The sequence below is a fragment of the Acidovorax sp. Root402 genome (assembly GCF_001425125.1).
Lineage (GTDB): Bacteria > Pseudomonadota > Gammaproteobacteria > Burkholderiales > Burkholderiaceae_C > Acidovorax > Acidovorax delafieldii.
This window is the reverse complement of sequence record NZ_LMDQ01000019.1, coordinates 1-113126: the sequence shown is the minus strand read 5'-3', so window position 1 is coordinate 113126 and position 113126 is coordinate 1. Positions and strand designations below refer to the sequence as shown.

Below are 113126 nucleotides of genomic sequence, written 5' to 3'. Positions count from 1 at the left end.
GGCCACCGCGCCCCCTGGCTTCGCCTCAGGCACACACCGTTGAGGCCCCCGCGATTGCCCCACCCCATTTCAAGGAAAACCTGACCATGCACCGCTTTTTTCACCGAACCACCGCCCTGTGCACCAGCCTGATTGCCGTTGGCCTGCTGGCCGCCTGCGCCAGCACCACCCCATCGCCCGCGCTGGAAGAGGCCCGTACCGCAGTGAGCACCGCTGCAGGAGACCCGGCCGTCAACCAGTACGCGCAGCTCGAACTGAAGCAGGCCACCGACGCACTGGCCAAGGCCGACCGCGTGTGGGCCGATGACCGCGACACGTCCGAGACCAACCACCTGGCGTACATCGCCCGCCAACGCGCCGAGATCGCCACCAATGCAGCCCGCGCACGCCAGCTCGATGCCAACATCCAACAGGCAGGCAGCGAAGCCGACCGCATCCGTCTGCAGGCCCGCACCCAAGAGGCTGACGCGGCCCGCCTGCGCGCCCAGCAAGCCCAGCAGCAGGCGATGAGCGCCGAGCAACGCGCCGCACAACAGCAGGCGCAAGCCACCGCTGCCATGGCCCAGGCCAATGCGGCACAAGACCGCGTGCGCGCACTCGAAGCGCAATTGCGCGAACTCGAAGCCCAGCAGACCGAACGCGGCCTGCTGGTGACCTTGGGCGATGTGCTGTTTGCCTTCAACAAGGCCGAGCTCTCGGCCCAGGCCGGCCCGCGCCTGGACAAGCTGGCGAACTTTCTCAAACAGTTCCCGGACCGCAAGCTGTTGATCGAGGGCTACACCGACAGCGTGGGTGGCGACAGCTACAACCAGGACCTGTCAGACCGCCGCGCGCAGGCCGTGCGCGATGCGTTGGTGCAGCGCGGCGTGGACAGCAGCCGCATCGCCGCACGCGGCTACGGCAAGGCCCACCCGGTGGCTGACAACGCGTCGCCCGAAGGCCGCGCCATGAACCGCCGTGTGGAGATCGTGATTGCCGATGACAAGGGCAATTTGCGAGGCCGTTGAGGCCCCACAAAAAGTCCTACCGTGAAGCCGTATTGAAGCTGCAGTGAACCTGCACTGAAGCCCACAAAGACCGCGCCGCCTAAGCTGCGCGGTCTTCAAACGTTTCGGTATCGACTTCGCTCGCGGATTGTGCGTTGTAGCGCTGGCCCACTACCGTGCGCTCGTTGATCAGCGCATCCAGCCGCGCCATGGTGGCGGCGTCCAGCCGCACGTTGGCAGCACCCAGGTCGTCCTGCAAATGCTCCACACTGGTGGTGCCTGGGATGGGAATGATGTGCTCGGCCTTGTGCAGCAGCCACGCCAGCGCCAGCTGGGCGGGGGTGCAACCCATATCGTGCGCAATGGCTTGATAGCCGTCGAGCAGATTCAGATTGGCGGCATAGGCGTCGGGCGCAAAACGGGGCATGGCGCGGCGGATATCCTTGGCATCCAGCGTGCTCACATCGCGCAGATCGCCACACAGAAAGCCCCGCGCCACGGGGCTGAACGCCACAAAGGCGGCGCCCAGTTCTCGGCAGGCGTCCAGCACAGCAATCTCGGGGTTGCGCGTCCAGAGCGAATACTCGGTCTGCACCGCAGCAATGGGGTGCACCGCGTGCGCCTTGCGCAGCGTGGCGGCCGACACCTCCGACAGGCCGATGCTGCGGATCTTGCCCGCGCGCACCAGGTCGGCCAGTGCGCCCACGCTGTCTTCAATGGGCACCTTCTTGTCCCAGCGGTGCAGGTAGTACAGGTCGATCACGTCGGTCTGCAGGCGGCGCAGGCTGTCTTCGCAGGTCTGGCGCAGCGTGGCGGGGCGGCCGTCGATCACGCGCACCAGCTTGCCGTCGCCATTCACATCCACGCCCTGCATGCCGCATTTGCTGGCCAGGGTGAAACGGCTGCGGTGCTGCTTCAGCACACGGCCCACCAGGGTTTCGTTGGCGCCAAAGCCGTACAGCGTGGCGGTGTCGAACAGCGTCACGCCCGCATCCAGCGCGGCCAGCAGCACGCGTTCGCCCTGCTCGGCAGACACCGGGGCGCCATAGGCGTGCGACAGGTTCATGCAGCCCAGGCCGATGGCCGAGACGGAGAAAGGTCCAAGGTTTCTTTGTTGCATGCTGCGAGCTTACGGCAAGCGCGGCAACCCACCGGGTGGCTCGGGCTTGGAGGCTGGGCTAAGCCTTTGCAACGGGTGGCCGCTTCGCCCACAGCTCAATGCGCTCGCCCGCAGCACAGGCGGCCACCAGCTGCGCAAACCGCGCCTCCCGGGTCGCATCGCGTTTGGCGGATGTGACCCAGTGCAGCATCACCTTGCGGTAGCTGGGCGGTGTGGATTCCTGAAAGTACCGCCACGCGGCCTTGTTGCGCTGGAACGTGCGTTGCAGCGCCACCGGCAGCTCGGCCGCCCCCGCCTGCTCGTGCGAGTAGATGGCCGACTTGTCTGCCTTGCGGTGCGCGAAGGCGGCCAGCCCCGCAGGCGTCATGCGGCCTGCCGCCTGCAACTGCTCCACCTTGGCGATGTTGACCGCACTCCAGATCGACGACGGCTTGCGCGGCGTGAAGCGGATCGAATACGTGTGCTCGTCAATACGCCGCCGAATGCCATCGATCCACCCAAAGCACAGCGCTTCGTCCACCGACTCCGGCCAGCCCATGCTGGGGCGGCCCGAGCCCACCTTGTGAAAACCCACCAGCAGCTCCGTCGCGCTGGCGGCGTGGCGCTCCAGCCAATCGCGGAACGCCTGCGGGGTGGCAAAGAAGGTGGGCGCGGGCTGCTGGATCATGGTGCTGCAAACGTCCTTCCGTCTTGCCTTCTTCCTACCAGTGGCAGCTGCAGGTGCGCGGGTCAGGCCACCACGGCGTCATGCACTTGCTCAGCGTGTGGCCCCAGCGGCACCACGCACAGCGTCACACCATCAAGCGTGAGCACCAGCCCCAACTGCCCGCCTACCTGCACCACCCCACCCACAGTGGCGCTTGCGTGCTGGGCACGCGGTGGCACAAGCTGCATCGCCTGGGCTGCGGCATGCACCGCCCCCGCGCTGACGGGCGGCTGGCGCAGCAGCGCCCACAGTGTCTGTGGGTCTCGCGATTGCAGGGACTGCAGGTACAGGCGCAGCACTGCTGCGTTGACGCCCCGGGGCTCATCGCTGGCTTCGCTGCACTCCGGAGCCGGCCGCAGGCGCTGCAACGCGCGGCGCAGTTGCTGACGGCTGGCCGCCTCAGTGCGGCCACTGGCCTGCGCCAGCTCTGCATGGCTGGCGTCGAACACCGCATGCAGCAACACCGCAGCGCCCTCCGCGGGCGTTACACACTCTGCCAGTCGCCGCAGCGCCAGCGTGGCCTGCTGCGCAAGAGCAGCATCGGCCTCCGCAGAAGGTGCGACCGCGCCAGCGACATCGGCGTGCACGCTCTGAACGGCTTCAGCCAGCCATTGCGCCATCCACTGGCGCCGCCGCAAACGGTCGATGGCCAGATTGCGCACCACTGTCAGCAGCCAGGCCTGGGCAGCATTGAGCGCAGAGGCATTGACCTCCAGCGCGCGCACATAGGCGTCCTGCACCGCGTCTTCAGCATCGGCCGGGCCTAGAAGGCGCGTGGCGGCGCGCACCAAGGCACTGCGGCTGGCGCCTACGAGCGCCACGGTGTGTTCGTCTTTTCGCATCGGAGCATGGTGCCACAGGCAGACCCAAAGCAGACTAGGACAGCAGTTGATGGACGAATGCAAGGATCCGGCGTTGGGTCGAAGGAAGGGCTCAGGCCCAAAGCAGACCTTGCGCGTAGCGTACCAATCGATCGGTGTGGCGGACTTCTGTAAAGTCTCAACATGTTGATCCATCACCCTCGTTCCACGCCCCAACTCCACCGCGATTTCCTCGATCGCGCTGTCTCTATCTTGGCAGCAGACTCCCGGGTTGTCGGTGTTGCAGCGGCCGGCTCCTATTCTGCAGACCTGATGGACGACTACAGCGATCTAGATTTGGTCGTCGTGTGCGAGGGCGCGAGCTTTGACGAGGTGATGCAGAGCCGCAAGCAAGTCGCTTCCAAGCTCGGGCGGCTGGTGGCAGCGTTCACAGGCGAGCACGTCGGCGAGCCACGCTTACTGATCTGCCTTTACGGACCACCCGCCCTTCATGTTGACCTCAAGTTTGTTCGCATTGAGGATCTGAAAGACCGGTCCGACCAACCCACCGTGTTGTGGGAGCGCGATGTGCGGCTGACCGAGGCACTAGCCCACGGGAAGCAAGCATTTCCCCCGCCCGACCACCAGTGGATCGAAGATCGATTCTGGGTGTGGGTGCACTACGGCGCCTCGAAGATTGCCCGCGGAGAACTGCAGGAGGCGTTGGACTTCTTCTCTTTTTTGCGCGGGTGCGTGCTTGGACCGCTTGGGCTTGAACGTGCGGGCAAGGCACCCATCGGTGTTCGGCGGGTAGAACTAGTACCAGAGTTGGCGTCATTGCTGGCAAACACGGTTGCTACTCTGAATGCTCCCGCATTGTTGGAAGCGCTGGAGAACACTATCGCGGCGTATCTGACCCTTCGTGCGTCGACGGTCAAAGTGAACACGGACGGCGAATACGTTGCCATGAATTTTCTGCACCAAGTACGCAGCCAAATGGGTTGAAGGCCCCGGGGCGTTCTTCACGTACCCTGGAGCCGCAAGTTCCGGTTCTGGCCGATAGCACCCACCCCAATGCCCCCCAGCAGTTGCAATGCAGCCTGCCCCTCTGGTCTGGGAGCAACATAGGTAGCTACGCCTGACAAGACTGGCTGAACGGGCACAACCCGCAGCAAAAAGCCACCTGCTATTCCCCCGATTCGCCTGCGGCGTCCGCGACAAGCTCCACCCGCCGTTCCATGGACAATCTCGGCATGTCTGGCGCACCTACTCCTACTTCACCCCCCTCCTCGCCCCGCCCCGTCCTGATCGCTGGCGGCGGTATCGGTGGCATGGCCACTGCCCTGACCCTGCACCAGATCGGCGTGCCCTGCATCGTCTTTGAAACGGTGCCCGAGCTGCAGCCGCTGGGCGTGGGCATCAACCTGCAGCCCAACGCCGTGCGAGAACTGCACGACCTGGGGTTTGGCAACGAGGTGCTGGACACGATCGGCCTGCAGGCGCGCGAATGGGCGCTGGTGGGTCGCAACGGCAACGAGGTGTACGCCGAGCCACGCGGGCTGGACGCGGGCTACCATTGGCCCCAGTATTCGGTGCACCGGGGGCAGCTGCAGATGATGCTGTTCAACGCCGCGCGAGAGCGCCTGGGAACCGACGCATTGCAGCTGGGGCAGCGGGTGGTGGGCTACCGGCAGGATGCGAACGGCGTCACTGCCATTGTCGAGACACGCGACGGAGAGAAGCGTGAAGTAGCCGGCTCGCTGCTGATTGCCGCCGATGGCCTGCACTCGGCCGTGCGGGCGCAGATGCACCCCACGCAGCCGCCCATCCAGTGGGGCGGCGCCATCATGTGGCGCGGCACCACGCCGGGGGTGCCGGTGCGCACGGGCGCGTCGTTTGTGGGCGTGGGCTCGCTGCGGCACCGTGTGGTGTTCTACCCCATCACCCCGCCCGACCCGGCCACAGGCCTGGCCACCATCAACTGGATCGCCGAGATCACGGTGGACAACCAGGGCGGCTGGCAGCACGGCGACTGGAACCGGCGCGTGGCGCTGGAGGAGTTCATCCACCACTTCGAGGGCTGGAACTACAGCTGGCTGGACGTGCCCGCCATGCTGCGCGGCGCCAAGGACATTTTTGAATACCCCATGATCGACCGCGACCCCGTGCCCACCTGGGTGGACGGCCGCGTGGCGCTGCTGGGCGACGCGGCGCATGTGATGTACCCCGTAGGCTCCAACGGTGCCAGCCAGGCCATCGTGGATGCGCGCGTGCTGGGGGCGCAGCTCATCGCGCACGGTGTGGGCCCGCAGGCGCTGCGTGCCTATGACGACAAGCTGTGCAAGGACATCTCTGCGCTGGTGCTGCGCAACCGGGGCTCCGGCCCGTTTGGTCTGCTGGGGCTGGTGGACGAGCGCTGCGGCGGGGTGTTCGACCACATTGACGACGTGCTGCCACGTGAGGAACGCGAGGGCTTCATGGCCCGCTACAAGGCGGCGGCGGGCTTTGCGATCGAGACGCTGAATGCCGCGCCCCCCACCATTGCGCCGGGGCAACGCGTGGCCGCAGGCTGAACAGTCCGAGGGGCGCAGTGCGGGCCAGTGGGTCCGCACTGCAGCGCTGGCCTGGATATGCAAGCGCAGAGAAATGTCACGCCCGGCGTCTCTCGTTCGTCAAGGCAGTCCTATCACTCGCAAGGACTTGCCCCATGGACACGCCAGACACCACCACACCCGCTCCAGCCCCCACCCAAGGCGCCGAACCGCGCACGTCTTACCTGGAAGAAAAAGCCTTCAAGGCCCGCACCCTGCTGGTCTTTGGCACCATCACCGACACCCTGGCCGCCGATGTGGCGCGGCGGCTGATTGCGCTGGATGCCGAGAGCGCCGAGCCCATCGACATGCTGGTGAGCTCGCCCGGCGGGCACCTGGAGTCGGGCGACACGATCCATGACCTGGTGCGCTTCATCACTGCGCAGGTGAACATGATCGGCACCGGCTGGGTGGGCAGTGCGGCCACACACCTGTACCTGGCGGCACCCCGCGAGCGGCGGTTCTGCCTGCCCAACACGCGATTTCTGATCCACCAGCCCAGCGGCGGTGCGGGTGGCCCGGCCAGCGACATCGCCATCCAGGCGCGCGAGATGGTGAAAGCACGTGAGCGGATTGCGGGCACCATCGCTCGGCAGACCGGCAAGCCGCTGGAGGTGGTGCTGGCAGACATCGAGCGCGACCGCTGGCTGTCGGCCGAAGAGGCCGTGGACTACGGCCTGGTCTCACGCATCATCGAGCACAAGGCGGCATTGAAGGGGTGATGCCAGGCACCCCTAACTATCAAATGCATAGCTGCTGGCGCTTGATATAAAAGCGCCAGCAGCCAATTGGGCTTGCAATCAGCCTGCGTTGAGCTGCAGCTCCAGGTCGTGCAGCACCTGGTAGCACGGCAGCACCTGGGCCACGCTGGCGTTGGGCTCGCGGCCTTCGCGGATGGCGGCGAAGAACTCGCGGTCCTGCAGCTCGATGCCGTTCATGCTCACATCAACCTTGCTCACGTCGATCTTCTCTTCCTTGCCATTCACCAGGTCGTCGTAGCGGGCAATGTAGGTAGCCGTGTCGCCGATGTAGCGGAAGAAGGTGCCGAGCGGGCCGTCGTTGTTGAACGAGAGCGACAGCGTGCAGATGGCACCGTTGGCGGCCTTGAGCTGGATGCTCATGTCCATCGCAATGCCCAGCGTGGGGTGGATGGGGCCCTGGATGGCGTTGGCCTTCACGATGGGGCTGCCGGCCTGGTAGGCGAACAGGTCCACCGTGTGGGCAGCGTGGTGCCACAGCAGGTGGTCCGTCCAGCTGCGGGCCTGGCCCAGCGCGTTCATGTTGGTGCGGCGGAAGAAGTAGGTCTGCACATCCATCTGCTGGATGTTGAACTCGCCTGCCGTGATCTTTTTGTGCACGTACTGGTGGCTGGGGTTGAAGCGGCGGGTGTGGCCACACATGGCCACCAGGCCCGACTGCTTTTGCAGGGCGATGACCTTCTCGCCATCGGCCAGCACATCGCACAGCGGGATCTCGACCTGCACATGCTTGCCCGCTTCCAGGCAGGCGATGGTCTGGCTGGCGTGCATCTGCGTGGGCGTGCACAGGATCACGGCGTCCACTTCCTTGATCGCCAGGCTGTCGGCCAGGTCGGTGGTGACATGCTTGATGCCGTACTTGTCGGCCACTTCCTGGGTCTTGGCCAGGTCGCGGCTGATGAGGGAGACGACTTCGACGCCGTCAATGTTCTTGATGCCGTCCAGGTGCTTGATGCCGAAGGCGCCAGCGCCGGCGAGTGCGACTTTGATGGTCATGGTGTGTGTCCTTTGGCGTGTTTTTTAGGTGTTCTCAAGAATCAGGTGGCCCACGGCGGTGTTGGACGCGGGCACATGGTAGAAGCGGTGCGCCAGCTTGGGCGGCTTGCCACCAGCCACATCGGCCATGGCGCCGCGGGCGATGAGCCACATCACGAGTTCGATGCCTTCGCTGCCCGCTTCGCGCACATAGTCGATGTGCGGGATGCTGGCGGCGGCCTCGGGGTCGTTGATGAGCTTGTCGAGGAAGGCGTTGTCAAACTCTTTGTTGATGAGACCTGCGCGCGGGCCCTGCAGCTGGTGGCTCATGCCGCCCGTGCCCCAGATGTGCACATTCAGGTCTTCGTCGTAGCTCTCCACCGCCTTGCGGATCGCCTGGCCCAGGTTGTAGCAGCGGCGGCCGCTGGGCACGGGGTACTGCACCACGTTGACGGCGAACGGGATCACCGGGCAGGGCCAGGCGCCCGTCTTCGGGTCTTGCTGGCCGCACATCAGAGACAGCGGCACGGTGAGGCCGTGGTCCACGTCCATCTTGTTGACGATGGTGAGGTCAAAGTCCTGCTGGATGACCGACTGGGCAATGTGCGCGGCCAGGTCGGGGTGGCCCTGCACCACAGGCACAGGGCGGGGGCCCCAGCCCTCGTCGGCGGGCTGGAACTGCGCGGCCGTGCCGATGGCGAACGTAGGGATCATCTCCAGGCTGAAGGCCGTGGCGTGGTCGTTGTAGACCAGGAAGATCACGTCGGGCTTGTTGTCCTTCATCCATTGCTTGGAGAAGTCGTAGCCCGCGAACAGCGGCTTCCAGTAGTCTTCCTGCGTCTTGCCCAGGTCCAGCGCAGCGCCAATGGCAGGCACGTGCGACGTGAACACGGAGGCGGTGATCTTGGCCATGGTCAGTTTCCTTTCTTGCCGGCAGCGCCTTGTGGCTGGCGGTGTGCCTGTGCGTCGCCGTCTTCGCCGATCACGCGGTTGCCATTGGCCGAGCGGCCGCCGCTGATCATCATGTTGCGGTATTCCTCTTCGGTCATGCCGGTCATGCTGCCCGCCATCTGCTGGAAGCTCTTGCCATCGGTGGCGCCGATCTTGGCCAGAAAGTAGATGTTGCCGCCCAGGCGGATGCACCAGTTCAGGTCGCGTGCCAGCACAGCTTGCTTCTGCTCTTCGGTCATCGCCCATTCATCGAGGTAGGCGCGTTCGTTGGCCTTGAAACGCTCGCGGTTGCCGGCCTTCATCAGGCTCATGCAGAACTGGTTGAGCCAGTAGCCCTTGCGGCTTTGCTCGGCGTCGAAGATGGTCGTGCCGGGCACGTCCAGGTAGGGTTTGTCGAGTGGCATGGCATCAGCCTTTCTTTGTCACTTCTTCAGGCCAGTAGAGGCGCATGGGGTTATCCACCAGCAGCTTTTGCTGCAGCTCGGCCGTGGGGGCGATGTGCGGAATGAAGTCCACCAGCAGGCCGTCGTCGGGCATGTGGTCCTTGAGGTTGGGGTGCGGCCAGTCGGTGCCCCAGAGCACGCGGTCGGGGAACTCTGCGACCACCTTGCGGGCGAACGGGATCACGTCGGTGTAGGCATTTTGCTCGCCGTTCAGGGCCTTGGGGCCAGTCACGGAGAGGCGCTCGGGGCAGCTCACCTTGCTCCACACATTGGGGTGCTGGCGCATGAACTTCAGGAACAGCTCAAACTCCGGTCCGTCCACCGGCTTGTTCACATCGGGGCGGCCCATGTGGTCCACCACCACGGTGGTGGGCAGCGCAGTGAAGAAGTCCCACAGCTCGGGAAGGTCCACGGCCTCGAAGTAGATCACCACGTGCCAGCCGAGCTTGGCGATGCGCGCGGCAATCTCCATCAGCTCGTCCTTGGGCGTGAAGTCCACCAGGCGCTTGACGAAGTTGAAGCGCACGCCGCGCACGCCGGCGTCGTGCATGGCCTGCAGTTCCTCGTCGGTCACCGAACGGCGCACGGTGGCGACGCCGCGCGCCTTGCCGCCCGAGTGCACCAGCGCATCGACCATGGCGCGGTTGTCCGCGCCGTGGCAGGTGGCCTGCACCACCACGTTGCGCGCAAAGCCCAGGTGGTCGCGCAGTGCATAGAGCTGCGCCTTGCTCGCATCGCAGGGCGTGTACTTGCGCTCGGGTGCGTAGGGGAACTCGGCACCGGGGCCGAACACGTGACAGTGCGCGTCCACGGCGCCCGCAGGCACCTGGAAGCGGGGTTTGCTGGGGCCGGCGTACCAGTCCAGCCAGCCGGGGGTCTTGGTGAATTCGCTCATGGGCGTGGGTCCTTGGTTGCTGGGTGGGGCAGGTCAGTCGAGGGACACGTTGGCCTTCTTGATCACGTCGCCAAAACGCTGGCTCTCGTCCTTGACGAACTGGGCGAACTGCGCGCGCGTTGTGGGGAAGGGCTCGTAGCCAAAGCTCTTGAACTTCTCCTGCACATCGGCGCCGGACAGGGCCTGCTCGATGTCCTTGCGGATCTTGTCGGTCACGGCAGCGGGCAGGCCGGGCGGCACGGCGATGGCGTTCCAGCCCGTCACCTCAAAGCCCTTGGGGCCACCCGATTCGCCCACGGTGGGCACATCCGGAAAGCTGGCCAGGCGCTGCGGCGCGGTGACGGCCAGAAAGCGCAGCTTGCCCGCGCGCTGCAGTGGCCCTGCGGTGGCAGCGCTGCCCAGCGCAAACGACAGCTCGCCGGTGGAGACCGAGGTGTAAAGCTGCGTGGTCTCTTTGTAGAGCACGTGCTCCATCTGCGTGCCGGTGGCGCTTTCAAACAGCTCGGAGCCCAGGTGCACCGGGTTGCCGATGGACCAGGAGCCGTAGTTGAGCTTGCCGGGGTTGGCCTTGGCGTCGGCCACGATGTCGCTCACGGCCTTGTACTTGCTGTTGGCGGCCACGGTGAAGAAGAAGTAGGTCTTGAACAGCGGCAGCAGTGTGTCGAAGTCCTTGGCCGTGTCGTAAGGCAGCTTATTGAACAGGCTGGGGTAGGCGGCCAGGTGCACGTTGTCGAGCACGATCAGGTCATGCCCATCCTTGGCGCCGCGCTTGAACGCGTCGATGGCGATGAAGCCGTTGCCACCGGGGCGGTTCTCGACGACCACGGGCTGGCCCCAGCTTTTGGACAACTTGTCGGCCACCAGGCGGGCCACGCCGTCCGGCCCACCACCCACGGGGAACGGCGTGATGATGCGCACGGGCTTGGACGGAAACGCCTGCGCCGAGGCGAACTGGGGCACACAGCCCAGGGCTGTGGCCAGGCCCACGGCCAGGCCCACACGGCGGGAAAGAGAAACAGGAGACACGGAACAACGCATGGAAAAAAGAAGCTGTTTGCTATGAATTACATAGCTGCAGGCACATGATTGACTAGCGCCTGCAGCCCAAAAGACTGAAAAACCGCTCAATCGATGTACTTGAGGCCCGCCTTCTCCAGGCCGGGGCGCATGTTGTACATGTCCAGGCCCAGCACGCCGCTGGCGAGCTTGGCGCGCTTCTCGCCCTCAAAGCTCTCGCGCTTTTGCGCGGCGGCCAGGGTCTCGGCCGCGCGGGCGGCGGGCACACACACCACACCGTCGTCGTCGGCCACGATCACGTCGCCCGGCGTGACCAGTGCACCGGCGCACACCACGGGGATGTTGACCGAGCCCAGCGTGGCCTTGATGGTGCCCTTGCTGCTGATCGCGCGGCTCCACACGGGGAAGTTCATCTCCTGCAGCGTCTTCACGTCGCGCACACCGGCGTCGATGATGAGCGCTCGCGCGCCCCGGGCCTGGAAGCTGGTGGCCAGCAGGTCGCCAAAGTAGCCGTCGGTGCACTCCGAGGTGACGGCCGCCACCACGATGTCGCCGGGCTGGATCTGCTCGGCCGCCACATGCATCATCCAGTTGTCGCCAGGCTGCAGCAGCACGGTGACGGCCGTGCCGCTGACCTGCTGGCCGCTGTAGATGGGACGCATATAGGGCTTGAGCAGGCCCACGCGGCCCATGGCCTCGTGCACGGTGGCCGAGCCGAGGGCAGCCAGGCCGTCAGCGGCTGCGCGGTCAGCGCGGGTGATGTTGCGATAGACAACGCCAAGTTCAAACATGTCAGAGCCCCTTTGCCTTCAGGCGTGAATCGAGTCGGGAGAACACGCGGCGCGTGTTGGCTTCGTAGATCTGGTGCTTGTCGTCGGCACTCAGGATGGTGGAGGCCTCGATGTAGCGCTTGGTGTCGTCGTAGTAGTTGCCGGTGGTGGGGTCAATGCCCCGCACCGCGCCGATCATTTCGCTGGCAAACAGCACGTTCTTCACCGGAATCACGGTGTTCAGCAGGTCGATGCCGGGCTGGTGGTACACGCAGGTGTCGAAGAACACGTTGTTCATCAGGTGCTCGTCGAGCAGCGGCTTCTTCATCTCCTGCGCCAGGCCCCGGAAGCGGCCCCAGTGATAGGGCACCGCGCCGCCGCCGTGCGGAATCAGGAACTTGAGCGTGGGGAAGTCCTTGAACAGGTCGCCCTGGATGAGCTGCATGAAGGCCGTGGTGTCGGCGTTCAGGTAGTGCGCGCCGGTGGTGTGAAAGCACGCGTTGCAGCTGGTGCTCACGTGGATCATGGCGGGCAGGTCGTACTCCACCATCTTTTCGTAGATGGGGTACCAGTGCTTGTCGGTCAACGGGGGGCTGGTCCAGTGGCCGCCGGAAGGGTCTGGGTTCAGGTTGATGCCCACGGCGCCGTATTCGTGCACGCACTTTTCCAGCTCGGGGATGCAGGTCGCGGGATCGACACCGGGGCTTTGCGGCAGCATGGCCACGGGCACGAAGTGGTCGGGGAACAGCGTAGAGACCCGATAGCACAGCTCGTTGCAGATGGCGGCCCAGGTGCTGGACACATTGAAGTCGCCAATGTGGTGGGCCATGAAGCTGGCGCGCGGGCTGAACAGCGTGATGTCGCTGCCGCGCTCTTTCATCAGCTTGAGCTGGTTGGTCTCGATGGACTCGCGCAGCTCGTCGTCGCTGATGTGCAGGTCTGCCACTTTGGGCATGGCTGCGGGGTCTTTGATGCCGGCGATCTGCGCATTGCGCCAGTTCTCCAGCGCCTTGGGGGCCGTGGTGTAGTGGCCGTGGCAGTCGATGATAAGGCTCATTTTTGGGTGCTCCTGGAAGGTGTTCTTGTGATCGGTCAGGCGGGGGTCATGCCCTGCTTTTGCTTGGCGTCCGCCGCAGCGGGAGAGGCCAGGTAAGCCAGCAACGCACGTGCTGCATCCACCTGTTGCGAATGCACGCCAACGCCTGCGGAAAACGTGGTGGTGATCTGGATGGCCGGTGGCAGCGGGCCCACGATCTGGATGCCCTGCACGTGCAGCAGCTCACTCAGTTGCTGAAAGCCCAACGCCACCTCGCCCTTGGCCACCAGCGAGCCCACGGGCACGCCGGGGGGCGCCTGCACCATGCGCGGGGCAATCTGATCGGCAATGCCCCAGCGCTCGAACAGCTTGGCCAGCGCCACGCCGCTGGGGCCGGTGGACAGGCTGATGCTGGGCGCGGCCAGCACGGCAGCGCGCACGGCGTCTTCGCTGGACAGGTCGGGCAGCGGCGCGCCGGCAGGCACGGCCACGGCCACGCCGGAGTGCACCCAGTCCACCTTGCTGCCGGGCACCAGATGGCCCGCAGCCAAAAGCTTGTCGATGGCGTCGGAGGCGAGGATCACCACGTCGAATGCCTCACCGGCCGCCACACGCTTGGCGGCGTCGACACCGCCCACCGATTCGATGGCGGCCTGCGTGCCCGACTGCTGCGCAAAACCGGCCACCAGGTCTGCCAGCACTTGGCGCGTGGCCATGGAAGAAATGCCTCGGATCACTGGCGCCGTCATGCGTTGTCTCCTGCTGGGCTGCGGATGGCCCAGGCGGTGCGTGCAGTTGTATACATGCCGCCGATTGTGGGCAGCCGCAGCCCAAACATGAAGGCGGCACCGGCACTACCAGATATATCATTCCGTGATCGTTGACCTACAGCTATTGCAAATAGCAGAGAGCCTTGCCATGGACCTCAAGCAGATCGAATACTTTGTGCGGGTGGCCGAGCTGGGCAGCTTTACCCGCGCCTCGGTGGTACTGGACATCGCCCAGCCCGCCCTGAGCCGCCAGGTGCGCCTGCTGGAGGTGGAGCTGCGCCAGAACCTGCTGGTGCGCAACGGCCGGGGCGCCACGCCCACCGAGGCGGGCAAGCTGCTGCTGGAGCACGGGCGCGGCATCCTGCACCAGGTGGAGCGCGCCCGCGAGGAGCTGGGCCGCGTGCGCGGCGCCCTGGCCGGGCGCGTGGCCATCGGCCTGCCGCCCAGCATTGCCAAGGTGCTGACCGTGCCGCTGACCCGCGCCTTCCGCGTGAAGATGCCCGACGCGGCGCTGGCCATCAGCGAGGGCCTGTCGGTGGCCATGCGCGAATCGCTGACCACCGGGCTGCTCGACATCGCACTGCTTTACAACACCACGCCCGCGCCGGGCATCGAGACCACGGCGCTGCTGGAGGAAGACCTGTTTCTGGTGCAGCGCCGCGCCCCAGGCCAGAGCGAGGCGGAGGCCGATGCCCTGGCCCGCACGCCCCTGCCGCTGGACGAGCTGCCGCGCTTTCCGCTGGTCATCCCCACGCGCCCCAACTCCATCCGCATGCTGGTGGAATCCGAACTGGCCGCGCGCGGCAAGCGCCCGCAGATCAGCCTGGAGATCGACGGCGTGGCCGCCATCCTGGACCTGGTGGCCGATGGCGCGGGCTGCGCGGTGCTGCCCATGAATGCGGTCACCACGTCGGGCAAATCGGAAGTGTTCAGTACCCGGCCCATCCACGGCGCGGGCAGCGATGGGGACGGCGAGGAGGAGGGCGGCAGCACCCGCCTGCGCAGCAAGCTGTTCATGGCTGTCAGCTCGCAACGGCCGGCCACACTCACGCAGCAGGCGATGGCAGAGCTGATTCGGACGACGCTGCAGGCGTTGTACAGGTCTCCCCCCTGAGCCGCTGCGCGGCATCCCCCTAAAGGGGGACGGCACCCTTGCTGCGGGGCTGCCCTTGCTCGGTGCCTCTGGCATTGCGCCGCGCAAGTTTCACCGGCGGGTGGCGATTCGCAGGCTCAGTCCTTTGCAGGCACGACGGACAAACGGCCCAACACCCGGTCCGCATAGTCCTGCCAGCGCGCGTCCTTGGGCAGGCCGTGAAAGACGCTTTCGCGCGCCAGGTCGGTCACCCACTGCTGCTTGGCAGCGATGGCCGAGGCCATCAGTGGCTCCATGCCGGCCTCGTGCACCGTGTGGGCCGATTCGCGCATCTCTTCGGCGCGGCGCTGGCCGTGCTGCACGACGCGGCTGAAGAAGTAGCGACCCTGTTCGTGCCAGTCGATGGAGGGAAAGGTCTCGGCCAAGGTGGGCAGCACATGGTCTTCCACGCCGTAGTGGCGGGCGGTGGAGTAGCTCTCAATCACCAGGGCTTCGAGGCCCTTGATCATGATGCTGCGGCACATCTTGATGGCACTGGCCACGCCCAGTTGCTCGCTCACGGGTTGGGCATCCATGCCCCAGCTGGTCAGCACAGTGGTCAGCGCGGCAGCCTGCACGCCGCCCAGCAGCATGGGCACGCGGATGCCGTAGGGGGGCACCGAGGTCATCACGCCCGCCTCGACATAGTGCGCACCCCGCGCCTCGATGAGCGCAGCGGCCTGCTGCTTGGTGCCGGGCGATGCCGAGTTGAGGTCCAGGAACACGGTGCCGGGGCGGATGTGCTGCGCGGCCTCCTGCGCCACGGCCAGCGTGTTCGATGCGGTGACGGCCGAGATGATGCAGTCACAACGCGTGCACAGTGCCTGCATCCCATCCACGGCCACCACGCCCGCTTGCGCGGCGTGCTTCTGCAGGGCGTCGCGGTGCGCGGGGTCGGCCAGCTTCAGGTCCCAGGCAGCGACCGAGGCCACGCCGGGCTGGACACGCAAGCCCGCACTGAAGATCTTGCCCACCTCGCCATAGCCCACGAGGCCGATGTGTGTGATGTTCATCCGATTTGCCTTTCGGTCACAAAAGCCGAAGCGCAGCAACCGTCACTGCCGCGCGATCTTGGCCCGGGCGATCACGTCGCTCCAGCGGCGCACATCGGCCGCCAGGTGCTCGCCCAGTTGCGCGGGGGTGCTGCCCTGGGCATGGAGGTTCAGTTCCAGCAGGCGCTTTTTCACATCGGGCTGGGCCAGTGCGGTCTGCACTTCGCGCGACAGACGCTCCACCACGGCAGCAGGTGTCTTGGCGGGCACGGCCAGGCCGTTCCACGACGTGACGTTGAAGCCCGCCAGTGGCCCGCCGCTTTCGCGCACCGTGGGCACGTCGGGCAACTGCGGCGCCCGCTGCGCGCCCATCACAGCCAGCGGCCGCAGGGCCTTGGCGCCGATCTGTGGCATGAGCCCCCCCAGGATGTCGATCATCACGTCGATCTCGCCACCCCGCAGCGCCGTGATGACCGGCGGCGTGCCGTTGAAAGGCACCACCTGCGCGTCGATGCCCGCCGTCACCTTGAACAGCTCGGCCGCCAGGTTCTGTGTGGTGCCGATCTGTGGCGTGCCGATATTGAGCTTGCCCGGGTGGGCACGCGCATAAGCCAGAAGCTCGGCCAGGGTGGCAAAACGCCCGCCTTCTTTCACCACCACGGCCAGATCAAACGTGGCCAGCAGCGAGACGGGCGCAAAGTCCTTGAGAGTGTCGAACGGCAGCGACTGGAACAGCGCGGCGCTCACCGCCGTGCCACTGCTCACCAGCAGCAGCGTGTGGCCGTCGGGCTCAGCCCGCGCTACCAGGTCTCCCGCCACCACGCCGCCTGCGCTGGGCTTGTTCTCAATGACCACGCTTTGCCCCAGCGGGCCGGCGATCTTCTGGCCCACGGTGCGCGCCGTGATGTCGGCCGCACCGCCCGCCGCATTGGGCACGACGATGCGCAGCGGGCGTGAGGGGAAAGCGGCCTGCGCGCTGGCCGCACCGCCGAACGACGCTGCCAGCCAGGCCAGAAGGGTTCTGCGGTGCACGGCTTGCATGGCGCGCGCTACCGTGCCACGCCCAGCAGGCGGTCCAGCAGGTCAGGCTGGGCGCTCAGCTCGGCAGCGCTACCGGTGTGCACCACGGTGCCCCGGTCCAGCACGGCGGCGTGGTCCGAGATGGCCAGGATGGCCTGCGGATGCTGCTCCACGATGATGGCCGACAGGCCCTCTTCGCGCGTGATGCGGCGGATGGCGCGCAGCAGCTCTTCCACGATGATGGGCGCCAGGCCTTCGAGCGGCTCATCCAGCAGCAGCAGGCGCGGGTTGAGCACCAGCGCGCGGCCCACGGCCAGCATCTGCTGCTCGCCGCCGGACAGCTGTGTGCCCAGGTTGGTCTTGCGTTCGGCCAGGCGCGGGAACATTTCGTACACGCGCTCGGGCGTCCACGGCCGTGCGGTCGATCCTTTGCGGCCCGGGCGCGCCACGGCCGTGAGGTTCTCGTGCACCGTGAGCGACTTGAAGATGTTGCGCTCTTGCGGCACCCAGCCGATGCCGGCCGCCGCGCGTTCGTGTGGGGGCAACTTGTGCAGCGCCACGCCGGCCAGGCTCACTGTGCCGGCATGCTGGCGCGTGGCCCCGGCCAGCGTGTTGATGAGCGTGGTCTTGCCTGTGCCGTTGCGCCCCAGCAGGGCCAGCGTGTCGCCTTCGGGCAGGGCCAGCGAAATGCCTTGCAGCACCACGGCCTCGCCGTAGCCTGCGCTCAGGCCCTCGATGCGCAGGAGTTCTGTCTTAGACATGCGCACCCTCCCCATGGCCGAGGTACACCGCCTTCACCTGCGGGTCATTGGCAATCGTGTCCGGGTCGCCCTCGGTGAGCACCGTGCCGTTGACCAGCACCGTCATGCGGTTGGCAAAGCTGAAAACCAGGTCCATATCGTGTTCGATCAACAGCACCGAGACATCGGCGGGCAGGGCCGCCACGGTCTGCAGCAGCTCCTCGCGCTCGCCGGCGGGCACACCGGCCACCGGTTCGTCGAGCAGCAACACGCGCGGCTCGCAGGCCAGCGCAATCGCAATCTCCAGCAGGCGGCGCTTGCCGTAGGCCAGCACGCGCGTTTCCTCGGCCATGACGGAGGTCAGGTGGAACTGCTCCAGCAATTGCTCGCAACGTTCGGTGACCGCCTTGCGCGCACCCAGCGGTTGCCACCACTTGCCGCCCAGGCCCTGGTGCTGCGACACGGTGAGCGCCAGTGTCTCCAGCGGCGTGAGCGTGTCGAACAGCTGGTTGATCTGGAAGGTGCGCACCATGCCGCGCTGCACACGCTGGTGCGGCGCCAGGCGCGTGATGTCCTGGCCTTCGAGGGTGATGGAGCCTTCGGTGGGCTCCAGCACGCCAGTCAGCAGGTTGATGAGCGTGGTCTTGCCCGCGCCATTGGGGCCAATGAGCGCATGGCGCGCGCCCTTTTGCAGGTTCAGCGTGACGTTGTTGGTGGCCGTGATGCCGCCAAAACGCTTGACCAAGCCCTTGGCCGACAGCACGGTGGTGGAGGTTGTCGTGTTCATATCAATGGCCTCCCGCTTTGGAGGCAGCCCCGGCCTTGCGACCGGCGCCAAACCAGGTCCAGGGGCGGAACAAACGGTCGCGCCCGACCAGTACCAGCACCACTAGGAACAAGCCCACCCAGAAGGTCCAGTACTGCGGTGTGATGGACGAGATCACGTCCTGCAGCAGCTTGAAGCCAATGGCGCCGAGGATGCCGCCGTACAGCCAGCCCACGCCGCCGATCACCAGGATCAGCATCACGTCGGCCGAGCGGTGGAACTCGAACAGGTCGAGCGAGGCAAAGCCTGTGGTCTGCGTGAGCAGTGCGCCCGCGGCACCGGCCAGCGCAGCGGCCAGCGTGTACACCTGCGCCAGCTTGGCCGTCACGGGGATACCGATGGCCATGGCGCGCAGCCGGTTGTCGCGGATGGCCTTGAGCGTGGCACCAAAAGGCGACTGCACGATGCGGCGCGCGATGAGGAAGAACACCAGCAGCACGGTGAGCGAATACCACGCGGCCGTGCGGCCGTACAGGTCAAACTCGAACTGGCCAAGCACCGGCCCCATCATCACGCCCTGCAGGCCGTCGGCGCCACCGGTCAGCCAGTCGAGCTTGTTGGCCAGCTCCAGCATCACCAGTCCCACGCCCAGCGTGACCATGAGGCGGGTGAGATCGGTGCCGCGCATGATGGTGAGCGACGCCACGGCGCCCAGCACGGTGGCCGCGCCAATGCCCACGGCCAGGCCCACCAGCGGGTCGGGCATCACATGCTTGGCAAACAGCGCGGCCGCGTAGCCGCCCAGCCCGAAGAAAGCCGCATGGCCCAGCGAGACGATGCCCGTGTAGCCCAGGATGAGGTCCAGCGAAATCGCGAACAGCGCCACGATGGCGATCTCGTTGATGATGAGTGCGTGGCTCGGCAGCGCCAGCGGCGCGGCAAAGGCCAGCAGCCACAGCACGGGCTCCCACCAGCGAAAGCGCCGGGCCTGCAGCAAGGTGTTTTGCAGGTTTGACATCACTTGCCCCCCTTGCGCACAAAGAGGCCCTGGGGGCGCCAGATGAGGATCAGGATCATGAGGCTGTACACAATGAAGGCGCCCAGCTTGGGGATGTAGTACTTGCCTGCCACGTCGGCAATGCCGAGCAGCAGCGCGGCCAGCAGCGGGCCGGTGATGGACGAGGTGCCGCCCACCGCCACCACGATCAAAAAGTAGATCATGAACTTGAGCGGGAAGCTCGGGTCGAGACCCAGCACCTCCGCTCCCAGCGCACCGCCCAGGCCCGCCAGGCCGGACCCGAAAGCGAAGGTGGACAAAAACACGATGTTCACGTTGATGCCCATGCCAGCGGCCACGCGCTGGTCGTCCACACTGGCGCGCAGGCGGCTGCCGAAGCGGGTTTTGGTGAGCACATACTGCAGGCCCACGGTGAGCGCAGCGCACACCGCGATGATGAACAGGCGGTAGTGCCCCATGCCCAGCATGAGGGCACCGGTGCCGATCTCGGTACGGCCCTTGAGCCATTCAGGCAGCTGCATGATCTGCTGCGTGGAGCCCACAAAGTAGTCCACGCTGGCCACGGCCATGAACACCAGGCCAATGGAGAACAGCACCTGGTCCAGGTGGGCCTTGTGGTACAGCGGGCGGTACAGCGTGCGCTCCAGCACGCCGCCCAGCAAGGCCGTACCGACAAAGGCGATGGGCAGGCAGACGAGGAAGGGCACATCCAGCCGCTGCATGAGCAGCACGGTGATGTAGCCCCCCGCCATGGCAAAGGCCCCGTGCGCGAGGTTGATGAAGTTCATCAGCCCCATGGTCACGGCCAGGCCTACTGCCAGGATGAACAGCAGCATGCCGTAGGCAACGCCGTCGAAAAGAATGGTCAGCATGAAATCACTTCATTGAAGACAAAAGTGCACCACCCTGCTCAGGGCTGTGGAAGTGCGACGAATCACCAAAGCCGGACGTTCAACCTGCGGCCCCCGGTTTCGACAGGCCCAGCCCGAACGGATCGAGAGGGAGCCTGCCCGTAAATACTGGCGCGGCCCAGACCAGCGGCCGCCGCGCAAGGGCCGCCCCGCCGCGCTGGCGGCGTCCCCCTTGGGGGCTGAGTGCCGCTGCTCCGAGCCTGCCTGCGCAGGCTTGGACGGCAACGAAGAGTGGCCGCATCTGGCGGACACACCGAGCGGGTCGCGGCTCAGGGGGGCTTATTTAGTCTTGCCGGGGTCCTTGACGTCCTTGATCACGTCGAACTCTACGTTGTACAGCTGGCCGTTCACACGCTCCACCTTGCGCAGGTACACGTCCTGCACGATGTCGCGGGTCTGCGCATCGATGAACACCTTGCCGCGCGGGCTTTCGAAAATCTGGCCCTTCATGGCGGCCAGCAGGGCGTCACCGCCGCCGGCACCCTTGGTGGTCTTGAGCGCTTCATAGATCACGCGCATGCCGTCATAGCCGCCCACGGCCATGAAGTTGGGACGCAGGCCCTTGTTGGCCTTCTCGAAGGCTTCCACGAACTTCTTGTTCATGGGCGAGGGGTGCGCAGCCGAGTAGTGGTGCGAGGTGACCACGCCCAGGGCGCCATCGCCCATGTCGTTGAGTTGATCGTCGTCCGTCACGTCGCCGGTGCCGATGAGCTTGATGCCGGCCTTGTCCATGCCGCGCTCCAGGAACTGCTTCATCACCGCAGCGCCCGCGCCCGAGGGCACAAAGACAAACAGCGCGTCGGGCTTTGCGTCGCGCACCTTCTGCAGGAAGGGAGCGAAGTCGGGGTTGCGCAGCGGCACGCGCAGGGCTTCGGTCACCTGGCCGCCGTTGAACGTGAGGCGCTGGTTGAAGAACTTTTCGGCGTCGATGCCGGGGCCGTAGTCGCTCACCAGGGTCACGACCTTCTTGATGCCGTTCTTGGGTGCCCAGTCGGCCAAGGCCACCGACACTTGCGGCAGCGTGAAGCTGGTGCGCACCACATAGGGCGAGGCCTCGGTGATGCTGGACGTGGCGGCAGCCATCACCACCAGGGGGGTCTTGGACTGCGTGGCCAGCGGGGCGGTGGCCATGGCGGAGGGCGTGATGCCCATGCCGGCGAGCACGTTGACCTTTTCGTTGACGACCAGCTCCTGGGCCAGGCGGCGGGTCACATCAGGAAGACTGGTGTCGTCCTTGATGATGAGCTGCACCTTCTTGCCACCCACCATGTCGCCGTTCTGGGCCATGTACAGGCGCGCCGCGGCTTCGATCTGCCGACCGGTGGTGGCTTGCTGGCCGGTCATGGGCAGAACCAGGCCGATCTTGAACACGTTGTCCTGCGCCACGGCGGGCAACACGGTCAGGCCGGTGGACAGCGCGATGGCGGCGGCAGCCGAGGCACGAAGAAGGTGGCGTTTTTGCATCGTTGTCTCCTGTGGAAAGTCGTTGTATACAGAAAATGCTGGCGGGAGTTTGGCGTGGGCTGGGTTATTTCACAAGCGCAAATTCAAGCATTCAGGTATCGCCAAATGCAATAACCCAAGGAGCCCCGGACGCTTGCACCGGCCGTTATGCCCGCTCGCGGATCAGCTGTACACCGGGCAAGCCCTGCACCTGCGACGCCTGCACCGCCGCCAGCAGGTTGCGCCGGGTGATGCGCGAGTGCTCTCGCAGGATGGCCTCGGCCCGTGCACCCTCGCGCCGCTCGATGGCGTCGAGCGCCTGGCGGTGCTGGTCTTGCGCCACCACCAGCATGTCGCGCGCCTGGGCCGAATGCGTCTGCACCACCACAAACGCAGAGGGCGACGCAAACGGCAGGCCCTTGACGCGGTCCAGCTCGCGCGCCACCACGTCGCTGCCCACCATGCGGCTGAGCAGCAGGTGAAACCGTGCATTCAACTCCACATAGCGCGAAAAACCTTCGTCATCCAGCGTGGGCGGTGCCAGGGCACTGTCGATGGCGTCCAGGCAGGCATGGGCCTCGGCCAGCAGGGAGGGGGCCACGCCCCGCTCGGCCGCCAGGCGCGCGGCCAACCCCTCCATGGTGCCGCGCAGTTCAATGGCGTCGGCCACATCGGTTTCAGAGAACGTGCGCACGGCGTAGCCGCCACCGGGCAGGCGGTGCAGCAGGCCCTCCTGCTCCAGCCGCATCAGCGCGGCGCGAATGGGCGTGCGCGACACCCCCAGCTTCTCGACGAGGGTCAGCTCGGCAATGCGGGCGCCGCCGGGCAGCTCGCCCGCCAGGATCATCTCGCGCAGGCGCAATTGCGCCTTGACGGCCTGCGAGGTACCTGCCTCGGCGGCCTCGGCCGGTAGAGCAATGGTCAGGGGTTCGGGAGGGTTCATGGCGATAGGGAGCGATACGACCAGCGAGGGGAGAGAGTCAGTCAGCGCAATGTATACACAAACCAAAACAACATCCACTCAAAAACACTTCAACACATTACAAAACAACAAGTTAGAAGATATGCCAGAGTGCAATAGCTGCTTTACGCCTTTACTATGTATACATAAACTCGCCTTTTTCGCACAATCGCCCCACCTAGCCTGCGATCTGCGAGCGGGCTGTATACCAAGCCTGCAACGACACCATCCACCCACGGAGAGAGACAACCATGTATCCCAAGAACGCCTGGTACGTAGCCTGCACGCCCGACGAGATCGCGGACAAGCCCCTGGGCCGCACCATCTGCGGAGAGAAGATCGTGTTTTACCGCCCCGCGCCCGACCAGGTCGCCGCACTGGACGATTTCTGCCCCCACCGGGGCGCCCCGCTGTCGCTGGGCACAGTGTGTGAAGGCCACCTGCAATGCGGCTACCACGGCCTGCGGGTGGAATGCACGGGCAAGTCGGTGTCCATGCCCGGCCAGCGCGTGCAGGGGTTCCCCAAGGCGCGCAGCTTTCCGGTGGTGGAGCGCTATGGCTTCATCTGGGTGTGGCCCGGCGACGCCGACAAGGCCGCCCCCGCCACCATCCACCACCTGCCCTGGGCCAACAACCCTGAATGGGCTTACGGCGGCGGGCTGTACCACATCGCCTGCGACTACCGCCTGATGATCGACAACCTGATGGACCTGACGCACGAGACCTATGTGCACTCCACCAGCATCGGCCAGAAGGAAATCGACGAGGTGCCCTGCAAGACCCGCGTGGAGGGCGACGAGGTGATCACCAGCCGCTTCATGGAAGGCATTGAAGCCCCCCCGTTCTGGAAGATGGCACTGCGCATGAACGGCCTGCCCGACGACCAGCTGGTGGACCGCTGGCAGATCTGCCACTTCACGCCCCCCAGCCATGTGCTGATCGAGGTGGGCGTGGCCCTGGCCGGCAACGGCGGCTACAACGCCCCGGCCGACAAGAAGGCATCGAGCATCGTGGTGGACTTCATCACGCCCGAGACCGAAACGTCGATCCACTACTTCTGGGGCATGGCCCGCAACTTCAAGCCGCAAGACCCGTCGCTCACCACCCAGATCCGCGACGGCCAGGGCAAGATCTTTGCAGAGGACCAGCAGATGCTGGAGCTGCAGCAGGAGAACCTGCTGCGTTACCCCGACCGCAAGCTGCTCATGCTCAACATCGATGCGGGTGGCGTGCAGTCGCGCAAGATTCTGGACCGCCTGCTGGCGGCAGAACGCGCACCTGCCGCAGCACAGGCGGTGGCCGCATGACCGCGCAGGAGACCCTGCAGGTCCGCGTCGTCAAGAAGCAGGCCGAAGCCGAGGGCATCGCCAGCTATGAGCTGGCGCGGCTGGACGGCGCCGCACTGCCGCCGTTCAGCGCGGGCTCGCACATCGATGTGCACCTGCCGGGGGGGCTGACGCGGCAGTACTCGCTGTGCAATGCCTCGCACGAGTCGCACCGCTACCGCATCGCCGTGTTGCGTGACCCGGCATCGCGCGGCGGCTCGGTCGCCATGCACGACAGCGTGCACGAAGGCGACGTGATCACCATCAGCACGCCGCGCAACCACTTTGCGCTGCACCCTGCACAGCGCACGCTGCTGCTGGCGGGCGGCATTGGTGTGACGCCACTGCTGTGCATGGCCGACCGGCTGGCGCGCACGGGCGCTGACTTTGCGCTGCACTACTGCACCCGCTCTGCCGAACGCACGGCGTTTGCTGCTGAAATTGCTACATCGGCCATTGCGCCCCACGCCCACTTTCACTTCGATGCAGGCGCCCCCGAGCAGAAGCTGGACACCGCCGCCGTGCTGGCGGCCCCCGGCCCCGACAAGCGTCTGTACGTGTGTGGCCCGGCAGGCTTCATCGACCATGTGGTGACCACTGCCAAGGCCCTGGGCTGGGCGCAGGACCACATCCACCTGGAATACTTTGGAGCCCCGGCGCAGGACACCTCGGGCGACCAGGGGTTTGAGGTGCGCATTGCCAGCACGGGCAAGGTCTACCCCATTGCCCCCGATGTGTCGGTGGTGGAAGCGCTGCGCAAGGAGGGCATCGACATCCTGACCTCGTGCGAACAAGGCGTGTGTGGCACCTGCCTCACGCGCGTGCTGGAGGGCGAGGTGGACCACCGCGACATGTACCTGACCGACGAAGAAAAGGCGGCCAACGAGCAGTTCATGCCCTGCTGCTCCCGCGCGCGCAGCAAGCTGCTGGTGCTCGACCTGTAGGCGACCCCAACAAAAAGGCGCTGCAACCTTCGGGCTGCAGCGCCTTTTTCATTACTCCTGAATTGATAGCTACCAGCACATGAAAATCATGCGCCAGAAGCCCATTTCACTTCGAATTCACTTCAATCCCGTTCGTCGGCGGCCACACGGATGGTGTCGCGGCCATTGCGGTCCTTCACACGGCCCAGGTCAGTGTCGAGGGCGCGGGCCAACTTGTCGGCCGCGCCGATGAAGGCGTTGGCCATCTTGTCGGCCTCATCAGTCACAGTGATGGGCTGGCGGCCCGTGACGCGCGCTTCAATGCGGCAGCGCTTGTCATTGGCACCGGACTTGCCCGCATCCAGATCGGCGAGGAACACCTCCAAGCGCGTCACATGGTCCTGAAAGCGGGACAGCCGGCTCTTGCACTCGTCCGTGATCCAGCGCGCCAGCGAATCGCCGCCGTGGATGTGGTCGTCGGTGTTGACTTGTACTTGCATGGAGAGGGTCCTTCCTGATGAAGTTGCGAAGTCCCCATCATGGCACCTGCATTCATATCCCCGGTGAATACATGTCAAAGGATGTAGAGAGCCTGGTGACGATATCGCGGGGGATGGTCCACAGGCTCTTACAGTTTGTCGAGCGCCACGGCGGCCTGCCAGGGCGCATCGGCAGGCAACGCCCGCGCTTCATTCACACGCGCCAGCAGGCGGGTAGCGGCCGGGTCTCCGGGCAGCCGCTCCAGCACCGTTGCCAGCTGTGCCTCGGCCCCGGGCCAGTCGCGTGCATGGAAGGCGTTCAACGCGGCCAGGCTGGCATCGCGCACCGCAGCATCCTCACATGGCGTGAATACGCGCACGGGCTCGGTCTTGCCCTTGACGATCACATCGTCCAGCGCGCGCAACGCCGCCGTCGGCGGCAGCTGCGCTGCGGTGGCGGCCGACAGCAGGATGCCGGTGCCAAACGCCTTGTTGGCGCCCTCCAGCCGCGCGGCCAGGTTCACCGCGTCGCCAATGGCCGTGTACGAAAAGCGCTGGTCCGAGCCCACATTGCCAACCACCACACGCCCCGTGTGCAGCCCGATCCGCATGTGGATGGGCGGCAGTCCGCGCGCGCGCAGGTCGGCCACCAGCGCCTGCATGGCCTGCTGCATGGCGATGGCGGCGGCCACGGCGTGTTCGGCATGCCGCGGGTCGTCCAGCGGCGCACCCCAGAAGGCCATCACCGCGTCGCCAATGAACTTGTCCACGGTGCCGCCCGTGGCGTGCACGATCGGCGTCATGGCGTTGAAGTAGCCGGTGAGCACCTCCACCGTCTGCTCGGCACTGAGCTGCTCGGACAGCGTGGTGAAGTTGGCCAGGTCGGTGAACATGAGCGTGACCTCGCGTGCCTCGCCACCCAGGCGCATCAGCTCGGGCTGCGCAATGAGGCGCGAGACCACGGCGGGCGGCACGTACTGCGCAAACATCGCCCGCGTCTGGCGCGCGCGCTGGCGCACCACGGCATAGCCCACCAGCGCAGCCGCCCCATAAATGGCGACTGCCGCCGCCGCAGGCAACAGCGGCGGCCACCACAGGCGCGGGCCGGCAAACAGCCCCCACGACACGGCGCCCATGGCCACCACCAGCGCCGCCGTCAGCGCCGCCGCGCCCGCCGGGTGCAGCCGCCGGCTCGCCCCCAACAGCACAGGCAGCAGCAGCACGGTGATCACCAGGGTCCACGCGTCCGACACGCTGCGCAGCCCGCCGCCGGTGAGGTAGTTGTCCAGCAGCGTGGCCTGCAGCTCCACCCCCGGGAAAAGCCGCTCACCGCCCGCCGTGCCAAACGGCGAGTTGAACAGGTCGGCCTGCGAGTGCGCCAGCTCGGTGGCGGTGCGCGCCGAGCGCCCCACTAGCACGATCTTGCCCTTGAAGAAACCTGCAGGCAGCAGCCCCGGCTCCAGCGCCTGGTAGTACGAGCGCGTGTCAAACGTGCCGCGCGGGCCCCGGTAGCCGATCCAGTCGAAATGGTGCAGCGCCGGGGTCTGGCCGCGCGCCTCTGTCACGCGCTGGGCCAGCCGCAGCGCAAAGCCTTCGCGCGCGACGGGGGCGCGGCGCACCACGAAGTCGTCGTCCGGCTCGACCCCGGCATCGCCCGCATCGGCGCCAGCGTCCAGAAACCGCTGCAGCGGCTGGATGTCCATCCACAGCGCGGCATTGGCGCTGTCGATCTTCTCGCGGGTGGAGGCCAGCACCACGGGCAAGCCCTGCCCCACCTGGGCCATCGTGCGGTCCAGAGCGGCGTCTTCGGCATCGGTGGTGGGGTCGGCAAAAACAATGTCCAGCCCCACGGCCAGGGCGCCGTCTGCGCGCAGCCGCTCCAGCAGGGCCGCATGCACGCTGCGCGGAAACGGCCAGGTCTGCTGCAGCTCCTGAAATGTCGGCTCGTCGATCGCAAGAATCACCACCGGCACGGTCGTGCGGTGGGGGGCCGCCAGCGCCGTCAGCACGTCAAAGGTCTTGAACTCCAGCGCATGCCAGGTGCGGCTGAGCGTGGCGGCCCCCACCAGCAGCAGCGCCAGCACCCCCGCCGCCAGCGAGAGGCACCGCTGGCGCTGCCGGGCGTGCGGCACCGCCGCCCGATCAGAAGCGATAGCGCGCATCCAGGACATAGCGGGTCTTTTGCCGGTCGGACTTGGGCGCCCACAGGTTCATGGCCGCAACGCCCACCACCCAGCGTTTGTCCTGCGTTTCCCAGAAGCCCATCAGGTCCACGCCCCAGCCCGGCGCTCGGCGCGTGAGGTTCTCCTTGTCCTCAAACCGCTCCGAGCGGTACACCGCGCGCGCGCTCAGGTACAGGCGCTGCGCGCTGGCCCAGGTGGCGCCCAGCGCGACGGTGTGGCGCGGAATGTAGGGAATGCGCCCCACCACCTCGGCACCACCGTCGAGCATGCGGCTTTCGCTGTGCTGGTACAAGTACTTGGCGTAGCCCGACCAGCGGCGGCTGAACATGTGGTTGACCGTGCCACCCAAAGTCTGCAGCGTGCCGCGCTCAAAACTCGGCGTGTCCTCCAGCAGATCACTGGTGGACAGGTTGACCAGTTGCGCGTTGCGCATCTCTTCGAGGAACGGCAGGCTGGGCGTGCGCAGGTCCACGCCGACGGTGCCGGGGTTGTTCACCCGCAGATGGTCGGCCCGCAGGCCCACAAAGGTGTTGGCACCCACCTCCATGCCCAGCTGTGCCACTGTGCGTTTGTGGCGCCCTCCGGCCTCCACCAGTCGGTCCTCGACAGGAATGCCTGCGGTCTCCACGCTGGCGAGGGTGGAGACGCTGAGAGGCCGCAGCCAGTCCTGATAGGCCACGCGCAGCGTGGTGCCCGCAGCAGGCTGCCACACCGCGCCCAGGCGCGGCGTGACCACGCGCTCGGTGTCCGCGCGGCGGGCCTGGTCTTCGCTCAGGGCATCCAGCCCCACCAGGTAGCTCTGCGTGAGGCCGTCCACGCGGTGGCGGATTTGCTGCATCCCCAGGGCTGCGTCCAGGCTCAGCGCCGGGTCCAGGCGTTGCGTGGTGGCCAGGGTGAGGCCGGTGTAACGACGGTCAATGCGGTTGTAGCCTGCCAGGACGAGGTAGTCGCGGTACAGGCCCACGCCTGGGATGTCAGCCACCACGGCGGCCTCGCCCGCCAGCAGGTTGTTCTGGCGCTCGCGCACATGCTCCAGCGTCACGCTCCAGCGGCTGCCGGGGGTGGTGTCCACGGTGTGGCGCAGCTGAATGTCGCTGAAGTCCTTGCGCGGGGCACTGCTCACGCCCATGACGGTCAGGAACGGTGGCTCGATGTAGGCCGTGGGGTAGCGCAGCAATTGCAGGTTGTCCACGCTGCGGCCCAGCTTGATCCAGGTCTGCTCCGTCGGCCCCCACCGGTAGGCCATGCCCAGGGCGCCCTGGGTGACGGTGTCGTCCAGCGAAGTCTCCTGCGCGTTCTGGCCGCGCAGGCGCATGCTGAACTGGTTGGCGTAGGCAAACAGGTTGATGCGCTCGGTGGGCTGCATGCCCACCCCAGCGGTGATGGCATGGGCACGCAGGTCTCCCTCGCCCGCACGCATGGCAGGAAGTCGGTTGACCTGCAGGTCGAACGGATAGGCACTCACATCCGCCGTCTGCGCCTTGAAGAACCAGGACACCGGCACATGGCTGTTGTCCAGGCCATTGAGCGTGACCGCTGGCGCACGCATCCGGTAGAACTCGCGGTCCAGCGTCACACCCACCGATCCGTGGCTGCCGGGCTGCTGCAGCAGCGGCGAATAACGCTGGCTGCCCCCAAACGCCATGGGGTCGGTCAGAAAGCCCTGGAACAGCGCCGAGTTCTTGTTGAATTCGCCCGCATAGCGGTCTGCCATGAACAGGTGGCTGCCGCCCCAGTAGGGGTAGAAGCTCTGCTGCGCCATCTCCAGCGCCCAGTCTTCCATGCCAAAGAACGCCAGCGATGACCCCAGGTTCGCACTGCCCTTCTGGTCGTTGGCCACTTGGTTGAGCGACTTGAGATATGGCATGCGCGCTACGGCGGCGCGCGCAGCCTCCACCGCTTCGCCGGGCTGGAACAGATCGGTGTGGATCTGTGCCAGCAGCATGTAGGGCACAGGGTCCTTGTCGTCCAGCACGGTCGCCTGTTGCAAGGTGGTCAGCGCATCCTGGTGGCGGCCCAGCTGGTAGTAGGCCACAGCGGTCCAGGTCTTGGCGCGGGCATAGCGCGGCTCCATCACGCCCGCTCGCAAGAACGCATCCAGCGCGGCGTCCGGCTGCCCTTGTTTGAGGTGCAGCAAGCCCTGGCCGGTGAGCGCAACGTAGTCCGCCGGGTTGTCACCCAGCGCGGTGGCAAAGGCCTGGCCCGCCTCGGTGAACTGATTCACAAAAGTTTCCAGGGTGCCCAGCTCGCCCCAGCCACCGGGCGATTGTGGGGACAGCTGCAGCGCGCGCCGTAGGTTCTCGCGGGCGGGGCGCGGGTCCTCGCGCTCGGCGTGTGCACTGCCCAGGCCTTGCCAGGCGCGTGCATCGCCCGGTGCCAGCGTCTGCGCCTCGGCATAGGCCGCCAGCGTGCCGGGCGCATCGCCCCGGCGCCGGGCCAGTTCGGCGCGCACCAGCGCCAGGTCAGCATGGGCCGTGCCTTGCGCGGGGGCCAGGGTGGCAGCCGCTTCGTCCACCCGGTCGCTCAATATCTGCACCCGCGCCAGCTGCGCCACCAGCGCCGGGTGGGCGGGCCAGCGCTGGAGCGCCGTGCGCAGCGTCCCGGCCGCTGCAGCCCCTTCGCCCTCCATCAGCTGCACGTCGGACTGCATGAGCCACGCGGGCAGCGGCGCGGCGTCCACCGCAGCCACCTGCCGCGCCAGCGACCCGCTTGCGGCCAGCAGGTCGCCCGCCTGCAGGGCCACGGCCGCATCAAGCACATCCACCCATACAGGCGCTGCAGTAGTGCGCGCCTGCGCCAGCGCGGCACGGGCCGCCGCGAGGTCGCGCGCCGCCAGGGCATCCCGCACGGGCGCCAGCGCTGCAGGCACGGGCTCTGCCGACAGGTGGGGCACCGGGTCGGCCCGCAGCGCGTTGACCCACTGGATGCGGTCTCGCGGCTGGCTCAGCACCAGCTTGACCGGGGCCTTGCCCACTTCGGCCAGCGCCGCTTCGTTGGCGCCCACCGACACCGAGCCCTGCGCGTTGGAAAACTCCACCGTGCCCGAGAGCACGGTGATCAGCGTGCGGCCATCGTCCTCCACACTGATGTCCCAGTCGGTGCCACGGATCGCAGCGGTCGCGGCCGGTGTCTCCAGGTTCAGGCGGCTGCCGTCGGCGCGTTTGGTCTGCGTCCACGCACGGCCGGCGTTGAGCAGCAAGGTGGTCACGGGCTGTGCCGGGGTGGCCACGCCCTTGACCTGCAGCACCGTGTTCTGGTGCAGGCGCAGCTGGGTATCGTCTGCAAACAGCAGTGCCATCTTGGCGGCCTGGCGTGTGCGCACAAAGTCGCCCTGGGCCAGCGCCTGGGCCAGTCGGGCAGGGCCCCAGTCGGCTGCGGAGGCGGCACGCTGGTCACCTGCGCCTTGCAGGCTGATGATCTCTGCCGCCGCACCGGCGGGCACAGTGGCCTGTGCCACCAGCGGACAGGCGGCAGCAGTCGCGGCCACCAGCGCAGCCAGGGCGGACAAACGGAATTTTGGATGGGACATTTTTTCTGCTTTCGGGGAAGGCGTGCATCGCGCCACCGGGCGCCCCTCCCTGGCACCGGGTGAGCCGAAATTATGGCGATCAGCCCCCCAGATTTCGCCCGCGTCCCGTCGACATGCGGACACATTTCATGAAGAAAGCCACATTTCGTTGCAGGTTGTGGCGCTTTGCGCGCCCCACCAACCCATGGAGGCGACGCGCCGCTCCGCACGGCCCTTTCCTACAGACGCCACAGGGGGTGCGGTGCTACAACTGCAGGAATCACGCGCACAAGCGCTGCCCGGAGCTTCCCCCCATGCCTGCTGCCCCCCGCCTCAAGATTGGACTGTCCGCCTGCTTTCAACACGCCGACCCTGCACGCCCGCTGTTCACGGGCAAGACGCTGCAATACGTCGAGCAGTCCATCGCCCACTGGCTGATGTCGGCCGGTGCCATGGTGGTGATGGTGCCCTGCCCCACAGGCGAGACCGCGCGTGGTGATGTGACGCTGGACCACTACGCCGAATGGCTGGACGGCATCGTGATGCACGGCGGCGCCGACGTGTGGCCGGGCAACTATGGCGAGGAGCCCTTGCGCGACGAGTGGGTGGGTGACCGCGTGCGCGACCTGTACGACCTGGCCGTGGTCAAAGCCTTTGCCCAGGTCGGCAAGCCCATCTTTGGCGTGTGCAGGGGCCTGCAGCTCATCAACGTGGCCTTTGGCGGCGCGCTGTACCAGGACATCGAGACCCAGCACCCTGGCGCGCAGCAGCACCGTAACGCCACCACCTACGACCAGCACTTCCACGACATCCAGATCCTGCCGGACTCGCACCTGGCCAAGCTGTACCCCAACACGCCACGCGCGCGGGTCAACAGCATCCATCACCAGGGCATCAAGCGGGTGGCGCCGGAATTTGTGGTCGAGGCACTGAGCGAACCCGATGGCGTGCCCGAGGCGATTCGCCTCAAGCCTGCGCCAGGGCGCGGCTACATCGCCGCCACGCAATGGCATCCGGAGTTCCACAAGCAGGGCTCGGACACGCTGGACGACACGGCCATCCTGAATGACTTTCTCGCGGCTTGCGAACAAGCCAAGGCCCACCCGCGACCTGCTGCACGCCCCGCGCCTTCACTGCGGGAGCGGGCTGCGCGGCGGCTGCGGCAAGCGCTGTCACGGCAGCGCGACTGACGCAGACGCCGGTCTGCGACTGCCCGGCGGCAACACCGCAAACAGCACTTCCTGCAGCTCTGCCCGCAACCAGCGGTGCGCCGCGTCCTGCTGGTAGCGCACATGCCAGATCAGGTACATGGGCAGGCTGGGGCAAGCAACGGGCACCGGCACGCCCGCCAGCGCGGCCAACGCGGTGCGCCCCATCAGCGACGGCGCTGTAGTGAGCAGCGAGGTGCCCCGCACAAACGCGGGCAGCGCGGCAAAGCCCGGCACGCGCACCACCAGGCGGCGGCGCACGCCACGTGCTTCCAGTTGCCGGTCCAGTTCCAGCCCCCGGTGCGCCTCGTAAGCCACCGTGGCGTGGTCCGCCGCCAGGTACTCCGCCTCTGAGGCCGGAGCTCTGCGCGCGGCCGGGTCATAGAACACGCGGTATTGGTCTTCAAACAGACGCTTCTGCACGATGTCGGTGCCCTCGGGCGGGCGGGGGCTGATGACCAGTTGGCACGCGTCAGACCGCAGCAGTTCGGCGCTGGGCGCGCCGCTGGGCACGATGCGCAGCGTGACGCCCGGTGCAGCGCTGCGCAGGCGCGCGGCCAGCGCGGGCAGCAGCAAATCGCGCTGGAAGTCATTGGCGGCGATGGTCAGCTCAGTCTGCCAAGCGCGCGGGTCAAAGTCGGCCCCTTGGGCAAACCGCTGCATCTGGTGCAGCATGTCGCGCGCGGGCTGGGCCAGGGCCTCGGCGCGTGCGGTAGGTACGATGCCGCGCCCGCGCTTCACAAACAACGGGTCGCCGGTGATGGCGCGCAGCTTGTCGAGCAAGTGGCTCACCGCCGACTGAGTGACGCCCAGGCGCTCGGCCGCCGCCGTGATGCTGCCCGTCTCCAGCACCGCCAGCAGCAGCTTCAGCAGGTGCCCGTCCAGCTGTGATCCATCGAATTTGCTCATGCATTCGATGATCTTGGGCCACTTCATCTTTGGCAATGCCGTCGCGACACTGCGGGCTGACTTACATCAAGCCCCGGAGACTTCCATGCCTTCCCGCCCCCCCCCGATCCCCGGCACCACGCCGTTCGATGGCGACCAGGCCCGCAAGGGCTATGCGCTGAACAAGATGTGCTTTTCGTTCAACGATGAGGCCAACCGCAAGGCCTTTGTGGCCGACGAAGAGGCGTACATGAAGCAATACGGCCTGAACGAGCAGCAGGCCGCCGCCATCCGCGCCAAGAACGTGCTGGAGCTGATTGCCGCAGGCGGCAACGCGTACTACCTGGCCAAGTTTGCGGGCATCTTCAAGCTGGACATGCAGGACATCGGCGCGCAGCAGACGGGCATGACCAAAGACGAATTCAAGGCCATGCTCGTGGCCGCAGGCAAATAAGGAGACAAACCCATGGCACAGCTCATCGGTGGCCTCGGCACCTCGCACATCCCTGCAATCGGCAACGCCATCCACAAGGGCTTGCAAAACGAACCGTACTGGAAGCCGTTCTTCGACGGCTTTCCCCCCATCCGCCAGTGGCTGGGCGAGAAGCAGCCCGACGTGGTGGTGATGTTCTACAACGACCACGGCCTGAACTTCTTCCTCGACAAGATGCCCACCTTTGCCGTGGGCGCAGCGGCGCAATACAACAATGCCGACGAAGGCTGGGGCATCCCCACGTTGCCGCCCTTCCCGGGCGAGGTGGACCTGTCGTGGCACCTCATCAACACGCTCATCGAGCAAGAGTTTGACGTGACCACCTGCCAGGAGATGCTGGTGGACCACGCCTGCACCCTGCCGCTCAAGCTCTTCTGGCCCGAGGGCGATTGCCCTGTGACGGTGGTCCCTGTGTGCATCAACACCGTGCAGTTCCCGCTGCCGTCGGCCAAGCGCTGCTATGCGCTGGGCAAGGCCGTGGGCCAGGCGATTCAGAGCTGGGACAGCAACAAGAAGGTGGCAGTAATTGCGTCAGGAGGCCTCAGCCACCAGCTCGACGGCGAGCGCGCGGGCTTCATCAACAAGGCGTTTGACCTGCAGTTCATCGAGAGCCTGACCAGCAACCCCGAATGGGCCACGCAGTTCAGCGTGCACGAGCTGGTGGAAAAAACCGGCACCCAGGGCGTGGAACTGCTGATGTGGCTGGCCATGCGCGGGGCGCTGTCCACCGCCAGCGCGGGCGTGCGGCGGGTGCACAGCAACTATCACATCCCCATTTCGAACACGGCCACGGCGGTGATGGCCCTCGAAACGGTGTAATCCAGCAATTTTCAGGTGATTTTGGCTGCAAGCGCATGATTTTCATGCGCTTGCAGCTATTAAATCAGGAGCATATTGCCGCTATCGTTTGACCCCAGGCTGGCGTCAGACAATCAAAATACTGTAAATTCATCCAGTGAACTTACAGTCCAAACTCGCCATCCTGGCCGACGCCGCCAAGTACGACGCCTCGTGTGCATCGAGCGGTGCTGCGCCGCGCGACTCGGTGGGCGGGCGCGGCATGGGGTCCACCGAAGGCATGGGCATCTGCCACAGCTACGCGCCGGACGGGCGCTGCATCTCCCTGCTCAAGATTCTGCTCACCAACTTCTGCCAGTACGACTGCCTGTACTGCGTGAACCGCGTGACCAGCAACGTGCCCCGCGCGCGCTTCACGGTCGATGAGGTGGTGCGGCTCACGCTGGACTTTTATCGACGCAATTGCATCGAGGGACTGTTCCTGTCCAGCGGCATCATCCAGAGCCCCGACTACACCATGGAACAGGTGGTGGAGGTGGCGCGCGTGCTGCGCGAAGAGCACGACTTTCGCGGCTACATCCACTTGAAAACCATTCCCGACGCATCGCCCGAGCTGATGCAGCGCGCTGGCCGCTATGCCGACCGCCTGTCCATCAACATCGAGCTGCCCACGGCCGAGGGCCTGAAGGCGCTGGCCCCTGAGAAAAACAGCGCCGCCATCGACCGGTCCATGGCCCGCATGGCCGTGCACATTGGCGAATCCCGCGCCGCGCGCAAGGAGCAGGCTGCACAGCCCATCGTGTCCATGACGCAGTCGCGCACCACACGCCGCGCCAGCGTGCCGCACTTCGCGCCCGGCGGGCAGAGCACGCAGATGATCGTGGGGGCCGATGCCACCAGCGACCGTACCATCCTCGCCACCAGCGCGCGGCTGTATGGCGTGCACCGGCTGCGGCGCGTGTACTACTCGGCCTTCAGCCCCATACCCGACGCGGCGCGCGCCCTGCCGCTGGCCGCGCCACCCACGGTGCGCGAGCACCGGCTGTACCAGGCCGACTGGCTGATGCGCTTTTACGGCTTCACCCACGACGAGATCGTGCCGACATCTCAGCAGGGCATGCTGGCGCTGGACATGGACCCCAAGCTGGCCTGGGCGCTGGCGCACCGCGAGCGTTTCCCCGTCAACCTGAACACTGCCCCGCGCGAGTTGCTGCTGCGCGTGCCTGGCTTTGGCGTGCAGACGGTGGACCGCCTGCTGGCCGCGCGCCGCGTGCGCCGCTTGCGGCATGCCGACCTGGCGCGGCTGTATGTGCCGCTGAAGAAAGTGCTGCCCTTTGTGGAGGCGGCCGACTACCGCCCCGGCCGTGCGCTGGACGCTGCCGACCTCGCCGCGCAGTTGACGCCGCCGCCGGTGCAGCGCAGCCTGTTCTGAGCTGGAGAGGCCCGCATGCAGCGCCACACCATCACGCTGGACCACGCCACCGACTGGCCCGGTTTTCGCCAAGCGGCACGCGCCCTGGTGCAAGCCAACGTGCCTCCGCAGGCTGTGGACTGGCGCTGCCTGGCGGATGCCGCTGAAGACCTGTTCGCGCCCGAGCTTGCTGCCAGCCACACCTTGCCCAGCCCAGCCCCCGATGCGCCGCCGCTGCGCGTACCGCCCGATTTTGTGCACCTGTGCGAGCAACTCATCCTGCACCGCGACCCGGCCCGCTTTGCGCTGATGTACCGCCTGCTGTGGCGCATGGCGCAGGGCGGCCATGAAGCCGACAGCGCGCGGCACGACCCGCTGGACGCCGACCGCATGTTGGCCCACCACATGGTCCGCAGCGTGCGGCGGGACATCCACAAGATGCACGCCTTTGTGCGCTTCCGGCCCGTGGTGGAACCCGACGGCCAGACCCTGCACATGGCCTGGTTCGAGCCCGACCACTACATTACCGTGGCCAACGCGGGCTTCTTCATCCGCCGCTTCACGCAGATGCGCTGGGCCATCCTCACCCCCGACGCCAGCGTGCGCTGGGACGGCCAGCAGCTGCACACCGGCCCCGGCGCGCAGCGCAGCGACGCGCCGCCGCCCGATGCGGGCGAGGCGCTGTGGCTCACCTACTACCGCCACATCTTCAACCCCGCGCGGCTCAAGCTGGCCATGATGAAAAAGGAGATGCCCACGCGCTACTGGCACAACCTGCCCGAGGCCACGCTCATCACCGAGCTGGCGCAGACAGCACACGAGCGCAGCGCCCAGATGGTGGAGGCCGAGGCCACCGTGCCGCGCAGGCGCATCGCGGGGACAACGGCACCCCGTGCGCGGCCCGCTGGTGGTGCCCCACTCAGTCCAGAGCCGCCTCGCGCATCACCCGGAACTGAGGGGCCGACACCGGCGGTGTCCAGCGCCACGGCAGCACCTGCGGCCGCCACAGGGCGCGCAGCACTGTGAGGCGCAGCACACGCTGTGCACCGGGCCAGGGCGCACGCGCTGCGCTGTCCCACAGCACCTCGGCCTGCGCGGCAATGTGCAGCAAGCCGCCCTCTTCATAGTCCACCACCAGCAAGCCTGCCAGCGGGTGCAGAGCGAGGTTGCCCAGGGTGTTGAAGAACTGGTTGCCAGGGTAGTCCGGCAGGCTCAGCACCACGCCGGCCGCCGTGTTCGCCACCTGCACAAAGCCTGCCTCGCCGCCCCGGTGCGATACATCCACGCCTTCGCTGTGCTCGGCACCAGGGCGTGGCGCCGAGGCACTGGCGATGAACAGGGTGTCGGCACGCTGCACGCGCTCGATGGCGGCGGCGTCCAGTCCGGCGCCCAGCCACTGCACCGGGCCCGGAGCGGCCAGCGCAGCGCGCAGGCCTGGCTCCCGCGCCTGGATGTATTTGGGGCAGTTGCCAAAGCTCTGCACCACCTGCACGTCCAGGCCGTTATCGCCAAACGCTGCCACCCGCCCGTTCATGCGGTTGCGCCGCCGCGTGTGCGGCTCCAGCCCCAGCACGCCCACGGCCGCGCCTGGCGCCAGGTGTGTGAGCACCGGGTCCTTGGAATCCGGCGCAGTCGCGATCTGCATGTGCTGCGCATCGGGGGTGTGCACAAACCCAGGCGGTCCGGCAAGCATCGTGGCCCACGGCTGGCCCTGTTCATCCAGCGTCCCCAGCAGCAAGGTGGGCAGCTTTTCAAACAGCTCACGGTGCTGGTCGGGCATGTGATCGCGCAGCACCATCGCACCCACGGCCGCCATGCGCTCGCGCACACCCACGCGCGCCTGCAGGGCCTGCTCACCGCGGTGGAAAGCCTCGGGCGGCACCGGCGCCGCAACCGATGCAGCGGCCACGGTGGCTGTCATGCCGCCACCTGCTCGGCAGTGGGCAGCTGGTCGGCCAGCACCGGGTAGCCCGGCAAGGCCTGCATGCGCGCCACCCAGGCCGCAATGCGCGGGTAGGCATCCAGCGGCAGCCCCGCCAGGTGGGCCTGCGAGGTGTAGCTGACCATGGCCACATCGGCCAGGCTGGGCGCTGAACCCCCGAGCAACCAGGCCCACCCCTGCAGTTCGTCCTCCATGAAGGCGAGCAGGCGCTTGCCGGTGGCCTGCGCCACCTCGTTCACGGCACGGCCCGTCAACGTCGCAAAGCGCGGCCCTCCGATGCCCGGCGCCAGAAAGCCCGCTGCCAGGCTGAACCAGCGCTGCAGCTGCGCCTGCCCCACGGCGTCTTGTGGCACCCAGGCACTGCCGGGGGCGTAGCGCTGCACCAGATACACCAGAATGCCATTGCTGTCACTCAGCACCTGGCCCGCGTCCACCAGCACGGGCACCTGGCCCAGCGGGTTGAGCGCCAGAAACTCCGCGCGCTGGTGTTCGCCGCGCAGCAGATTCACATCAATCAGTTCATAGGGCAAGCCGAGCAGGGACAGCATCAGCTCCACGCGATGGCAATGGCCCGAGATGGGCATGCGGTACAGCTGGAGCGGGGTGGAGGGGAACATGGTGAAGCCTCGTCGGTGGGTGAGTGAAAAGATGGCTCGACGATATCTATTGCAAGCTTCGATGTGAATAGCCAATCACCGCTTTTCATAATTGCGGCATCCGCAATAATGGCTCGCATGGACTACCTCGACACCTTGCGCTGTTTTGTGACCGTGGCCGATGCGGGCGGCTTTGCCGTGGCAGGCCGGCGGCTGGGCTGCTCCGCCACGGCCGTCACGCGCGCCATTGCGGCGGTGGAGGCGCGGCTGGGTGTGCTGCTGTTCCAGCGCAGTACGCGCATGGTGCGCTTGACCGAGGCGGGCGAGCGCTTCTTGCACGACTGCCGTCCCCTCCTGAACGACCTGCACGAGGCCGAGCAGGCCGCCAGCGGTGCACAGGCCGAGGCCCAGGGGCTGCTGTCCATCACGGCACCGCAGATGTTCGGCATCCAGCATGTGGCCCCCATCGTGCAGGGCTTTTTGCAGGCCCAGCCGCGCGTGCAGGTGCGCACACTGTTCGTCAACCGCCTGGTGCATTTGCTCGAAGAAGGCATGGACGTGGCCATCCGCATCGCGCACCTGCCTGACTCCGGCCTCACTGCGGTGCAAGTGGGCGCGCTGCGCCGCCTGGTGGTGGCGTCTCCCGCCTACCTGGCGCAACACGGCAAGCCACGCCACCCGGCCGACCTGAGCAGCCACCGGGCCATCGGCTTCGCCTTTGACGCACGCACGCCAGCGCCCTGGAAGTTTCGCGATGGCGCCACCGGCCAGCCGCAATTCACCTGGATCAGCAACAGCAACGAGGTCGACATTGCCGCCGCAGAGGCAGGCATTGGTCTGACCCGCTGCCTCGCCTACCAGGCCGCAGCCAGCCTGCGCGCAGGGCGCTTGCGCATCGTGCTGGCCGACCACGAACTGCCCCCCGTGCCCGTGCACATCGTGTACCCCGCAGGCCGGCGGGCCCCGGCGAAAGTGCGCGCCTTTGTGGAATGGGCACGCGAGCGCTTGACCAAGGAGCCGGTGCTGAACGGGCGCGGTCTGGGGCGCGGTAACGCCTTGTTGCCAATGACTTCGTAACCTGTCATCGCAACGCCTCCGAGCGCCGTTGCATAGCTAAGTCCGACGCTGTGTCGGGCGGTCATCCGATCTGAAAGGATTTCTCATGAACAAGCTCCTCGCTGCCCTGCTCGCCGGTTTCTTTGTGACCGCATCGTTTGCCCAAGCCCCTGCGGCCCCCGCAACGCCAGCAACCCCCGCGAAGGCCGCGGCGCCTGCGACCCCTGCCACATCGGCCATGCCTGCCACCCCAGCGACTCCGGCCACGCCCGCCACACCAGCGACCAAAGCCGAAGCCAAGCCCGCAGTAACGCCAACCGCCACAGCGTCTGCCCCTGCAGAAAAGAAGGCAGAGAAGAAGGCGAAGGCCAAGAAGACCAAGGCAGCAGCAGAGAAAAAAGCCGACGCTGCCAAGCCTGAAGCAGCCAAGTAAGTTACCCGTCGACCACGACACAAAGCCCGCTCTGCGGGCTTTGTGTTTTTCCATCTCAGGGCTCCACGCTGTGGCTGTAGCACCCGCAGAAATGCAAGGACAAAAATGCGATCGCAAGATCCAGCGCGCTGCGTTTCATACGCCGCGGGCACTCATCGCGGGACAGGCTCTGGCAAGCGCAGTGAGGCTGCGGTTGCATTCAGGATTTCGTTCGACAGCTCTTCATCGTCCACCGCGCGCGCCAGCACCATGGCGCCCACCAGATTCGCATAGTCGGCCAGCGCACGCTGGCGCTTCGCAGCCTTGGTACGGCCAGGCACCAAGGTGGCCAGTCCTTCCAGTTGGGCGCGCACGCCCTCGGTCACGGCATGACGCACGGCCGGCCCCTGCCGCGCTGCATCACCGCCCAGAGCGGCCAGCAGACAACCCTGCCCGGGTGCATCACGGTGGCGGGGCGAAAGATAGGCCGCCTCGATAGCTGCCAAAGCGTCCTGCCCCTGATCCGCAGCCTCACGCGCGATGGCTGCCCAGGCGGTCTGCAGCCGGTGCAAGGCCCTTGCGCTGGCCTGCGCCATGAGCTCGTCCTTGGACGCAAAGTGCCCATAGAACCCGCCATGCGTGAGCCCCGCGCTCTTCATGAGGTCGGCCACACCAATGCCATCGAAACCCTTTTCGCGGAACAACTGCGCGGCCGCATTAAGGATGCGCTCACGGTTTTCCGCCATCTGTTCCTTGCTGACCTTCATTGTCTATCTCTCCTCGGACTGCAAGCCCTGAAACTTAGTCTTGACATTTTAAATGATGATCATCATCTAAAACAGATTTCAGGAAACCTTATGACCACCACAGAGAACCATTCCTCTCGCCCCTCTCTGGGCACAGCCCTCATCACTGGCGCTTCGTCCGGCATTGGTGCCGTGTACGCGGACCGTCTCGCGCGCCGTGGCTACGATTTGATCCTGGTTGCGCGTGACTCCGCACGCCTGGCTGCACTCGCCCACCGCCTGGCGCAGGAGACCGGGGTGAAGACTGAGGTGCTGCAGGCGGACCTCACCGACCGCAGCGACCTGGCCCGTGTGGAGCAGCGTCTGCACGGCGACGCCGGCATCACGCTGCTGCTCAACAACGCGGGCATTGCAGTGACAGGGACATTGCTGGACGCCGATATCGATGCCGTGGAACGCATGGTGGCGCTGAACGTTCTGGCACCCACCCGGCTCGCTGCGGCTGCAGCCAAGGGCTTTGCGGCACGCAAGGCGGGCACGCTGATCAACATTGCCTCCGTTCTGGCACTGCTGCCGGAGATGTTCAGCGGCACGTACAGCGGCACCAAGGCTTACCTGCTGAACCTCACCCGGTCCCTGCAGCAGGAGCTGGGGCCAATAGGCGTCCGCGTGCAGGCGGTGATGCCGGGAGCAACACGCACCGAGATCTGGGATCGCGCGGGTACACCCATCAGCCACCTGCCGCAAGACATGCTGATGGACGTGGACGCCATGGTGGATGCCGCGCTGGCCGGTCTGGATCAGGGCGAGGCGGTGACCATCCCCTCGCTGGAAGCGGTGCACGAGTGGAACGCGCTGGAAGATGCGCGCCGGGCGCTCGGGCCTTTCCTGTCGCTGCGTCAGCCAGCCCGACGCTACGCGGTCACCACCAGCGCCTGAGCCTTCCTGCACCACAACCGAGGTCTGACCATGCAAGCACTGATTTCTGCCTATGCCCGCTCCCCGTTCCACTTCGCCCGCAAGGGGGCGTTGGCCGATGTGCGGCCCGATGCCCTCGCCGCGCAGGTGGTCACGGGTCTGTTGAAACGCACCGGAATCGACCCTGCAACCCTGGAAGACGTGATTGCAGGCTGCGCGTACCCGGAGGCAGCACAAGGCAACAACATCGCGCGCATCGTGTCGCTGCTGGCGGGCCTGCCACACGAAGTGGGCGGCATGACGGTGAACCGCTTTTGCGGATCGTCCATGTCCGCTATTCACATCGCCGCCGCGCAGATCGAGGCGGGCCTGGGCGAGGCCTTTCTGTGCATCGGTGTCGAGTCCATGACCATGGTTCCGCAGGGGGGCTTCAACTTCTCGGCCCACCCCACGTTGTACGAGCACAGCGATACGTACATCAGCATGGGAGAGACGGCCGAGAACGTGGCCCACCGATACGGGGTGAGCCGCGCTGATCAGGAAGCACTGGCCGTCTCGTCGCACCACAAGGCTACGGCGGCGCGTGAGGCGGGGCTGCTGAAAGACGAAATCGTGCCCATTACCCTGGCGTCGGGCGACTGGGTCACTCAGGACGGCTGCATCCGCCCCGGCACCACACTGGAAGCACTGGCGGCGCTGCGGCCCGCATTCCGCGCAGATGGTGTGGTGACCGCTGGCACCTCGTCGCCGCTGACCGATGGTGAGTGGCTGTCTTGGTGACCACCCACGCATATGCAGCGCGGCACGGCCTGGCCCCGCTAGCCCGCATCCGCGCAATGGCCACTGCGGGCGTAGATCCCGCGTACATGGGCATGGGCCCCGTACCCGCCACACGCAAGGCACTGGCCCGCGCGAAGCTGTCGGTCAGTGATCTGGATGTCGTGGAGATCAATGAAGCGTTTGGATCGCAAGCCCTGGCGTGCATCCGCGAACTGGGCCTGCGCGAAGACACCGTCAATCTGGATGGGGGTGGGCTGTCTATCGGCCACCCGCTGGGCGCCACCGGTGCGCGCATCACGGGCAAGGCCGCTGCGCTGCTGCAGCGCGAGAAGGGCCGCTATGCGCTGGCCACACAGTGCATTGGTGGCGGCCAGGGCATTGCGACGGTGCTGGAGGCCCTATAACCAGCAGAGGCAAATCAGAGGCCCGCGCAGCGGCCTCTGGAATGACTATCAGTGGTGGTGGCCATGCGCACCATGCACATGGCGGTGCGCAACTTCTTCGGGGCTGGCAGCGCGCACTTCAGTGACCTTGCAGCTGAAGGTCAACGCCTGGCCTGCCAGCGGGTGGTTGCCGTCCAGATGCACTTCGGGGCCCTTGATCTTGACCACATTGAACACGGCGGGCTGGCCGTCGTTGCCCACGCCCTGCAGCTGGCCGCCGACCTTCACGCCGGGCGGGAACTCGCTTTTGGGGATGGTGCGCACCAGGCTTTCATCGCGCGCGCCGAAAGCGTCTTCCACCGCCAGCTGCAGCGTGGTGCTGAAGCCCACGGCCTGGCCATCGAGTGCGGCCTCGACCTTGGGGAAGATGTTTTCGTAGCCACCGTGCAGGTACGACAGGTGCCCCGCATCCAGCGGCTTGCCCTGGGGGGTGGTGACCTTGTAAGTGATGGTGACGGCGGAGTCTTTGGTGATGGTGGTGGCCATGGTGGTGCTTGCGCTTTCAGGCGGTGAAGAATCGGCGCGGGGCTGGCAGGGGTATGCCACCAGCCGCCGCGCGGGTCAGAACGAAACCCCGGATTGTCCACGAGGCGCCGGACGGCTGCCGCAGGGCCTCGTGGAAGCTTGGCAGGGCCTGGTGAACAACCCTATGCGCCCGACAAGGCCTCGGCTGGGCGCTCTTCCTCCGTCTGGCCGGGGTAGCGCGCAAACCGCCGCGCTTCGGTGCCGTGCACCGGGTCCTGGTCGGGCCAGGGCCAGCCGCCGAACTGGGTACGGCGGTAGTCGTTCATGGCTTGCATGATCTCGGCCTGTGTGTTCATCACAAACGGGCCGTACTGCGCCACGGGCTCGGCGATGGGCTGGCCCTGCAGCAGCAGGCATTCCAGCGGCGTCGCGCCGGTGTTGGTCAGCTGCCAGTCCTGCCCGGCCACCAGCTCCAGCGCGGCGTGCTGGCCCACGTCCTGCGGGCCCACGCGCAGGCTGTCGCCCACAAAGAAGTACAGCATGCGGCGCGTGCCCTGGCCGCGCGCGGCGGGCAGCGTCCACTGCGCGCCGGGGTCCATGCGCAGCGTCCAGATGGCCACATCGCCCTCGGGCTGCGAAGCCCAGGACTCGGGTGGCGGCGCCAGCGGTGCAGGCGCGCCGGGCAGGGCGCCCGCCACCACCGTCACCGTGGTGGCGCGACCTGCATCGTCGTGGTGGACCAGGCGCGGAATGCGCTCGTTCCACAGCATGGTGAAGTGCGGCTCCACCATCTTGTTCTTCGCGGGCAGGTTCAGCCAGATCTGGAACAGCTCCAGCGGGTTGGGCTCGGTGGCGTTGAGCAAGGGAAACATCTCCGAATGCACGATGCCCTTGCCCGCCGTGACCCACTGCACATCGCCCCCGCCAAAGCGCGCGGCGGCGCCCAGCGAGTCGGAATGGTCGATGAGGCCCTTGCGCACCAGGGTCACGGTTTCAAAGCCCCGGTGCGGGTGGCCCGGAAAGCCGGGCACCGTGTCACCGTGGTACATGCTCCAGCCGTCCTTGCGGCTGAAGTCGCTGCCGATCTGGCGGCCCTCCAGCGACACGGCGGGCGCAAACGCGCCGTTGCCAGCGGGGTAAGCGTCGTCATGGTGGGCGCAGAACAGGAACGGGTCCATCGTGGGCCACAGCGGACCCAGCGCCTGGGCCTGCACGACGGGCAGGCTGGCGGCAGACGAAGACACGGTGGGGGAGGACGACATCAAGGACTCCTTGGGTTTGCGCCACCGGCTATCGGGCAGCACGCCTGCCAAAGATAAGGCCAGCGGCCGCTTTCAGAAGTGCGCTGGGTGGAACAGTGCGGTGCGGCATACAGGACAGTGCCGCACAGCGTGCGCACACAGCTTCGCCACCATTTCAAGCCAAAAAGACTGCATGCGCTAGTGGAATATGCCTGAACTGCTATCAATTAAATAGCACCCTATCTCCTCACACGGCACCCGCGTGGGAAGGCGCGGCTGCGGACGGAGGCGGTGCCGGGCGCAACACGAAACCACCCAGCATGGCGGCCACCAGCGAGCACAAGGCCGACACCCAGAACGCCAGCTGGTAGCCCGCATTGAGCGCCTGCTGCACGCTGGCCCCGGCCTGGCGCAGGTGGTCGGTGCGCGCATCGGCCAGGCTGGCCAAGATGGCGAGGCCCAGGGCGCCGCCCATCATGAAGGCCGTGTTCACCACCCCCGAGGCCAGCCCCGAGTCTTCGGGCTTCACATCGCCCATGGCGGCCAGCAGCAGCGGGTTGAGCGCAATGCCGGCGCCCACGCCCAGCAGCAGCATGCCGGGCAGCACGTGGATCACAAAGCGCCCCTCGGTGGGCGCCAGCGCAAACAGGGCCAGGCCCACCGCCGCCAACAGCAGCCCCCAGCCCAGCGTGCGGCAAATGCCAAAACGCATCACCACCCAGGCCGACAGCCCCAGCGAGCAGCCCGCCATGATGAGATTGGACGGCAGGAACGCCAGGCCCACCTGCATGGCGTCGTAGCCCAGCACCAGCTGCATGTACAGCGCCGACAGAAAGAACCACGCAAACATCGACGCCGCCCACAGCACGCCCACCACGTTGGAGATGGCCAAATTGCGCAGCCGCAACAGCGGCAGGGGCACCAGCGGCGCAGCCACATGCGACTCGATGAACAAAAAAGCCGCCAGCAGCGCCGCCGCAGCCCCCAGCAGCCCCAGCGACTGCAGCGAGGTCCAGCCCGCCGCGTTGCCGTTGACGATGGCGTACACCGCGAGCATCAGCGACGCGGTGATGGTGACGGCGCCCGCCAAGTCCAGCCGCTGTCCGTGGGCCTGCCCCTTGCCGCCCGGCAGCAGCGCCAGGCAGGCCAGGTAGATGGCCACGCCCACGGGGATGTTGACCAGAAAGATCCAGTGCCAGCTCAATGCGCTGGTGAGCACCCCGCCCAACAGCACCCCAATGCTGCCCCCCCCGGCACACACAAAGCCGTAGACACCCATGGCGCGCGCTCGCTCGCCGGGCTCGGTGAACAGATTCATGATGAGCGACAACGCCACGGCCGACACCACCGCGCCGCCCACGCCCTGCACCGCGCGCGCCGCCACCAGCAGCCCCTGCGTATTGGCCAACCCGCAGGCCAGCGATGCGATGGTGAACAGCGTGATGCCCGCCAGGAACAGCCGCCGGTGGCCGTACAGATCGCCTAGCCGCCCACCCAGCAGCAGGCAGCCGCCAAAGGCAAGCATGTAGGCGTTGACCACCCACACCAGCGAGGTTTCGGTAAAGCCCAGGTCGGCCTTGATGCTGGGCAGCGCGACATTCACGATGGTGGTGTCGAGCACGATCATCAGCTCGCCCAGGCACAGCAGGATGAGTGCGGGCCAGCGAGCGCGGCCTTCGATGCGGAGGGTCATGGGACAGCGGAAATCAGAAGAGATGGACAGCGCAGTGTGTCACGCGCGTTGCGCTTGCGACTGGCGGAGTTCCACGCCAGTCCACCGGGTGCTCCCCCACCAGGGGGAAGCCGCGCAGCGGCTCAGGGGGTTCTCGTGTACTTGGCTTGCATGAACTGCTTCCAGCTGCCGTCCGGCTGCTGGCCGAATGAGGTGAGCGTGCGCTCGTTGGCGCTGACCAGGGTGATCACGTCGCGGTAGCGCACGGTGGCGCCATCGTTCTTGAAGCTGGGGCCTTCGGTCTCCAGCGTCAGCACCTTCTGGTCGGCATCGAGCGCGCCACGGTACACCCACAGGTGGGTCATCATCGAGCCCACCCATGTGCCGACAAACGCCTGCTGGTCCGGGTCGTAGCCCAGCGTCATCAGCATGCGGGCGTCGCCGCCCCCGCCGGGCATGGAGCCCGCCCCTTCGCAGAGCACCCACAGGCTGCCCAGCGCGCGCACTTGCTCGGTGCCCCGGCTTTGCGCGGGGGGCTGGTCCGGGCCCATGTCGGCCAGGGATTCGCAGGTCCAGTCGCCCAGCAGCTGCTGCAGCCAGCGATGCATGGCGTGGGGTTCGGGGTTCATCATGGGGGGTCTCCTGGTGCCGTGTTGCGGGCGCTGCTCAGTCGCGGTCGGGCGCACCGAGCGGAAAGTAGTGGCGGTACGGACGCCCACCCTCCACCGCGCGTGCAAACGAGGGGCGTGCCAGCAGCCGGGCACGGTACGCGCGCAGTTGCGGGTAGGTGGCCGCGATGGGGTGCGTCCAGTCGGCATAGAACAGCGAGGGCGCCGCAGCGCAGTCGGCCAGCGAGAACGCCTCGCCTGCCGCCCAGGTGCGTCCTGCCCACATGCCCTCCAGCCAGGCGTAGGCTTTCTCCAGCTTCTCGGCGGCCCAGGCCACGCCTTCGGCCTTGCGCTCGGCGTTGCCGGTCAGCGCGGCGTTGACCGCGTGCTGCACCGGGGCCATCACGTGCAGGTCAAAGAAGCGGTCCATGAAGCGCACGTCCAGTGCCGCCCGGGGGTCGGCGGGAATCAGCGGCACAGGCCCCGGGTGCGCAAGCTGTAGGTGCTCGATCACGATGCTGCTTTCCACCACCGTGTGGTCACGGTCCACCAGCACCGGAAACTTCGCCAGCGGCCAGTGGCGCAACCAGTCGGCCGAATGGCTGACGGGCTCTGCGGGGTCGAGATTGAGCAGTTCGAACGATGTCCCGTTCTCGTACAGCGCGATCAGCACCTTCTGGGTGTAGGACGAAAAAGGGTGGCCATAGAGAGCGAGCATGCGGGTTCCTGTGGGGGAGTCGGTGGGGGTGATGGCGGTTGCACTCATTCGGGGGCCACCACCATCCAGGGCACGCCAAAGCGGTCGGCCACCATGCCAAACGCCTGCGAGAAAAAGGTCTTGGTGAGCGGCATCTGCACCTTGCCGCCATCGGCCAGCGCGTCGAAATAACGTTTGGCATCGGCCGCAGTGGCGGGGCTCAGCGCCAGCGAGATGCCCTGGAAGCTGGCGTGGCCCGAGCCCATGCCGTCCGACGCCATGATCTGCGTGTCGCCCACGGTGAACGAGGCGTGCATGACCATCTCGGGCGTGGGGCCCGGGCCGCTGCCATCGGCGCAGCCCTCGCCGGCGGCGGGCTCGGGGTTGTCCTTGTAGCGCATGAGCATGGTGACTTGGGCGCCCAAAGCGTGGCGGTAGAACTCCAGCGCTTCATCGCAGCGGCCTTCGAACATCAGGTAGGGCTCGACTTTCATGGGGGTCTCCTGGGGAACATGGACGGGGCAGGAAGGGTTTCGGCGCGCAATTGTGAACACCGTCCACAAACAATAACAAAGATAATGGACAGTGTCCACATCCCAACGATCCATGACCATAAGCACCCGCAACAAAGCTGCCCCCTCCAGCGCACCCGCCGCACGCGCCACCTACCGCCACGGGGATCTGCACCGTGCGCTGCTGGACGCGGGCATCGAACTGGCGCGCCAGGGCGGGCCGGATGCGGTGGTGCTGCGCGAGGCCACACGCCGCGCGGGTGTGGCACCCAATGCGGCCTACCGCCATTTCGCCAACCGCGACGACCTGCTGGGCGCCGTGCGCGCCGCTGCCGTGGCCGCCGCCGCGCGGTCCATGGAGGCCGAGCTGGCCCTTGTGCCCACCACCGGCACACCCACCGAGCAGGCCCACGCCAAGGTGCGCGCCGTGGGCGCCGGCTACCTGCGGTTTGCGCACACCGAGACAGGGCTCTTTCGCACCGCGTTCGGAGGCCGGTTCACGGTGCAGCAAACCCCCGACCCCGCCATGGGCGGTGCCACGGGGCTCAACCCCTTCCAGCACCTGAGCGCCGCACTGGACGACCTGGTGGCCGCGGGCGCCCTGCCGCCCGCGCGCCGCCCCGGCGCCGAATACCTGGCCTGGTCCACCGTGCATGGCATGGCGCTGCTAGCCATCGACGGGCCGCTGCGCGGCACGCCCCAACAGATGCTGGACCTGCTGGGCCAGCGGTTGCTGGACATGGTGGAACGGGGGCTGTGAGCGCACCGCGCACGCCGGGTCCACTCAAGAACTGCCTTGGAACGGGCTTCGATGATCCTATGGGCCGATAGCGCCCACAAACAATGCCCTTGACGCTATTTAATTTGTAGCAGATATTGCCCGTGCCTCATCCGGCCACCAGCCCATACAGCCGCGCCGTGGCCTGCACCCGCGCCACCAGCGCGCGGCGCAATGCCAGGGGCCGCAGCACTTCCACCTGCGGCGACAGCCGCATCAGCTGCCCGCAGGCATGCTCCACCGACTCGATGGGGATCGTGACGGCCGTGCGGCCGTCCTTGCGGCGGGACGGAGGGGCGGCGGCCACCGCACGCGCCACGGCGCTGCTGAGTGCTCGCAGCCCCCGCAACCCTTCGGGCGTGGCGAGCAGTGCGGCCTCGCCCGTGTACAGGCCTGACTCAAAACGCCGGATCGACGCGGCCCAGTAACCCGGCAGGTCAAAGCGTGCGGGGCGCCTGGCTGGTTGGTCCAGCGCTGTGGCCGCGAGGATGTTCGACACCCGGTAGGTGCGGGGTCCGCGCGTGTCGGCTCCCGTGGGCAAGGCCACCAGGTACCACATGCCCGCTTTCAGCACCAGGCCCAGCGGGCTCACCGTGCGCTCTGCCGTGCGCGCCCAGCCCTCGTAGCGCAGGGTGATCTGGTGGCCGCTCCACACGGCGGCTGCCACCGTGGGCAAATACGGCGTGGGGTCGCTCTCGCGGTACCAGTCCACCGGGTCCAGGTGCAGGCGCGTGCTCACGCGCTGCGCGTCGTCGCGCCAGGCGGCGGGCAGTGCGGCCAGCAGCTTCAGGCGCGCCCCCGCCACATCGCCGCCCAGGCCCAGGTCCTGCGCAGGGCCGGGCAGCCCGCTCAAGAAAACGGCCTGCGCCTCCGACGGCGTGAGGCCTGTGAGCGTGGTCTTCCAGCCCGGCAGCAGCGCAAAGCCACCGTAGCGCCCCCGCTCGGCATAGATGGGCACGCCCGCAGCGCTGAGCTGGTCCACATCGCGGTACAGCGTGCGCACCGACACCTCCAGCGCCTCGGCCAGCGCCTGCGCGCTCATGCGGCCGCGCGTTTCCAGCAGCATCTGGAGGGACAACAAACGGCTGGCGCGCATGGGTTTTGGCAGGGGTGGTGCAAAAAGACAGGACACCAAAGATAGCGCAAATACCTGCCATAGGTTGGCAGGTATAGGTGCGCACACTGCTGGCCTGTATTTGCCTTGTTGCCCCGCTACCTTTTCAGGAGCACCCAATGCCCACCACCGATCCCCACGCCATCGTCGAACTGCGCCAGTACACCTTGCACCCCCAACAGCGCGAGGTGCTCATCGACCTGTTCGACCGGGAGTTTGTGGAAACCCAGGAGGCGCTCGGCATGCGCGTGCTGGGCCAGTTCCGCGACCTGGACCGGCCCGACCGGTTCGTCTGGCTGCGCAGCTTTGCCGACATGCAGGCGCGCCACCGCGCGCTGGAGGGCTTCTATGGCGGCCCCGTGTGGGCGGCACACCGCAACGCCGCCAATGCGACCATGATCGATTCGGACAACGTACACCTGCTCTGCCCAGCCTGGCCCGGCGCCACGGCGGCCCTGCCACACCATGCAAGGCCGCAGCCCGGCGCGCTGGGTGCCACCGCTGGCGTCCTGCAGGTCACCGTGTTGCCGTTGCGGGAACCCGCCACACCACCACTGCTGGACTTCTGCCGCCACCGCATGACGCCCGCCCTGCAGCGCGGCGGCGCGCGCCAGATCGCCTGGTTCTGCACCGAGCCCAGCCCCAACACTTTTGCCCGCCTGCCGGTACGCGAAGGCGAACCCGTGCTGGTGGGCCTGGCCCTGTTTGGCGACGAGGCTGCGCTGACATCGTTTACCGACAGCGGGGCCTGGGCGCGTGACGTGGTGCCCGGTCTTGCGCCCTGGCAGGCGGCAGAGCCCGAGGTGCTCCGCCTGCAGCCCACCGCGCGCTCGGCGCTGCATGCGTGACGCACCGCACACCTCTCCACCTGATGCATCAACCACCACGGAGCCCCACCATGTCCACCCCAGCCCGCCTCACTCCCATCCCGTCGCCCACCATCGCGCCCAGTGCCGCGCGCGACTTCGACTTTCTCATGGGCCCCTGGCGCATTCGCAACACGCGGCTGGTGCGCCGGCTCGCGGGCTGCCACGACTGGGAGGTGTTTGACGCCACGGGCACCGCACGTCCATTGCCCGGTGGCATCGGCAACTTCGACGACTTCACGCCGCTGGCATGGAAGCCCGGCTACGTGGGCATGGCACTGCGTGTGTTCAACCCCATGACGCAGCGCTGGAGCATCTACTGGCTGGACAACCTCACGGGCGGCCTGGACCCGGCCAATGGCCTGCTGCTGCCGCCCGTGGTGGGTGGCTTCCAGGGCGGTGTGGGCCTGTTTGAAGGCGAGGAGCTGTTCGAGGGCCGCCCGGTGCGCGTGCGCTTCGAGTGGTCGCAGATGCACACCGGCGCCCCGCGCTGGCAGCAGGCGTTTTCGGACGATGGCGGCGCGACCTGGGAGGTGAACTGGGTGATGGAGTTTGCACGGCCTGTGTGAGCGTGGTCAGCCCCCAGCACCGGCCCAAAAATGGGAGACCCAACAGCCCCTGCCGCCTGATGGCAGGGTGCTGCCAGCTACCCCAAGAGGAGCAGGGACTCACGCCGCCTGAAGCGCGGCTTCCTGCACCGGGAAGTCTGTGGACGCCGCCACCGCACGCCACTGCGCCGTCTCTTTTGCCACAAAGGCATGTTTGTCGGCGATGGTTTGGAGCGTGTCCGTGCCCAGCGGCAGGCGCAGCGGCGGCGTGGGGCTGGCCACCAGCTGCATCACGGCCTGGGCCAGGCGCACCGGGTCGCCGGGCTGGTTCAGGTTGATGCGGCGGGCGGCCTCGCGCACGGCACCGACGCTCTCGGCGTAGTCGTCCAACACCCGGGGCGACACGGCCAGCGAGGCGCTGTCCAGAAACTCGGTGCGGAAGTACCCCGGCTCCACCACGGTGGCGTGGATGCCCAGCGGCGCCAGCTCGGCATGCAGCGCCTCGGTGATGCCCTCGACCGCAAACTTGGTGGAGCAGTACAGACCAAACCCGGCGGCCGACTGCACGCCGCCCAGCGAGGAGATGTTGACCACATGCCCGGCGCGGCGCGCGCGCATGGCAGGCAGCACGGCGCGGGTCACATGCAGCAGGCCGAACACGTTGGTGTCGTACAGGCGCCGCACCTCGTCGGCGGTGGCCTCTTCCACCGCGCCCAGCAGGCCGTAGCCTGCGTTGTTGACCAGCACGTCGATGCGGCCGAAGCGGTCGAGCGCCGCGCCTACGGCATGGCGGGCCTGGGCCTCGTCGGTCACGTCCAGCGCCAAAGGCAGCAGGGCATCGTGTGCGCCCAAGCGCTTTTCAACCGAGGCGGCATCGCGTGATGTGGCGACCACGGCATCGCCCTGGGCCAGCGCGGCCTCGGCAATGCGCGCGCCGATGCCACGCGAGGCGCCGGTGATCAGCCAGACGCGGGGGTACGAAGAACGGGGGGCGGTCGTGGCTGTGGTGGGGGTGGTGTGTGCGGCGTTCATGACAGGTCCTTGAGGTGGTGTTGAGCAATGGGCGGTGCCCATGGCGGTGGACTTTAGGCAAGCCATTGCCATGCGACTAGCCCATAATCTCTGGATTCGTTCGCAAGCAATGCTTGCCAATCCACCACGCAGCCGCCCCGCACAATGCCTGTCCACCATGGCCATCAATGAACTGCGCGCCATCGCCAACTTCGTCAAGGCCGCCGAGCTGGGCAGCCTGCGCCAGGCGGCGGCAGCGCAGGGCATCACGCCACAGGCGTCCAGCCAGCTGCTGGTGCAGCTCGAATCGCACCTGGGCGTGCGACTGTTCCACCGCACCACGCGCAGCCTGAGCCTGACCGAAGAAGGGCGCCAGTTCCTGGCGTCGGCGCAGCCGGGCCTGGCCACGCTGCAGCACGCGGTGCAGGGCGCGCGGCGCGGGCGTGAGGCAATGGCAGGGCCGCTGCGCATCGTGGCGCCGCGCTCCATCCTGCTGGAGGTGATCTGGCCGGTGCTGCACGAGTTCTGCCGCCGCCACCCGCTGGTGGAGCCCGATGTGCAGCTGGACGACCGCATCGGCAACTGGGTGGAAGACCGCGTGGACGTGGGCTTCCGCTCGGGCTACCCGCCCGAGGGTGGCGTGGTGGCGCGGCGGCTGCTCACGCTGCAGCTCATCGTGTGCGCCGCGCCCGCCTACATCGCACGCCACGGTGCGCCGGCCAGCATCGACGACCTGGCGCAGCACCGCTGCAGCGGCTTTCGCCATGCGTCCACCGGCAAGCCCATGCCCTGGGAGTTCCAGGTGGGCGACGACATCGTGGCGCGCACCATCCACCCCACGTTCTGCACCAACGACATCGAGGTGGAGGCCCGTGCGGTGCTGGGCGGCCACGCGGTGGGCCAGCTGGTGGGCGTGACGGCCGCGCCGCTGGTGCGCAGCGGCCAGCTGGTGCCGCTGCTGCCCCAGCATGTGGCGCAGCACCTGGCGCTCTACGTGTACTACGGCAGCCGCACGGCGCTGCCAGCGCGCGTGCGGGCCTTCATCGACCTGGCGGTGGAGATGATGGCCAACAACCCCGCCTACCTGCTCACGCCCAAAGAGCTGACGACCCACGGCCCGGCTGTACAGAAAAAGCCCCGGGCGCGAAAGCCCACGCAGTGAGCGCCGTGCTGACAGCTCAGAAGGTGTGAACGGATCCGGCGTGTCCGAGCAGGCCGCTAAAACACGGCCGGTCTAGGCGCAAAGCACAGCCATAGCGCGGGCTATGGCGAGCATTTGCAACGACGAGCGGGCGTGTTTTGGCGGGATGAGCGGGCATGATGGGTTCGTTCACACCTTCTCAGGCCGCAAAGCCGCCGTCGATCAGCAAGCTCGCCCCCGTCACCATGCCCGATTCCGGCCCGGCCAGATAAGCCACCATGCCCGCGATCTCATCGGGGTGAGCATGGCGGCTCAGGGCCATCAGGCCGTGCATGTCGCCCGCCATGGGGCCGTCAGCGGGGTTCATGTCGGTGTTCACGGGGCCGGGCTGCACGTTGTTCACCGTGATGCCACGCGGGCCCAGGTCGCGCGCCAGGCCCTTGGTCAGGCCGACGATGGCGGCCTTGCTCATGCCGTACACGCTGAATCCGGCCCACGGCACGCGGTCGGAGTTGGTGCTGCCGATGGTGATCACGCGGCCATAGGCACCGCCCTGGCCCATGTGGCGCACGGCGGCCTGGGTGGCTACGAACACGGCGCGCACGTTGACGTTAAGCGTGTGGTCAAAGTCGGCCAGCGCAAAGCTGCCGAGCTCACCCGCGATGGCGACGCCCGCGTTGTTGACGAGGATGTCCAGGCGGCCCAGCTCGCGCGCGGCGCGGTCCACCGCCTGCGTGAGGGCGACGGCATCGGCGCTGTCGGCCTGCAGGGCCAGGGCCTTGCCGCCGCTCGCAGCAATGTCCGCCACCAGCGCCTGCGCAGGCGCTGTGGAGCTACTGTAGGTGAAGGCCACGGCCGCCCCGTCGCGCGCCAGACGCCGCACGATGGCCGCGCCAATGCCGCGCGCGCCGCCGGTGACGAGCGCGACCTTGCCCGCCAGCGGGCGGCCAGGCGATGAAGGGGCGGAGACCGGGGATGTTTCAGACACGGAAGACATGGTGTTGTTTCTCCAACGAGATGCATGCAGAAAATGGTTCGCAACCGAACCGGGAAGACCTGCAGTGTCAGAAAAACACTCATGCTCCGGTAGCCATGAATGGGCTGTATATCTTTCAACCCTTGGTTGAAAATACACCGCATGCAGCCCCTCAGCCACCTTGAATCCTTCGTACAGTCCGCCCAGGCGGGCAGCTTTTCGGCCGCTGCACGGCTCATGGGCCTGACGCCCGCCGCCGTGAGCAAGAACGTGGCGAGGCTGGAGGCCAGCCTGGGCGTGCGGCTGTTCCAGCGCAGCACGCGCAGCCTCACGCTGACCGAGGGCGGGCAGCGCCTCCTGGCGCAAGTGGGCCCGCCACTCACCGCCCTGGCCGATGCGGTGGACCACGCGGCCGAGGCCGAGCAGCAGCCAGCGGGCACGCTCAAGGTCAGCATGGGCCAGGCCTTTGGCCGCGCGTACCTGGTGCCGCTGCTCACCGAGTTCCTGCAGCGCTACCCGGCCATCCAGCCCGACTGGCGCTTTGAGAACCGGCAGGTGGACTTGATCGGCGAGGGCTTTGACGCCGGCATTGGCGGCGGCCTGAACCTGAACCCCGATATGGTGGCGCGCACGCTGGGTCCCATCCACCTGGTGGTTGTGGCCGCACCTGCACTGCTGCAGGGCCGTAAGCGGGCACCACGCCACCCGGCGGACCTGGCGCAGTGGGATGGCATTGCACGGCGCAACATCCGCACCGGGCGCATCAACCTCACCACGCTGCGCAACAAGGCGGGCGATGCCGCCCCCGTGGAGCTGCGCCCGCGCGTCGTGTTCGACGACCCCGAGGCCATGTGCCAGGCCGCGCTGATGGGCCTGGGCGTGGCCGTGCTGCCCATGCCGTTTGCGCAGCCCTGGCTGGCGCGGGGCGACCTGGTGCGGGTGCTGCCCGGCTGGTGGGCCGATGCAGGGCCGACCTCGCTGTACTACCCCAGCAAGAAGCTGCTGCCCGCCCGCACCCGGGTGTTTGTGGACTTTGTGCTGGAGCAGTTCAGCACGCGCGGATTTGCGCAAAGGGTGCGCGGGGACTGACGGGCACAGCGTTGGACCCGGGCCACGGCAGCGCGGTGGCAATAATGGGCCTTTGCAACCGCTCTGGACCACCGTCATGCCCCAACACATCGGCATCGTGGGCTGCTCCGCCGAAGGTGCCGCCCTGTGTTACCGCACCCTGTGCGCCGAAGGCGCCGCATTGCTGGGCCGCCCGCATGCGCACCCCGAAGTGACGCTGCACACGCCGTCGCTGGCCGACTATGTGGACTGCCTGGACCGGCATGACCTGCAAGGCGTGGCCGACCTGATGCTGGCCTCCGCCCACAAGCTGGCGCGTGCAGGCGCAGATTTTCTGATCTGCCCGGACAACACCATCCACCAGGCGATGGACCGGGTGCTGCCCCACTCGCCGCTGCCCTGGCTGCACATTGCCGAGGTGGTGGCGGCCGAGGCGGCAGCGCGCGGCCACCGGCGCCTGGCGCTCACCGGCACGCGCTGGCTGGTGGACAGCAACGTGTACCCCGACGCGCTGCAGGGCCGGGGCCTGCAATGGGTGCGCCCCACGGAGGCCGAGCGCAGCGAGATCAACCGCATCATCATGGACGAGCTCGTGCCCGGCGTCATTCGCCCCGAGGGCGTGGCCCTGTTCCAGCAGATCATCGCCCGCATGCAGCGCGAGGACGGCTGCGATGCCGTGGTGCTGGGCTGCACCGAGATCCCGCTGATCCTGAGCGACGCCAACTCCCCGCTGCCCACGCTGGACTCCACCCGCCTGCTGGCCCGTGCCGCGCTGCGGCGGGCCGTGCAAGCGGACTGAGCGCAACTACTTGAGCCGCTGCGCCACCACCGCATCCAGCGAGGCCATGAAGGTCTCCACGGCCCGCGTGTAGGCGCTCTCCAGGCCCAGCTGCGCGTTGATCTCGCCGTGGGTCAGCTCCTGCGGCAGCACCTCGGCACGGCCGCCCAGGTCGCGCACGCGGCGGGCCATGCCCTGGGCCTGCAGGCAGGGGTGGTCGGGGCGCTCGGTGGAACAGACCAACTGGAACGGCGGCACCGGCCCCGACAGCGCGTGGTACGGCGACACTGCGGCCCAGAACAACGGGTTGGCACCCATCACCTCGTCATAGAACGGGTAGTGCGGCGCGGTCATCACCACCGGCACATTGAGCGCCGCGCTGTCCAGCGACACCGTGCCCAGCCAGGGCCAGGCCCCCTCGCGCTGGGCCAGGGTGGGCGATGCATTGATGAGCGACACCAGGTGCGCGCCCGCTGAGTGCCCCATCAGGATGAACCGCGATGCATCGGCGCCCCAGCTGGCGGCGCGGCTTTGGGCGGCGGCCAGTGCCATGGCCACGTCCTGCGCCTCCTGCAGCACGTTCACGGCGGGGTACAGGCGGTAGTTCACCGAGATGAACACAAAGCCCTTGGGCACCCAGCGCGCCACCTTCTCCTGCACCACGCGGGACATGGCCTTGTCGCCCGTGCGCCAGGCGCCGCCATGCACCATGAAGATCACCGGCGCGCGCGTACCGCTGGCCACCGCAGCGCTGCTGGCGGCTCCGCCAGCGGCGGGCAGGTAGACATCCATGCGCTGCAGCGGGTCCGCACCATAGGGCACATCGGCCACGCGCTGCACACCGGCGGGCAAGGCCGCAGCGGTGTCGCGCACCTGCGCGAAAGGCCCCAGCCCCCGCAGCTGGGCGTGGGCGGGTGGGGTCAGCACAGCGGCGAGCGCACACAGCGCTGCGCCCAGGCCTGTGCGCAGGGAGGCGATCGCGGAGAGCGGGGTGGAAGGACGGAACATGCGGGATCTCCTGGCTCAAGGATGGAAGGTAATGGATCAGGGCCGCGCAGGGCAGGCCATCGGGGCGCCGCTGGCGTCAAAGCAGCTGGCGCTGCGGGTGCGGCCGGTGTCTGCGGTGTACGAGCTGCTGGTCTGCACGCTGTTGCCGGTGGCTGCGCTGGTGGCCGTGGTGGTGCGGCCCTGGGTCACGCTGCCGTCGGCGCTGCGCGTAGCGGCGCCCGTGCTCTGCAGCGTGCCCCGGTCGCCCTGAGCGGCCAAGGTGCTGCTGTGGCTGGCCATGCCATCGGCATTCCTTGCGCTCTGGCCCTGGCGCACCGCCATGGCGCCGTTGGGGCCCGCCACGGCAGCGCCGCTGCGCACACTGCCGTGGCCCTGGCCGTCGGTGGACACGCTGCGGCCGCGCAGCACGCCCCCACCGCCCGGCGCTGCGCGGACCACGCCGGTGCGGGCGGTGGTGCTGCCGTCGGCGTTGTGCTCCACCGTGTGGCGGCTGCGTGCGTTGGCATCGTTGGCTACCAGAAGCAACAGTGCCGCCACGGCCAAGGCGGCCAGCAGCATGGCGCGGTAAGTGGCAACGGGGGCGGTCGGTGTCGGGACGGAAGGGAACATGGCGGTCGGCTCCTTGCAACAGAACAGGGGGTGCGGAGCAGCGGGGTGCTGCTCTGGCCTGAACTATGGCCGCCAGGTATGAGCCAGTTGTGGCGCCCGATGCACGATGTATGACAAAGCATGACAAACCACCGGCACGTGTCACGCGTTGTCATGCACCGGAGCACCTGCCCGCGCTGGCACCCGGTGTTTTCGGCCCTACCATTGGCACGCAGCCTTGGCTGCATCCACTCACTGCCATCCACCTCCACCGCCCCATGACGGAAGCCCTGGCCAAGATCCTGGTCGCCGACGACGAGCCCGACCTGCGTGCGCTGCTGCAGCGCTACCTGAGCGACCAGGGCTACAGCGTGCGCACGGTCGATGGCGCGGGCCCGCTCGATGTGCTGCTGCAGCGCGAGCGCTTTGATGTGCTGGTGCTCGACGTGATGATGCCGGGCGAGGATGGCCTGTCGATCTGCCGCCGCCTGCGCGCGCAGGGCGAGACCATTCCCATCCTGATGCTGACGGCCAGGGGAGACCCCGTGGACCGCATCGTGGGCCTGGAGATGGGCGCCGACGACTACCTGCCCAAACCCTTCAACCCGCGCGAGCTGCTGGCCCGCATCCAGGCCATGGTACGCCGCCAGCGCCTGCTGGGGGCGCACACCGGGCCGCGCCAGACGGGCGGACGCATTGCGTTTGGCGCATTCACGCTGTGGCTGGACGAGCGCCGGCTGGAGCGCAACGGTGGCGAGGACGGCCAAGGTGCGCAAGACGTGCCCCTGACCACGGGCGAATTCGCGCTGCTGCAGGCACTGGCACAGCAACCGCACCGGCCCCTGGGCCGTGACCGGCTCATCGCACTGGCCTATGGCCCCGACCACACAGCCACCGATCGCAGCATCGATGTGCAGGTGATGCGCCTGCGCAAGCTCATCGAGGCCGACCCCGCGCAGCCGCGCCACATCCGCACCGTGTGGGGCGTGGGCTATGTGTTTGTGCCCGATGGCGCAGCGCCGGGCGGCGGAGGCAAGGCATGACGCCCCCTGCCACCCCCCAGGGCGCCGGGGGCTGGTGGCCGCGCAGCCTGCTCGGGCGCAACCTGCTGCTGATGGCGGTGCTCATCGTGCTGGGCCAGCTGGTGGCGGCCGTGCTGGTGCGGCAGATGATCTTTCAGCCCCGCGTGGCACAGGTGGCCGATGGCGTGGCGCGCAATGTGGGCGCGCTGCGCGCAGGGCTGCAGGCGCTGCCCCCGGCACAGCGGGCCGCATTTGTCGAGGCCTTCAACCAGCAGGCCGTGCGGTCGGCCCCGCCCGTGGCGGCGGAAAGCGCTGCGCGGCGCGCACTGCTGTCGCCCCTGGAGCGGCAGTTTGTGCAGGCGGTGTCGCGCCGCCTGGGGGCGGACGATGCGGCAACGAACACTTCGCAACCCGTATGGCGCCGCGACAGCACGGGCGTGCTGGCCCTGCGTGTGGTGCACCAGGGGCCGGAGGGGGCGGAGACCTATTGGCTGAACCTGCCCAGCGTGTTCCCCACGCGCGAGTTCACCGGCGCCTGGCTGGCCGCCACGCTGGCCAGCATGCTGCTGGCGCTGCTGGGGGCCTGGTGGCTGCAGCGGCACATCAACCGCCCGCTGGCGCAGGTGGTGGCGGCGGCCCGGCAGCTGGCGCAGGGCCAGCCCCCAGCACCGCTGCCCGAAGACGGACCCGAAGAAATCGCCACCGTGGGCCGCAGCTTCAATCACATGGCGCACAGCCTGGCCGCGACCGAGCAGGAACGCGCATTGATGCTGGCCGGGGTGTCGCACGACCTGCGCACCCCGCTGACCAAGCTGCGCCTGGGCGTGGAGATTGCCGGTGCACAGGTGGATGCCCCGCTGGCCGCGAGCATGGCCCGCAGCATCGACGAGATGGACGGCATCGTGGGCCAGTTCCTGCAGTTTGCGCGGGTCGGTTCCAACGCAGGCGAGGCCGAGGTGCCCACCCCGGCATCGCTCAACGACCTGGCCCAGGCCGTGGCCGAGGCGCAGGCCGACCATGGACGCACCGTGCGGCTGGCGCTGGGCACGCTGCCTGACGTGCCGGTGCGCCCCCAGGCCCTGCGCCGCGCGCTGGACAACCTGGTGGAAAACGCCTGGCGCCACGGCACGCCGCCGGTGCTGCTGCGCACGGGGGCGGATGCCGACGGCGTGTGGCTGGAGGTGCAGGACCAGGGCCCCGGCATCGCCCCGGCAGAGCTGGACCGCATCCGCCAGCCTTTTGCGCGCGGCGATGGCGCGGCACGTTCGGGCGCGCCGGGCGCGGGGCTGGGCCTGGCCATCGTGGAACGCGTGGTGCGCAGCCACGGCGGGCGGCTGGAGCTGTTCAGCGCGCCGGGCACGGGGCTGCGCGCGCGGCTGGTGTTGCCACGGGGCGGGCAGGCCTGAGAGGTTGATACCACCAGGCGCGCCCTGCGCACGCCCTGGGCATGCAGCGCAGTGAAAATTCAGCCAAAAGTGCCGCAAGCGCTAGTGCGATATGTGGCAAAAGCTCCTAAATCAATAGCAATCTACCGAACCCGGCATGCCCTCAGGCCACCGGCATCTTCAGTTTGCGGTACAGCGTCTGGCGGCTGATGCCCAGCTGGCGAGCGGCCTGCGACATGTTGCCGCGCGCAGCCTGCAGCGCCTGGTCGATGGCGGCCTGGGACAGCTGCTGCAGGCTCAGGCTGGCAGGCAAGCCGTCCACACCAGTGCCCGCTGCAGCATCGCTGCGCGGACCGGCGGGCACCGCCGTGAGGGCCTGCACCAGGTCGTCGGGCATGTGCTCCCAGCCCAGGGTGTCTTCGCCCTCGGCCAGCATGGCGCAGGCGGTGCGCAGCACATTGGCCAGCTGGCGCAGGTTGCCGGGCCAGGGGTAGGCGGCCAGGCGGGCCAGCAGGTCGGGCGCCACCTGCACCTCAAAACCCAGGCCCTGCTCGGTGGCCAGGTCGGCCAGCAGGCGCTGCAGCAGCGCCACAAAGTCGCTGCGCTCGCGCAGTGCGGGCAGCTGCACCGTGAGGCCGTTGATGCGGTAGTACAGGTCTTGCCGAAAGCGCCCCTGTTCCGCCGCCTGCATGAGCTGGTTGTGCGTGGCGCAGACCAGCGCAAAGTCCACCGGCACGGCCTTGCTGGCGCCCACGGGCGTCACGCTGCGCTCTTGCAGCACACGCAGCAGACGGGTCTGCAGGGCCAGCGGCATGTCGCCGATTTCGTCGAGAAACAGCGTGCCGCCATGGGCCTCACGCAGGCGGCCCAGGTGGCCCTCCTTGCGCGCGCCGGTGAAGGCACCGGCCACATGGCCGAAGAGTTCGGATTCGATCAGGTGCTCGGGGATGGCTGCGCAGTTGATGGCCACAAACGGCGCATCGCGGCGCGGGCCGCTGGCGTGCAGCGCGCGCGCAAACACCTCCTTGCCCACGCCCGACTCGCCCTGCACCAGCACCGCAATCGGTTTGCCCACCACGCGGCGGGCCTTGTCGGCGGCGGCGCGCCAGCGCGCGTCGCCGGTGTCCAGCTGGGCCAGGGCGTCTTGCTGGGGCGCAGCAGTCGCCGCAGCGGTGGGCCGTGTGGGGGTGGCGACCCAGGCGGCGTCCATCTGCACCTGGGCAAACAGCAAGGCGCCTTGCAGTGTGCGCAAAGCCTGCGGCTGTTGGGGGCGGCGCTTGTGGTGCGAGAGCAGGTCATCCAGCCGCACGTCCAGCACCCGCTCCAGCAAGGTGGCGCCCACGTCCCCCGCATGCAGGCCCAGCTGCGCCAGGGCCACGCGGTTGGCACCCACGATCCAGCCGTCGGCCGACACGGCCACTATGCCCTCGGCCACGCTGCCAATGCCCTCGGGCGCGCTGTGCAGGTGCAGCCGGATGTTGCGTTTGCAGGTGGCCGCCAGCAGGCGGTTTTCGATCATGCGGGCGGCCGTGCTCACCAGGCCCAGCGTGTGGGCGTGGCCGTGGCGGTAGTCGCCCGAGATGTCGAGGATGCCCAGCAACTCGCCCGCGGCCGACAGGATGGGCGAAGCCGCGCAGGTGAGAAAGTTGTTGCGCTCCAGAAAATGCTCGCCGGCGTGCACCTCCACCGCGCAGGCCTCGGCCAGCGCCGTGCCGATGGCATTGGTGCCCCGGTGGGCCTCGTGCCAGGAGGCACCGCTGGTCAGCGCCACGCGCTCGGCCTTGTCCACAAAGTACGGATCGCCCAGCGTGTGCATGAGCATGCCGCGCCGGTCGGCCAGCACCACCACGCTCTGGCTGTGGCGCACTTGCTCGAACAGGTATTCCATCACCGGCCGCGAATGCGCGAGCAGCTCGGGGTTGCTGGCCAGCACCTGGCGCAGCGTGCCGCTGCTGGGGTGGTCGATGGCCTGCGGCCGCCCGGTGGGCAGCAGGCCGGCCGCCATGCTGCGCGACCAGGAGCGCGCCAGGCGCTCGTCCACCAGGCCACTGGGGCACTGGCCAGAGTCCAGCAGGTGCTGGCGGGCCTGTCGCAGGGCGACGGGGGAAGTGTTGGGGCGCACGCTTTGTCTCCGTGCGGGCTCAGGGCGGCCCGCTTGTGGTGTGTGGGCCAGTATGGCGGGCTCGACGGCGTGGGGCAAGGGTGTGGGCGCAAGCGGTGTGCCAACTGTTCCATTTCGTGACAGGTGTCGCGGCCCGGCACATCACGATGCGGGCGGCTGCAACAGGTGTCCGCCCTGGACGGCCGAAAAAAACCAATGAAATCAACACTTCGCGCGCCGTGGCCTGCTGGCATGTGTTTTGAGTAAGGGGTTGGCATCGGACAGGCTCCACCGAGTCCGCCCGATGCACACAACCATCGCAGGAGACAACACCATGACCGTTTACGCAGCCCCCGGCGCCGCTGGCGCCAAGATCACCTACAAGCCCCGTTACGACAACTTCATCGGCGGCAAATTCGTGCCGCCCGTCAAGGGCCAGTACTTTGATGTCATCACGCCCGTGAGCGGCAAGGTCTACACCCAGGCCGCGCGCTCCACGGCCGAAGACATCGAGCTGGCCCTGGACGCCGCCCACGCTGCGGCCGACGCCTGGGGCAAGACCGATGCCGCCACGCGCGCCAACATCCTGCTCAAGATCGCCAACCGCATCGAAGAAAACCTGGAGCGCCTGGCCTACGCCGAAACCGTGGACAACGGCAAGGCCATCCGCGAGACGCTGAACGCCGACATCCCGCTCACCGTGGACCACTTCCGCTACTTTGCGGGCTGCGTGCGCGCGCAAGAAGGTGCCTTGAGCAACATCGACGAGAACACGGTGGCGTACCACATCCAGGAACCGCTGGGCGTGGTGGGCCAGATCATTCCGTGGAACTTCCCCATCCTGATGGCCGCCTGGAAGCTGGCCCCCGCGCTGGGTGCGGGCAACTGCGTGGTGCTCAAGCCCGCAGAAAGCACCCCCATCTCCATCCTCATCCTGGTCGAGCTGATTGCCGACCTGCTGCCGCCCGGCGTGCTCAACATCGTCAACGGCTACGGCCGCGAGGCGGGCATGCCGCTGGCACAGAGCAAGCGCATCGCCAAGATCGCGTTCACCGGTTCCACCAGCACCGGCCGCGTGATTGCGCAGGCCGCTGCCAACAACCTGATCCCCGCCACGCTGGAGCTGGGCGGCAAGAGCCCCAACATCTTCTTTGCCGATGTGATGGACAAGGACGATGCGTTTCTGGACAAGGCGATTGAAGGCCTGGTGCTGTTCGCGTTCAACCAGGGCGAGGTCTGCACCTGCCCATCGCGCGCCATCATTCAAGAATCGATCTACGACCAATTCATGGAGCGTGTCTTGAAGCGCGTGGCCGCCATCAAGCACCAGAACCCGCTCGACACCGACAGCATGATGGGCGCGCAGGCCAGCAAAGAGCAGCTGACCAAGATCCTGAGTTACCTGGACCTGGGCAAGCAGGAGGGCGCCGAAGTGCTGGCCGGTGGCGGCCAGGCCCACCTGGGCGGCGACCTGGAAGGCGGCTACTACGTGCAGCCCACGCTGTTCAAGGGCCACAACAAGATGCGCATCTTCCAGGAAGAGATCTTCGGCCCCGTGCTGGCCGTGACCACCTTCAAGGACGAGGCCGAAGCCCTGGCCATTGCCAACGACACGCTGTACGGCCTGGGCGCCGGTGTGTGGAGTCGCAACGGCAATGTGGCCTACCGCATGGGCCGCGCCATCAAGGCCGGGCGGGTGTGGACCAACTGCTACCACGCCTACCCCGCGCATGCGGCGTTTGGCGGCTACAAGGAATCGGGCATTGGGCGTGAGACGCACAAGATGATGCTGGACCACTATCAACAGACCAAGAACCTCTTGGTTTCGTACTCGGAAAACAAGCTGGGCTTCTTCTAAGGGGTGGCGGTCCAAAAACCGTCCCTGGCGTCGTTGCTCCGTCTTGCCGTAGCGTTGCTACTGTCTGCGACGGAGACGCCTAGCCAGGAACGGTTTGTGAACCGCTGGAAACGCTGCTGGCGGCGCGTTGTTCCAACGCGCCGCTTTTGCTTCTTTTGCATTGCACGCTGGAGACAACCATGGTCGAAAAAGTCATCGCCACCCCTGCCGCGCTGGAGCTTGTGGCCTTTCTGCAAGCAAAGCATGGCCCTGCGCTCATGTTTCACCAGAGTGGCGGCTGCTGCGACAACAGCGCAGCCAACTGCTATCTGCCGGGTGAGATCACGATGGGTGCAGGCGATGTGTACCTGGGCGACATCGGTGGCTGCCCGTTCTACATCGGGCGCGCGCAGTACGAGACCTGGAAGCACACGCAGCTCATCATCGATGTGATCGAAGGCACGGGCGGCACGTTTTCGCTGGAGGGGCCGGAGGGCAAGGCCTTTCACACGCGCTCGCGGGTGTTCACCGACGCGGAACTGGCCGAACTGGGCATTGCGCGCGGGCCTGCGGCCTGAGCGCCCTGGGGGTCTAAATCGGCTCCTTGAGAGGTTTTCTGGACATCAGGGGCTGGTAGCGCTAGTGAAATATGCCTTGGTAGCTATTGAATTCGTAGCGCCGCCATGGCACCACGGCCACCCGCTTCATCCCGCAGGCGGAACACCGACACCACCTGCACCAGATCTTCGGCCTGGTTCTTGAGGCTGCTGGCGGCGGCGGCCATCTCTTCGACCAGTGCAGCGTTCTGCTGGGTCACTTGGTCCATCTGCGTCACGGCCTCGCCCACCTGGGCCACGCCCAGGGACTGTTCGTGGCTGGCGGCGCTGATCTCGCCCACGATGTCGGTCACGCGGCGGATGGCGCCCACCACCTCGCTCATCGTGGCGCCGGCGCGGTCCACCAGGGCGCTGCCCTGGGCCACGCGCTCCACGCTGGCGCTGATGAGCGTCTTGATCTCGCGCGCGGCCTCGGCACTGCGCCCGGCCAGGCTGCGCACCTCGCTCGCCACCACCGCAAAGCCCCGGCCTTGCTCGCCCGCGCGGGCCGCCTCCACCGCAGCGTTCAGCGCCAGGATGTTGGTCTGGAACGCGATGGAGTCGATCACGCCGATGATGTCGGAGATCTTCTGCGACGAGGCGTTGATGCCGTGCATGGTGTCCACCACCTGCGCCACCACTTCACCGCCCTGCACGGCCACGGTGCTGGCATTGGCGGCCAGCTGGCTGGCCTGCTGGGCACTGTCGGCGTTCTGGCGCACGGTGGCGTTGAGCTGCTCCATGGACGCGGCGGTTTCTTCCAGCGCGCTGGCCTGGCTCTCGGTGCGGGCCGACAGGTCGGTGTTGCCCTGGGCAATCTGCACGCTGGCCGTGGCCACGCTTTCTGACCCGCTGCGCACGTTGCGCACCACCTGTGTGAGTTGTGTGCGCATCTGCTGCAACGCCTCCAGCAACTGACCCACCTCGTTGGTGCCATGGGCAATGGGGGCGCCGCTCAGGTCTCCCTGCGCCACAGCGCGTGACAGCGCCACGGCCTGCGACAGCGGCCCGGTCATGGAGCGCACGAACACCAGCGCCATTGCACTGGTGGCCGACAGCGTGATGACCAGGGCCAGCGCCACCCACAGCAGGTTGCGCTGCAGCCCCGCCACGCGCGCCTGCAGCGCCTGGTCCAGGCTGGTCATCGACAGGTTGTTGAGCGCGTTCAGCGCCTCGATGGTGCGGGTGAACGCGTCAAAGTAATCCTTGGACGGCAGCTGCAGCTCCGTGGCGTTGAGGATGTCGCGCTCCACCATCTGCAGCGACTGCTGGATCTGCCCTTGCACGGCCTGCACGCTGCTGCCCAGCGCGCGCTGCAGCTCGGCATTGCCCTGCAGGGCGCGGTCCAGCCCCCGGAAGGTGTCGCCCTGCAGCTCGGCCACGCGCTGCTGCAGCACCAGCAGCTGGCCCTTGCCCTGGGGCGTGAGCTCGCGCTTGCCCAAGGCGCTGGCGCCCTGGGCGCGCAGCATGCCCAGCTTTTCCCCCAGCATGGGGGCTTGGGCCAGCGACGCCTGCACCAGCGCGTGGGTGTCGGCCTCGGGGTCGATCTGCAGGCCATAGGCATGCACCAGCGCCTCGTTGAGCTGCAGCAGCGTTGCGATGAGCTGGGTGTGCTGCGCCGTGCTTTGCACCTGTTCGATGCTGCGCGCGGCCACGGCCTGCTCCAGGGTGCGCCAGGTCTGCTGCGCCTGGGTCCAGGCCGCCATCTGCGCCGCAGGCACCTTGGCGGCGGCAAAGCGGGCGCTCACGTCGTCCAGGGCGGTGTTGACCGCATCGCGCGCGGCAGGGCGGCGCGCGGCCAGCGACTCGTCACCCCCCAGCATGCCCACCGACAGGCCCCGGTGCACCTGCATGCGCTGCACCAGCAGCGTGAGCGCCTGGGCGGGGGCCACGCCCTGCGCTTCCAGGCGCGCGTGGTCGATGGCGTGGAGGGAGTCGCGCACCACCAGGAAGGTGGGCAAGGCGCTCATCATGAGCCCGATGGTCCCCAGGATGAGGAATTTTTCGAGCAGGTTCAACCGGTGAAGCAATGACATGGCAATGGACGCAGGCCACACGGCGTGCGCTTTAGAGTAGGCCCCAGGGGCGGGTGTCGGCACCGCCGACTGGAGGGCGGCCCTCCTGAGGGCCGAACGGAATGTCCCGCAATGTAGGGACGTGTCCACAGTAGGGTTTTGACTCAGGTCAAGTCACGCAGAGCTTCGCCCCCGTGGCTTGACGGCGTGCACTGGCCTGCGTGCCGGTATGGGGGAGGCTGCACCGGCCGGGGCGCTGGAGAATAATGAACGCTTCCCCATCCTTTGGAGCCCCTGGCATGCACTCGATCACCCTGCGCTTCCTGGCGTCCCAGACGACCCTGCCCCAGGCGGGCCGCGTACCCGGTGGCACGGTGCTGCGCTGGGTGGATGAGGCTGGATTTGCCTGCGCCAGCGCCTGGGCCCAGGGGGATTGCGTGACCGAGTTTGTGGGCGGAGCCCACTTTGTGCGCCCTATCTGGCCGGGCAATCTGGTAGAGGTGCACGCGCGCCTGGCTTACACCACCGATACCAGCATGTGCCTGGCGGTGGAGGTGCGCAGCGGCGCCGTACACGGCGCGCCGCTGGAGGATGTGGTGCACTGCGTGGCCGTGTACACCGCCGTGGATGCCAGCGACCAGCCGCGCACCGTGGACAAATGGAGCCCCGAGACCCCCGGCGACATTGCGCTGGCCCAGCGCGTGAAGGCCCACATCGACGCAGCGCGCGCGGCGCAATGAGCGGCGCTGCACAGGCCGCATCCGCCACCAGCCCGCTGCGTGCGCGCGACCTGCTCGCGGCGCTGGTGGTGGTGATCCTCTGGGGCGTGAACTTTGTGGCGATGAAGTGGGGGCTGCGCAGCTTCAGCCCCTTCCAGCTGGGCGCCGCGCGCTACCTGTGTGCAGCGCTGCCGCTGGTGCTGCTGGTGCGCCCGCCGCGCATGCACTGGCGCTGGGTGCTGCTGTTCGGCTTGTTCCAGGGCGTTGGGCAGTTCGGCTTTTTGTTCATGGGACTCAAGGTGGGCATGACGGCCGGGCTGGCCAGCGTGCTGCTGCAGACCCAGGTGTTCTTCACGGCGCTGCTGGGCTTTGCGCTGTTGCGCGAGCGGCCGGGGCTGCCGCTGCGCGTGGGCATGGGGCTGGCCGCGCTGGGGCTGGTGTGTTTTGCGATGAACTATGTGGGTCCGGGGTCGGGCATGGGGGTGGCGGCAGCCACCACGCTGGCGGGCCTGCTGCTCACGCTGTGTGGCGCGGCGATGTGGGCGTCGTCCAACATCGTGGCGCGGCTGGCGCAGCAGCACAGCCCGGGGTTTGATCCGTTGGCCTTTGTGATCTGGAGCAGCCTGGTGCCGGTGCTGCCGTTCATGGCGCTGTCCGCCCTGTTCGACCCTGACGCCGCGCGCTGGCTGCAGTGGCAGACGCTGGCCAGCGTGCCGCTGCTGTCATGGGCCGCCGTGGCCTACCTGGGCTGGGCCGCCACCATCGTGGGCTACGCGCTGTGGACCAACCTGCTGCAGCGCTACCCCGCCAACCGCGTGGCGCCGTTCAGCCTGGCGGTGCCGGTGGTGGGCCTCACCGCAGGCTGGCTGCTGCTGGACGAGGGCGTGGCGCCCTGGCAGTGGGCGGGCATTGCGCTGGTGGTGGCCGCGCTGGCCTGTGTGGTGCTGGGGCCCAGACTACAAGCCAAAATGGCCGGTAGCGCTGGTTGAATATGCCACAGCAGCTATCAATTAGATAGCATTCAGCTACCGCACCGGCTACAGCAACCTGCGCCGCGCAAAGCGCACCACGGTCACCCCGGCACGTGCCTGGCGCACCGAGGGCATGACCAGCACGCAGTCGTCGTACGGAGTGACCACCGGCACGCCGTCGTTGTCGCCAATCACCGTGCCCGCCTTCTCGAACACTTCCAGGCCCGTGTACGGCGCCACGAAGCGGAAGGCGCTGCTGGTGGCGACCACGGGGCCGGTCACCTCCAGCGCCCACTGGCGCGGTGCGTCGGGCAGGCGCCAGCCGGGCAGCTGCTGCGCCAGCGCGTCGGCGCTCAGGGCGCCAGACTGCTCGATGAAGCGCACACACTGGTCCTGCGCCACAGCGCGGCTGGCCGGGTCGCCATGGAAGCCACATTCGATGAGCAGCGAGCGGGTGTCGTTGTCGTCCAGGTTGCCAAACCGGCCGTAGTCGCGCATGCGCACGCCGTCCTTGTGGCCGGCGTCCACCACGATGTGTTCGGGCGAGCGCATGGCACGCGCCAGCGCCAGGTTGCGCGGCTGGATGCCGGTGAGCAGCAGCGGCGCTGAGGGCTCGTGCATGGAATGGATGTCGAGCAGCCAGTCGGCCTGTGCCACCCACGGGCGCAGCGCGGCGGCGCGGCGGCGCTCGTTGGTGTCGGCCGCATCGATGCGCTCGTCCAGCCACTGGCGGTTGAGGTCTTCGTCGGTGAAGCGCGAGGCGTCGTGGTTGCCGGGGTCAAACCGGTCGAAGGCGTCGAGGTTGCAGAACGCAAGCGTGAGCGTGCCCTGCTGCGGGCGCACACCGGCGTCGAGCAGGCCTTTGAGCGCCCAGGCGCCGCACAGCTCGTTGCCATGCACCAGGGCGCTGATCATCACGTGGCGGCCGGGCCGGCCCGAGTCGAAGTGCCACACGCCTTCGGTGCCGGTGTTGCCAACACGCCAGGCGCTGATGTCGGGGGCGGGCAGCGCAAACACCAGGGGTTGCACGGATGCGGGGGGGAGAGTGCTGCTGCTCATTCTTCGATCTTGGCGAATTCAACAATCTTCTTGTACTTGGCCACTTCGGTGGTCAGGAACTGGTCGATGTTCACGGTGGGCGAGGCCACGGTGGAACCGCTGGCTTCCATCTTCTTGCGGAAGTCCGGCGATTGCAGGCTGTCGGCCAGTGCCTTCTTGAGCTTGTCGGTCACCGGCTTGGGCAGGTTGGCCGGTGCCATGAGCGCAAACCACACGCTGATGTCCACGTTCTTGTACTGCGGCGACTCGGCCAGCGCGGGGATGTCGGGCGTGGTGGCAGAGCGCTTGGCCTCGGTGGTGCCCAATGCAATCACCTTGCCGCTCTTGATGTGCGGCAGGCCGCTGGAGAGCACGAACACGCCGTACTCCAGGTTGTTGCCCATGAGGTCGCTGGTGAGCGGCGCCACGCCCCGGTAGGGGATGTGGGTCATGAACAGCTTGCCTTGCTCCTTCACGGCCTCGCCCGCCAGGTGCAGCGCCGTGCCCACGCCCGAGCTGCCGTAGCTGAACTTGCCGGGGTTCTTGGACACCTTCTGCGTGAACTCCGCCATGTTCTTGACGCCCGCGCCGGTGGAGGCCACCAGCACCAGCGGCTGGGAGGCAATGAGACCGATGGCGGTGAAGTCCTTGATGTCGTACTTGACCTTCTTGGTCACGAGCTTGTTGATGGCGATCTCGTTGTTGGCGCCCACCAGCAGGGTGTAGCCGTCGGGTGCGGCGTTGGCCACCTTCTGCGCACCGATCGCGCCACCGGCACCGCCCAGGTTCTCGATCACCACCGGCACGCCGAGCTTGTTGCCCAGCTCGGTGGCCACCGTGCGCGCGGTCAGGTCGGTGCTGCCGCCGGGCGGATAGCCCACCACGATGGTGATGGGCTTGCTGGGGTAGGCGTCTTGCGCGATGGCAGGGGCAGCGAGAACGGCCAGGCCGCACAGCAGTGCAGCACGGCGCAGGGGACGGACGGTGGTCATGGTGAAACTCCTTGGCAAAGGCGTGGGGCTGAATGGGGCGGGTGAGGTATGGATTGGATTGTGAAAAACCGGCCCCTGGCTGTTGGTGCCAAAACGGCACCAGGTCGTGCTGATTCACGATGCCTGCCACGGGGAAACCCGCAGGTCTCTCACCGTGGACGCGCGCTCATCAGCGCTGCGCCAGGGCCTTCCACAGCGCCTCGGCCAGCGGCCCCAGGCGGCGCTTGGGGCGATACAGGCGCACGTCAAAACGCACCTCCATGCGGGCGTCACCCGCCAGCGCGAGGCGCTGGGCCTTGCAGTCGGCAAACACCATGGACCAGGGCAGCCACGCAACGCCCAGGCCTTTTTGCACGTATTCGTAGTGGGCGTCGGCCGAGTCGCACTCCACCACGCGCTGCAGCCGGGGCGCATGGGGGTTGTGCGCCAGGTGGTCTTCCACCAGCCGCCCCAAGGCCAGCTGGGGGGCGTAGGCCAGGTAGGGCACCAGCGTGGCGTCGGGCCCGAACCGGTGCAACGCCTGCCCCTGCGCCGTGGCGCGCGAGACGGGCACCAGCCGGTCGGAGGCCACCGTCAGGTGCGTGAACTGCCGTGCATCGAGCCGGATGGCCAGGGCCGGGTGGTGGTACACGAGCGAAAAATCGGCCTCGTTGCGCTCCAGCATGCCCACGGTGTCGGCCAGCGCCCGGGTGCGAATGCACAGCTCGCCGCCTTGCAAAATGGGCTGCAGGCGCACCAGCCAGTCGGCCACCACGGTGCGCGCCAAGGTGCGGCCCGTGGCCAGGGTCACGGTGCGGGCCTGCCGCCCGGCCAGGCTTTGCAGCTCTTCGTGTGACTGGGTGAGGCTACGGGCCAGGTGGCCGGCGGTCTCCAGAAAACTCTGCCCGGCGGGCGTGAGGGTGACCGGGCCACCGCTGCCGCGCTCCACCAGCGGCGTGCCAGCCCAGGCCTCCAGCGCGCGGATGCGCCGGCCAAACGCGGGGTGGGTCACATGCCGCAGCTCCGCCGCGCGGGTGAAGCTGCGCTCCTGCGCCAGCACGATGAAGTCTTCCAGCCATTTCAACTGCATCGTCGGCTCCTGAAGGGGCGGCTGTCCGGTCGGTGGGCTGGTGCCTGGGCTGTGCCAGCCCCGTTAGAGGACCAGACACCGCGGTCGGAGTGAGAGCGCTCAGCCCCGGGCAGCTTCCAGAACGCCTCGGGTGCGCACGGCTTCTGCACGCGCGGCCGCAGCAAAGTCCTCGCCTTTGGACGCGTAAAGAATGGCCCGCGACGAGTTCACGATGATCGGCCCGTCACTGCGCAGCCCGGCGCGCACGGTGGCGGCGGCATCACCACCCTGGGCACCCACGCCCGGAATCAGCAGCGGCAGCGTGGGCGCGATGGCACGCACGCGCTCGATCTCCTGCGGGTAGGTGGCGCCCACCACCAGGCCGAGCTGGCCGTTCTTGTTCCAGGGGCCTTGCGCCAGACGCGCCACATGCTCGTACATGAGCGGCTGGCCCTCGACGCTGGCCAGGCGCTGGGTCTGCAGGTCGTCGCCGCCGGGGTTGGAGGTGCGGCAGAGCAAAAACGCGCCCTTGCCGTGGTAGGCCAGATAGGGCTCGATGGAGTCGAAGCCCATGAAGGGCGACAGCGTGACGGCATCGGCACCGTAGCGCTCGAAGGCCTCCTTGGCGTACTGCTCGGCCGTGGAGCCGATGTCGCCGCGCTTGGCGTCCAGGATCACCGGCACCTGCGGCGCGTTGGCCCGCATGTGCTGCATCAGGCGTTCGAGCTGGTCCTCGGCACCATGCGCGGCAAAGTAGGCGATCTGTGGCTTGAAGGCACACACCAGGTCGGCGGTGGCGTCCACGATGGCCGCGCAAAAGTCATAGATCTTGCGGGGGTCGCCCTGCATCGCGGCGGGAAACCGCGTGGGTTCAGGGTCCAGGCCCACGCACAGCAGGGAGTTGTTCTGTGCCGTGGCGTCGCGCAGCATGTCGGTGAAGTTCATGGGGCGTGATTTTAGGTGGGTGGGCACGGGATGCCCCCGCCGGGGACCGTGATCGTCAAGGAGAGGCTCTGCGAAGCGGAGGTTTCGGGCACCCCGGGGCGTGCCACCGGGCAACAAAAAAGGCCGTCGAGACGGCCTTTTTGCGGTGACACAGGGAGCAACAAGTCCCTGGTGAGAACGAACGATCAGCGGGGCACAGCCAGCAGGCGTTGCACGTCGCGGTCGTTGGGCAGCGCGTAGTCGTAGCCACGCACGATGCGGCTGTCTTCGGTGCGCACGAGCTTGAGGCTCACGTAGGTGTAGTTGGCGGCCGCAGAGTAGGTACCCACCAGCACCAGCGAGGCATTGTGGTTGCGGGCAATGTCCTTGATCTCACGCGACAGCAGCAGCTCGCCCTGGCCTTCGCGCACGAACACGTCACCGCGCAGCTTGATTTCCTTCACGTTGAAGCCGCTGGCCGCCATGCTGGTGGCGTACTGCTCGGACAACGTGCGGCCCAGCGGGGCGGCGCGGCTGAGGTCGTTGACGTTGACCACGGTGGCCACGAGCACGGGCCCGCCACCCAGCGAGTTCATGTCGAAACCGGTGGTCAGCTTGCTCACCGCGTCGCGGCTGCTCTGGATGAACTGGCTGCTGGCGGCTTCCTGGTAGGTGGGCTCGACGCGCACCGGCGCAGCGTTGTTGGCGCAACCGGCCAGCACCGCGCCGGCCAGCACCGTCAGAAGAAGTGCGGGGGTTTTCATTGCGAGACAACCTTCATGTTGACGTTCTTGTACGAGGGGCGCGTGAACAACGGGGTGTCAGCGTTTTCCAGGTAGTACACGTCGGTCTTGCGAGCCAGGTACTGGCCGCCGCGCGTGACAGTGGTGGTCAGGATCAGCTCGGTGTTGGTCGGGCCACCAGAGTTGATGCTGTTGGCATAGTCGGCGGCGATCGACAGACCCAGGCCTGCGGCCAGCTGGGCGTCGATGTGCTCATGGCGCAGACCGTACGCGGCAAACAGGCCTGCAGCAAGCATGGTGAACTGACCAGGGATGAAATGCGGGCGGTCGCTGTTGTGGCGCACGACCTGGATACCGTAGGAGACTTCCAGGGCCTGGCCCAGGTTCTGCTGCACCACGGCGCCGTTCTGGACCAGTTTGGTGATCAGGAACTCGCGGAAGGCGGTTTCAAACTGCGTGGCATTGGCGGGCAATGACACATGCAGGGGGGTGTTGGGGGCCACGCCGGCCTTGTCCAGGGTGCTCAGCGTCTGATTGACCACATCGCGCGAGACCAGGTCCCAATGTCCGGCGGAGCGAACCTTGGGCTGCGAGGTGTACTCGAAATTTTCCGCGACGGGAATAGGCGCCCTCTGTGCGCACCCCACCAAAGTTGCCACAGCGCCAGCCAGCACGGCCAAGCTGATTGCCTTTGAAAACGACATGATTCCCTCCTACGGACTGAATTTGCGAGGATCCGAACAGATGCGACCCGCACGATTGAAAAATAATTCTGGGCGGTATCCTCAACAAAAACAAGAAAAAATTACGCTAACTACGCTCCGGCGTACACAGTTCGTTGTTTTTGGTCACAGTTGTGTGCCGATGCAAGGCGTGTAAGCAGGCAGAGCCACCTTTGCGGTGGCCCGCCTTGCATTTGCTTACACGGAAGCGGCTGCGCGCTGCTCCAGGATGTCGAAAGCGGGCAGCTTTTTGCCTTCCAGCACTTCCAGGAAAGCGCCGCCACCGGTGGAGATGTAACCCACTTGCTTGTCGATGCCGTACTTCGCGATGGCGGCCAGCGTGTCGCCACCGCCCGCGATGCTGAAGGCCGAGGATTCGGCAATCGCCTTGGCGAGTTGCTTGGTACCGTTCTCAAAAGCGGCAAACTCGAACACGCCCACGGGGCCATTCCAGACGATGGTGCCAGCAGACTTGAGCTGGGCCGCGAGGCGGGCAGCCGTCTCGGGGCCGATGTCCAGGATCATGTCGTCGGGCGCCACGTCCGTGGCGGCCTTCACCGTGGCGGGGGCATCCGCAGCAAATGTCTTGGCCACGACCACGTCCGTGGGGATCGGCACCTCGGCGCCACGCGCCTTCATGGCAGCCATCACGGACTTGGCGGCGTCCAGCAGATCGGGCTCAGCCAGACTCTTGCCGATGGGCAGGCCTGCCGCCAACATGAAGGTATTGGCAATGCCGCCGCCCACGATGAGCTGGTCCACCTTGTCGGCCAGGCTTTGCAGGATGGTGAGCTTGGTGGACACCTTGGAGCCCGCCACGATGGCTGCCAGCGGGCGCTGGGGATGCGCCAGGGCCTTGGTCAGGGCATCGATCTCGGCCGACAGCAGCGGGCCAGCGCAGGCAATGGGGGCGTACTGCGCGATGCCGTAGGTGGTGCCTTCGGCGCGGTGGGCGGTGCCAAACGCGTCGTTCACGAAGATATCGCACAGCGCGGCCATCTTGCGTGCGAGCTCCTCTTTGTTTTTCTTCTCGCCCACGTTCAGGCGGCAGTTTTCCAGCAGCACGATCTGGCCGGGTGCCACTTGCACACCGTCCACCCAGTTGGCGACCAGCGGCACTTCACGGTCCAGCAGTTCGGCCATGCGCTGGGCCACGGGGGCCAGGGAGTCTTCGGGTTTGAATTCGCCTTCAGTCGGCCGGCCGAGGTGGCTGGTGACCATGACGGCGGCACCAGCGTCCAACGCCATGCGGATCGCGGGAATGGAGGCACGGATGCGGGTGTCTTCAGTGATGTTGCCGGCGTCGTCTTGCGGCACGTTCAGGTCGGCGCGAATGAAGACGCGCTGGTTGCGGGCCTTGCCCTGGGCGCACAGATCGGAAAAGCGAAGGATGTTCATGGGGGAAGGTTTCCTGGAGGGGCCGGTGGATCAGGGGCGCCATTTTAGGCGGCCCTGCTGACGCGGCCGCCCGCCGCCAGCACCTACCAGCCCCAGCCGATGTGCAGTGGCAGATACACCGCCATGCCCACCAGAATGGTGCCCAGGATGCCCCGGCGCCAGAAGTAGTACACGCTGGCGAACAGCACGGCCGGCAGGCGTGCGTCCATGAAGGTGTCGATCAACTCGCCCTGCACCATGAGGATCTCGGGTGCAATGACGGCGGTGAGCGCGGCCAGCGGAGCATATTTAAGGCCCCGCTTGAGCCAGTCGGGCAGGGGCAGCTCACGCTCCGGGATCATGAAAAAAGAGCGTGACACCACCGTGATCACCGCCAGGCCCACAGTGGCCAGCAAGGGATAGCTCCAGGACCAGCTCATGGGTGGCGTTCCTCGCGCAGCGGCACCACATCGCCCGCCTCGACATGCTCACACTCCTCGGGCGGCATGACGCTGTCAGCGGGCACCAGCAGCAACTCGGGTTGGCGACGGCGGCGGTCCACGGCCTCCATCAGCAGTCCCGCGGCCACGGCGGCCGCCAGCGCCACCAGGATGTTGAGCTTGAGCGGCAAGGCAAACGCAGCAATCGCCGCGGTCGCTGCAACGCCCGTGGCGAGCCAGGTGGCCCGGTCGAACAGCAGGGACAGCAGCACGCCCAGCAAGGCCAGCACCCCTGCAAAACCCAGCCCCCAGGACAAGGGCACCGCGTTGGCCAGCAGGATGCCGGCGATGGACGGCACCTGCCAAGCTAGCCAGTTGGTGGAGGCCGCGCCCCAGAAATACGGCACCTGCTCTGGGGCCGGCCGGGGTTCCGGAAAGCGCTTCATGAACGCCACATAGATCACGTCCCCGCTGAAATACCCCACGGCCAGGCGCTGGCGCAGCGGCAGGTGCGCAAAGTAGCTGCGCCACATGCTGCTGAAAATCACAAACCGCAGGTTGACGCAGGCGGCCGTGAGCCACACCACCCACAGCGGCGCACCCACGGACAGCAGCGGAATGACGGCGAGCTGGGCGCTGCCGGCATACACCAGCAGCGACATGAACACGGCCATGCCGACCGACATGCCACTTTTGACCATGGCCACCCCGGTGACCAGCCCCCAGGCTGCAATGCCCAACGAGGTACCGGCCATGTCGATGGCGGCCATGCGGAAGGAGGGGTGGCGCAGTGTCCGGCCCAGCGCGGCAGACACGCTCATGCAGGGTTTGCGCCCAGCACCATGCCCGGCTGCAGGTCAAAGCCGCGCAAGAAATCAGCCGCCGCCAGCCGCTTGCCACCCGCCCGCTGCAGCGTGGTCAGGCGCAACGCCGTGCCGCTACCGCATGCGACGGTCACTCCCGCGCCATCCGCAGCCAAAATCTGCCCGGAGCGCTGGTCAGATATGCCTTGAACGCTATCAATTGCATAGCTCCAGATCTTGATCGTCTCGCCGTTGCACTCGGTGCTGGCCCCCGGGAAGGGATCGAACGCGCGAATGCGCTGGCCAATGACTGCGGCAGGCAGTGTCCAGTCGATCGTGCTCTCGGCCTTTTCGATCTTGTGGGCGTAGGTGATGCCGTCTGCCGGTTGCGGCACAGCAGTGAGGCCACCGCAGGCGGCCAGCTCCAGCGCCTCGACGATCATGCGACCGCCCAGCGCGGCCAGGCGGTCGTGCAGGGTGGCTGTCGTATCGCCCGGGGCAATAGGCAGGCGCTCGGTCAGCAGCATGTCGCCCGTGTCCAGCCCTGCATCCATCTGCATGATGGTGACGCCGGTTTCGGCATCGCCTGCCTCGATGGCGCGGTGAATGGGGGCGGCGCCGCGCCAGCGCGGCAGCAGGCTCGCGTGGATGTTCAGGCAGCCCAGGCGCGGTAGATCCAGGATCCACTGCGGCAGGATCAGCCCGTAGGCGGCCACGACCATCACATCGGCCTGGGCTGCGAGCAGGGCTTCGCGCGCAGCGGCGGCATCGTAGGGGTACTTGCCATCCAGGCGCAGGCTGCGGGGCTGTGCGACAGCAATGCCGTGCTCCAGTGCGCATTGCTTCACAGGCGAAGCCTGCAGCTTCATGCCACGGCCAGCGGGGCGATCCGGTTGCGTCAGGACCAGTGGAACGGTGAAGCCTGCAGACAACAGCCGCTCCAGGGCCACACGGGCGAATTCGGGGGTACCAGCAAAAATGACTCTCATGAAAGCAGATAGCGGCTCAGGTGGGCGCGGGACTCAGTGGCCCAGCGGGACCACCCATCCAGTCAATCGCGCGCGTTGTCAAAATTCGGCAGTTCGTCGGTGAACAACACCTGGCGCACCACCCCTTGGCGATCCAGGTGCACATGGGCCTGTCGCAGGTCCGAGTTCTGCCGGAAGCGGTAGGTCCAGATATCACCATCAAAGCGCGCCACCTGCTCGACACGCAAGGGCATTCCGAAGGTGTTTTGCAGGTCGGCGCGGGTCCAGGTGCCCACGGGCAGGTTCTCGAATCGCTGCTGCGTGAGCACCTGCTCGTTGCGCACCAGCCGGCCACTGACATCAAAGTCGAGGTTGTAGGCGGCAAACCCGGCGGGTAATTCCGAGTACAGCAGCCGCTCGCCAGAGGGCAGCGCTATCGTGGCGGTTGGCGGGCCCAGGCGAGCGATCACTTCGGCCCGCAACGCGCCGGGCCGTTCACGGGCCGGCAGCACACAGCCCGCCAACTGGCAAGCCAGCGCAACCAGCGCCAGCACTCTGACGCCCCAGCGGACGCAGAGCGCTGCGCGCATCACCCGCGCGCCTCCCGCTGCTGCTTGACCATCTTGGTCTTGATGCGGTTGCGCTTGAGGGGGGAGAGGTATTCCACAAACACCTTGCCCATGAGGTGGTCCATCTCGTGCTGGATACAGACCGCCAGAAGGCCATCGGCCTCGATCACGCGGGACTGGCCCTGGGCGTCCAGCGCCCGCACATGCACGGCATCAAACCGCTCCACCCCGTCATAAATGCCAGGCACCGAGAGGCAGCCTTCTTCGTTCAGGTGCTTTTCGGCGCTGGTCCAGACCAGCTCGGGGTTGATCAGCACCAGGGGCTGATCGCGCTCCTCCGACACGTCGATGACCACCAGCCGCTCATGCACGTCCACCTGGGTGGCCGCCAGGCCAATGCCGTGCGCGTCGTACATCGTGGCCAGCATGTCGGCCACCAGCGTGCGGATGCGGTCGTCCACCGCCTGGACGGGGCGGGCGACCTTGTGAAGCCGGGGGTCCGGGTAACAGAGAATGGGAAGGATTGCCATGGCTGCAGGTAAGAGATGTCGCTATTTTCGCCACTTTTGCGGCCTACTGCCGCCCTGCGAGCCAATAATCGTTGCCGAATCAAGGGCTTGAGCAGAGAATCTAAGAAGCTTTGTAACGTATTTGCCCGGCCGCACGCCTGCTTTGTGCGCCGAGGTGCCAGCGAGGGGGCGTTTCCCAATGCATGAGAAAAGGAACAACATGACGGCATTCACCAGCGTGCGGCGGACCGCCCTGGGCGCGCTCACCATCATTGCTGGCGCCCTGCTGGTCATGCCGGCCCAGGCGCAGAACTACCCCATTTCCAGCGGCCAGCGCGCCACAGCGCAGCAGGTGTCCGAGCGGGGTGTACCGCTGGAAGAGCTGGCGCCCAACGCCCCAGACACCTACACCGTCAAGCGGGGCGACACGCTCTGGGGCATTTCGGGCATGTACCTCAAGCGCCCATGGCGCTGGCCCGAGCTCTGGGGCATGAACCTCAAGACCATCCCCAACCCACACCTGATCTTTCCTGGCCAGACGCTTTACCTTATCAAAGAAGGCGGCTACGCCCGCCTGAGCACCAGCCGCTCCAGCGAACCCGAGACCGTGCGCATCTCGCCCCGCACCCGTAGCGATAGTTTGGCTGATTCCGCGTTGCCCACACTCAAGCAGCACCTCATCGAGCCCTTCCTGGTCGAGCCGCTCGTGGTGGACGAGCAAGTGCTGCTGAGCGCCCCGCGCGTGATCGCGACGACGGAAGAGCGCGTGCTGATGGCGGCAGGCGACCGTGTTTATGTGCGTGGGGACGCCGCGTCGCCAATGCTGGCAGAAGCGGGCGAACCCCGGTACTACCGTGTTTTCCGCAATGCCGTGGCGCTCAAGGACCCCGTGACGGCCGAAGTGCTGGGATACGAAGCCCAGTACCTGGGCAAAGCGGAACTGGTGCGTGGCGAGTCGTTCGAAGAAATTCCGAACGGCAAGGGTGGATACACGGCGGAATACATCCCCGCCACCGTGGATCTGTCGGCCACCAAGGAGGAAGTCCGCGCGGGCGACCGCCTGCTGCCTGCACCCGCCCGCCCGTTCCTGAGCTACACCCCACGAGCCCCCGAGATGGAAGTGGATGCACGCGTGGTGTCCATTTATGGCAGTTCGGCCGTGGCCTATGCAGCCCAAAATCAGGTGGTAGCCATCAATATGGGTTCGCAGGACGGACTGGAGCCTGGCCATGTGCTCAGCCTGCTCACCAAGGGCGACCGCATCAAGGACATGACCGACAGCAACAGGGCGATGGTCAAGCTGCCCAGTGAAATCAACGGCACTGCCATGGTGTTCCGCACCTTCGAGCGCGTGTCCTATGTGCTGCTGCTGGAAATCCGCAACGGTGTGCGCGTCGGCGACCGCTTGGTCAACCCCAAGTAACGCTGAGGGCCGGTAGTACGTATCGCCGCGCGGGGTTCCTGCGCTGCGGTAGTCACGTTGCCGCGCCGTACTGGTATCCATGGACCACGACGAACTCGGCGCCTGGCTGCGGCTGACCTTGACGCCAAGCATTGGCAACGGGGCCGCGCGGCGTCTGCTGGCACGCTTTGGCTTGCCGCAATCCATCTTTCAGCAGACCGAAGCCGCCCTGCAACTCTGTGTGCCCGCCGCGCAGGCCAAGGCGTTGCGCGAGATTCCGCAGGGGTGGGAAGCCCTGTGGCAGACCACCGCCCAATGGCTTGCCAGTGCTGTGCCACAAGGCCCCGCGCGCGCCATCGTGAGCCTGGGCGACCTGCGCTATCCGCAGGCCTTGCTGGACACGGAAGACCCACCGCTGCTGCTCTACCTCATGGGCCCGGCATCACTGCTGGAGCACCAGCCTTTTCCCAGCGATCGGTGTCTCGCTGTGGTCGGGAGCCGCAACCCCACCGCCCAGGGCGCAGAGAACGCTCGCCAGTTTGCCCGGGCGCTGCACAGCGCAGGCTTGACCATCGTGTCGGGGCTTGCGCTGGGGGTAGACGCTGCCGCCCATGAAGGCGCGCTGGACTTGGCGACGCCCCCTTGCGCGAGGGCCGCCACCATCGCCGTGGTAGGCACCGGGCTCGACCGCGTGTATCCGCGCAAGAACCTGGACCTGGCCCATCGCATTGCCGCACACGGACTGATCGTCAGCGAGTACCCCCTGGGCACTCCACCGCTGCCAGGCAACTTTCCCAAACGCAACCGCATCATTTCGGGCCTCTCGCAGGGCACGCTGGTGGTGGAAGCCGCACTTGCATCGGGCTCGCTGATCACAGCCCGCATGGCGGCCGAGCAGGGGCGTGAAGTGTTTGCCATTCCAGGTTCCATTCATGCACCGCAGTCACGCGGCTGCCATGCGCTGATCCGTCAAGGCGCCAAGCTGGTGGAGTCTGCCCAGGATGTACTGGAAGAACTCAAGATCCCCGCCACCACTATGTCCGGCCTGCCCCACGAAGGCGCGAACGCCGGGGGAGTCGCCATATCGGACGGTAGCGAAGACCCCGTGCTTGCCGCCTTGGGTTACGACCCCATGGGGCTGGATGCTCTGGTCGCCCGCACGGGCATGGGCGCATCGGCCTTGCAGGTGGCCCTGCTGGAACTGGAACTCGATGGCAGCATTGCGCGGTTGCCGGGGGGGTTGTTTCAACGGGTCGGCAGGGGCTAGCTGATCGCTCCGTGATCGCCCGGGGTCAGAGGGGCGCAACGGATGCCAACACGCATCCCGGATAAGCGCCTGTTGACGATCTCACAGGAGATCTCACACAGGCACTGAGCAACGCCTTCGGGGGCTCAGTCCAGCAATCGTTCCGGGTTGGCGTCCAGCTTGGCCAGGGCATCGCGCGTGGCGCGCAGCGTGAGTCCTTCCTCGTCCTGGGCCACCAGCAAGCCAGCCTGCAGGTACGCCGCCAGGCGGCGCAACTGGATCAGGTAACTGCTGCCATCCACCGCAGCAAACAGGTGCAACTGCTTGCGCTGGCTTTGCCAGGCGTACTGCACCTGGGCCGATGCGCCGTTGTGGTCCAGCGTATACCAGGTGCCAGGCTGCAGATCCTGCGCCCAGGCCACCATGGCATCGTCCACCGGAGCACCGTTGTCAGCAATCACGTGGATGGACGAGGCGTCGATGCCCAGCATCATCTCGATGTTGTCCGCATTGAGCGGCATGTCACCCAGTGTGGCATCACTGATGAAGTCTTCGAGGTTGGCCAGGCGTTTGGCCATGGCATCGATGTGCGCCTGGGGAATAGACGCCGTCTTGGACAAAAAGGCGTCGGCCAGAGTGTCTGTCAACACTTTGACCTGCGCATCCTGCGCCGCGCCGTTCACACCCAGCAGGGTCAGCCCTTGGCGCAGGCGTTGCAGCAGCGCGGGCAGGTTCTGGATGACCTGGGCCCGGTCGCTGCGATTGGGTTTGGCGCTGGCGGCCCAGACGAGATCTGCTGCCGTGCGCTTGAAGGCCACCGTGTCGGCATGTTGAGGGCCATCCCGCACGGCCGACAGCGCCAGCACCTCGGCCCAGGTCTTGAACAGGAACTCGCGGATCTCGTCGCGCACCGGCATGTCGCGCAACATGGTGCGCAGCTCGATGGTGTACTGGATCGCCAGCGTTTCCCGTTGCTCGACCTGTTGGGCGACGCTCACCAGGCGCGAGGTGACCTGCTTTTCGGTCAGGAACTTGGCCAGGAATTTCTCGAACTCGTCATAGACGAGCTGGAAGACGCGGCGTCCGGTCTCGGGGTACTGCTCGATCACCTGCACCACACGGCGAATCTCGGCTTCCAACGCGCTGCCATTGATGCTGGTTGCGTCAAAACCGAGTACGCAGGCACCCATGCGATCGATCAGCTTGCGGGCGGGATGGTCGAGATTGCTGAAAAATTCGGGCTCAGCCAAGGCCACACGCAGCACCGGCACCTGCAGCCGGGCAAACCACACCCGCACGGCGGGCGGTATCCGGTCCTCTGCGAGGATGCTCTGGAACATCAACGCCACCACCTCGATGATGGCCTTCTCGCCCGAGGTGGTCGCTTTCTTCTTGAGTTCAGTGGAGCGCTCCCGCACGGCGCCCACCAACTGGACCACCGCTGCAGGGCTGTAGTCCTCCATCAGCGTGGCCACGCCGCTGTAGTAGGTGTCCGCATGCACGCGGTGCGCCGTGAGCGCATGGGCCAGCGCGGCCGAAGCGGGGGGCGCATTCACCATGTCAAAGCCGGTGGCGGGCTGCGTGAGCAGCCGTCGCAACTGCCCCATCACACCCTGCGCACGCTGGCGTGCCCGGGCCAAGGGCGTCATGCCCGTGGCAAAGGCCGTGGGCATTCCGTGTTGTGGCCGGGGGTAGCCGCCATGTCCGGGCGGCGGCATCTGCGTGCCCGGTGGCCCCATCGGCCGAGCCCCAGCGGGCATGCCGGGAGGCTGCTGCATTCCTCCGCGCGCGGCCATCATGGCCTGGCGGGTCTGCGCCAGGGCCTGCGAAGCCAGGCCTCCAGAACCCGAATCGCCCCCGCCACTGCCCGTGGCGGTGCCACCCTGCGTGCGGCGCACTTTGGATTTGAGATCGACCTGCGGCGTGATGCCCTGCTCTACGTAGAACACGTTGACCGCCTGGTAGTGCTTCTGGAGCAGGTTGGCCAGCTCGCGCTGCAGGGGATCCACCACGGTTTGCAGGTCCGTGCGGGGTAGCCCTGCCTCCACCCATTGTTCCACCAGCAACAGGCATACCGTGTCGGGTCGCAGGATGTCGCTACTGTCCAGCTCCTGCCCCTCCAGCGACTGGGTGCGCTGGCGCAAGGTGTCGAACTGATGGCTGACCTGCTCGTTCACCGTCAACGCCATGCGCGAGGCGAGGATCTTGTTCTCGACCACATCGTCGCTGAGCAGCTCGAACTGACTGAGCCCACCACCACCAGCCGCTAGCTGGCCACGTGTAGAGCTGACGTGGGGAGCCAGCGCCTCTTGCCAGGCCTTGCCGGCGCGCTCCGTCCATGCGGAATGTTTTTGCTGGTACTGCAGCCACGCATCCCGGCGCGACTGCATTTCGCGGGCTGTGCCCGTCTGGTTCATCAATGCGGTGAGGAAGTCCTGGACGGTCTTGTCCAGGTCCACCAACCCTCCACAGATCCCCTCTACAAACCGCTGGCGCGCCTGGCGGGCCAGGCGGCGTTGCGGAACAGAAGGGGGCGTGGTGTGCATGAACAGATATTAGCGGGTCAGACGGTAGCTCCGGCATGGGGATCGTTGGGATCCCCCTCCTTTTTGGCGGGCTTGACGAGGTCCTCGCGCTTGACGCCCAGCCACATGGCAATAGCCGCCGCCACGAACACCGAGGAATAGATGCCGAACAGGATACCGATGGTCAGCGCCAATGCAAAGTAGTGCAAGCTCGGGCCGCCAAAGAAGAACATCGACAGCACCATCGCCTCGGTGGAGGCGTGGGTGATGATGGTTCGACTCATCGTGCTGGTGATGGCGTGGTCGATCACCTCGTGCGTCGTCATCTTGCGGTACTTGCGGAAGGCCTCGCGGATCCGGTCGAAGATCACGACCGATTCGTTCACCGAGTAACCCAACACGGCGAGCACGCCAGCGAGCACCGACAGCGAGAACTCCCACTGGAAGAACGCAAAGAAGCCCAGGATGATCACCACGTCGTGCAGGTTGGCAATGATTGCAGCGACGCCGAATTTCCACTCAAAGCGGAAGGCCAGGTAGATCACGATGCCCACGACCACCATGGCCAGCGCCATCAGGCCGCCGTGCACGAGTTCCTCGCCCACCTGCGGACCTACAAATTCGGTGCGACGCAAGGTCACTGCGGGGTCTGCAGCCTTCAAGGCGCCCAGCACCTGCTCGCTCTGCTGTGCGGACGTCACGCCCTTTTGCACGGGCAGGCGAATCATCACGTCACGCGAGGTGCCGAAATTCTGCACCTGCACGTCGGGGTAGCCCAGTGCGGCCACGGTGTCGCGGACCTTGGCCAGTTCGGCGGGCTGGCTGTAGGCCACTTCCATCACGGTGCCGCCCGTGAACTCCACCGATAGGTGCAGCCCACGCGTAAGCAGGAAGAACACCGCCAGAGCGAAAGTGATGAAGGAGATCGCGTTGAAGACCAACGCGTGCTTCATGAAAGAGATGTCTTTGCGGATACGGAAGAATTCCATGGTCTTCCTCCTTTAGTTCGTCTTGACCACAGCACTATCGGACTCAGGCTTCCACACCTGACCGATGGCCACGCTCTTGAGCTTCTTCTTGCGGCCGTACCACAGGTTCACCAGGCCACGCGAGAAGAACACGGCCGAGAACATGCTGGTCAGGATGCCGATGCAGTGCACCACAGCAAAGCCACGCACCGGGCCGGAGCCAAACGCCAGCAGCGCCAGGCCCGCGATCAAGGTGGTGACGTTCGAGTCCAGGATGGTGGCCCAGGCACGCTCATACCCCGCGTGGATGGCCGCCTGGGGCGACACACCCTCGCGCAGCTCTTCGCGAATGCGCTCGTTGATCAGCACGTTGGAGTCAATCGCCACCCCCAGCGCCAGCGCCATGGCAGCAATGCCGGGCAGCGTGAGCGTGGCCTGCAGCATGGACAAAATGGCCAGCAGCAGCAGCACGTTCACCGCCAGCGAGACGGTGGAGAAAATGCCGAACAGTGCGTAGTAGATGCACATGAACACCGCAATGGCCACCATGCCCCACACCACGCTGTGGATACCGCGCTCGATGTTGTCGGCGCCCAGGCTGGGGCCGATGGTGTATTCCTCGATGATTTCCATGGGCGCGGCCAGCGAGCCAGCGCGCAGCAGCAGGGCGGTGTCGTTGGCCTCGGCCGTGGTCATGCGGCCCGAGATCTGCACGCGGCCGCCACCGATTTCGGAACGGATGACAGGGGCCGTGACGACCTCGCCCTTGCCCTTTTCGAACAGCACGATGGCCATGCGCTTGCCCACGTTCTCGCGCGTGATGTCCTTGAAGATGCGGGAGCCCTTGGCGTCCAGCGTGAGGTTGACAGTGGGTTCCTGTGTCTGGCCGTCAAAGCCAGGCTGCGCATCGGTCAGGTTTTCGCCGGTCAGGATGACCTGCTTCTTGACGATGACGGGCTGGCCGTTGCGTTCCAGGTAGCGCTCGGAGCCGAACGGCACGGGGCCGCGGCCTGTCTCTGCCGAACGGGCTTCGGTGCCCTCGTCCACCATGCGCACTTCCAGCGTGGCAGTGCGGCCCAGGATGTCCTTGGCCTTGGCGGTGTCCTGCACGCCGGGCAGCTGCACCACGATGCGGTCCAGACCCTGCTGCTGGATCACGGGCTCGGCCACGCCCAGCTCGTTGATCCGGTTGTGCAGCGTGACCATGTTCTGCTTGAGCGCCTGCTCCTGCACGCGGCGTGTGGCTTCGGGCTTGATCGAAGCGCGCAGCTTGAACTCAGTGCCTTCTGGCGTGGTGGTGACCTGGAGATCGGCGAACTGGTCGGCGATCAGGTTGCGCGCGGCCGTGGCCGTGGCTTCATCGCGCACCTTGATGTCGATGGACTGGCCGTCGCGGCTGATGCCGCCATGGCGGATGTTCTTGTCGCGCAGTGCCGTGCGGATGTCACCCGCATAGGACTCGGACTTCTTGGTCAGCGCCGCCTGCATGTCCACCTGCAGCATGAAGTGCACGCCACCGCGCAGGTCCAGCCCCAGGTACATCGGATTGGCGTGCAGGGCCTTGAGCCACAGCGGCGAACGCGACACGAGGTTGAGGGCCACGATGTAGGAAGGGTCGTTGGCGTCAGGCACCAGCGCCTTCTGGATGGCGTCCTTGGCCTTGAGCTGGGTGTCGGGCGTGTCGAAACGCGCGCGCACCGAGTTGCCCTCCAGCGCCACAAAGTCAGGTGTCACACCGGCGGCCTTGAGGGCTTCTTCCACCCGCTGCTGCACGGCGGTATCCACCTTGATGGTGGCCTTGGCCGACGACACCTGCACAGCAGGCGCCTCGCCAAAGAAATTGGGCAGGGTGTACAAGGCCCCCACCAGCAGCACGATCACCAGGATCGCGTACTTCCAGACCGGATAACGGTTCATGATCGCGCTCTCACCTCAGTTGTGCAGGCGCCCTACGCGCCAGCGCCCCCTGACCCCGCGCCCGGACGGGCCGGGGCGCGCAGCGCCTCAGGGGGTTGTTCATGGATTACTTGACGGAGCCCTTGGGCAGCACCTGCACCACAGCGCTGCGCTGCATTTGCACTTCCACGCCACTGGCGATTTCGATGTGCAGAAACCCTTCGGACAGGCGCGTCACCTTGCCCACGATGCCACCGGCGGTAGCCACTTCATCGCCCTTGGCGATGGCGTCGATCATGGCGCGGTGTTCTTTCTGGCGCTTCATCTGGGGGCGGATCATGACGAAGTACAGCACCACAAACATGAGCACCAGGGGCAGCATGCCGGTCAGAGAGGACATGATGTCACCGCCGCCAGCGGCTGCGGCAGGTGCGGTTTGGGCGAAAGCGGAAGAAATAAACACGGACTGGACTCCACAACGGATGGTCAAAATTCACACAACCCGCCCACACCACGCGCCAAAGCGCCTGCGGGGGCAGAACAGGGCATTGTATGCGGCGCCTTGAGCGCCGCCCAAGGGGGAAGACCCAAGCGCGCAGCGGGTGTTTTCCACCTGCGCGCCCACAAGGGCCTGCCAGCGGAAATACAGGCCAAAAACGGGTGATGCGCTAGGGATTCATGCCTCGATAGCTACACTATTAATAGCAAAAGCCCGCACAGAGGCGGGCTTTTGTGGGAGACACTGACGGCAGAAGGACCTATCAGGCGACCTGACGCTGGACCGGGGCGCCCGTGCGCCACTGGGCCATCAGGCCGTCCCACTTGGGACGCGCCGCCTTCAGGTGCCGTTCCTTCACGTGGCCGTAACCACGGATCTCTTCGGGAATGCGGGCAATTTCCACCGCCAAGGCCAGGTTGTCAGCGTTCAGGCGGGCCAGCAGCTCGTCGACGCAGGCGCGGTATTCGACGATCAGTGCACGCTCCATGCGGCGCTCCTCGGTCTTGCCGAAGATGTCCAGTGCCGTGCCGCGCAGGCCTTTCATCTTCGCCAGCAGGCCGAAGGCGCTGCGCATCCAAGGGCCAAACGGCTGCTTCACCAGCTCGCCCTTGTCGTTCTTCTTGGCGCTCAGGGGCGGTGCCAGGTGGTGCACCAGTTTGTAGTCGCCTTCGAACATGTTCGCGATCTTGTCCGTGAAGGCCTTGTCGGTGTGCAGGCGCGCCACTTCGTACTCGTCCTTGTAGGCCATGAGCTTGAACAGGTAGCGGGCCACAGCCTCAGACAGGCGGGTGCCGCTGCCCAGTTTTGCTTCCGCCGCCTTCACTTTCTCGACGAAGGTCTGGTACTCGGAAGCGTAAGCGGCATTCTGATAACCCGTCAGGAACTCCACGCGCTTGGCCACCATCTTGGCCAGCGACGGCTTCTTGACGAACTGGATCACTTGCGCGGCCTGGAACAGCGCCTGCACCGCCGCCAGGTCGTGCGCGCAGCGGCGGCCCCATTCAAACGCTGCCTTGTTGTTGTCCACCTGCACGCCGTTCAATTCCATGGCACGCATCAGCGATGCGTAGGTGAGTGGCACGCGGCCCTTTTGCCAGGCGTAGCCCAGCATCAGCGGGTTGGTGTAGATGCTGTCGCCCAGCAGCTGGGTGGCCACTTGCTCGGCGTCAAAGCTGCCCACACCTGCCGCGCCTACGGCAGTGGCAATGGCGGCGTCGCAGTTGCCACCCGGGAACTGCCAGTCAGGGTTGTTCACAAACGCCGCCGTGGGCGTGCTGTGGGTGTTGAGCGCCACAAAGGTGCGGCCGGGCTGCATGACAGCCAGGGTGTACTTGTGCGCGGCCACGATGGAGTCGCAACCGATCACCAGGTCGGCCTTGGCGGTATCAACCTTGGTGGTGTAGATGGCGTCGGGGCGATTGGCGATCTGGATATGGCTCCAGGTAGCGCCGCCCTTTTGCGCCAGGCCGCCGGCGTCCTGGGTGATGACGCCCTTGCCATCGAGGTGCGCGGCCATGCCCAGCAGCGAGCCGATGGTGATCACGCCCGTGCCGCCCACGCCGCCCACCACAATACCCCAGGCGCTTTCAGCCACGGGTAGCACGGGCTCAGGAATGGAGGGCAGCGCCGACAGGTCGCCCTTCTTCTCCTTCTTCGGCTTCTTGAGCTGGCCACCTTCCACCGTCACAAAGCTCGGGCAGAAGCCGTTGACGCAGGAGTAGTCCTTGTTGCACGTGCTCTGGTTGATCCGGCGCTTGCGGCCGAACTCGGTCTCCACGGGCTCCACGCTCAGGCAGTTCGACTTCGTCGAGCAGTCGCCGCAGCCCTCGCACACCAGGTCGTTGATGACCACGGTCTTGTCAGGGGTGGCCAGCTTGCCGCGCTTGCGACGGCGGCGCTTTTCGGTGGCGCAGGTCTGGTCGTAAATGATGGCCGTGCAGCCCTTGATCTCACGGAACTGGCGCTGGATGGTGTCCAGCTCGTCGCGGTGGTGCACCGTCACGCCATCGGCCAGGGCCACACCGTCGTATTTGTGCGGCTCGTCCGTCACGATCACGAGCTTTGCCACACCTTCGGCCTTGAGGCTGTTCATGATCTGCAGCACCGAGTGGCCCTCGGGCCGCTCGCCCACCTGCTGGCCGCCGGTCATGGCCACGGCGTCGTTGTAGAGCACCTTGTAGGTGATGTTCACACCCGCCGCAATGCTCTGGCGAATGGCCAACAGGCCGCTGTGGAAGTAGGTGCCGTCGCCCAGGTTGGCAAAGATGTGCGCGTCCGTGGTGAAGGGCTGCTGGCCCACCCAGGTCACGCCCTCGCCGCCCATTTGCGTGAAGGTGCTGGTGCGGCGGTCGGGCATCCAGTTGACCATGTAGTGGCAGCCAATGCCGGCGACGGCGCGGGAGCCTTCGGGCACGCGGGTGCTGGTGTTGTGCGGGCAGCCGCTGCAGAACCACGGAGCGCGTTCGCCAGTGTCCACCTTCAACTCCGTCATGGCGCGTTCGCTGGCCTCGATGATGGCAAGGCGTGCCTCCATGCGGGCCACGATGCCAGAGGGCACCCCCAGCTTCTTGAGGCGCTTGGCAATTGCCTTGGCGATGATGGCGGGCGTGAGGTCGGCTTTGGCGCGCAGCAGCCAGTTCTGGCTGGGGTTGGGCATGCTCCATTCGCCGCCGGTGGCGTCGCCCTCGGGCTCGTCGAACTTGCCCAGCACGTTGGGACGCACATCGGGGCGCCAGTTGTACAGCTCCTCCTTGAGCTGGTATTCGATGACCTGGCGCTTTTCCTCCACCACCAGAATCTCTTGCAGGCCCTGGGCAAAGTCACGCGTGATGGTGGCTTCGAGCGGCCACACCACGTTGACCTTGTGTAAGCGGATGCCCAGGCTGCGGCAGGTGTCGTCGTCAAGGCCCAAGTCCACCAGCGCCTGGCGCGTGTCGTTGTAGGCCTTGCCGCTGGCGATGATGCCGAAGCGGTCTTGTTTGCCTTCGATGACGTTGTAGTTGAGCTTGTTGGCGCGGATGTACGCCAGGGCTGCGTACCACTTGTAGTCCATGAGGCGCGCCTCCTGCTCCAACGGCGCATCAGGCCAGCGGATGTGCAGGCCGCCGGGCGGCATCACGAAGTCCTCGGGCATCACGATCTTCACTCGGTCCGGGTCGATGTTGATGCTGCTGGACGACTCCACCACCTCCTGGATGGTCTTCATGCCCGACCACACGCCCGAAAAACGACTCATGGCAAAGGCGTGCAGGCCCATGTCCAGAATCTCTTGCACGCTGCTCGGGAAGAACACCGGCGTGCCGCAGGCCTTGAAGATGTGGTCGCTCTGGTGCGCGGCCGTGCTGCTCTTGCTGATGTGGTCGTCGCCCGCAATCGCGATCACGCCGCCATGCTTGGCGGTGCCCGCCATGTTGGCGTGCTTGAACACGTCCGAGCAGCGGTCCACGCCCGGGCCCTTGCCGTACCAGATGCCGAAGACGCCGTCGAACTTTTTGCTTTGCGGGTACAGGTCGAGTTGCTGCGTGCCCCACACGGCCGTGGCGCCCAGTTCTTCGTTCACACCGGGCTGAAAGACGATGTTGTTGGCCGCCAGGTGCTTCTTGGCGGCCCACAGCGCCTGGTCGTACGTGCCCAGGGGCGAGCCCCGGTAGCCACTGATGAAGCCCGCCGTATTGAGCCCCGCCGCCGCATCGCGCTGGCGCTGCAGCATGGGCAGGCGCACGAGGGCCTGCACGCCGCTCATGAAGGCGCGGCCCTCGCCCAAGGTGTATTTGTCATCCAGAGTGACCGTCTCTAGCGCTTTGCGGATGGACTCGGGCAGGGGGGCGTTCATGGCTATGTCTCCAATGGCTTTTGTGATGTCCGCGCCTTGTGGGCACGCTGGGGCAGCACCATGCGGCCCGTTTAGGGCCACGGCACTAATGTGCAGGTAAGTGTATGTCTGCGCCGCTGATATGTCTTTGCGTTCTGTGCCGTGTTTAGGCTATTCTGAGAAAGGATCTTTCTCTTTTCGGCCACTTTTGTGAACACTCTCGACAAATTCGATATCGCCATCCTCAACGAGCTGCAGGCTGACGCCCGACTGACAAATGCCGAGCTGGCCCAGCGGGTGGGCCTGTCGGCCGCACCCTGCTGGCGCCGCGTGCGGGCGCTGGAGGAGCAAGGCTTCATCAAGGGCTACCGCGCAGAGATCGACCGGCACAAGATCGGCCTCGGGGTACTGGCCTTCGTGCGGCTGGATGCGGACCGCAGCACGGGCAACCTCACGCGCAAGATGGAGGAAGCCATCCGACAGATTCCGGAAGTGGTGTCGTGCCACTACATCAGCGGCACCGGCACCTTCGAGCTGCAGGTGGTGGCACGGGATCTGGACAGCTTCTCGCAGTTTGCGCGCGACGTGCTGCTGAACCTGCCCAACGTGAAAGACATGCACACCAGCTTCTCGCTGGGTGAGGTGAAGGCCAGCGGGGCGCTGCCGCTGACACACCTCACACGCACACGGGCTTGAAGGCGCGCCGCCCTGGCTCTGCCAGCTCCAAAAGGCATGGCAGATTGGGGCCACGCCTCATTTCATGAGCGCCTCAGCGCGGCCACAGCGCCCAAAGGCGCAAGTTCTGCTTGAGCCGGCCCGCGATGTCCCCCGCCTCTGGCCCCCAACCCGTGAAATAGTCCGCGCGCACTGCACCGAGGATGGCGCTGCCCGTGTCCTGTGCGAGCACCAGGCGGTTGAGCTGCACCTGCGGGCCGGACGAAGCCAGCCACACGGGTGTGCCGTAGGGAATGCTCTGCCGGTCCACTGCAATCGATCGGCCCGGCGTCAGGGGCACGCCCTGTGCACCCCGCGGGCCAAACCCGGCGTCCAGCGGGCTCAAGGGCTCTTCGCGGAAGAACACATAGCGCGGGTTGCTCCACAACAGCTCATTGGTGCGCTGGGGGTTCGCGGCCACCCAGGCGCGGATGCCCGGCCAGGTCGCATCGCGCGTCAGGCCCTGGTCCAGCAGCCAGCGGCCCACGCTCTGGTAGGGCTGGTCATTGGTGCCTGCGTAGGCCACCCGCACCAGCGAGACCGAGCCATCCGGCTCGGTGATGCGCAGACGGCCTGACCCCTGGATGTGCAACACCATGGACTCGATGGGATCACGCAGCCACGCAATGGCCCGACCCGCGAGCGCGGCCTGGGCCTCCGGCAGGGTGTCAATCTGCTGGCGGGTGTACCAGGGCTTGCGCGCCCCCAGGCTGGCGGGTACCCGATAGATTGGCACCGTGAAGCCATTGCCGGGCTGGCGCGCCGCGTCCATCATGGGTTCGTAGTAGGCCGTCAGCAAACCATCGGCGTTGCCGTCAGTCGCCTCGACGCGGTAGGGCTGCAGGCGTGCGATGAGCCAGGCACGCTGCTCATCGGCCGTGGCAATGCTCAGCTGCCGGACCTCGCTGCACAGCGCAGTGAAGGGAGGCTGGGGCCGCTCGCAGCTCTTGATCCACGCGTTCCAGGCTTCGTGCAGCGCGTCTTCGGTAAAGCCCGGCAGCTCGGCCCAGCGCACGGGAATCCAGCGGCTTTTGGGCTGCGCCATGGGCGATGGCAGCGGGCCGGTGTCGCCCGGCAGCACCACCGCACTGGGCGGCAGCGGCGCAGGAGTGCCCCCAGGGCGTGCGGGGACTGGGGCAGGGGGCGTGGAGCAGGCGGCCAGCGTTCCTACAATCAGCGCGGTCAACGCAACGCGCAGGAGTGTCAATTTCATGGGGCTGATTTTGCTTGAAGCGCTGCTAGCGCTGGTGGTACTGGTGGCTATCGTGTGGTGGACCATGTTCTCGGGCCGCAAGGGAGGAGAACTGAAGGCCCCACCGCCCGCCGACAGCGACAAGCATCCGCCATCGCCTTGAACGGGCAGTGAGTTGCGCCCCAGGGACGGCCCTGTCCTACAACCGATGGGCCAGCGCGCCGATGGCACCGCTTCATCGCGGGCCCCACGATGGCGTGAGCTGGGTGACGCCACTGCACGGGACGCGATAACGCTCCGACAGCGCGGCGGGCGCAAGGCCCGCCCACCCAGCGCCACCGCTTTTCAAGGAGCACACACATGCGCACACACATTCAAATTCTCGGCGCTGCCGCCGCCATCGTTCTGGTCACCGGATGCGCCAGCATGGATGACACCCAGCGCCGTACAGCCACCGGAGCTGGCATTGGGGCGCTGGCAGGCGCGGTCATCGGCTCCGCGACCGGAGGCAGCGCCGGGACCGGCGCCGTGGTGGGGGCTGGTGTCGGGGCACTGGGCACCTACATCTGGTCGCAAAACATGGAGCGCCAAAAGCGCGAGATGGAACAGGCCACCCAGGGCACTGGCATCGCCGTGACCCAGACGGCTGACAACCAACTCAAGCTCAATATCCCCAGCGACATCTCGTTTGCCGTAGGCCGCTCGGACATCCAGCCCAACTTCGCGCCGGTCCTGGACCAGTTTGCCGCAGGCCTGCGCAACAACCCGAACACTGACGTACGCATCGTGGGGCACACCGACAGCACGGGGAGCGATGCCACCAACAACCCCCTGTCGATGGACCGCGCCGCAAGCACCCGCAGCTACCTGACAGCGCGCGGTGTGGATGGCCGCCGCATCGTGATCGAAGGCATGGGCGAGCGCTACCCCATCGCTACCAACGACACCGCCGAGGGCCGTGCACGCAACCGGCGGGTCGAGATTTTTGTGGGCGAACGACCACGGGGCTGATCGCCCGGACTGCGAACTCCCCGCCAGAAGGTGGGCTCAGTTACCCGTGCGCAGCAGGTTGGCCAACTCCACAGCGGACTTGACCTGCATCTTGTCGAACACCCGTGAGCGGTGAACCTCGACCGTGCGCACGCTGATGTCGAGCTGGTCAGCGATGAGCTTGTTGGGAAGACCGGCCACCACCAGGTCCATCACATCACGCTCCCGCTCGGTCAGTTCGCTCAGCCGCACCTGCAAGTCACTGCGTTCGCGCACCTGGGCCAGCCGCTCGGCCGATTGGGCGAGTGCCTGCTCGATGCGGTCCACCAGCGCGTTGTCGGAAAACGGCTTCTCGCAAAAATCAAAGGCCCCCCGCTTGACGGTGTCCACGGCGGTGGGCACGTCCGCATGGCCAGTGAGAAAGATCACCGGCATGGTGGCCAGGTCGCCCCGCGCGGCCAACACGTCAAACAGTGCCAGCCCGCTCATGCCAGGCATACGCACATCCAGCAGCAGGCAACAGGGCTGGCGTTGGGGGGGGCGCTTTTGCAGCATGGCATCGAAGGCTTCGGCCGAATCAAAGGACTCGCTGGGCAGCCTGCGCGAGCGCAGCAGCCAGGCCAGCGCCTCGCGCACGCTGGCGTCATCGTCCACGATGTACACGGTGGCGTTGGTGATGGGCTCCATAGATCAGTTCAGTTATCCATTGCAATGTCAGTCACGCGCAGACGATGAAAGCACCAAAGCCCCACCGCTGGCCGCCGTAACTGCCTCAGGGGGTGGGTCCATTGTTCACGGGCAGCGTGAAGGTGAATACCGTACCACGGGGCTCATTCGGCGCAAATCCGAGAAAACCGCCGTGTTGTTCGATGACGGTGCGGCACATGCTCAACCCCAAGCCCATGCCCTCCGGGCGGGTGGTGAAAAACGGGGTGAACAGTTTTTCTGCGACCTCGGGGGGAATCCCGGTTCCCACATCGGTCACAGCAAATTCAATCCAGCCGTTATGCGGGTTGGAGGCAGCACGCCGCACCCGGATATCCAGCACGCGATTGCGCACGCCGGGATCATCCATCGCCTGCATGGCATTGCGCGCCAGGTTCAGCAACACCTGCTCCACCATCGTACGGTCACACAGCGCGGGCGCCAGGCCCTGCTCCACCGATGTGTTGACGCGCACGCCCAGTTTGCGGGCCTGCAGGCTCACCAGCGGCAGGATGGCATCGAGCAATTGCTGCGCATGCACTGCCTCACGGGCTTGGTCGCGGCGCCGGACGAAGTCGTGAACACTTTTGATCACTCGGCCCGCTCGCTCGGCCTGGCGGGCAATCTGGCGCATGGCCATGCGCACATCCTCCAGCGCGTCGGGCTCGGGTACAGACGCACTGGCGGGAGTGGCATGTTCCAGCAGGTTGATGGAACCATTGGCGTAGCTGGAGATGGCGGCCAGCGGCTGGTTGAGTTCATGGCTGAGCAACGAAGCCATCTCGCCCACCGTGGCCAGCCGCGCAGTGGCCTGCAGCCGCTCCTGCGAGGCGCGGGACAGCTCCTCCACCCGGCGCTGTTCGCTGATGTCCAGGAACGCGCTCATCCAGCCGGTGTGCTGGCCTTGGGCATTGATGAGCGGGGCCTCGATGATCAGCACGGGAAACCGCGTGCCGTCCTTGCGCATGAACTCGGACTCAAACCCCTCGCGCGGCGGCATGGTGCCGGCAAAACGGATGGCCTGGCGCTGGCGGTATTCCTCCACACGCTCGGGGGGCCAATAGGGTGCCGACATGCTCAGGCCCAGCAGCTCCTGCGGGCTGAAGCCCACCATCTCGCAGAAGGCCGGGTTGACGTAGGTGATGCGCCCCTCCAGGTCGCGCGCGCGAAGCCCGGTCACCAGCGAGTCCTCCATCGCCTTGCGAAAGGCCAGCGCATCGGCCAGGTCACGCTCGGCGCGCAGGCGGCGGCGGTTGTCGCGCACCAGCACCACCATCACCGTCACCAGCGCAATCGACATGGCCGTGACCAAGGCCGTCAACACATTGGGGAACAGGCTGGGTGCACTGTGCCAGCTGTCCATGCGCAGCACCAATGTACTGCCTGGCAAGTCCAGCAGATGCTGCGCCGAGAACATGCGCGACCCCCGTCGCGCCGCTCCCAGCACCGCCAGCCGGGTGCCGTCGGCCTCTGTGAAGGAGGCTTCCTGGCTGCGCGTGAGGTTGTGCCCCACCAGATTGGCCAGGATGTCCTGCAGCGCATACGTCGCGACCAGATACCCCATGGTGCGTCCGCTGGCAGACAACGGAACACACAGCTCCATCATCTCCGAGCCCAGGCCGTCACCATGGGGCTGAAAGTAGCTGCTGGAATACGCTGGCCCCCCCAGGCGACGCGCGTTGGCACAGGCGATAGTGAGGTCCGACTGGCCACTGTCGCGCAGCCGCATGTCCCAGGCCACCGGGCGGTAGGGTGACTGCACGTGGGTGCGCATGCGCAGATTCGCATCACGCAGCTCAATGCGCACGAGCTCGCGCCGGTTACGCAGCAGGTCAGACGCCTCGACCTCCCAGGCCAAATGACTCGGGTTGTCGCTGGGGAGTGCCTGCAGGCTTTGCAGGTTGTGCGTCAGCGCGGTGCGGATGTCCGAGACTGCATCGGCGGTGTCCCGCTCCAGGCGGGTCTGCACCTGGCTGGCTTCATAGCGCCCGGCAAGCCACACCATGGTGGCAAGCATGGACACCACGAGCAGTACCAGCGCCGTCCACAACGACCAGCGACGCCAGGCTCCGCGCCAGCGCTGCAGCAGGGTGCGTTTGACGGGCGTTGGCTTCACAGCACGCGGTGGGTCAATGCGGGCAGCTGAGCGCGCACGGCACTCAGGCGCTGCGCGTCCAGCTCGCCGGCTACCACGCCAGCGCCTTGATCGCGCTGCGCGATGATGCTGCCCCAGGGATCCACCAGCATGCTGTGGCCCCAGGTATGGCGGCCGTTGGCGTGCACACCGCCTTGGGCAGGGGCCAGCACATAGGCCAGGTTTTCCACCGCGCGGGCACGCAGTAACACTTCCCAGTGCGCCTGACCCGTGGTGTGCGTGAAGGCGCTCGGCACCAGCAGCAGGTCCGCACCTGCGCGGGCATGCGCGCGGTACAACTCCGGAAAGCGCAGGTCGTAACACACGGACAACCCCACCCGCCAGCGCTGGCCGCTGCGCGCTTGCAGATCAAACTGCACCGGGGTGTCACCGGCGTCGATGACACGGCCTTCGTCGTACTGTTCAGCGCCGTTGCTGAAGCGAAAGAGATGGATCTTGTCGTAGCGCGCCACACAGGCACCCGTCGGGTCGAAGACCAGCGTCGTGTTGCGCACACGGTCCGGCGTACCCGTGGCCATCGGCAGCGTGCCGCCCACGATCCACATCTCAAGCGCGCGCGCGGTATCGGCCAGAAACTGCTGGATCACTCCGGAACCAGCGGTCTCGCGCAAGGCGAGCTTGTCAGTGTCCCTGTGCCCCATCAGGCAAAAATACTCCGGCAGCACCGCCAGCTCAGCGCCGCCCTGCGCAGCCTGTTCCAGCAGCTGGCGCGCAACGCGCAGGTTATCGTCCAGCGCGATGCCAGACACCATCTGGATGGCGGCGACTTTCATGAAGGTTCTCCAGTCTTGGGGGGTGGGTTGGCCCGGGGCGTCGCCTCGGTGGCAGGGCTCGATTCGCGCCCGCGGCGGGCCACGCGCACCACCCGCGGGTCGGCCCAGGTGCCATCGATGCGGAATTCCTGCGTGGCAGCCTCGATGAGCGGACCGCGCAAAAACACCTGAGCCAAAAAGCTGCCCAGGCCAATCACCGGGTTGATGGCCGTGGCCACAAGCGACGCCGTCATGGCGTTGATCTCTGGCACCACCACCACACGCAGATCCTGCGTCTCCTGGTCGATGTTGGCGCTGCCTTCCATCAGTACGGCCGCATTGACGCCCTTCATCTGCAAGTTGTTGGTGGTGGCCACACCGCGCTCGATGCGTACATCACCGCGCACAAAATCAAACGCAAAACCTTCACTGAACACATCGCGAAAATCCAGTGTCAAGCGGCGCGGCAATGATTGCAGGCTGAGCACGCCCAGCAGCTTGGCCAGGCCAGGATCAGCCTTCAGAAACTGGCCGGATTCGACATTCAGGTTGATCTGCCCGGTCATGCTGCGGTAATCGGGGCTGAAGGGAGCGCCAATCCAGCCCACCTGCCCTTCCATGCGGCCCTTGCCGCGCCGCACCACGTTGGCCATGCCCAGGCGGGCCAGCAGATCGCCCGAGTCGCGGATATCGAGCTTGAAGCTGAGCACGGTGCGCCGCTCGGCCGAACGGGGGCCTGCGGAGGCTGCATTGAGCACCGCCCAGTTGCCGTTGGCAGTGAAAGCGGCCTCGGGCGCCGTGATATTGAACTTGGACAGGCGCCACTCGCGCTGCACCCCCTCGCCGCCCCGGTTCTGGGCCTCCATCTCCACCCGTCCCAGCCGCTTGCCACGCAGCTCGAAATCCTCCACGACGATGTCCAGCGCGGGCAGGTTGCCCGGTTGCTCGTTGAGCAGTTCTTCGACCTGGGTCACGTCGCTTTGCGGCATGTTCACACGCGACAGCCGGGCAAACAAACGGCCGTTGCTGAAGTCGGGCGATCCGGGCTGGCGGTACTCCAGGTAGCCATTGAGTTCGGTGGCATCGAGGTTGGCACGCCAGGTGGAGCCGTCGCGCAGCGCACCTGCCACCACGTTGTGCAGCGTGCGGCCTTGCAACGTGAGCTCGCGCGCGCGCAGCGCCAGGGTGGTGGGCAGATAGTCCTGTGCCACGGCCTGCACGGCAGGCGTGGTCGCCACTGCGGCACCCCGGGGGGCGGGCTCGGCGGCAGTGGCCCGGGTGAGCACCTCGTCCCAGGCGTCCACATCCAGCTTGCCCTGGTTGATGTTGGCAGCCACGCCTTGCGCAGGCATCGGGGCGGACTCGCCGTTGCTCAGGCCCACACCGATGGCGCCGCGCAGCACGCGTGGCTGGGGGCCGCTCAGGTCGCGCAGGTAGGTGGCGGAGCCAAGTGATCCCAGGTCCAGCACGATCTGGTCCCGCAACGGGGGGGCACTGCTCCCGTTGCCGTTGCTGCTCGCCAAGCCCACCAGTGATTCGCGCGCCACCTGGTTGTCAAAGCGCAGGGGCAGGCTGCTGTCCGCCGTCTTGCCCAGCGGGGGCGGCAAGGCCAGGGCCAGGCCCTGCAGGCTGGTGTTGACCTGCAGCTCGGGCACCCCGCGGCGAAACGACAGGGCCAGCGTGTACGGTGCGCTGCCGGTGGCACGCCGCGCCAGTTGCGACAACATGCCCAGCTGCGGGGTTTGCTGCAGGCCTTCGGCCGTGGCGGTGCCCTGCGCACGGATCTGCACCGCCGACTCGGTGGCCGGGGCATTGGCCGCCAGCGCACGCATGCCGCCTTCCAGCCGCACGGGGCCGCCCAGCGCCTGGGCCTGCACATTGGACAGCGAAAACCCGGTCTCGCTGAACTGCACGGCGCCCCGCACGCGGGTGAGCGCCGGGGTGTCGGGGGTGATGCGCAGCTCATTGCCAGCCAACGTGACGCTGCCCTGCACCTTGGATTTGTTGATGTCGCTGATGGGCAGGCTCAACCGCAGCTGGAAGTCGGCGTTGCCCGTGCCGCTGGCCTGCTCCAGCGCATTGCCCGTCATACGGCCCAGCGGCGAGGTGGTCATGAGCGTGAGCAGCTCGGCCAGCGGGCCGCGCGCATCGGCACTCACGCCGACCACGGTATGCGCCAGGTCTGGAATGCGCGCCTCAACCTTGGACAGCCGCAAGCCCTTGCTGCCCGCGAAGCCGCCGCTGGCGCCGCGCACCTGCATGGACGAGCGTTCAAAAATCAGCTCGCCGCCCAGATCAGTCAGCGCAGGCCAGGGCAGGGTGCCTGCGGGTTGCAGCGCGGTGGGCACGTAGGCGTAAGTGACGTCCTTGACGCGCGCCGCAATGCGGAACTCGCCCTGCTTGGGGTCATTGAAGGGCAGGTCGTGCAAGTCCCCTTTGACCCGGAACTGCACATTGCTGGCGCTGCCAGCGACCACCGCATCGCGCACATAGTGACGCGAATCGGCAGGAATGGACAGGGGCAGGTAGCGGTGCACCCGGGTGCCGTCGGCACGGTGCAGCGTGCCGGTGAGGTCCAGCACCCCCGGAAAGCGCGACCGGTGGGGCGCCTTGGAGGGGTCGCTGGTATGCCAGGTGGCGCGGGCATCGCCCTGGGCATCGGCATTGGCAAACTGCACATCGTTGGCCTGCACGGCGATGCGGCCGCCGTCCACCTGCCAGCGCACATCGGCACTGAGCCGGTCGAGCGGCAGGACAGGCTCCTCGAACACCCCCGGCAGCACCAGCGCCCCCGACGCCATGGTCAGCGCCGCCTTGCCCCCTGCCTGGGTCATGTCGATGTCCACATTGGCGCCCCGCAGGCCCAGGTGGGCGGGGGTCGCGCCATCAGTGGCACCGGCCAGCGCCAGCCCCTGGATGCGCCCCTTGACCTGGTACTGCTGCAGCGCATCCAGCGGCCCCTTCCAGGTGGCCTGGATCTCGTCCACCAGCCCCTGGGGCGTGTAGGTGCGCAAGGCGTCGTGGGCGGCCGCTCCGAGCGGCAGACGGCTGGCCACCTGCGCCAGGGCCGCCAGGTCCAGCCGGTCGGCCCGCAATTCGCCTTGCGCCGGGGCCTTGCCGTTGGCATCGGTGTGCACCAGCCGCAAGTTGCCGCCGGGCCAGGTCAGGCCGTCGTCGGTCTGGAACTGCAGCGCCTGCGTCGAGAATTCAAAGCCGCCGGTGAGCCGTCGCCCCCCCAGCCGGCCCTGGATGGACGGCAGAACCAGCGGGCGCAGATCGGCCGCCAGCGTGGTGTTCACATCGGCCAGCGCCAGGTCGGCCGTGCCGCCCACCACCTGCCCGCTGCGCACATCGGCCCAGGCCCGCAGCGCGCCCCGGCCTTGCGCCACCTCGATGCCCACATCGGCGTGGTGCCGCAGGTGCGACACATCGACCCGCGTGAAATGGGCAAACACCTGGCCGCTCCAGTGCTTCCAGTTGCCATCACGGGCGCGCAGCAGCGGCGCGCGAAATAGACCGACCAGACTGAAACGGTCGCCCCATTCCGGCGGCGGTGTGGCATCCACCCGAAGGTTGTGGTGCCAGTTGCCGTTGCGCAGAACCAGGTCCACCTTTTCCAGCGCCAGCTCGGGGGCGCCGCGCTGCTCATCGGTCCAGCGCACCGTGCCACCCTTGATATAGACCTCGCCCTGCGAGAACAACCAGTCGGCCGCCGCGCTGCTATCGCCCTGGTTCTGGGCAAATTCCAGCCCCGCCACATAGATGCGCCCGTCGCTGGCCCGGCGCACATCCAGATCCGGGCCTTCGATGTAAAGCTGCTCGAACCCCCACTGCAGCAGCGAACGGGGCGACAGCGCCACCACCACCCGAGGCAGGCGCAACGCGGTACGGCCTGCCGTATCCAGCAGCGCGACGTCAGACAGCTCGATGGACGGGATCAACCCCTCGGTGCGGGCCACGATGGCGCCGATCTGCACGGGAACCCCCAATACCCGTGCGGCCTGCGCCTGCAACTGTGGGCGGAAATCACCGATTCGCGGCACAATCCAGCCATGAAGAGCCCCCCATGCGATGGTCAGCAGCAGCCAGAACGCGAGCAACAAGCCCAGCGACCACCGCGCAAAACCTGCAACTATTTTCAGCAGGCGTGAGGGGTGCGAGGTGGGATCGATCATGGTGAGATGGAAAGTGGCAGGAATTATGACCCGCAGCCCTGGCGTGGGTTCACTCGTGTCCCGAGTGCCCAGTGAGCTTTTGTATGCCGTCGGGCCCGCAGACCAGCCCCCCGCTCCCCGTCCAACATCCGGCTGTGGCTGCCATGCATCCTTCTCTGTCTGACCCCCGCTGCCACCAGCCCCTGCCCGAGGGTCCCCTGGCCGAGCATTCCCGCTTCTACCAGCGCCTGCACCGCCGCTACGCCAACGACCTGCCGCTGCTGCCCCCGGGCGTCCCGGTGCTCGCGACCATGGAACAGGCCTACGACGCCCTGTGCGCACGTGGCTGCGATACCGGAACCGCGCTGCGCGTGCTGCGCCAGCTGGTCATGGAACGGCTGATCCAGCTGGACTGCGAAGCGCAGACACCCCTGGCCGACATCACCCGGGCCGTGACCGAACTGGCCGAGCTGGCCCTGGACCGCGCCTGCCAGCAGGCGCGCCGCGAGCTGGACGAACGCCATGGCGCACCGCGCGGCCCGCAGGGCCAGCCCGTGCAGCTGTGGATCATCGGCATGGGCAAGCTGGGCGCCCGCGAGCTCAACGTTTCCAGCGACATCGACCTCATCTATGTGTATGAGCACGATGGCGAAACCGCCGGCATGCCCGATGGCCGGGGCCGCATCTCCAACCACGAATACTTTGCGCGCGCCGTCAAGGCCATCTACAGCCTGGTGGGCGACACCACCGAGCATGGCTTTGTCTTCCGGGTGGACCTGGCCCTGCGGCCCAACGGCAACTCGGGCCCCGCATCGGTGTCCCTGGCCGCGCTGGAGGAATACCTACAGGTGCAGGGCCGCGAATGGGAACGTTTTGCCTGGCTCAAGAGCCGTGTAGTGGCCCCGCGCGACTGCATTGGCCGCCCCGAGGTGCAAGCACTGCGCGGCGTGGTCCTGCCGTTTGTGTTCCGCCGCTACCTGGACTACAGCGTGTTCGACGCGCTGCGTTCGCTGCACAGCCAGATCCGGGACCATGCGTCCAAACGCAGCGCCGGGCACCCCGAGCGCGCCAACGACGTCAAGCTCTCGCGCGGCGGCATCCGCGAGATCGAATTCACCGTGCAGCTGCTGCAGGTGGTGCGCGGCGGGCAGTTCCCCGAGCTGCGCCGCCGCCCTACGCTGGATGCGCTGCAGCGCCTGGCCCACGCGGGCCTGATGCCCCAGGAGACCGCCGACGCGCTGGCCCGGGCCTATGTGTTTTTGCGCCGGGTGGAGCACCGCATCCAGTACCTGGACGACCAGCAGACCCACGTGCTGCCCACGCGCGATGACGACCTGGCCTGGATCGCCAGCACCCTGGGCTACAAGGACTGCTGCGCCTTCCTGCACGAGCTGGACGCACACCGTGAGCTGGTGGCCCAGGAGTTCGACACCCTGCTGGGAGGCAACGGCAAAAAGCAATGCAGCGGCGGCGGCTGTGGCGGCCCCCGGGCAGCGGCACCGCCGCCCCCGGAACTGGAAGGCCTGCTGGAGCAGCTGCCACCGGGCTTTCGCGAGCGTGTGGCCGAGTGGCGCAACCACCCGCGCGTGGCTGGGCTGCGTGACGAAGCGCGCGCGCGCCTGTTCCGCCTGGTGCAGCGCACGGCCCAGTGGCTCAAGGAAGGACGCGTCACCGAAGAGGCGACCGTGCGCCTGGCCAACTGGCTGGAGCCGCTGCTGCGGCGCGAAAGCTATCTGGCGCTGCTGCTGGAGCGGCCGTCGGTGCACGAACAGCTGCTGCACCTGCTGGGCGCAGCCAAGTGGCCTGCACGGTACCTGCTGCAACACCCCGGCGTGATCGACGAGCTGGTGGGCGACGCACTGCTGTCCGAGCGTTTTGTGGTGGCCGACTTTGAACGCGAGCTGGGCATGCGCCTGGCGTCGCTGCGCTCCACCGGCGAGGACGACGACGAAACCCTGCTCAACCTGCTGCGCCGGGCGCAGCATGCCGAAATCTTCCGCACCCTGGCGCGCGACGTGGAGCGCCGCATCACGGTGGAGCAGGTGGCCGACGACCTCAGCGCGCTGGCCGACAGCGTGCTGCGCATCACCAGCCAGTGGTGCTGGAGCCGCCTCAAGAACCGCCACCGCGACGAACCCCAGTTCGCCATCATTGGCTACGGCAAGCTAGGCGGCAAGGAGCTGGGCTATGGCAGCGACCTGGACATCGTCTTTGTGTTCGACGACGACGATGAGCGCGCCCCGGAGGTGTACGCGGCCTTTGTGCGCAAGCTCATCAACTGGCTGACCGTCAAGACGGGCGAGGGCGACCTGTACGAGATCGACACGGCCCTGCGGCCCAACGGCAACTCCGGCCTGCTGGTGACGAGCTTCGAGGCCTATGCCAACTACCAGCAGCAACGCGGCAGCAACACCGCCTGGACCTGGGAACACCAGGCCATGACCCGTGCGCGCTTCGTGATGGGCAGCGAGGCCTTGCGCGAGCGCTTCGACGCTGTGCGCGAGGCCGTGATCACCTCCGCCCGCGACCCGCTGGCGTTGAAGGACGAGATCGTGACCATGCGCGAGCGGGTGCGCTCGGCCCATCCCACGCCGGCCGGCCGCTTTGACGTGAAGCACAGCCCGGGCGGCATGGTGGACGCCGAGTTTGCCGTGCAGTACCTGGTGCTGTCGCAGTCTGCCGCCCACCCCGAGTTGCGCGGCAACCTGGGCAACATTGCGCTGCTGCAGCGCGCCGAGCAAGTGGGCCTGCTACCTGCCGGTGTGGGCCACGCAGCCGCCGACGCGTACCGCGAACTGCGCCGGGTGCAGCACGTGGCGCGCCTGGACGAGGCGCCCACCCAGGTCACACCACCCGCACTGCAGGCCGAACGCGATGCCGTGCTGGCGCTGTGGTCGGCGGTCTTCGGCTCCGCCGCCCCATCTGCCTGATCGGCCGGGCGCACTCCGCAAGGGATGGCCGACTTCTGGAGGGGTCGCCTTTCCCCTCCCCGCCATATATTGGGACGGTGCAAAACCTCCATCCCATCTGCCCGTCCCTCGCTGCAACCAACAGGTCATCCCTGGCAGAAACACGGCCGAAACACCCACGATATTTTTTGAAACAAAAATTTAATCAATCGTTTGATTAAATAGTGCTGTAATCCGGCTCCATGCCAGATTCAGCCCCCAAGCCCCCCCGGCCTTCCATGCCCCCCCCACCGCCCACGGAAGGCGCACAGGCCCGCGCGCGGCTGCTACACGCCGCCTTGCGCCTCTTTGCCGAAAACGGCTTTGCCAAGGCGTCCATCCGCGACATTGCCCAGGCGGCGGGTGTCAACCCGGCCTCCATCAGCTACTACTTTGGCGACAAGAACGGGCTGTACCGCGCAGCGTTCACCGAGCCCATGGGCAGCCCCATCGCCGTGGATGCCTGGCCGGACACCTTGCCTGCGTTCATCGAGCTGCTGATCCAGAGCTTCATGCAGCCCCTGCACGAAGGCGACCTGGTCGAGCTGTGCATGCGCCTGCACTTTCGCGAAATGCTGGACCCCACCGGGCTGTGGCAGCAGGAGCTGGAGTGCGAGATCAAGCCTGCCCACGCCGCGCTCGTCGGCCTGCTGTGCAAGGAGTTCGGCCTGAAAACTGCCGATGACGATGTGCACCGCCTGGCCATGGCCATCACCGCCCTGGCGCTGCAGTACTACGTGGGCCGCGACGTGGTGCAGGCCGTGCGCCCCGGACTCACCGCCACGCCACGGGGGCTGGCCGCCACCACATCCCGGCTGGTGGACTTTGCCCAGTTCATGGTGGACGGGGAACGCCAGCGCCGCGCTGCGGCCCGCGCGGCCGCCCCCGCCAAAAAAACCTCCTCTCCCCGTACCCCAGAGTGACTTGCACATGCGACTGATCTCACACAAACCCTTGTGGCTGGCGCTGGTCCTGCCACTGGTGGCCTGCTCCACCACCGCACCACCTGCGCAGGTATCGGCACCCGCACCTGCGGCCTGGAACGCACCCTTGCCGCACCAGGGCTCCCTCACGGGCATGGCCCGCTGGTGGACCCAGCTGCAAGACCCGCTGCTGGTCGAGCTGATCGACGCTGCCCAGGCCGTGAGCCCGGGCATCGCGCAGGCCCAGTCGCGCATTGCGCAGGCCCGCGCCACGCAGGTGGGCAGCCAGGCGGCGTTGTTGCCCGCGCTCGACGCACAGGCCAGCGCCAGCCGGGGCTTCAATGACCAGTTGGCCCGCGTGGCCACCACATCGCAGGCCGGACTGCAGGCCAGCTGGGAGCTGGACCTGTTTGGCGCCAACCGCGCCGCCAAAACTGCGGCCGATGAGCGGCTGGCGGGCGCACAGGCCTTGTGGCACGAGGCGCGCGTGAGCGTGGCGGCCGAGGTGGCGCAGCAGACCAGCAGCATCCGCACCTGCCTGGCCCAGCAGCAGGTGGCGGAGCGCGACGCACAGTCCCGTGGTGAAACGTCCCGCCTGTCGCAGCTGAGTGAGCGCGCGGGCTTTACGGCGCCCGCCACAGCCGCACTGGCCCGTGCCAGCGCCGCCGAAGCCCAGGCCCGCGCCTCGCAGCAGCGCATGCAATGCGATGTGGAAGTCAAGGCCCTGGTGGCGCTCACCGGCTGGGAAGAACCCACGCTGCGCACCCGGCTGGCCCAGCCGGTGGCTGCGGCCCCGGACACATTGTTTGCCGTCGACGCACTGCCCGCCCAGGTGCTGGCCCAGCGCCCCGACGTGTACAACGCCGAGCGCGAAGTGGCGGCTGCCAGTGCCGACGTCGCCAGCGCCCAGGCGCAGCGCTACCCACGCCTGACCCTCAGCGGCAGCGTGGGTGCAGCCCAGGTGCGCACGGGGGGCGTAACCACCGACCTGAACACCTGGACCATCGGCCCGCTAGCGCTCAGCGTGCCCCTCTTTGACGGTGGCCGGCGTGCCGCGCAGACCGAGGCAGCGCAGGCCCGCTACGACGAGGCCGCGTCGCAGTACCGGGCCAAGGTGCGCCAGGCCGTGAGCGAGGTCGAGCAAGCCCTGGTGCGCCTGCAAAGCACATCCGAGCGCAGCGCCAGCGCGCGCACTGCCGCCGACGGCTACCGCGCATCGTTCGACGCAACCGAGGCGCGCTGGCGCGGAGGCCTGGCCAGCCTGGTGGAGCTGGAAGATGCCCGGCGCACAGCGCTGGCCGCCGAGAACGCGCTGGTCGCGCTGCAACACGAGCGCCAAACCGCCTGGATTGCGCTGTACCGCGCCGCTGGCGGCGGATGGAAGCTATGAAACATCCCCTGAGGCGCTTTGCGCCTCGCCTGCGCATCGCCGGTTTCAAGCGCAGTGGACGACGCCCAACACCATGCACAGCGGATATGAATTTTTCGGGACAGATGCACATGCAACACTCCTCTTTCTCCTTCAAGTTTTCCCCCACCGCCTTCGCCGTGATCACCGCCTGCGTGCTGGCCACGGGCGGTGCGCTGGTTTTCTCGGGTGCATCGCGTGCCGCCGATGAACCCAAGGCGGGCCAGCCCCGGCCTGCGCTCACCGTCAGCACGGCGCAACCGCAGCGCATGCAGGTGCCGCTGCGCCTGGCCGCCAATGGCAACATCGCGGCCTGGCAAGAAGCGAGCATTGGGGCCGAGAGCAACGGCCTGCGCCTGACCGACGTGCGTGTGAATGTGGGCGATGTGGTCAAGGCCGGGCAGGTGCTGGCCACCTTCTCGGCCGACACGGTGTTGGCCGATGTGGCCCAGAGCCGCGCCAGCCTGCTCGAAGCCCAGGCCAATGCGGCCGAGGCCGCTGCCAATGCCGATCGCGCCCGCTCGCTACAGGCCACGGGCGCACTCAGCCAGCAGCAGATCCAGCAGTTCACCACTGCCGAGCAAACCGCCAAGGCCCGCGTGGAGGCGTCCAAGGCCGCGCTGAACGCGCAGCAGCTGCGCCTCAAATACACCCAGGTGGTGGCGCCTGACAGTGGCGTGATCTCGGCGCGCACCGCTACGGTGGGCGCGGTGGTGGGTGCCGGCACAGAGCTGTTCCGCATGGTGCGCAAGGGCCGCCTGGAGTGGCGCGCCGAGGTCACGTCCACCGAGCTGCGGCGCATCCAGCCCGGCGCCAAAGTCAGCGTCACCGCAGCCAGCGGCGCCGTGGCCGAGGGCACCGTGCGCATGGTCGCGCCCACGGTGGACCCGCAGACGCGCAATGCGCTGGTCTACGTGGACCTGCCCGCCAACACCGACTTCCGAGCCGGGATGTTTGCGCGGGGCGACTTCGCGCTGGGCAGCAGCGATGCGCTCACCGTGCCGCAGGAGGCGCTGGTGGTGCGCGACGGGTTCTCGTACGTGTTTGTGGTTGGCGGCGACCAGCGCGTGCAGATGCGCAAAGTCCAGACCGGCCGCCGCGTGGCCGACCGGGTGGAGGTGCTGTCGGGCCTGGATGCCGGGGCCTCCGTGGCCGTGCGCGGTGCGGGCTTTTTGAACGATGGCGACCTCGTGCGCGTGGCGGCCCCTGCGGCGGCGCCAGCGGCGGGCAAGCAGTCCTCCAGCGATCATTTCATGCAAAAAGTGCCTGTAGCGCTAGTGGATCATGCGCAAACAGCTATCAATTAAGGAGCATTCCCGATGAATGTATCCACCTGGTCCATCAAGAACCCCATACCGGCGCTGATGCTGTTTGTGCTGCTGACCTTCGGCGGCCTGCTGTCCTTCAACGCGATGAAGGTGCAGAACTTTCCCGACATCGACCTGCCCACGATCTCCGTCACGGTGGCGCTGCCCGGCGCCTCGCCCGCGCAGCTGGAGAACGACGTGGCGCGCAAGATCGAGAACAGCATCGCCACGCTGCAGGGCCTCAAGCACATCTACACCAAGGTGCAAGACGGCGGCGCCACCATCACCGCCGAGTTCCGGCTGGAGAAGCCCACGCAGGAGGCGCTGGACGACGTGCGCTCGGCCGTGGCCCGCGTGCGCGGCGACCTGCCGGGCGACGTGCGCGACCCCATCGTGACCAAGATGGACCTGGCCGCGCAGCCCGTTCTGGCCTTCACCATCGCGTCGGCCCGCATGGACGACGAGGCGTTGTCCTGGTTTGTGGACGACGCCGTGGCCAAGAAGCTGCTCACCGTGCGCGGCGTGGGCGCCGTCAACCGCGTGGGTGGCGTGCAGCGCGAGGTGCATGTGGCACTCGACCCGGTCAAGCTGCAGTCCCTGGGCGCCACGGCGGCCGATGTGTCGCGCCAGCTGCGGCTGGTGCAGACCGAGAGCGCCGGCGGCCGCACCGACCTGGGCGGCAGCGAACAACCGGTGCGCACGCTGGCCACGGTGCAGTCGGCGCAGGAGCTGGCGGGCCTGACCCTGGCACTGTCGGACGGCCGCCATGTGCGGCTGGACCAGGTGGCCACGGTAACGGACACCATCGCCGAGCCCCGCGCGCTGGCGCTGCTCAACGGCAAGCCGGTGGTGGGCTTTGAAGTGGCACGCAGCAAGGGTGCCAGCGAAGTCGAAGTGGGCTCTGCCGTGCAGGCGGCCCTGCAGGAGATGCGCGCGCAGCACCCCGACCTGGAGATCACCGAGGCCTTCAACTTCGTGCAGCCCGTGCAGGAGGAATACGACGGCTCCATGCACCTGCTGTACGAAGGTGCGCTGCTGGCCGTGCTGGTGGTGTGGCTGTTCCTGCGCGACTGGCGCGCGACGTTTGTATCGGCTGTGGCGCTGCCGCTGTCGGTGATCCCGGCGTTCATCGGCATGTACTGGCTGGGCTTCTCGATCAACGTGATCACGCTGCTGGCGCTGTCGCTGGTGGTGGGCATTCTGGTGGACGACGCCATCGTGGAGGTCGAAAACATCGTGCGCCACCTGCGCATGGGCAAGACGCCCTACCAGGCGGCCATGGAGGCGGCCGACGAGATTGGCCTGGCCGTGATCGCCACCACCTTCACGCTGATCGCCGTGTTTTTGCCCACGGCGTTCATGAGCGGCATTGCGGGCAAGTTCTTCAAGCAGTTTGGCTGGACGGCGTCGCTGGCGGTGTTTGCCAGCCTGGTGGTGGCACGCCTGCTCACGCCCATGATGGCGGCCTACATCCTCAAGCCCATCGTGGGCGACCACAAGGACCCGCGCTGGATGACGGTGTACCTGCGCTGGGCCGCGTGGTGCATCAAGCACCGGTGGATGACCTTCATCGCCACGGCGGCGTTCTTCATCGGCTCGCTGGCGCTGATCCCGCTGCTGCCCACAGGCTTTATCCCGCCGGATGACAACTCGCAGACGCAGGTGTACCTGGAGCTGCCGCCCGGCGCCACGCTGGCGCAGACGCGGGCCGTGGCCGAAGACGCGCGCCAGCGCATCGCCCAGGTGGAGCATGTGCAAAGCGTGTACACCACCATCGGCGGCGGCTCGGCCGGCACCGACCCCTTCATGGGCGGCGCCAGCACCGAAACTCGCAAGGCCACGCTGACCATCCTGCTGTCCCCGCGCGGCGACCGGCCGCGCAAGCAGGGCATCGAGAACAAGATCCGCACCGCGCTGGAGACGCTGCCCGGCGTGCGCAGCAAGGTGGGCCTGGGCGGCTCGGGCGAGAAGTACGTGCTGGTGCTCACCGGCGACGACCCGCAAGCGCTGACCACGGCCGCATTGGCGGTCGAGAAAGACCTGCGCACCATCCCCGGCCTGGGCAGCATCTCGTCCACCGCCAGCCTGGTGCGGTCCGAGATCGCCGTGCGCCCCGACTTTGCTCGCGCCGCCGACCTGGGCGTCACCAGCAGCGCCATCGCCGAAACCCTGCGCATTGCCACGGTGGGTGACTACGACGTGTCGCTGCCCAAGCTCAACCTGGCTGCGCGCCAGGTGCCCATCGTCGTCAAGCTGCAGGACGATGCGCGCAAGGACCTGTCACTGCTGGAGCGCCTGCCGGTGCCCGGCGCCAAGGGCCCGGTGATGCTGGGCCAGGTGGCCACGCTGGAGTTCAGCGGCGGCCCGGCCGTGGTGGACCGCTACGACCGCGCGCGCAACGTGAACTTCGAGATCGAGCTCTCGGGCCAGCCGCTGGGCGACGTGACCAAGGCGGTGGAGGCGCTGCCCTCCATCCAGAACCTGCCGCCGGGCGTGCGCCAGATCACGATTGGCGACGCCGAGATGATGGGCGAGCTGTTTGCCAGCTTCGGCCTGGCCATGCTCACCGGCGTGCTGTGCATCTACATCGTCCTGGTGCTGCTGTTCAAGGACTTCCTGCACCCGGTCACCATCCTGGCGGCGCTGCCGCTGTCGCTGGGCGGCGCGTTTGTGGGGCTGCTGATTGCGCAGAAGAGCTTCTCGATGCCCTCGCTCATCGGGCTGATCATGCTCATGGGCATTGCCACCAAGAACTCCATCCTGCTGGTGGAGTACGCCATCCTGGCGCGGCGCGAGCATGGCATGACGCGCTTTGAGGCGCTGATCGACGCCTGCCACAAGCGCGCACGGCCCATCATCATGACCACGCTGGCCATGGGTGCGGGCATGCTGCCGATCGCCATCGGCCTGGGTGCTGCGGACGCGAGCTTTCGCTCGCCCATGGCGGTGGCGGTGATTGGTGGACTCATCACCTCCACGCTGCTGAGCCTCCTGGTGATTCCGGCGGTGTTCACCGGGGTGGACGACCTGGGCCAGGTGTTCGGCCGGCTGGCCCGCCGCCTGCGCGGGGGGCGCCATGCCCCGGGCGCCCCGGCGGCCCCCACAGCCGCAGCCACGGCGCAACCAGCACCTCCCTCCGCCCCCTGACGCCGAGTCTTGGCGCCGCCCCCCGGCATGAGCCCAAAAAGCAGGGCAATCACGGGGGTCGCGCGGGCTTTGGCGGGAGGTAGCCGTCGGATAATGCAACGCGCACCATGAACCTCGTCAGCCTCAACATCGAATCCATCCAGCTGGGCCATCCCCTGCCTTTTGTGCTGCGGGGGGCCGACGGCGTGTTGCTGGCGCAAAAGGGCTATGTGATCCGCACCCGCGACGAACTGGCCAAGCTGGTCGAACGCGGGCGCGAGCTGTGTGTGGACACCGACGAATCCGGCGGCAGCCACCGCGCCTACCTGGCGCAGCTGCAGCGCATGCTGATCGCCGACACCAACCTGGGCGAGATCGCCGCCATGAAGATGACGGCCGGCGAGCAGGCCGCCGCAGCGGCCGCTGCGCGTGCGGGCAAAACCCTGCCCGACTGGCCCGAGCTGCAGTTGCGCGCCACGCAGTTGCTGCGCGCCCCGTCGCCCAGCGACTTTGGCGGGCGGTTTCAGGCGCTGCACGACGAGCTGGTGCGCCATTGCGAACAGACGCCCGACGCCACGCTGCTGGCACTGATCTATCTCTCGGCCCAGGAAACGCGCATGTACAGCGCCACGCATTCCATGCTGGTCAGCTGCGTGTGCATGGTGGTGGCCCGCGAGATGCTGCGCTGGCCCAGCGGCCGGGTGCAGCAATTGGGGCACGCAGCGCTGAGCATGAACATCGCCATGACCGAGCTGCAGGACCAGTTGGTGCTGCAGACCCAGCCCCTCACCGCGACCCAGATTGCCGCCGTGGAAGACCACGCGGCACGGTCCGAGGCGCTGCTGCGCCACCTGGGCGTGGCCGACCCGGTGTGGCTGGAGGCCGTGCGCTGCCACCACCACCGCACGCCCGGGCCCCTGGCCAAAAAGACCGAAGCCCAGCAAATGGCCCGCCTGCTGCAGCGCGCCGACATTTTTGGCGCCCGCCTGGCCCCCCGCGCCGCGCGGCTGCCCATGCCTGTCACTGCCGCCATGCAGGCCAGTTACTACGACGAAGAACACCAGGTGGACGAGGCCGGCGCCGCCCTCGTCAAGACCCTGGGCGTCTATCCCCCCGGTGCCTTTGTGCGCCTGGCCAGCCGTGAAGTGGGCGTGGTCATCCGCCGGGGCACCACCGCCACCACCCCCCGCGTGGCCGTGGTGACCAACCGCGACGGCATGGCCACGGGCGAGCCCATTCCCCGCGATACGGGCATGCCGCCCTGGAAGGTCACCGGGGTGGTGGCTTTCAAGGACGTGCGGGTCAACCTGTCGCTGGACCGCCTGCTGCAGATGGTCTGACGCCAGGGAGGGCGCTGCGAGCCCCCCGGTTCTGCGTGCCGCTGCTGTCTGCGGCGGGCCACAGCTCCCCCTCATACCTGCATGAGGCGTTGCCCATGCGTGGCTCCTGCCGCCCGTCACTGGGGCTGAAGCTGTATCCACTCCTTTCCCTACCGCGCCATGGGCCAGCGCCGGTGGTACTGCGCGGCCGCTTTTTGGCCCCCGCGTGTTGATTTCCACGCAGAAGTGACCCACTAACCCCCAGGATTTCCATCTAAATCTGATCCACGTACTAACCCTAACCTGCTGCTTTGTTGAGCAGCAGG

At 67.1% G+C, this 113126-nt stretch carries 98 protein-coding genes and 2 pseudogenes; 39 read left to right on the top strand and 61 right to left on the bottom strand.

Annotated features, from left to right (window positions below):
- Positions 1-86 precede the first annotated feature (86 nt).
- On the top strand, positions 87-1007 hold the full coding sequence (locus ASC83_RS22975; RefSeq protein WP_056068140.1) for an OmpA family protein: 921 nt from the start codon (positions 87-89) through the stop codon (positions 1005-1007).
- A 79-nt stretch (positions 1008-1086) separates the two neighbouring features.
- On the opposite strand, the gene ASC83_RS22970 is transcribed toward ASC83_RS22975, so the two are convergent.
- The 3 genes from ASC83_RS22970 to ASC83_RS22960 all read right to left on the bottom strand — a co-directional run bounded on the left by ASC83_RS22970 (position 1087) and on the right by ASC83_RS22960 (position 3633).
- Complete coding sequence (locus tag ASC83_RS22970; protein WP_056068011.1) at positions 1087-2106, bottom strand: aldo/keto reductase; 1020 nt, start codon at positions 2104-2106, stop codon at positions 1087-1089.
- A gap of 58 nt (positions 2107-2164) precedes the next feature.
- Positions 2165-2773 carry a YdeI family protein gene (locus ASC83_RS22965; protein WP_056068010.1) on the bottom strand — a complete coding sequence of 203 codons (609 nt, stop codon included), beginning with the start codon at positions 2771-2773 and terminating at the stop codon, positions 2165-2167.
- A 62-nt stretch (positions 2774-2835) separates the two neighbouring features.
- Positions 2836-3633 (bottom strand): sigma-70 family RNA polymerase sigma factor, encoded by a 798-nt coding sequence (locus tag ASC83_RS22960; protein WP_369817021.1) that lies wholly within the window; start codon positions 3631-3633, stop codon positions 2836-2838.
- Positions 3634-3816: 183 nt separating this feature from the next.
- On the opposite strand from ASC83_RS22960, the gene ASC83_RS22955 reads away from it, so the two are divergent.
- The 3 genes from ASC83_RS22955 (at position 3817) to ASC83_RS22945 (ending at position 6925) form a co-directional block, all read left to right on the top strand.
- Positions 3817-4617: a nucleotidyltransferase domain-containing protein gene (locus ASC83_RS22955; protein WP_082522576.1), complete on the top strand. Its 801-nt coding sequence runs from the start codon at positions 3817-3819 to the stop codon at positions 4615-4617.
- 248 nt (positions 4618-4865) lie between these two features.
- Positions 4866-6185: a flavin-dependent oxidoreductase gene (locus ASC83_RS22950; protein ID WP_056068002.1), complete on the top strand. Its 1320-nt coding sequence runs from the start codon at positions 4866-4868 to the stop codon at positions 6183-6185.
- 134 nt (positions 6186-6319) lie between these two features.
- A complete protein-coding gene (locus ASC83_RS22945) occupies positions 6320-6925 on the top strand; it encodes an ATP-dependent Clp protease proteolytic subunit (RefSeq protein ID WP_056068000.1) in 606 nt (201 codons plus the stop codon).
- 78 nt (positions 6926-7003) lie between these two features.
- On the opposite strand, the gene ASC83_RS22940 is transcribed toward ASC83_RS22945, so the two are convergent.
- From ASC83_RS22940 to ASC83_RS22905, 8 genes are all read right to left on the bottom strand, one after another.
- A complete protein-coding gene (locus tag ASC83_RS22940; RefSeq protein WP_056067998.1) occupies positions 7004-7957 on the bottom strand; it encodes a Gfo/Idh/MocA family oxidoreductase in 954 nt (317 codons plus the stop codon).
- 24 nt (positions 7958-7981) lie between these two features.
- A complete protein-coding gene (locus ASC83_RS22935) occupies positions 7982-8848 on the bottom strand; it encodes a class III extradiol dioxygenase subunit beta (protein WP_056067996.1) in 867 nt (288 codons plus the stop codon).
- Between the two features lie 2 nt (positions 8849-8850).
- A complete protein-coding gene (gene ligA / locus ASC83_RS22930) occupies positions 8851-9291 on the bottom strand; it encodes a protocatechuate 4,5-dioxygenase subunit alpha (RefSeq protein ID WP_056067994.1) in 441 nt (146 codons plus the stop codon).
- Between the two features lie 4 nt (positions 9292-9295).
- Positions 9296-10225, bottom strand: a complete 930-nt coding sequence (locus ASC83_RS22925; protein ID WP_056067992.1) for an amidohydrolase family protein — start codon at positions 10223-10225, stop codon at positions 9296-9298.
- A 33-nt stretch (positions 10226-10258) separates the two neighbouring features.
- On the bottom strand, positions 10259-11263 hold the full coding sequence (locus ASC83_RS22920; protein ID WP_056067990.1) for a tripartite tricarboxylate transporter substrate binding protein: 1005 nt from the start codon (positions 11261-11263) through the stop codon (positions 10259-10261).
- Between the two features lie 86 nt (positions 11264-11349).
- Positions 11350-12033 (bottom strand): 4-carboxy-4-hydroxy-2-oxoadipate aldolase/oxaloacetate decarboxylase, encoded by a 684-nt coding sequence (gene ligK / locus ASC83_RS22915; RefSeq protein WP_056067987.1) that lies wholly within the window; start codon positions 12031-12033, stop codon positions 11350-11352.
- Position 12034: 1 nt separating this feature from the next.
- A complete protein-coding gene (locus ASC83_RS22910) occupies positions 12035-13069 on the bottom strand; it encodes an amidohydrolase family protein (RefSeq protein ID WP_056067986.1) in 1035 nt (344 codons plus the stop codon).
- A gap of 35 nt (positions 13070-13104) precedes the next feature.
- Positions 13105-13797: a substrate-binding domain-containing protein gene (locus tag ASC83_RS22905; RefSeq protein WP_082522575.1), complete on the bottom strand. Its 693-nt coding sequence runs from the start codon at positions 13795-13797 to the stop codon at positions 13105-13107.
- A 169-nt stretch (positions 13798-13966) separates the two neighbouring features.
- Between ASC83_RS22905 and ASC83_RS22900 the strand changes: the two genes are divergently transcribed.
- Positions 13967-14932 carry a LysR substrate-binding domain-containing protein gene (locus tag ASC83_RS22900; RefSeq protein ID WP_056067984.1) on the top strand — a complete coding sequence of 322 codons (966 nt, stop codon included), beginning with the start codon at positions 13967-13969 and terminating at the stop codon, positions 14930-14932.
- Between the two features lie 116 nt (positions 14933-15048).
- Here the strand turns inward: ASC83_RS22900 and ASC83_RS22895 are convergent, their stop codons facing one another.
- From ASC83_RS22895 to ASC83_RS22860, 8 genes and pseudogenes are all read right to left on the bottom strand, one after another.
- Positions 15049-15963 (bottom strand): NAD(P)-dependent oxidoreductase, encoded by a 915-nt coding sequence (locus ASC83_RS22895; RefSeq protein WP_056067982.1) that lies wholly within the window; start codon positions 15961-15963, stop codon positions 15049-15051.
- A 42-nt stretch (positions 15964-16005) separates the two neighbouring features.
- A complete protein-coding gene (locus tag ASC83_RS22890; RefSeq protein WP_056067980.1) occupies positions 16006-16983 on the bottom strand; it encodes a tripartite tricarboxylate transporter substrate binding protein in 978 nt (325 codons plus the stop codon).
- Between the two features lie 8 nt (positions 16984-16991).
- A complete protein-coding gene (locus ASC83_RS22885; RefSeq protein ID WP_056067978.1) occupies positions 16992-17723 on the bottom strand; it encodes an ABC transporter ATP-binding protein in 732 nt (243 codons plus the stop codon).
- A complete protein-coding gene (locus ASC83_RS22880; RefSeq protein ID WP_056067977.1) occupies positions 17716-18489 on the bottom strand; it encodes an ABC transporter ATP-binding protein in 774 nt (257 codons plus the stop codon). Before ASC83_RS22880 ends, ASC83_RS22885 begins: the two co-directional genes overlap by 8 nt.
- Before the next feature lies 1 nt (position 18490).
- A complete protein-coding gene (locus tag ASC83_RS22875) occupies positions 18491-19486 on the bottom strand; it encodes a branched-chain amino acid ABC transporter permease (RefSeq protein WP_056067974.1) in 996 nt (331 codons plus the stop codon).
- Positions 19486-20358 carry a branched-chain amino acid ABC transporter permease gene (locus ASC83_RS22870; protein ID WP_056067972.1) on the bottom strand — a complete coding sequence of 291 codons (873 nt, stop codon included), beginning with the start codon at positions 20356-20358 and terminating at the stop codon, positions 19486-19488. The genes ASC83_RS22875 and ASC83_RS22870 overlap by 1 nt, the downstream gene beginning before the upstream one ends.
- Positions 20359-20676: 318 nt before the next feature.
- Positions 20677-21864: pseudogene (locus ASC83_RS22865) on the bottom strand (ABC transporter substrate-binding protein); the annotation flags it as partial.
- 142 nt (positions 21865-22006) lie between these two features.
- Entirely contained in the window at positions 22007-22783 is a 777-nt protein-coding gene (locus ASC83_RS22860) for a GntR family transcriptional regulator (RefSeq protein ID WP_056067968.1), read from the bottom strand.
- Positions 22784-23052: 269 nt separating this feature from the next.
- Between ASC83_RS22860 and ASC83_RS22855 the strand changes: the two genes are divergently transcribed.
- Both ASC83_RS22855 and ASC83_RS22850 read left to right on the top strand, forming a co-directional pair.
- On the top strand, positions 23053-24108 hold the full coding sequence (locus ASC83_RS22855; protein ID WP_056067967.1) for an aromatic ring-hydroxylating dioxygenase subunit alpha: 1056 nt from the start codon (positions 23053-23055) through the stop codon (positions 24106-24108).
- On the top strand, positions 24105-25070 hold the full coding sequence (locus ASC83_RS22850) for a PDR/VanB family oxidoreductase (protein ID WP_056067964.1): 966 nt from the start codon (positions 24105-24107) through the stop codon (positions 25068-25070). Before ASC83_RS22855 ends, ASC83_RS22850 begins: the two co-directional genes overlap by 4 nt.
- A 122-nt stretch (positions 25071-25192) precedes the next feature.
- Here the strand turns inward: ASC83_RS22850 and ASC83_RS22845 are convergent, their stop codons facing one another.
- From ASC83_RS22845 to ASC83_RS22835, 3 genes are all read right to left on the bottom strand, one after another.
- A complete protein-coding gene (locus tag ASC83_RS22845) occupies positions 25193-25549 on the bottom strand; it encodes an HPF/RaiA family ribosome-associated protein (RefSeq protein ID WP_056067963.1) in 357 nt (118 codons plus the stop codon).
- Between the two features lie 128 nt (positions 25550-25677).
- The gene (locus ASC83_RS22840; protein WP_056067961.1) at positions 25678-27699 is read right to left on the bottom strand and encodes an adenylate/guanylate cyclase domain-containing protein; all 2022 of its coding nucleotides are present in this window, start codon (positions 27697-27699) and stop codon (positions 25678-25680) included.
- A complete protein-coding gene (locus ASC83_RS22835; RefSeq protein ID WP_056067959.1) occupies positions 27671-31240 on the bottom strand; it encodes a TonB-dependent receptor domain-containing protein in 3570 nt (1189 codons plus the stop codon). The genes ASC83_RS22840 and ASC83_RS22835 overlap by 29 nt, the downstream gene beginning before the upstream one ends.
- A gap of 293 nt (positions 31241-31533) precedes the next feature.
- Between ASC83_RS22835 and ASC83_RS22830 the strand changes: the two genes are divergently transcribed.
- Positions 31534-32409 (top strand): gamma-glutamyl-gamma-aminobutyrate hydrolase family protein, encoded by an 876-nt coding sequence (locus ASC83_RS22830; protein WP_056067957.1) that lies wholly within the window; start codon positions 31534-31536, stop codon positions 32407-32409.
- On the opposite strand, the gene ASC83_RS22825 is transcribed toward ASC83_RS22830, so the two are convergent.
- Entirely contained in the window at positions 32392-33345 is a 954-nt protein-coding gene (locus ASC83_RS22825; RefSeq protein WP_056068136.1) for a LysR family transcriptional regulator, read from the bottom strand. The two genes, ASC83_RS22830 and ASC83_RS22825, sit on opposite strands and share 18 nt — an antisense overlap.
- A gap of 76 nt (positions 33346-33421) precedes the next feature.
- On the opposite strand from ASC83_RS22825, the gene ASC83_RS22820 reads away from it, so the two are divergent.
- The 4 genes from ASC83_RS22820 (at position 33422) to ASC83_RS22805 (ending at position 37043) form a co-directional block, all read left to right on the top strand.
- Complete coding sequence (locus ASC83_RS22820; protein ID WP_056067955.1) at positions 33422-33769, top strand: protocatechuate 4,5-dioxygenase subunit alpha; 348 nt, start codon at positions 33422-33424, stop codon at positions 33767-33769.
- Positions 33770-33781: 12 nt separating this feature from the next.
- Positions 33782-34627 carry a class III extradiol dioxygenase family protein gene (locus ASC83_RS22815; RefSeq protein ID WP_056067952.1) on the top strand — a complete coding sequence of 282 codons (846 nt, stop codon included), beginning with the start codon at positions 33782-33784 and terminating at the stop codon, positions 34625-34627.
- Positions 34628-34763: 136 nt separating this feature from the next.
- Positions 34764-36038 (top strand): putative DNA modification/repair radical SAM protein, encoded by a 1275-nt coding sequence (locus tag ASC83_RS22810; RefSeq protein WP_056067950.1) that lies wholly within the window; start codon positions 34764-34766, stop codon positions 36036-36038.
- A gap of 15 nt (positions 36039-36053) precedes the next feature.
- Entirely contained in the window at positions 36054-37043 is a 990-nt protein-coding gene (locus ASC83_RS22805; protein WP_235509449.1) for a TIGR03915 family putative DNA repair protein, read from the top strand.
- On the opposite strand, the gene ASC83_RS22800 is transcribed toward ASC83_RS22805, so the two are convergent.
- Positions 36937-37938 (bottom strand): pyridoxamine 5'-phosphate oxidase family protein, encoded by a 1002-nt coding sequence (locus tag ASC83_RS22800; protein WP_056067948.1) that lies wholly within the window; start codon positions 37936-37938, stop codon positions 36937-36939. The genes ASC83_RS22805 and ASC83_RS22800 overlap by 107 nt on opposite strands.
- A complete protein-coding gene (locus ASC83_RS22795; RefSeq protein ID WP_056067946.1) occupies positions 37935-38576 on the bottom strand; it encodes a glutathione S-transferase family protein in 642 nt (213 codons plus the stop codon). The genes ASC83_RS22800 and ASC83_RS22795 overlap by 4 nt, the downstream gene beginning before the upstream one ends.
- Positions 38577-38693: 117 nt before the next feature.
- On the opposite strand from ASC83_RS22795, the gene ASC83_RS22790 reads away from it, so the two are divergent.
- On the top strand, positions 38694-39632 hold the full coding sequence (locus ASC83_RS22790; RefSeq protein WP_056068133.1) for a LysR family transcriptional regulator: 939 nt from the start codon (positions 38694-38696) through the stop codon (positions 39630-39632).
- Positions 39633-39717: 85 nt separating this feature from the next.
- Positions 39718-40044 carry a hypothetical protein gene (locus ASC83_RS22785; protein WP_056067945.1) on the top strand — a complete coding sequence of 109 codons (327 nt, stop codon included), beginning with the start codon at positions 39718-39720 and terminating at the stop codon, positions 40042-40044.
- 152 nt (positions 40045-40196) lie between these two features.
- Here the strand turns inward: ASC83_RS22785 and ASC83_RS22780 are convergent, their stop codons facing one another.
- Entirely contained in the window at positions 40197-40790 is a 594-nt protein-coding gene (locus tag ASC83_RS22780) for a TetR/AcrR family transcriptional regulator (protein ID WP_056067943.1), read from the bottom strand.
- Between the two features lie 90 nt (positions 40791-40880).
- Here ASC83_RS22780 and ASC83_RS22775 point away from each other — a divergent pair, with 90 nt between their 5' ends.
- Positions 40881-41708 (top strand): SDR family oxidoreductase, encoded by an 828-nt coding sequence (locus tag ASC83_RS22775; protein ID WP_056067941.1) that lies wholly within the window; start codon positions 40881-40883, stop codon positions 41706-41708.
- 30 nt (positions 41709-41738) lie between these two features.
- Positions 41739-42871, top strand: a pseudogene (locus tag ASC83_RS22770) (acetyl-CoA C-acyltransferase).
- A 48-nt stretch (positions 42872-42919) separates the two neighbouring features.
- Here ASC83_RS22770 and ASC83_RS22765 read toward each other — a convergent pair.
- The 6 genes from ASC83_RS22765 to ASC83_RS22740 all read right to left on the bottom strand — a co-directional run bounded on the left by ASC83_RS22765 (position 42920) and on the right by ASC83_RS22740 (position 48087).
- A complete protein-coding gene (locus ASC83_RS22765; RefSeq protein WP_056067938.1) occupies positions 42920-43396 on the bottom strand; it encodes a peptidylprolyl isomerase in 477 nt (158 codons plus the stop codon).
- A gap of 161 nt (positions 43397-43557) precedes the next feature.
- Complete coding sequence (locus ASC83_RS22760; RefSeq protein WP_056068129.1) at positions 43558-44637, bottom strand: pirin family protein; 1080 nt, start codon at positions 44635-44637, stop codon at positions 43558-43560.
- A gap of 226 nt (positions 44638-44863) precedes the next feature.
- Positions 44864-46309 carry an MFS transporter gene (locus tag ASC83_RS22755; RefSeq protein WP_056067935.1) on the bottom strand — a complete coding sequence of 482 codons (1446 nt, stop codon included), beginning with the start codon at positions 46307-46309 and terminating at the stop codon, positions 44864-44866.
- 122 nt (positions 46310-46431) lie between these two features.
- Positions 46432-46920, bottom strand: coding sequence for a DUF1579 domain-containing protein (locus ASC83_RS22750; protein ID WP_156379588.1), 489 nt, complete (start codon positions 46918-46920; stop codon positions 46432-46434).
- Positions 46921-46954: 34 nt separating this feature from the next.
- Complete coding sequence (locus tag ASC83_RS22745) at positions 46955-47614, bottom strand: glutathione S-transferase family protein (protein ID WP_056067934.1); 660 nt, start codon at positions 47612-47614, stop codon at positions 46955-46957.
- A gap of 44 nt (positions 47615-47658) precedes the next feature.
- Positions 47659-48087: a VOC family protein gene (locus tag ASC83_RS22740; RefSeq protein WP_056067932.1), complete on the bottom strand. Its 429-nt coding sequence runs from the start codon at positions 48085-48087 to the stop codon at positions 47659-47661.
- Positions 48088-48199: 112 nt separating this feature from the next.
- Here ASC83_RS22740 and ASC83_RS22735 point away from each other — a divergent pair, with 112 nt between their 5' ends.
- Entirely contained in the window at positions 48200-48865 is a 666-nt protein-coding gene (locus tag ASC83_RS22735; RefSeq protein ID WP_056067930.1) for a TetR/AcrR family transcriptional regulator, read from the top strand.
- Positions 48866-48992: 127 nt separating this feature from the next.
- Here ASC83_RS22735 and ASC83_RS22730 read toward each other — a convergent pair whose 3' ends face one another.
- On the bottom strand, positions 48993-49979 hold the full coding sequence (locus ASC83_RS22730) for a YafY family protein (protein ID WP_056067928.1): 987 nt from the start codon (positions 49977-49979) through the stop codon (positions 48993-48995).
- 137 nt (positions 49980-50116) lie between these two features.
- On the opposite strand from ASC83_RS22730, the gene ASC83_RS22725 reads away from it, so the two are divergent.
- Positions 50117-50845, top strand: a complete 729-nt coding sequence (locus ASC83_RS22725; protein WP_056067926.1) for an NIPSNAP family protein — start codon at positions 50117-50119, stop codon at positions 50843-50845.
- Positions 50846-50895: 50 nt separating this feature from the next.
- Positions 50896-51432: a hypothetical protein gene (locus tag ASC83_RS22720; RefSeq protein WP_056067924.1), complete on the top strand. Its 537-nt coding sequence runs from the start codon at positions 50896-50898 to the stop codon at positions 51430-51432.
- Between the two features lie 99 nt (positions 51433-51531).
- On the opposite strand, the gene ASC83_RS22715 is transcribed toward ASC83_RS22720, so the two are convergent.
- Positions 51532-52443, bottom strand: a complete 912-nt coding sequence (locus tag ASC83_RS22715; protein ID WP_056067922.1) for an oxidoreductase — start codon at positions 52441-52443, stop codon at positions 51532-51534.
- Positions 52444-52600: 157 nt separating this feature from the next.
- Between ASC83_RS22715 and ASC83_RS22710 the strand changes: the two genes are divergently transcribed.
- Positions 52601-53584 (top strand): LysR family transcriptional regulator, encoded by a 984-nt coding sequence (locus ASC83_RS22710; protein WP_056068123.1) that lies wholly within the window; start codon positions 52601-52603, stop codon positions 53582-53584.
- A gap of 178 nt (positions 53585-53762) precedes the next feature.
- Here the strand turns inward: ASC83_RS22710 and ASC83_RS22705 are convergent, their stop codons facing one another.
- A complete protein-coding gene (locus ASC83_RS22705; RefSeq protein ID WP_056067920.1) occupies positions 53763-54560 on the bottom strand; it encodes an SDR family oxidoreductase in 798 nt (265 codons plus the stop codon).
- A 141-nt stretch (positions 54561-54701) separates the two neighbouring features.
- Here ASC83_RS22705 and ASC83_RS22700 point away from each other — a divergent pair, with 141 nt between their 5' ends.
- Together ASC83_RS22700 and ASC83_RS22695 are read left to right on the top strand one after the other, a co-directional pair.
- Positions 54702-55628, top strand: a complete 927-nt coding sequence (locus ASC83_RS22700; RefSeq protein ID WP_056067918.1) for a LysR family transcriptional regulator — start codon at positions 54702-54704, stop codon at positions 55626-55628.
- Between the two features lie 76 nt (positions 55629-55704).
- Complete coding sequence (locus ASC83_RS22695; protein WP_056067916.1) at positions 55705-56406, top strand: aspartate/glutamate racemase family protein; 702 nt, start codon at positions 55705-55707, stop codon at positions 56404-56406.
- Positions 56407-56412: 6 nt separating this feature from the next.
- On the opposite strand, the gene ASC83_RS22690 is transcribed toward ASC83_RS22695, so the two are convergent.
- Together ASC83_RS22690 and ASC83_RS22685 are read right to left on the bottom strand one after the other, a co-directional pair.
- The gene (locus ASC83_RS22690; RefSeq protein WP_056067914.1) at positions 56413-57393 is read right to left on the bottom strand and encodes an alpha/beta hydrolase; all 981 of its coding nucleotides are present in this window, start codon (positions 57391-57393) and stop codon (positions 56413-56415) included.
- Positions 57394-57429: 36 nt separating this feature from the next.
- The gene (locus tag ASC83_RS22685; protein ID WP_056067912.1) at positions 57430-58002 is read right to left on the bottom strand and encodes a hypothetical protein; all 573 of its coding nucleotides are present in this window, start codon (positions 58000-58002) and stop codon (positions 57430-57432) included.
- A gap of 257 nt (positions 58003-58259) precedes the next feature.
- Here ASC83_RS22685 and ompR point away from each other — a divergent pair, with 257 nt between their 5' ends.
- A complete protein-coding gene (gene ompR, locus ASC83_RS22680) occupies positions 58260-59024 on the top strand; it encodes a two-component system response regulator OmpR (protein ID WP_056068120.1) in 765 nt (254 codons plus the stop codon).
- A complete protein-coding gene (locus ASC83_RS22675; RefSeq protein WP_056067910.1) occupies positions 59021-60409 on the top strand; it encodes an ATP-binding protein in 1389 nt (462 codons plus the stop codon). Before ompR ends, ASC83_RS22675 begins: the two co-directional genes overlap by 4 nt.
- 142 nt (positions 60410-60551) lie before the next feature.
- On the opposite strand, the gene ASC83_RS22670 is transcribed toward ASC83_RS22675, so the two are convergent.
- Positions 60552-62510, bottom strand: coding sequence for a sigma-54-dependent Fis family transcriptional regulator (locus tag ASC83_RS22670; RefSeq protein WP_056067908.1), 1959 nt, complete (start codon positions 62508-62510; stop codon positions 60552-60554).
- Between the two features lie 313 nt (positions 62511-62823).
- On the opposite strand from ASC83_RS22670, the gene ASC83_RS22665 reads away from it, so the two are divergent.
- Positions 62824-64347 carry an aldehyde dehydrogenase family protein gene (locus tag ASC83_RS22665; RefSeq protein WP_056067906.1) on the top strand — a complete coding sequence of 508 codons (1524 nt, stop codon included), beginning with the start codon at positions 62824-62826 and terminating at the stop codon, positions 64345-64347.
- A gap of 179 nt (positions 64348-64526) precedes the next feature.
- A complete protein-coding gene (locus ASC83_RS22660; protein WP_056067904.1) occupies positions 64527-64904 on the top strand; it encodes a DUF779 domain-containing protein in 378 nt (125 codons plus the stop codon).
- An 83-nt stretch (positions 64905-64987) separates the two neighbouring features.
- Here the strand turns inward: ASC83_RS22660 and ASC83_RS22655 are convergent, their stop codons facing one another.
- Positions 64988-66958, bottom strand: a complete 1971-nt coding sequence (locus ASC83_RS22655) for a methyl-accepting chemotaxis protein (RefSeq protein ID WP_056067902.1) — start codon at positions 66956-66958, stop codon at positions 64988-64990.
- A gap of 278 nt (positions 66959-67236) precedes the next feature.
- Between ASC83_RS22655 and ASC83_RS22650 the strand changes: the two genes are divergently transcribed.
- Both ASC83_RS22650 and ASC83_RS22645 read left to right on the top strand, forming a co-directional pair.
- Entirely contained in the window at positions 67237-67677 is a 441-nt protein-coding gene (locus ASC83_RS22650; protein ID WP_056067900.1) for an acyl-CoA thioesterase, read from the top strand.
- Positions 67674-68645, top strand: coding sequence for an EamA family transporter (locus ASC83_RS22645; RefSeq protein ID WP_056067898.1), 972 nt, complete (start codon positions 67674-67676; stop codon positions 68643-68645). The genes ASC83_RS22650 and ASC83_RS22645 overlap by 4 nt, the downstream gene beginning before the upstream one ends.
- Positions 68646-68693: 48 nt before the next feature.
- Here the strand turns inward: ASC83_RS22645 and ASC83_RS22640 are convergent, their stop codons facing one another.
- From ASC83_RS22640 to def, 12 genes are all read right to left on the bottom strand, one after another.
- Entirely contained in the window at positions 68694-69686 is a 993-nt protein-coding gene (locus ASC83_RS22640) for a succinylglutamate desuccinylase/aspartoacylase family protein (RefSeq protein WP_056067896.1), read from the bottom strand.
- The gene (locus tag ASC83_RS22635) at positions 69683-70657 is read right to left on the bottom strand and encodes a tripartite tricarboxylate transporter substrate binding protein (RefSeq protein WP_056067894.1); all 975 of its coding nucleotides are present in this window, start codon (positions 70655-70657) and stop codon (positions 69683-69685) included. Before ASC83_RS22635 ends, ASC83_RS22640 begins: the two co-directional genes overlap by 4 nt.
- Positions 70658-70826: 169 nt before the next feature.
- Positions 70827-71726: a LysR family transcriptional regulator gene (locus ASC83_RS22630; protein WP_056067892.1), complete on the bottom strand. Its 900-nt coding sequence runs from the start codon at positions 71724-71726 to the stop codon at positions 70827-70829.
- A gap of 99 nt (positions 71727-71825) precedes the next feature.
- Entirely contained in the window at positions 71826-72650 is an 825-nt protein-coding gene (gene pyrF / locus ASC83_RS22625) for an orotidine-5'-phosphate decarboxylase (protein WP_056067889.1), read from the bottom strand.
- Between the two features lie 185 nt (positions 72651-72835).
- A complete protein-coding gene (locus tag ASC83_RS22620; protein WP_056067887.1) occupies positions 72836-73393 on the bottom strand; it encodes a FlgO family outer membrane protein in 558 nt (185 codons plus the stop codon).
- A complete protein-coding gene (locus tag ASC83_RS22615; protein ID WP_056067885.1) occupies positions 73390-74076 on the bottom strand; it encodes a hypothetical protein in 687 nt (228 codons plus the stop codon). Before ASC83_RS22615 ends, ASC83_RS22620 begins: the two co-directional genes overlap by 4 nt.
- Positions 74077-74292: 216 nt before the next feature.
- Positions 74293-75492, bottom strand: a complete 1200-nt coding sequence (locus ASC83_RS22610; protein ID WP_056067883.1) for a phosphoglycerate kinase — start codon at positions 75490-75492, stop codon at positions 74293-74295.
- 83 nt (positions 75493-75575) lie between these two features.
- Positions 75576-75911, bottom strand: coding sequence for an AzlD domain-containing protein (locus ASC83_RS22605; protein ID WP_056067881.1), 336 nt, complete (start codon positions 75909-75911; stop codon positions 75576-75578).
- Complete coding sequence (locus tag ASC83_RS22600) at positions 75908-76681, bottom strand: AzlC family ABC transporter permease (protein WP_369817023.1); 774 nt, start codon at positions 76679-76681, stop codon at positions 75908-75910. Before ASC83_RS22600 ends, ASC83_RS22605 begins: the two co-directional genes overlap by 4 nt.
- 47 nt (positions 76682-76728) lie before the next feature.
- Positions 76729-77703, bottom strand: coding sequence for a methionyl-tRNA formyltransferase (gene fmt, locus ASC83_RS22595; RefSeq protein WP_056067877.1), 975 nt, complete (start codon positions 77701-77703; stop codon positions 76729-76731).
- Positions 77704-77765: 62 nt separating this feature from the next.
- Positions 77766-78272, bottom strand: a complete 507-nt coding sequence (locus ASC83_RS22590) for a hypothetical protein (RefSeq protein WP_056067875.1) — start codon at positions 78270-78272, stop codon at positions 77766-77768.
- On the bottom strand, positions 78272-78781 hold the full coding sequence (def, locus tag ASC83_RS22585) for a peptide deformylase (protein ID WP_056067873.1): 510 nt from the start codon (positions 78779-78781) through the stop codon (positions 78272-78274). Before def ends, ASC83_RS22590 begins: the two co-directional genes overlap by 1 nt.
- A gap of 199 nt (positions 78782-78980) precedes the next feature.
- Between def and ASC83_RS22580 the strand changes: the two genes are divergently transcribed.
- Positions 78981-80183 (top strand): LysM peptidoglycan-binding domain-containing protein, encoded by a 1203-nt coding sequence (locus ASC83_RS22580; protein ID WP_156379587.1) that lies wholly within the window; start codon positions 78981-78983, stop codon positions 80181-80183.
- Between the two features lie 79 nt (positions 80184-80262).
- Positions 80263-81429 carry a DNA-processing protein DprA gene (gene dprA, locus ASC83_RS22575; protein WP_056067868.1) on the top strand — a complete coding sequence of 389 codons (1167 nt, stop codon included), beginning with the start codon at positions 80263-80265 and terminating at the stop codon, positions 81427-81429.
- A 125-nt stretch (positions 81430-81554) separates the two neighbouring features.
- Here the strand turns inward: dprA and ASC83_RS22570 are convergent, their stop codons facing one another.
- From ASC83_RS22570 to ASC83_RS22550, 5 genes are all read right to left on the bottom strand, one after another.
- Positions 81555-83954, bottom strand: a complete 2400-nt coding sequence (locus ASC83_RS22570; RefSeq protein ID WP_056067866.1) for a DUF1631 domain-containing protein — start codon at positions 83952-83954, stop codon at positions 81555-81557.
- Between the two features lie 17 nt (positions 83955-83971).
- Positions 83972-84922 carry a protein translocase subunit SecF gene (gene secF, locus ASC83_RS22565; protein WP_056067864.1) on the bottom strand — a complete coding sequence of 317 codons (951 nt, stop codon included), beginning with the start codon at positions 84920-84922 and terminating at the stop codon, positions 83972-83974.
- Between the two features lie 12 nt (positions 84923-84934).
- On the bottom strand, positions 84935-86818 hold the full coding sequence (secD, locus tag ASC83_RS22560) for a protein translocase subunit SecD (protein ID WP_056067862.1): 1884 nt from the start codon (positions 86816-86818) through the stop codon (positions 84935-84937).
- A 106-nt stretch (positions 86819-86924) separates the two neighbouring features.
- Positions 86925-87260, bottom strand: coding sequence for a preprotein translocase subunit YajC (yajC, locus tag ASC83_RS22555; RefSeq protein WP_015016243.1), 336 nt, complete (start codon positions 87258-87260; stop codon positions 86925-86927).
- Positions 87261-87558: 298 nt separating this feature from the next.
- Positions 87559-91128, bottom strand: a complete 3570-nt coding sequence (locus tag ASC83_RS22550) for an indolepyruvate ferredoxin oxidoreductase family protein (protein WP_056067860.1) — start codon at positions 91126-91128, stop codon at positions 87559-87561.
- A 189-nt stretch (positions 91129-91317) separates the two neighbouring features.
- Between ASC83_RS22550 and ASC83_RS22545 the strand changes: the two genes are divergently transcribed.
- On the top strand, positions 91318-91803 hold the full coding sequence (locus ASC83_RS22545; protein WP_056067858.1) for an Lrp/AsnC family transcriptional regulator: 486 nt from the start codon (positions 91318-91320) through the stop codon (positions 91801-91803).
- A gap of 73 nt (positions 91804-91876) precedes the next feature.
- On the opposite strand, the gene ASC83_RS22540 is transcribed toward ASC83_RS22545, so the two are convergent.
- A complete protein-coding gene (locus ASC83_RS22540) occupies positions 91877-93100 on the bottom strand; it encodes a murein transglycosylase A (RefSeq protein ID WP_082522582.1) in 1224 nt (407 codons plus the stop codon).
- On the opposite strand from ASC83_RS22540, the gene ASC83_RS24205 reads away from it, so the two are divergent.
- Positions 93033-93176 (top strand): hypothetical protein, encoded by a 144-nt coding sequence (locus tag ASC83_RS24205; protein WP_199227826.1) that lies wholly within the window; start codon positions 93033-93035, stop codon positions 93174-93176. The genes ASC83_RS22540 and ASC83_RS24205 overlap by 68 nt on opposite strands.
- 197 nt (positions 93177-93373) lie before the next feature.
- Positions 93374-94024 carry an OmpA family protein gene (locus tag ASC83_RS22535; RefSeq protein WP_056067856.1) on the top strand — a complete coding sequence of 217 codons (651 nt, stop codon included), beginning with the start codon at positions 93374-93376 and terminating at the stop codon, positions 94022-94024.
- A gap of 36 nt (positions 94025-94060) precedes the next feature.
- Here the strand turns inward: ASC83_RS22535 and ASC83_RS22530 are convergent, their stop codons facing one another.
- From ASC83_RS22530 to ASC83_RS22515, 4 genes are all read right to left on the bottom strand, one after another.
- Entirely contained in the window at positions 94061-94690 is a 630-nt protein-coding gene (locus ASC83_RS22530; RefSeq protein WP_056067854.1) for a response regulator transcription factor, read from the bottom strand.
- 85 nt (positions 94691-94775) lie between these two features.
- A complete protein-coding gene (locus ASC83_RS22525) occupies positions 94776-96824 on the bottom strand; it encodes a nitrogen regulation protein NR(II) (protein ID WP_235509448.1) in 2049 nt (682 codons plus the stop codon).
- A complete protein-coding gene (locus tag ASC83_RS22520) occupies positions 96821-97636 on the bottom strand; it encodes a carbon-nitrogen hydrolase family protein (RefSeq protein ID WP_056067852.1) in 816 nt (271 codons plus the stop codon). Before ASC83_RS22520 ends, ASC83_RS22525 begins: the two co-directional genes overlap by 4 nt.
- The gene (locus ASC83_RS22515) at positions 97633-101790 is read right to left on the bottom strand and encodes a YhdP family protein (protein WP_056067850.1); all 4158 of its coding nucleotides are present in this window, start codon (positions 101788-101790) and stop codon (positions 97633-97635) included. The genes ASC83_RS22520 and ASC83_RS22515 overlap by 4 nt, the downstream gene beginning before the upstream one ends.
- Positions 101791-101933: 143 nt before the next feature.
- Here ASC83_RS22515 and glnE point away from each other — a divergent pair, with 143 nt between their 5' ends.
- The 6 genes from glnE to ASC83_RS22485 all read left to right on the top strand — a co-directional run bounded on the left by glnE (position 101934) and on the right by ASC83_RS22485 (position 112821).
- A complete protein-coding gene (gene glnE / locus ASC83_RS22510; RefSeq protein WP_056068109.1) occupies positions 101934-104699 on the top strand; it encodes a bifunctional [glutamate--ammonia ligase]-adenylyl-L-tyrosine phosphorylase/[glutamate--ammonia-ligase] adenylyltransferase in 2766 nt (921 codons plus the stop codon).
- Between the two features lie 257 nt (positions 104700-104956).
- On the top strand, positions 104957-105640 hold the full coding sequence (locus tag ASC83_RS22505; protein WP_056067849.1) for a CerR family C-terminal domain-containing protein: 684 nt from the start codon (positions 104957-104959) through the stop codon (positions 105638-105640).
- Positions 105641-105647: 7 nt separating this feature from the next.
- Positions 105648-107030 (top strand): efflux transporter outer membrane subunit, encoded by a 1383-nt coding sequence (locus ASC83_RS22500; RefSeq protein ID WP_156379586.1) that lies wholly within the window; start codon positions 105648-105650, stop codon positions 107028-107030.
- 110 nt (positions 107031-107140) lie between these two features.
- Positions 107141-108355, top strand: coding sequence for an efflux RND transporter periplasmic adaptor subunit (locus tag ASC83_RS22495; protein ID WP_056068106.1), 1215 nt, complete (start codon positions 107141-107143; stop codon positions 108353-108355).
- Positions 108356-108367: 12 nt separating this feature from the next.
- Positions 108368-111502, top strand: coding sequence for an efflux RND transporter permease subunit (locus ASC83_RS22490; protein WP_056067845.1), 3135 nt, complete (start codon positions 108368-108370; stop codon positions 111500-111502).
- A 107-nt stretch (positions 111503-111609) separates the two neighbouring features.
- Positions 111610-112821 carry an HD-GYP domain-containing protein gene (locus ASC83_RS22485; RefSeq protein WP_056067843.1) on the top strand — a complete coding sequence of 404 codons (1212 nt, stop codon included), beginning with the start codon at positions 111610-111612 and terminating at the stop codon, positions 112819-112821.
- Positions 112822-113126 lie beyond the last annotated feature (305 nt).

What these genes read in the sequence shown, in the direction of transcription:
- ASC83_RS22975 (WP_056068140.1), top strand. Translation starts at nt 87, where the DNA reads ATGCACCGCTTTTTTCACCGAACCACCGCCCTGTGCACCAGCCTGATT.
- ASC83_RS22970 (WP_056068011.1), bottom strand. Translation starts at nt 2,106, where the DNA reads ATGCAACAAAGAAACCTTGGACCTTTCTCCGTCTCGGCCATCGGCCTG.
- ASC83_RS22965 (WP_056068010.1), bottom strand. Translation starts at nt 2,773, where the DNA reads ATGATCCAGCAGCCCGCGCCCACCTTCTTTGCCACCCCGCAGGCGTTC.
- ASC83_RS22955 (WP_082522576.1), top strand. Translation starts at nt 3,817, where the DNA reads ATGTTGATCCATCACCCTCGTTCCACGCCCCAACTCCACCGCGATTTC.
- ASC83_RS22950 (WP_056068002.1), top strand. Translation starts at nt 4,866, where the DNA reads ATGTCTGGCGCACCTACTCCTACTTCACCCCCCTCCTCGCCCCGCCCC.
- ASC83_RS22945 (WP_056068000.1), top strand. Translation starts at nt 6,320, where the DNA reads ATGGACACGCCAGACACCACCACACCCGCTCCAGCCCCCACCCAAGGC.
- ASC83_RS22940 (WP_056067998.1), bottom strand. Translation starts at nt 7,957, where the DNA reads ATGACCATCAAAGTCGCACTCGCCGGCGCTGGCGCCTTCGGCATCAAG.
- ASC83_RS22935 (WP_056067996.1), bottom strand. Translation starts at nt 8,848, where the DNA reads ATGGCCAAGATCACCGCCTCCGTGTTCACGTCGCACGTGCCTGCCATT.
- ligA (WP_056067994.1), bottom strand. Translation starts at nt 9,291, where the DNA reads ATGCCACTCGACAAACCCTACCTGGACGTGCCCGGCACGACCATCTTC.
- ASC83_RS22925 (WP_056067992.1), bottom strand. Translation starts at nt 10,225, where the DNA reads ATGAGCGAATTCACCAAGACCCCCGGCTGGCTGGACTGGTACGCCGGC.
- ASC83_RS22920 (WP_056067990.1), bottom strand. Translation starts at nt 11,263, where the DNA reads ATGCGTTGTTCCGTGTCTCCTGTTTCTCTTTCCCGCCGTGTGGGCCTG.
- ligK (WP_056067987.1), bottom strand. Translation starts at nt 12,033, where the DNA reads ATGTTTGAACTTGGCGTTGTCTATCGCAACATCACCCGCGCTGACCGC.
- ASC83_RS22910 (WP_056067986.1), bottom strand. Translation starts at nt 13,069, where the DNA reads ATGAGCCTTATCATCGACTGCCACGGCCACTACACCACGGCCCCCAAG.
- ASC83_RS22905 (WP_082522575.1), bottom strand. Translation starts at nt 13,797, where the DNA reads ATGACGGCGCCAGTGATCCGAGGCATTTCTTCCATGGCCACGCGCCAA.
- ASC83_RS22900 (WP_056067984.1), top strand. Translation starts at nt 13,967, where the DNA reads ATGGACCTCAAGCAGATCGAATACTTTGTGCGGGTGGCCGAGCTGGGC.
- ASC83_RS22895 (WP_056067982.1), bottom strand. Translation starts at nt 15,963, where the DNA reads ATGAACATCACACACATCGGCCTCGTGGGCTATGGCGAGGTGGGCAAG.
- ASC83_RS22890 (WP_056067980.1), bottom strand. Translation starts at nt 16,983, where the DNA reads ATGCAAGCCGTGCACCGCAGAACCCTTCTGGCCTGGCTGGCAGCGTCG.
- ASC83_RS22885 (WP_056067978.1), bottom strand. Translation starts at nt 17,723, where the DNA reads ATGTCTAAGACAGAACTCCTGCGCATCGAGGGCCTGAGCGCAGGCTAC.
- ASC83_RS22880 (WP_056067977.1), bottom strand. Translation starts at nt 18,489, where the DNA reads ATGAACACGACAACCTCCACCACCGTGCTGTCGGCCAAGGGCTTGGTC.
- ASC83_RS22875 (WP_056067974.1), bottom strand. Translation starts at nt 19,486, where the DNA reads ATGTCAAACCTGCAAAACACCTTGCTGCAGGCCCGGCGCTTTCGCTGG.
- ASC83_RS22870 (WP_056067972.1), bottom strand. Translation starts at nt 20,358, where the DNA reads ATGCTGACCATTCTTTTCGACGGCGTTGCCTACGGCATGCTGCTGTTC.
- ASC83_RS22860 (WP_056067968.1), bottom strand. Translation starts at nt 22,783, where the DNA reads ATGAACCCTCCCGAACCCCTGACCATTGCTCTACCGGCCGAGGCCGCC.
- ASC83_RS22855 (WP_056067967.1), top strand. Translation starts at nt 23,053, where the DNA reads ATGTATCCCAAGAACGCCTGGTACGTAGCCTGCACGCCCGACGAGATC.
- ASC83_RS22850 (WP_056067964.1), top strand. Translation starts at nt 24,105, where the DNA reads ATGACCGCGCAGGAGACCCTGCAGGTCCGCGTCGTCAAGAAGCAGGCC.
- ASC83_RS22845 (WP_056067963.1), bottom strand. Translation starts at nt 25,549, where the DNA reads ATGCAAGTACAAGTCAACACCGACGACCACATCCACGGCGGCGATTCG.
- ASC83_RS22840 (WP_056067961.1), bottom strand. Translation starts at nt 27,699, where the DNA reads ATGTCCTGGATGCGCGCTATCGCTTCTGATCGGGCGGCGGTGCCGCAC.
- ASC83_RS22835 (WP_056067959.1), bottom strand. Translation starts at nt 31,240, where the DNA reads ATGTCCCATCCAAAATTCCGTTTGTCCGCCCTGGCTGCGCTGGTGGCC.
- ASC83_RS22830 (WP_056067957.1), top strand. Translation starts at nt 31,534, where the DNA reads ATGCCTGCTGCCCCCCGCCTCAAGATTGGACTGTCCGCCTGCTTTCAA.
- ASC83_RS22820 (WP_056067955.1), top strand. Translation starts at nt 33,422, where the DNA reads ATGCCTTCCCGCCCCCCCCCGATCCCCGGCACCACGCCGTTCGATGGC.
- ASC83_RS22815 (WP_056067952.1), top strand. Translation starts at nt 33,782, where the DNA reads ATGGCACAGCTCATCGGTGGCCTCGGCACCTCGCACATCCCTGCAATC.
- ASC83_RS22805 (WP_235509449.1), top strand. Translation starts at nt 36,054, where the DNA reads ATGCAGCGCCACACCATCACGCTGGACCACGCCACCGACTGGCCCGGT.
- ASC83_RS22800 (WP_056067948.1), bottom strand. Translation starts at nt 37,938, where the DNA reads ATGACAGCCACCGTGGCCGCTGCATCGGTTGCGGCGCCGGTGCCGCCC.
- ASC83_RS22795 (WP_056067946.1), bottom strand. Translation starts at nt 38,576, where the DNA reads ATGTTCCCCTCCACCCCGCTCCAGCTGTACCGCATGCCCATCTCGGGC.
- ASC83_RS22790 (WP_056068133.1), top strand. Translation starts at nt 38,694, where the DNA reads ATGGACTACCTCGACACCTTGCGCTGTTTTGTGACCGTGGCCGATGCG.
- ASC83_RS22785 (WP_056067945.1), top strand. Translation starts at nt 39,718, where the DNA reads ATGAACAAGCTCCTCGCTGCCCTGCTCGCCGGTTTCTTTGTGACCGCA.
- ASC83_RS22780 (WP_056067943.1), bottom strand. Translation starts at nt 40,790, where the DNA reads ATGAAGGTCAGCAAGGAACAGATGGCGGAAAACCGTGAGCGCATCCTT.
- ASC83_RS22775 (WP_056067941.1), top strand. Translation starts at nt 40,881, where the DNA reads ATGACCACCACAGAGAACCATTCCTCTCGCCCCTCTCTGGGCACAGCC.
- ASC83_RS22765 (WP_056067938.1), bottom strand. Translation starts at nt 43,396, where the DNA reads ATGGCCACCACCATCACCAAAGACTCCGCCGTCACCATCACTTACAAG.
- ASC83_RS22760 (WP_056068129.1), bottom strand. Translation starts at nt 44,637, where the DNA reads ATGTCGTCCTCCCCCACCGTGTCTTCGTCTGCCGCCAGCCTGCCCGTC.
- ASC83_RS22755 (WP_056067935.1), bottom strand. Translation starts at nt 46,309, where the DNA reads ATGACCCTCCGCATCGAAGGCCGCGCTCGCTGGCCCGCACTCATCCTG.
- ASC83_RS22750 (WP_156379588.1), bottom strand. Translation starts at nt 46,920, where the DNA reads ATGATGAACCCCGAACCCCACGCCATGCATCGCTGGCTGCAGCAGCTG.
- ASC83_RS22745 (WP_056067934.1), bottom strand. Translation starts at nt 47,614, where the DNA reads ATGCTCGCTCTCTATGGCCACCCTTTTTCGTCCTACACCCAGAAGGTG.
- ASC83_RS22740 (WP_056067932.1), bottom strand. Translation starts at nt 48,087, where the DNA reads ATGAAAGTCGAGCCCTACCTGATGTTCGAAGGCCGCTGCGATGAAGCG.
- ASC83_RS22735 (WP_056067930.1), top strand. Translation starts at nt 48,200, where the DNA reads ATGACCATAAGCACCCGCAACAAAGCTGCCCCCTCCAGCGCACCCGCC.
- ASC83_RS22730 (WP_056067928.1), bottom strand. Translation starts at nt 49,979, where the DNA reads ATGCGCGCCAGCCGTTTGTTGTCCCTCCAGATGCTGCTGGAAACGCGC.
- ASC83_RS22725 (WP_056067926.1), top strand. Translation starts at nt 50,117, where the DNA reads ATGCCCACCACCGATCCCCACGCCATCGTCGAACTGCGCCAGTACACC.
- ASC83_RS22720 (WP_056067924.1), top strand. Translation starts at nt 50,896, where the DNA reads ATGTCCACCCCAGCCCGCCTCACTCCCATCCCGTCGCCCACCATCGCG.
- ASC83_RS22715 (WP_056067922.1), bottom strand. Translation starts at nt 52,443, where the DNA reads ATGAACGCCGCACACACCACCCCCACCACAGCCACGACCGCCCCCCGT.
- ASC83_RS22710 (WP_056068123.1), top strand. Translation starts at nt 52,601, where the DNA reads ATGGCCATCAATGAACTGCGCGCCATCGCCAACTTCGTCAAGGCCGCC.
- ASC83_RS22705 (WP_056067920.1), bottom strand. Translation starts at nt 54,560, where the DNA reads ATGTCTTCCGTGTCTGAAACATCCCCGGTCTCCGCCCCTTCATCGCCT.
- ASC83_RS22700 (WP_056067918.1), top strand. Translation starts at nt 54,702, where the DNA reads ATGCAGCCCCTCAGCCACCTTGAATCCTTCGTACAGTCCGCCCAGGCG.
- ASC83_RS22695 (WP_056067916.1), top strand. Translation starts at nt 55,705, where the DNA reads ATGCCCCAACACATCGGCATCGTGGGCTGCTCCGCCGAAGGTGCCGCC.
- ASC83_RS22690 (WP_056067914.1), bottom strand. Translation starts at nt 57,393, where the DNA reads ATGTTCCGTCCTTCCACCCCGCTCTCCGCGATCGCCTCCCTGCGCACA.
- ASC83_RS22685 (WP_056067912.1), bottom strand. Translation starts at nt 58,002, where the DNA reads ATGTTCCCTTCCGTCCCGACACCGACCGCCCCCGTTGCCACTTACCGC.
- ompR (WP_056068120.1), top strand. Translation starts at nt 58,260, where the DNA reads ATGACGGAAGCCCTGGCCAAGATCCTGGTCGCCGACGACGAGCCCGAC.
- ASC83_RS22675 (WP_056067910.1), top strand. Translation starts at nt 59,021, where the DNA reads ATGACGCCCCCTGCCACCCCCCAGGGCGCCGGGGGCTGGTGGCCGCGC.
- ASC83_RS22665 (WP_056067906.1), top strand. Translation starts at nt 62,824, where the DNA reads ATGACCGTTTACGCAGCCCCCGGCGCCGCTGGCGCCAAGATCACCTAC.
- ASC83_RS22660 (WP_056067904.1), top strand. Translation starts at nt 64,527, where the DNA reads ATGGTCGAAAAAGTCATCGCCACCCCTGCCGCGCTGGAGCTTGTGGCC.
- ASC83_RS22655 (WP_056067902.1), bottom strand. Translation starts at nt 66,958, where the DNA reads ATGTCATTGCTTCACCGGTTGAACCTGCTCGAAAAATTCCTCATCCTG.
- ASC83_RS22650 (WP_056067900.1), top strand. Translation starts at nt 67,237, where the DNA reads ATGCACTCGATCACCCTGCGCTTCCTGGCGTCCCAGACGACCCTGCCC.
- ASC83_RS22645 (WP_056067898.1), top strand. Translation starts at nt 67,674, where the DNA reads ATGAGCGGCGCTGCACAGGCCGCATCCGCCACCAGCCCGCTGCGTGCG.
- ASC83_RS22640 (WP_056067896.1), bottom strand. Translation starts at nt 69,686, where the DNA reads ATGAGCAGCAGCACTCTCCCCCCCGCATCCGTGCAACCCCTGGTGTTT.
- ASC83_RS22635 (WP_056067894.1), bottom strand. Translation starts at nt 70,657, where the DNA reads ATGACCACCGTCCGTCCCCTGCGCCGTGCTGCACTGCTGTGCGGCCTG.
- ASC83_RS22630 (WP_056067892.1), bottom strand. Translation starts at nt 71,726, where the DNA reads ATGCAGTTGAAATGGCTGGAAGACTTCATCGTGCTGGCGCAGGAGCGC.
- pyrF (WP_056067889.1), bottom strand. Translation starts at nt 72,650, where the DNA reads ATGAACTTCACCGACATGCTGCGCGACGCCACGGCACAGAACAACTCC.
- ASC83_RS22620 (WP_056067887.1), bottom strand. Translation starts at nt 73,393, where the DNA reads ATGAAAACCCCCGCACTTCTTCTGACGGTGCTGGCCGGCGCGGTGCTG.
- ASC83_RS22615 (WP_056067885.1), bottom strand. Translation starts at nt 74,076, where the DNA reads ATGTCGTTTTCAAAGGCAATCAGCTTGGCCGTGCTGGCTGGCGCTGTG.
- ASC83_RS22610 (WP_056067883.1), bottom strand. Translation starts at nt 75,492, where the DNA reads ATGAACATCCTTCGCTTTTCCGATCTGTGCGCCCAGGGCAAGGCCCGC.
- ASC83_RS22605 (WP_056067881.1), bottom strand. Translation starts at nt 75,911, where the DNA reads ATGAGCTGGTCCTGGAGCTATCCCTTGCTGGCCACTGTGGGCCTGGCG.
- ASC83_RS22600 (WP_369817023.1), bottom strand. Translation starts at nt 76,681, where the DNA reads ATGGCCGCCATCGACATGGCCGGTACCTCGTTGGGCATTGCAGCCTGG.
- fmt (WP_056067877.1), bottom strand. Translation starts at nt 77,703, where the DNA reads ATGAGAGTCATTTTTGCTGGTACCCCCGAATTCGCCCGTGTGGCCCTG.
- ASC83_RS22590 (WP_056067875.1), bottom strand. Translation starts at nt 78,272, where the DNA reads ATGCGCGCAGCGCTCTGCGTCCGCTGGGGCGTCAGAGTGCTGGCGCTG.
- def (WP_056067873.1), bottom strand. Translation starts at nt 78,781, where the DNA reads ATGGCAATCCTTCCCATTCTCTGTTACCCGGACCCCCGGCTTCACAAG.
- ASC83_RS22580 (WP_156379587.1), top strand. Translation starts at nt 78,981, where the DNA reads ATGACGGCATTCACCAGCGTGCGGCGGACCGCCCTGGGCGCGCTCACC.
- dprA (WP_056067868.1), top strand. Translation starts at nt 80,263, where the DNA reads ATGGACCACGACGAACTCGGCGCCTGGCTGCGGCTGACCTTGACGCCA.
- ASC83_RS22570 (WP_056067866.1), bottom strand. Translation starts at nt 83,954, where the DNA reads ATGCACACCACGCCCCCTTCTGTTCCGCAACGCCGCCTGGCCCGCCAG.
- secF (WP_056067864.1), bottom strand. Translation starts at nt 84,922, where the DNA reads ATGGAATTCTTCCGTATCCGCAAAGACATCTCTTTCATGAAGCACGCG.
- secD (WP_056067862.1), bottom strand. Translation starts at nt 86,818, where the DNA reads ATGAACCGTTATCCGGTCTGGAAGTACGCGATCCTGGTGATCGTGCTG.
- ASC83_RS22550 (WP_056067860.1), bottom strand. Translation starts at nt 91,128, where the DNA reads ATGAACGCCCCCCTGCCCGAGTCCATCCGCAAAGCGCTAGAGACGGTC.
- ASC83_RS24205 (WP_199227826.1), top strand. Translation starts at nt 93,033, where the DNA reads ATGGGGCTGATTTTGCTTGAAGCGCTGCTAGCGCTGGTGGTACTGGTG.
- ASC83_RS22540 (WP_082522582.1), bottom strand. Translation starts at nt 93,100, where the DNA reads ATGGTCCACCACACGATAGCCACCAGTACCACCAGCGCTAGCAGCGCT.
- ASC83_RS22535 (WP_056067856.1), top strand. Translation starts at nt 93,374, where the DNA reads ATGCGCACACACATTCAAATTCTCGGCGCTGCCGCCGCCATCGTTCTG.
- ASC83_RS22530 (WP_056067854.1), bottom strand. Translation starts at nt 94,690, where the DNA reads ATGGAGCCCATCACCAACGCCACCGTGTACATCGTGGACGATGACGCC.
- ASC83_RS22520 (WP_056067852.1), bottom strand. Translation starts at nt 97,636, where the DNA reads ATGAAAGTCGCCGCCATCCAGATGGTGTCTGGCATCGCGCTGGACGAT.
- ASC83_RS22515 (WP_056067850.1), bottom strand. Translation starts at nt 101,790, where the DNA reads ATGATCGATCCCACCTCGCACCCCTCACGCCTGCTGAAAATAGTTGCA.
- glnE (WP_056068109.1), top strand. Translation starts at nt 101,934, where the DNA reads ATGCATCCTTCTCTGTCTGACCCCCGCTGCCACCAGCCCCTGCCCGAG.
- ASC83_RS22505 (WP_056067849.1), top strand. Translation starts at nt 104,957, where the DNA reads ATGCCCCCCCCACCGCCCACGGAAGGCGCACAGGCCCGCGCGCGGCTG.
- ASC83_RS22500 (WP_156379586.1), top strand. Translation starts at nt 105,648, where the DNA reads ATGCGACTGATCTCACACAAACCCTTGTGGCTGGCGCTGGTCCTGCCA.
- ASC83_RS22495 (WP_056068106.1), top strand. Translation starts at nt 107,141, where the DNA reads ATGCAACACTCCTCTTTCTCCTTCAAGTTTTCCCCCACCGCCTTCGCC.
- ASC83_RS22490 (WP_056067845.1), top strand. Translation starts at nt 108,368, where the DNA reads ATGAATGTATCCACCTGGTCCATCAAGAACCCCATACCGGCGCTGATG.
- ASC83_RS22485 (WP_056067843.1), top strand. Translation starts at nt 111,610, where the DNA reads ATGAACCTCGTCAGCCTCAACATCGAATCCATCCAGCTGGGCCATCCC.